Below are 113,745 nucleotides of genomic sequence, written 5' to 3' on the forward strand. Positions count from 1 at the left end.
AAGGCCGTCGTCATCGATCAGCGCATCGGCAACGGCGACAGCATCATCGACTCGCTCGGCGTGCTCATCTCGCTGTGCGCCAACACGGTGGAATACGAGATCACCGACGAGGAAACCCGCCCGACCACCGTACGAGACTTCGAGCACTTCGATGAAGACCGGCTGGAAGCCGTGTACAAGCTGTGCCCGAACGCGCCCACAGCGAAGCTCATGCGCGAAGTCATCTACTCGTAGAGGTCACAGCGCGCCACCAGTCGTCGAGCGGGGTGACCGGGACGGTGCGCTTGTGACGGGTGGCCAGATACAGCGACTCCACCCTGGCAGCCACCTCAGGGGTGACCTCAGCGCCTTCGAGGTAGTCGTCGATGTCGGCGTACGTGATGCCCAGCGCCACCTCGTCCGGGATCGCCGGGCGGTCGTCCTCCAGGTCGGCGGTCGGCACCTTCTGCCAGCAGCTCGCCGGCGCGCCCAGCGCCCGCAGCAGCGCGGCGCCCTGGCGTTTGGTCAGCCCGGTCAGCGGGGTGAGGTCGACGCCGCCGTCACCGTACTTGGTGAAGAAGCCGGTGACCGCCTCGGCGGCGTGGTCGGTGCCGACGACCAGCATGTTCAGCTGACCGGCGATCGCGTACTGGATGACCATGCGCTCGCGGGCCTTGATGTTGCCGCGGACGAAGTCGCGCAGCTCGACTCCCGCGCCGCGGGCCGTCGCGGCGGACACCGCGTCGGCACCGGGTTTGACGTCGACCGCGACCGACCGGTCGGGGCGGATGAACTCCAGGGCGATCTGCGCGTCGCCCTCGTCGGCCTGCACCCCGTACGGCAGGCGCACCGCCACGAACTCGGCCTCGTGCCCCTCGGCCCGCAGCTGTTCGGCGGCGAGCTGACAGAGCCGGCCGGCGAGGGTGCTGTCCTGGCCGCCGCTGATGCCCAGCACGAAACCCTTGGCCGGGGTGGATCGCAGGTAGGCCTTCAGGAACTCGACCCGCTCCCGGACCTCGTCCTCGGGCGTGATCGACTGGTTCACTCCGAGGTCGGCAACGATCTGTGCCCGTAGCTTCGTCACCAAGGCACTCTAACGGCCCTCAAGCGCGGAGGAAGGTCAGGACGGCCAGCACGCGACGATGTTCCCGCTCGTGCTGGACCAGGCCGAGTTTGCCGAAGATCGAGGTCACGTACGCCTCCACGGTCTTGACCGACAGATGCAGGTCGGCGGCGACCGCGGCGTTGGACAGGCCCCGGGCCATCAGGGCCAGCACGTCGCGCTCCCGGCCGGTGAGCATGTCCAGCGGGTCGCGCTCCCGTCGACGGGCGACCAGCCGGGTCACCAGCTCCGGATCGATGACCGTCGCGCCACGCGCCACCTTTCGTACGTCGGCCCCGAACGCCGTGAGGTCGGAGACACGGTCCTTGAGCAGGTATCCCACTCCCGCGTCGAAATCGGTCATCAGACGCAGGGCATGGTGCACCTCGACGTACTGCGACAGCAGCATGAGGCCGACGCCCGGTGCCATCGCCCGGATGGCGGCCGCGGTGTCGATGCCCTCGGCGGAGAATCCGGGCGGCATGCGCAGGTCGATCACGGCGACGTCGGGCGGGTCGGCGCGCACCAGGCCGATCAGCGCGGCTCCGTCCCCGGCCTGGCCGGTCACCGTGAATCCGGAGTCGGTGAGGATCCGGGCCAGGCCCTCGCGGAACAGCACCGCGTCGTCGGCCAGCATCACCCGCACGGGATCACCGTCCGCAGGCGGGTACCGGCCGGTCCGCTGTCGACGCTCAGCCGCGCATCCAGGATGGCGAGCCGGTCGGCCAGCCCTTCCAGGCCGCTGCCGGACCGGAACTCGGCGCCGCCGCACCCTTCGTCGTGAACCTCCACGGTCAGGCCCGTCGCGTCCAGCTCGACGCGTACCGCGACGGCTGCCGACCCGGAGTGTCTGGCGGCGTTCGTCAAACCTTCGCTGATCACGAAGTAGGCGGTCGACTCGACCTCGGCCGGCAGCCGCCGGGGTACCGACATGGTCAGCCGCACCGGCAGCGGCGACCGGTCGGCGAGGAACCCGATCGCGGGTCCGAGGCCGTCCTGGGTCAGCACGGCCGGGTGCAGTCCACGGGCCATCTCACGCAGTTCCGCGGTGGCCTCCAGCAGCTGCCTCCGGACGTCGTCGGCGCGCTCGGCGACCTCGGCCGCCCCGGTCGTGGTGGCCAGCCGGACCACCGCACCGAGCTCCATCGCCACCGTCACCAGCCGTTGCTGGGCGCCGTCGTGCAGGTCGCGTTCCAGCCGGCGACGCGCCCCGTCACCGGCCACGATCAGGCGCTGGGCGGTCGCCCGCAACTCCAGCACCAGCCCGGCCTGCGCGGCGAGATCACCGACGAGGCGGGACTCGGCGGCGGACAGGGTCTCACCGGGCGTCTTCCGCACCGTGATCGCCCCGCGGAACCGGCCGTCATGGCGCACCGGCACGGCGTCCAGGTCGGCCAGCGTCCGGGTGCCGGCCGGCCGCGGCGTGGTGACCGGCCAGACCGACACCGCCCTCAACTCCTCGGCGGTGCCGGTCCACAGGATCACCTCACGTGCCGCGACGGCGTCGGCGACGGTGCCGCAGATGCCGTCGAGCAGCCCGCCGGACGGGGCGGTCAAATGCGCCGACAGCCGGGCCAGCGCCTCGTACGGTGTGGCGCGCCGGCCGAAGACGAGCCGGTCGGCCAGCCGTTGCAAGCGGGCACGCGCCGGTTCGAAGGTGACCGCGACGACCGCCGTGGCCAGCAGCGACAGCCATGTGCCGGAGCCGCCGACCAGCCGGCCCACACCGGTCACCACCACGGCGTACCCGGCCGTCACCAGCACGGCCATCCCCCCGAAGACCAGCGATTTGTTGAGCACCGGATCGATGTCGTAGAGCCGGTGGCGCAGGATCGCGGAACCTGCCGCAAGCGCGAGCAACGGCCCCGCCAGCGTGCCCGGCACCGGCGAGTGCCACACCACCAGGCCGGTGACCATCACGGCGGCCGACACCGTGGCGGCGTAGAGGAACCAGCGCATCTGCCTGGCCTCGTCACCCTGAGCCCGCCGCACCCGCACCGCCACGCAGGCCACCCAGGTCAGCTGAAACAGCAGATAGGACACCGGCCGGGCCACCCCGTAGAACGCCTCGGCCGCCGCCCGCCCGGGCACCGTGAGCGGGTGCGCGGCGACCAGCCCGGTCCGTGCGTACTCCACCGGCCACAACGCCGACACCGTCGAGAGGATCAACCCCAGGGTGAGCAGTACGCCCACGACCGGCACCCAGCCCCGCGACGGCAGCCGCCCGGTCGGGAAGCACATCACCGCGACACCCACCAGGACCAGCACCAGCGGCAACGGCCAGACACCGAGCCAGCCGATCCAGCTCGCACCCGGCAGCGGCCCGGGACGCAGGCCGTACTCGCGGCCCGCGAACATGACCGCGTGCGCGACGCCGACCGCCACGAACAGCCGGCCCTCCCGATTGCCGGTTCGATTGGCCAGCACGTACAGCCCGACGGCGGTGAACGAGGCCGCGATCAGGCCGTTGTGCAGGTTCCCGACGTGCGGGCCGAGCACGAAGCCACCGGCGACGAGCACGGCCGTCGCCGCGCCCACCGCCCAGCGCGGCCCCGCCCCGGCATCCACGTCTGTATCGTGCCAGCGGACGACCGCCCTGTGACCGGGGTTAACCCTGGGGACATTCGAGGGCCGGCCCGGATCCGCAGCGGGACGGCGGCAAGGACAGTCGGCACCATGACCTCCACACCTCTGCAGCGGCTGCTCACCGGGTCGCTCCTCGTCGCCCCTGTCGTCTACCTGATCGCCGACGTGCTCTACGCAACCCGCGGCTGGGACGACCCCACCGCCGGCGTGGTCCATGTCCTCGCCGCCGCCGGCTACACCGTCGTGATGATCCGCCTGGCCACCCTCGGCGACGGCCCACTGGCCGTGGCGTTGCTGCTGGCCGGAGTGCTCGGCGCGGCCGGTGACGTCGCGTACGGCTTCAACACCATCCACGTCTCCCTCGGCGACACCGACCTGGTCGACGCCTCCGGAGCCGCCGTCCTGATCAAGCCGCTCGGGCTGTGCTTCCCGCTGACGCTGTTGCTCGGTGCGGTGATGCTGCGGCACAGGGTCCCCGCCTGGGCCGTCGCGCTGGTCGCGGCCGGCGGACTGCTGTGGCCGGTCGCCCACATCGCCAACCTCGGCTGGCTGGCCGTGCTGACCAACCTCCTGCTGACCGCGGCGTTCGGCGCGGCCGCCGTCTCCCTACGGCAAGCGGCACCGTTCGAGGTCACCCGTCCGGTCATCGAAAACAGCTGATGCGCGGATCCCGGCTACCCCGTTCGCGGCCAGAATGGATCGTCGCGGCGGAGGCAGGATCCGCCCCCGGATGGTGGAGTCCTTCGCATGACCGGCTGGCAGCTGACCGGCTACACGCCTGTTCGTCAGCTCGGCGCCGGTGCGTCGGGCAGCGTGGTGCTCGCCACGCATGACCCGACCGGCACCCCGGTCGCGATCAAGTACCTGACGAACGCCCTCGGCGACGACGCGTCCTTCCGCGCCGCCTTCCGGCGCGAGGCGCAACTGCTCGGCGAGATCGACGATCCCAACATCTCCCGGCTGTACGAGTACGTCGAGTCCACCGGCGGCGCGGCGATCGTGATGGAACTCGTCAACGGCGTGTCGCTGCGGCACATGCTGCGCGAGCACGGCCCGACCACGCCCGAGTCGGCGCTGGCGGTGCTCAAGGGCTCCCTCGCCGGACTGGCCGCGGCGCACCGCCGCCGGGTGGTGCACCGCGACTACAAGCCGGAGAACGTGCTGGTCACCGGCGAGGGCCAGAGCAAGCTCGCCGACTTCGGCATCGCCACACCGGTCGGTACGGGCACCGGCGCCATCGTCTCCGGCACGCCCCGCTACATGGCCCCGGAGCAGTGGACCGGCGCACCGGCGACACCGGCCTGCGACATCTACGCCGCCACGGCCACGTTCTTCGAATGTCTCACCGGCAGGCCGCCGTACGACGGGACGAACCTGTTCGCCCTGCACGACCAGCACGCCAACGCGCCCATCCCGACCGATCCGGCCCCCGCGCCGGTGCACGACCTGCTCCGGCACGGCATGGCCAAGCAGCCCGCCGACCGGCCGCCGCACGCCGTCGCGTTCCTCGACATCCTCGAGAGCGTGGCCGGTGCGGCGTACGGCCCGGACTGGGAGGACCGCGGCCTGCGCGAGCTGGCACGCCGGGCCGCCCTGCTCGCCGCGTTGTGGCCGTTCCCGGACGGCAACTCGGGCGCCACCAGCGTCGCCTCGACGGCACTCGGTGGTACGACGGCGGGCCGCCCCGGTGGCTCGACGGCAGGCCGTCTCGGTGGTGCAGCGGCGGGCCGTCCCCGTGGTATCCGCGGCAACCGCAAGCTGACCGTCCTGGCCGCCGGTGCCGCCGTGGCCGCACTGCTGATCGGCGGGGTGGGTTACCAGTACGCGGTGGCCGCCGACGGGAAGCCGATCGTGGCCGAGGGCCTGACCACCCTGGCCCCCACCGATCCGGCGGCGACCGGGCCGTCCGCCCCCGTCCCTCCGGTCGCTTCGGCGTCGCCGGCGGTGCCTGCGTCACCGTCGGTCTCGGCGTCACCGGGCGACTCGGCGACGCCGGCCGATCCGGCAACGGCGACCCCGGGCACCACGCCCAGCAAGTCACCGGCCGCCCCGCCGACCACCACCACACCCGCCCCGAGCCCGTCGGTCAGCACCTCACCACCGCCCCCGGCGGACACCACCGCTCCGGCGGTCGGCGCACCCACGGCGAGCCCGACGGCGATCGAGGGGGAAGGCTGCCAGTACGGCCGGCGCGCGAGCACCATCACGGCCGGCGTCACCGACGACCGCAGCGCCGCGGCCGCGCTGAGGGTCACCTTCCGCTACACCCTCAACGGCACGACCTCCACCGTGGCGATGAAGTCGGCCGGCCGCAATGTCTTCCAGGGAACGCTCGGCCCGCTGCCGATCCCGAAGACGGAGACCCGCATCGCGGTCGCGATCGTCGCCGTGGACCCGGCCGGCAACTCGGGCCGCTCGAGGTCGTCGGCGACCGTGACCCTCGTGAACTTCTGCACGCCCGGTTAGGAGGCGGATGTGACCCGGCCGGAGGAACCCGTCGATCCGTGGGCGACCGTCGACGGTCCCGCTCGCACGGTGAACTTCAGCAACCCCACCGCGCACCTCGGCGACCCGGACGCGACCGTCAACCTCACCCCGCCGGCGAGGAGCATGCATCCGCAGACCGCGTACCGGAACGCGCCGGAGGCGACGGTGCGCGCCGAGCGGGAGATGCGCTTCGGCCCCGGAGTGCCCGCAACCCCGGCACCCAGCCCGTCATGGCCGGAACCGGCCCCGGCGAAGCGGCCGAGGCCGGTCTGGCGCCGCCTCGTGTCGCTGCTGTCGAGCCTGGTCACGTTCGCGCTGATCGGGGTGGTCGGCTTCTACATCTGGCAGCGGCTGAGCCCGCTCGAGGTCGAGGGCGTTTCGGTGGCCGTACCCGAACCGGCCGGTGACCGCTGCGATGTCACCGTCGAGGTGGTCGCCACCGTGCGTACCAACGGCAGGAGCGGCGTGATCCGCTACCAGTGGTTCCGTTCGGACGCTGCGCCCGGCGCCGTGCTGACCGAGCAGGTCGGCAGCGGCCAGGACACGGCCGCGCTCACCCTCAAGTGGACGTTCAGCGGCGCCGGCACGACCACCGAGACCGCCACCGTCAACATCCTCGAGCCGTCCCCGGTCCAGGCGGGCGCCGAGATCACGTACCGCTGCGAGCGTGGCTGAGCGGTGCGCAGGGTCGAGGTGCATCGGGACGGCGTCACCCTGTCCTGCCTAGACAGCGGGCCGGGTGGCGACGACGTGGTCGTCCTGCTGCACGGCCTGGCCGGAAGCGCGCGGGAGATGCTGCCCACGGCCGCCGCCCTGCTGCCTGACCACCGGGTGATCGCGGTGGATCAGCGCGGCCACGGCCATGCGACCCGCCGGCCGGAGGACGTCTCCCGGCGGGCGTACGTCGACGACGTCGTGGCCGTCGTGCACGAGCTCGCCGGTGGGCGGCCGGTCACGATCGCCGGGCAGTCGATGGGCGGGCACACCGCGATGCTGACCGCCGCCTGGCATCCCGATGTGGTGGGCCGGCTGGTGATGCTGGAGGCCGGCGTCGGCGGCGACGAGGGTGACTATCCGGCGAAGCTGGGCGCGTTCTTCTCGTCCTGGCCGGTGCCGTTCCCGGACCCCGGCACGGCGGCCGGCTTCCTCGGATCGACACCCATCGCGCGGGCGTGGCTCGATGACCTGGAGCAGTGCGCGGACGGGCTCCGGCCCCGGTTCGACGCCGACGTCATGCGGGCCGCCATCACCCCGGTGGCGGCGCTGGCCCGGTGGGACGAATGGCAGCGGGTGAAGGCTCCCACCCTGCTGGTGCTGGCCGAGCGGGGCGTCATCGAGGCGCCCGAGTCGCAGCGGATGCTGAGGACGCGCCCCGAGGTCACCCACACCGTCATCGCCGACTGCGGGCACGACGCGCACCTGGAACAGCACGACGCCTGGATCCGGGTGCTCAGGGATTTCCTCCGATGAGGGCCTGAGTTCCGGGTCCGGTGAGCTCGTCCGGGCGCACCGGGCGCCCGGAGACGGCGAGCAGTAGGGCGAGAGCCGATCCGTTCACCTCCGGCCCGCTGCCGGTGTCGACGGTCGCGTCCGAGGCGACGAGCCGCAGCCCGTCGGCGCGTTCCCGGCCGCCGCCCATCTTCACGGTGGTGCGCAGCTGGAACTCCAGCGCGGCGGCGACCTGGTCGGGCGGGTAGTCGCCGGTGAGCCCGACGGCACGCCGGATGTCCTCGCCGTGCACGAACGCCTCGACCAGGCGGGTGGCGATCGGTGCGGGCGGGGTGCTGGTGCGCTCGACGACGGCCCGGAACGCGGCGAGGGTCTGCGCGGGGTCGTCGTGCCGTTCGCGGGCGACGCCGAGGGCGTTCTGCCGGTCGAAGTCGAACCGGGCCGCGATCATGTCGCGTACGAAACCGATTCTCGTCGCCTTCGCGCTGTCGACCAGGTGAGCCACGACGTCGTGCACGTCCCAGCCGGCGCAGGCGGTGGGCGCAGTCCACTGCTCCGCCGTCAGAGCGGCCAGGTCACGGACCAGGGCGTGACGTTCGTGACGAACCGTGCTCCAAACAAGGGCTTTCATCGAGCTACTAAAACAGTAGTTGCCACTACCGCACAAGTAGCTACGCTGGCCGGGTGGCGACACGAAGGACGTACGGCTCGTACAACGACGGCTGCGCCTCGGCGCACGCGCTGGACCTCATCGGCGATCGGTGGGCCCTGATCGTCGTGCGCGAGCTGCTGCTGGGTCCGAAACGGTTCATCGACCTGCAGCACGACATTCCCGGCATCGGCCCCGGGGCACTCTCGCGGCGGCTGCAGGAACTCGAGGAGTCGGGCGTCGTCGTGCGGCGGGCGCTGCCCCGGCCCGCCGACGTCACCGTCTACGACCTCACCGACTGGGGACGCGACCTCGAGGAGGTCAACGCGGCCCTGTCCCGGTGGGCGGTGCGATCGCCGCGGCTTCCGCTCGAAGCCGACATGAGCCCCGACACGCTCGTGCTGGCCATGCGCTCACACGCGCGGGCGGTGCCGGGCGACGGCCCCTCCCGCGTCGTGGCGTTGCGGCTGACCGACGCACGCACGGCCGGGAACGAGCCGGTCGCCTATCTGGCGACCGCCGGCCCGGCCGGGACCACCATCACGAAGCGGCCACTTCCGGACCACGTCGACGCCCGGGTCGAGGCCACCACCGCGGCCTGGAAGGCGCTCGTCATCGGCGGCGCCCCGCTCGAGGACGCCGGGATCACGGTCATCGGCGACACCGCCGCGGTCCGTGTCCTGCTCGACGCGACCCGGCTGGACGGCGGTCAGGGCGCGTAACCACGCAGGATGAACGCGATGGTCTCGTCGACGCCCTGATCGAGCTGCTCCTGCGTGAAACCGCCGGTCAGGGCAAGAGCGGTCAAACCCTGAAGGGCCACCATCAGCGGTACGGCCTGACGCTCGACCGGCCCGGGCCGGACCTGCCCGCCGCGCTGCCCGGACTCGATCAGATCCGTGGCCAGATTCTTCAGCCGGTGGGTGGCGGCCACGAGCTCCGCCGTCGCGTCGGGATCGTGCTTGCGCCCGTACATCAGATCGAGAAGTGCGGTGTTGGTGATGGCGAAGTCGAGGTAGGTCCGCGCGAGGCCGGACAGCCGATCACCGAACGCCTCACCGGCACGCTCGAGGCTCGCGTCGAGCGCCGTGGTGAGGCGCTGGAAGCCCTCCAGCGCCAGCGCGTCGAGCAGCGCCTGTTTGGTCTTGAAGTGGCGGCTCGGCGCGGCCGGGCTGACCCCCGCCTCACGGGCCAGCTCCCGCAGCGACAGCTCGGCGGGACCCCGCTCGCGCAGGGTCTGCTCGGCCAGCGACAGCAGGGCGGCGCGGAGATCTCCGTGGTGGTAAGGCCGAGCTCTCATGACGTCATCGTACCGGTGATGTAGGCGACAAACACATTGTGGGCGTTGGCTACATTGTTATCACCGCTTACATTCGAGTCAGGCTTCAAGGTCCCGCCGACGCAGCCGATGAACGACCCGACAGAAGGAGTCGCGCAGCCATGGACAACCGGTTCAACATCGCCGCACAGATCGGCGGGAAGGCCACCGGCGCCCGCCGCGCCCGCGTCGAGGCCTCGCCCCAGTTCTCCGACGGGCGGTTCCGCAACAACGTGCCCACCAGCACCGGTATCTCGCTGTCGGCCGTCCCGCGGGTCGCCGCCGCCGCACTGACCGGCGGCCAGGCACGCCGCCCGCACCGGCCCGTCCCGCTCGCCGAGCCCGCTTCCGGCGACGCGCAGGGCCTGCACATCACGTGGTATGGCCACTCGACCGCCCTGATCGAGATCGAGGGCCACCGGGTCATGCTCGACCCGGTGTGGAGCGACCGCTGCTCACCGACCCCGCTGGCCGGCCCGCGCCGCCTGCACCGGCCGCCGGTCGGACTGCGTGACCTGCCGCCGCTGGACGCTGTCGTGATCTCACACGACCACTACGACCACCTCGACATGCCGACCATCCAGACCCTTGCCGACCTGCAGACCACGATGTTCGTCGTGCCGCTCGGCGTCGGTGCCCACCTGGAGCGCTGGGGCGTGCCGGAGTCCCGCATCACCGAGCTCGACTGGAACGAGTCGACCCGGGTCGCCGGTCTCGAACTGGTCGCCACCCCGGCCCGGCACTTCTCCGGTCGCGGGTTCAGCCGTGACGAGACGCTCTGGGCCAGCTGGGTGATCAAGGGCCCGACCCGCCGCGTCTTCTACTCCGGCGACACCGGCTACTTCCCCGGCTTCGCCGAGATCGGCGCGGAGCACGGCCCGTTCGACGCCACGCTGGTGCAGATCGGGGCGTACGGCAACGACTGGGCCGACATCCACATGGTGCCCGAGGACGGCGTCGCCACCCACGTCGACGTCCACGGCGGCCTGATGATCCCCGTGCACTGGGCCACCTTCGACCTGGCCCCGCACCACTGGGCCGAGCCCGCCGACCGCACCTGGCGCGAGGCCAAGGCGCGCGACGTCCGGCTGGCCATCCCGCGCCCCGGCCAGCGGGTCGATGTGGACAGCCCGCCGGAGATCGACGCCTGGTGGCAGCACATCGCCTGAGTGATTCAGGTCGCACTGTCCGACCGGGAGCACCCGAAGCACGGACACGCCCGGCAGCGGGTCAGCCCACCCGGGGTACCGGCTGAGCCGCGCGCCGGGCGAGGGCGGGCACGACGACGAGCGCGGCCTTACGCATCGGCCGGCGCCGACGATCGGCGGGTCAGGAAGGCCTCGATCCGGGTCGTCATCGACTGGCCGTCCGGGCTGACGCCGACCGACTCGGTGACGAGCCGGTGCGGCCGGTCGATCTCCAGGAACGTCTGGGTCTCCCGGAACAGCACGTCGGGGCCCCCACACGGCCGTCTGCCGGCCGCCGACGCGCAGGTCCACGTCGATCTCCACGATCCCCGGCGTCTCGTCGAGGATCGTGAACCAGATCTTCTGCTTCTCGGCGTCGGTGCAGGCGTCGAAGACCTCCCCCGGCGTGGCCGGCAGCTGCCGCGCCATCCGCATCTCCAGCGTCATTCGCCGGTTCCCTTCGAGTCGGTGCGCAGGGGGAAGTAGGCGTCGAGTCCGTCCAGGCGACGACCCCAGAGCCGCTGGTAGAAGCTGATCCACGCCATCGCGTCGTCCAGCGGGGCGGCGCTGAGGCGGCACTGCCGGGTCCGGCCGACCTTCTCGGTGACGACGAGACCGGCGTCCTCGAGGACCTGGACGTGCTTCTTCATTCCGGTCAGGGTCATCCCGGCGGGCTCGGTGAGCTCACCGACGGTGGCGGGGCCCTCGCCGAGCCGGATGAGGACTCCACGGCGGGTGGGGTCGGCCAGTGCGGCGAACACCCGATCCAGGACAGCTTGCTGAACCATGTGGTTCACCGTAGAACACTGAACCGAAAAGTTCAACGTTGGCAAAGCTCCTGAAAACCGTTACGCCGCGACGGTCCGGATAGTCGGCATTGAGCGATATGGGAGCGCTCCCGTAGCCTCGAGGCTCCCCCTGTTCTCATCCCCGACAGGAGAAATCCTCGTGCGAAAACCCCTGATCGGCGCTGGCGTCGCGCTGCTCGCCGCCACGGCGGCGGCCGTCGCGTTACCGGCCGGCGCCGAGGCCGCGGGCTGCGCGGTCAAGTACGCCGTCTCGTCGCAATGGCAGAGCGGCTTCAACGCCGACGTCACCGTCACCAACCTCGGCGACCCGTTGACCAGCTGGAACCTGACCTGGTCGTACGGCGCCGGGCAGACCGCCGGCCAAGCCTGGAACGCGACCGTGACCCAGAGCGGCGCGGCGGTCAGCGCCCGCAACGTCGCCTACAACGGCGCGGTGGCGACCAACGGCACCGTGTCGTTCGGGTTCACCGGCGCCTGGACCGGCAGCAACCCGTCCCCCACGAGCTTCGCGGTCAACGGAGTGGCCTGCACCGGCGGCACGACACCGCCGTCATCACCGCCTTCGTCGTCGCCGAGCACTGGTCCTGGCGCTACGCCGGACATCACCGTGAACACAGCCACCAAGTACCAGCCGATCGACGGCTTCGGCGCGGCGGTCTCGATCTGGGGCAGCGCCTGGTCGACCGCGGAGACGCAGACGCTGGTCGGGCTCGGCAGCAACCAGCTGGGGCTGTCGATCGTGCGTACCGGGATCTCGCCCGTCTCCGGCGAATGGCCGACACAGGTCAACGCCTTGAAGACCGCCAAGTCGTACGGCTCCGGCGTCAAGATCCTCGCCTCGCCCTGGACCGCACCGGCCGCCTGGAAGACCAACAACAGCCGCGTCAACGGCGGCAAGCTCAAGACCGACTACTACGACGACTACGCCGGTCACCTCAACAACTACGTCCAGTACATGCGCGGCCAGGGAGTGACCGTCGACGTCACCTCCGTGCAGAACGAACCCGACTGGCACCCCGACTACGACTCGATGGACTGGAGCGGCACCGAGCTGCGCAACTTCGTCCGAGACCAGGGCGCCAAGGTACAGAACACGAAACTGATGGTCGCCGAGGCCGTGAACCTCAACTACGGCTACACCGACCCGACCCTCAACGACGCGACCGCCCGCAACAACATCGGCTACATCGGCGGCCACCTCTACGGCACCGAGGACTCCGGCCGGCTCAAGAACTACCCGCTGGCCGACCAGAACGGCAAGCCGGTGTGGATGACCGAGTGGAACCTGCACGAGGCCGACGGCAGCGGCTCCAACATCTGGGGAAACCCGGCCAACCAGACCGTCTGGAACGAAACCCTCGACGACATCATGCGTACGGTCCACAAGTCGATGGAATCGAACTGGAGCGCCTACATCTGGTGGTACGGCAAGCGGTACTACTCGTTCATCGGTGACGGCGAGTCCGCCTTCGGCACCACGGCCGGAGCACCGCTCAAGCGCGGCTACGCCTTCTCCCAGTACTCCAAGTACGTGCGCCCCGGATACCAGCGCGTCGCCCTGGCCAAGAGCACCAAGGCGTCACCGCTGGAGATCACCGCGTACCAGGGCGGCGGCAAGACCACCCTGGTCATCCTCAACCGGTCGAACAGCGCCGTGAACAACGCCGTCGTCCAGGCCCCGCAGAACGTCAGCCGGGCCGAGCACTACGTGACCTCGATCAACGCGAACGCGGCCAGCCAGACCGCCAGCGTCAACGGCGGTCAGGTCACGGTGAACGTGCCGGCCCGCAGCATCTCGACGGTCGTGCTGACCCACTGACAGTGCCCCTCCGCCGCGTGAGACCCTTGCGCGGTGACATCACCCCAGCCCCGCCGCGGACGCGGACGACCCGGCCACGACCAGGCGGCCGTCCTCTCGACCGCGGTGGGGCTGTTCAACCGCAAGGGCTACGACGCCACGAGCATCGGCGACCTGGCCGCTGAGCTCGGCGTCACGAAGTCGGCCATCTACCACCACTTCGCCAGCAAGGAGGACCTGCTCCGGCTGGCCATGGACGACGCGCTCGACGAACTCACCATGGTCGTCTCCGCGGCCGTCAGCGACACCGACGGCACCAGCGCGTACGAACGTCTGCGCGGCGTGGTGCGCCGCTCCGTCGAGGTGCTCGCCGCCCACCAGCCCGCCGTCACCCTGCTGCTGCGCGTCCGCGGCAACACGCCCGTCGAGGTGGAGGCCCTCAAGCGCCGCCGCTGGCTCGACGACCAGCTCGCCGGCCTGGTCCGGGCCGCGATCGCCGAGGGCGCCCTGCGCGACGACCTGTCCCCCGACCTGGTCAGCCGGCTGCTGTTCGGCATGGTGAACTCGCTCGTCGAGTGGTACCGCCCGTCGGGTGCCAACGACCCGGTCACGGTCGCCGACGCCGTCACCTCGATCGCCTTCGACGGACTGTCCCGGCGGCCTCAGCGCTCCCAGTAATTCCGGTCGGGCAGCAGCACCCACTGGTCGGCCGGCCCGGTGATGCATCGCGCGTCGGCCGGGCGCAGACCCGCGAACCCGCACGCGAAGGCCGGCGCCCGATGCCGGTACAGGTGACTGAGCAGCACCAGCTCGCCGCCGTCGGAGTCCCAGGCCTCGCCGCCCGGATGCAGATCCCACTTGATCACCTTGCCGTCGCGGTAGACGCTGCCCTGGTTGCCGCTCTTCGGGTTGGCGTAGAGGCCGTAGGCGGCCGTCCCCGCCGACAGCAGCCGGCCCACCACCGGCGTCTGCGGCTGGTAACCCCACGGCTGCGTGACCACGCAGCCGCCCTCCACGTCGGTGAGGCCGACGAGCAACAGGTCGTCCACGTCGAACAACCACTTCCAGTCGTCCTCGTCGACGCCCGGCTCCCAGTCCTCATCGACCTCGACGTCGTAGTGCGCGAGCAGCTCGTCCTCGCTCATCGCGGTGCCGCCGAGCCGGCGGATCGCCTCGGCCGCGTCGATCCCGGCCACCGCGAGCAGTCCGGTCCCGTCGTAGTACTCGACCCGCAGCGTCACGGCCAGATCGGCGGCCAGCTCCGCGGCCGCCCGTTCCTCCGCGGTCAGCTCCACACCCGGCGGGACGGCACCGAACAGTCCGGGTTCCGGGCCGGCCAGACTCAGCCGGCCCGGTGACCAGCCGGCCATCATCGGCCGCCACGGGTCCGCACCGGCCGCCACCAGCACGCGCGCGTTGTCGTACCGCCCGGAATCGACCGCCACCCACAGCGGCGACCGGCCGCCGACGAGAACGTCCACGTCACCGGCGGCCGCGGCCATCGCCCGCATCAGCTCCGGAGACCAGTGCTCCGCACCGGCGTGCAGCGGTGTCGTGTACCCGTGTACCAGCAGGCAGGGGTCGGCCCCCGCCGTCAGGCACGCCCGCGCCTGAGCCTCGCCGCCGCCACCCCACAGGGGCACACCGTCCCAACCGGTCATCCGTCCGATGTTAGGCGGTGTCGCCGAGCCACTTCAGGATCGCCCGGTTCGTCTCCTCCGGCATCTCCTCCTGGATCCAATGACCACAATCAAGATCAACGACCTCCACATTCGGTACGAACTCCGCAAGGTTCGGTGACTTCGCGATCGTGTCCCGCTCGCCGTAGATCATGAGGGTGGGCTGGTTGATGACCGGCTCCACGTCCACCAGCAGGTGCCAGTTGCGGTCGAGGTTGCGATACCAGTTGACACCGCCCGTGAACCCGGACGACTCGAATGCGGCGACGAGGACGGCCAGTTCGTCGTCGCTCATCACCGGCTCACCGAGCGGCGTCCCGGCCCTGGCCAGATCGATCATCGCCATGCCCGGCCCAGGCTCGGCGGGCGGCAGGTTCTTCCGGTACAGGTTGCGCAGGAACCGGTCGGTGTTCTCGTCGAACACGGCGTCCGCGACGCCCGGCTGCCGGTTGAAGTGGACGAAGTAGAAGTCGCCGCCGAGGAACTCCTCCATGACCTCGATCCACGGCCTCTCCCCCCGCTCCTGATAGGGCAGGCTGAGGTTGATCACCCGGTTCACCCGCTTCGGATGCAGCAGGGTGAGTCCCCAGACGACGAACGCGCCCCAGTCATGACCGACGAAGGTGGCATCCTCGTACCCGTAGTGATCGAGAAGCCCGACGAGGTCGCCCGAAAGCTTCTCGATGTCGTAGTCGGTCACTTCGGCCGGACGCGACGAATTGCCGTAACCCCGCTGGTTCGGAACGATGACGTGATATCCCGCCGCGACGAGGGCGGGAATCTGGTGGCGCCAGGAGAAGGCGTGCTCGGGCCAGCCGTGACAGAGCACGATCGGCCTTCCCGCGTTCTCCCGGCCGGCTTCGAACACTTCGAGTTCCACACCGTTGACCGCAATCATGGTGGGCTCGGGGAAATGTGAGGTCATGGCGCCATGCTGCCGACCGAAACCGGTCATCCCCTGACCGGTTTACCTGGAAACGTTGCCGGGGTGCGAGCCGACCGACTGATGGCCATCCTGTTTCTGCTGCAACAGCGCGAACACGTGACGGCGGCAGACGTCGCCCGGGAGCTGGAGATCTCCGAACGCACCGCCCGTCGCGACCTCGACGCCCTGGCGATGGCCGGAGTGCCCCTGTACTCCGTGCAGGGACGGGGCGGCGGCTGGCGTCTGGTCGGCGGCGCCCGTACCGACCTCTCGGGTTTGACCGCGGGTGAGGCCCGCGCCCTCTTCCTGGTCGCCGGCCCGGCCTCGGCCGCGACCCCGGCCGTGAAAGCGGCTCTGCGCAAACTCGTCCAGGCCCTGCCGGAGCCCTTCCGGAGGCAGGCCCAAGCGGCGGCGTCGTCGCTGGTCATGGACCCGCAGCGGTGGGGATCGGATCAGGTCGAGCGCCGGTCGCCGCGCTTCCTCGACGAACTCCAGGACGCGGTGATCCACGGCGTCCAGGTGCGGCTCGGCTACATCGACAGCAAGGGCGCCGAAACCCGGAGAACCGTCCACCCGCTGGGCATCGTCGCCAAGGGCCCCGCGTGGTACCTCGTCGCCCACACCGAGACCGGCCGGCGGACCTTCCGGATCGACCGCGTGTCGTCGGTCGAGGCGACCGGCGATCCCGTGCACCGGCCCGGCGACTTCGACCTCGCCGGGAGCTGGCGCGAGATCGCCGACGAGGTCGACCGCAGACGGACACCACTCTCGATCCAGGCGGTGTGCGCGCCCGACGGGCTGAGCAGGCTCCGGATGATCCTCGGCAGCCGGCTCGAGGTGGGAGGCTCCAGGCCCGACGGCCGCATCGAGGTCGCGATCCGCGGCTACAACGAGTACGCGCTCGCAGGAGAACTCGCCGGCCTCGTCGAATGGCTCGAGGTCACCGGCCCGTCCGGGGTTCGAGACCGGATGGCCGCGATCGGCAGAGCACTCCTCGAACGATACGGATGAGATCGGCGGCAACCGCTGACGGGCTTTCACGCTCGGGGCGCAAGTCCGCTCAGGCGTGGAATCCGGCCGGCAAGGGCCGCAGCGGAATTCCGTGGCTGCTTTGAAGATCGCCGACGGCAGGGGTCCACGGACCAGCACTGCGTAACTTCACCGTCGTTGGCGGCGACGTCGGGAGCACACGTGAAGCCCGTGCGTGTGCCCTGTGAGTTGCGGGAAGTGCCCACAGAAAGGTGTCGGGCAATGGGCGACTTCAGAATCAAGATCTTTCCTGGCCCTGGCAACGCCGGACTCCCCTCCCTTTTGACCGTCCTGCTCCTCGTAGTGCTCACGATCGCCAATCCGGAAGGGATGGCCGAGGCCGTCAAAAGGACGGCCGTTTCGTTGTTCGAGCTTCTCGTCAACATCGTGAAGGCGATCTTCGGAGTCGACTGAAGTGTGGCGACGGTCCGGGCGGGGTTGATTCGACACGCTAGCGTGTCATCATGCCATCTATCGCGATCACAGTGGACGGCCGGACGGCGCTCACCACCCGCCAGCTCAGTGCGGAGTTCGGCCTCGACCCCGGCTCCGCGCGGACCGCGGTCCGGCGCGTCGGGCTCGAACCCGTCGCCCACCTGGACGAACGGACACCGCTCTACGACGCCGAAACGGCCCGCGCGGCGCTGAGCAACAGACCGGGCAGGGGCGGCCGCCCGCACTCGAGGTGGGCCGCCGTCGTCAGGTCCATCGCACAGACCGTCTAGGTCGTGGCCGGCCTGCGGCGGTGACGTTCCGCAGGCGGCCACGAGGCCGTGCCGTCACCAGGGCGGCACGGCCGCGCGGCATCCGCCGCTGGTGACGGCGTACTCGGCGGTGCCGGGGCCCTGACCCATCAGGTGCGGGATGCCGTCACCCACCCGCACATGCTGTTCCTGAGCACCTCGTCCCGTCCGGCGGCCATGCATGCGACGGCTTTCGCGGGTGCCCTGGTGGCGGATCGTGCGCCTGCTGTCGGAGATCGTCGGCGTCGCGGTCACCACGGCCGTCATCGTCCACATCGGCAGGCGACGGCTGCTGGCCGCCTGGCACGGGACTGCTCCCGCCCGTACGCCCAGGCCGTTGTTGTTCTGGTCTTCGGTCTCGCTGTCCGCCGTGGTCCTCGCCGCAGCGTCCTCCATGCTGCCGGGCAACGACATCGGCATCCGGATCGTCGGCGCCCGCGGAATGGGGCGGTGTTCCTGGGTCTCCTGCCGGCCGCCGGTTGGCTATCGTGGCGGAATGGCGAAGGGCGAGATCGTCGGCGACGAGTCTCTCGCCGACGGCATGAACCTGTCGGTGCGGTTGCGGTACGACTTCACGGTCACCGACGCCGAGCGGCTCCTCGCCATCGCCCGCCGCATCTATCGGGATCAGAATCCGGGCATGAGCGCCGACGAGGCCTCGGAGTGGGTCTCGTGCGCCGCCGACGTGGTGTTCGTCCTGCTGGAGCACGCCGGGGTGTTCGGCGACGCCGTCGGCGAGCGGCTCCGGGCGCATGAGGCCGACGGGCTCGCGGTGGGCGGCGCACGTGCTCAGGTCGTGCCGGACGAACCCTGGCCGCTGTCACCCCTCCCTCGGCGGGACTGCCTGCACCCCGGGGACGTCTTCGCGCTGCCGCCCGAGACGGGATCAGCCGGCGCCTGAACGCTTGACCTGAAGCCCGCTTGAGGTCGCAGCATGGATCGATGACGGTTACCGACGAAGCCCGGCAGGCCCTGGACCTGCAGCGAACCGTGGACATCACCACGACCGGCCGCCGCAGCGGGCAGCCGCGGCGCATCGAGACGTGGCGGTACCGGGCGGCCGGACGCTACTGGCTGACGGGCAGTCCCGGTTCGCGCGACTGGTACGCCAACGTGGTGGCGAACCCACGGTTCACCCTCCATCTGAAAAATCTTGATCTTGAGGTACGGGGACGCGCGGTCACCGATCCCGACGAGCGGGCCCGGGTGCTGGGCGAGATAGTCCCGGCCCTGGACTGGGCCGGAAGCCTGGAGAGCTGGCTGGACGGAAGCCCCCTGGTCGAGATCGAGTTCGACTGACGATGCGGCGGCCGTGGGATCAGACCACCCGGAAGGACAGACCGGCCGCGTCCATTGCCGCTCGCAGACGGTCGAGGGCGTAGGGCCCGACGCCGTGCAGCGCTCGCACCTCGCTCTCGGTCAGGCGGGCGACCTGCTCCAGGCGGAGCAGGCCGTGCGCGGTGAGCGTGCGGGTCGCGCCGGCGCCGAGGTGCGGCAGCGGGGTGCCCGGCTCCGGCCCCGGCCGGTCCACGGACGGCCGGGGATGTCCCTCGTGGTCCAGGACGGCGCCGCCGCGTGCCGAGAGGCGGTAGCCGATGTCGAGCGATTCGGTCAGACCGCGCTCCTTCAGCTTGCGGACGTTCTGCTTGAACGCCGCGGTGTCGCGTCCCATCCGCTGGGCCAGGTCAGGCGCGCGGGTCGCCGGCAGTTCGTCGATCAGAAGGAGGGTCTCCCGGGTCCAGGGACCGGTCGGCGAGGCCCGGTCGAGCCGGTCGAGCCACGCGGCGATCGTGTCGATCTCCGCGGCGTCGGGCACCGCCTCGCGCAGCGCGTGCCGCGGGTCGACGTCCGCGTACCGCAGCCCGATCCGATACACCGGCCGGTCGGGGTGCACACGGTCCAGCCCCCGCCGCAGCGCGGCGAGTGACACCGCGCCGGCGCGGCGGGCTTCCGCGGCGGTCAGCGAACTCACCGGCACACGGTCGACGGACGTGATCTCCACCAGGCCGACCGCGGTACGCATCCGGGTGCCGACCCTGAGACGAGGCCGCTCCCACCGGCGGAACGCCAGATCGACATCACCGGCACGGATCGCCGCCAGTTCCGCGGGACGCAACAGCATGCCTCAGTTCAGCACACGTCGTAGATCAGGTGTGTTGCCGTCGATGTCGAAGTAACGGTGCGTTGTACCAGCGTGCGTGGTACTCCCCTGGTGAACAGTGGCGTACCGGCACCCAGCGTCACGGGCGCGAGGTGCAGCGAGAGCGTGTCGACCACTCCGGCGTCGAGCGCCGCGCGGATCACGGCACCACCGCCCATGAGGACCACGTCGAGATCCTCACCACGCTCCGACGACGCTGCCTCCGCGTGCGCACGCGCGACGGCGACGGCGTCGGGAACACCGGTGGTGACGAACGTCCAGTCGAGGTCGGTGAGCCGAACCGACTCCGGCGGCGCGCTCGTCACGACGACGAAGGCCGGCCTTCCGGCCTCGCCGGCGCCGTAGCCGGTCTCCTCGCTCCAACCCTGCGGGCCGTCGACCACATCGAAGAGCCGGCGGCCAAGGACGACGGCGCCCGAGCGGGCGGTCGCCTCGCGCAGGATCCGGCGGTCCTCCGGGTCGGTGGAGAACGCCCAGGTGTGCAGGGCCTCGCCACCCGTGCCCAAGCCGTTGCGAGGACCGGGCTCGGGCCCGGTGACGAAGCCGTCGAGGGACATGGAGATGTCAGCGATGATTCGCGTCATGCACGGTAGACCGGACTCACCGCGCTGACTCATCGCTCCTCGGGCTCCGGATCGCCCGCGGCATGTCAGCGCGTGAGTATCGGCAGGTCAACCGCCGGGACTTTCGTCGGCAGGTACCAGCACGGCCAGCTGCGGAAGCGGGCGCCGGCCTCGAGCCGGTCACCGGGCGCGCAGGTCCGCAGCCCTTCGGAGGAACACCGCAAGCACTGGACACCTTTTACGGTCAGGATCTGGTGGAGGCTGGTGGGGACAGTCCTGTCCCGGGCCGCCTGATCGCCCGGCCGTGGGCGGCGAACCCTTTACAGGGCCGGAGGCAGCGATATCCCGGAGCCCACGACGGTAACGCCGGGCCATCAGCCGACCGGGCGCCATCACGGCTCAGACGGACGCGACTGACGGGCCGGGAACCCCGAGTGCGAAAGGTGTCTAGCGGGCCAGGCGGTCCAGCAGTTCGTCGAGCAGCGCGCGTTCCCCAGGGGTGAGGCCGCCCGGATCGTCGCCGACCAGCGCACGCAACGTCAGTGCGGCGCTCGCACGGGTCGCGGGGGCATCGGTGGAGGGCGTGTGCAGGACTCCGGCCAGTGCTGCCTCACGGACGCGCCCGGACAGCCCGAAGTCCGGCTCCGGCTGGCTGATCAAGGTGAGCGTGATACCGACGTTGGCGGCGAGCACCTGTTCGGCGGCTTCAGCAGCAGGCACCTTGAGCAGGCCCTGGGCGGCGGCGCCGGTGAACCGCTCGCGCAAGGCGGCGTGTGCGGGAGCGGTGACGGCGCAGGGCTTTCCCGGCTCGACCCGGCCGTACAGCAGCCCGTAGAACGACGGGTGCTCCAGCCCGAACCGTACGTGCCTGTCCCAGCCCTCGCGCAGGTCACGCAGCGGATCGCCGGAGCTCTCGACCGCCGTGTACTGGGTGAAGCCGTGGTTCACCACGGCGTCGATCAGGCCCTGCTTGCTGCCGAAGTGGTGGTACAGCGTGGGGGCCTGCACCCCGGCGCGTTCGCACACGGCCCTCGTGGACACCGTGCCGCCACCCTCCAGCAACTCCGCTGCGGCGAGCAGGAGTCGATCCCGCGTGTTCTGCATGCTTGCTACAGTAGCCCACATAGCGCTACATTGCCCTCTATAGCGAAAGGTGAAGCCCATGAGGACTTGGTTCATCACTGGTGGAACGCCCGGAGGGTTCGGCCTCGCGTATGCCGAGGCGGCCCTGGAACAGGGCGATCAGGTGGTCGTGACAGCGCGTCGGCCCTCCGAACTGCGGAACTGGGCTGAACCGCACGGCAATCGTGTGCTGGTTCTCCAGCTCGACGTCACCGATGCCGACCAGGTGCGGGCGGCGGTCAAGACGGCGGAGGAACGATTCGGCGGGATCGACGTGCTCGTCAACAACGCGGGCCGTGGCTGGTTCGGCTCGGTCGAGGGCGCCCCTGACGAGACGATCCACCGCACATTCGACCTCAACCTGTTCGCCGTGGTCGAGGTGATGCGCGCGGTCCTGCCAGGTATGCGGGCGCGCGGCGACGGCTGGATCGTGAACATGTCGTCGGTGGCGGGCCTCGTCGGCGCGCAGGGGTTCGGCTACTACACGGCGGCGAAGTTCGCGCTCGAAGGACTGTCGGAGACACTGCGCCAGGAGGTCGAACCGTTCGGTGTGCGCGTGCTCGTCGTGGAGCCGGGAGCGTTCCGCACCAAGGCCTTCGCCGGCTTCCAGAACGAGCCCGTCAACGAGACCGTCGCCGCCTACGTGCCGATGGTCGAGGGCGTCAAGGCGGCGTTCGCCGCCAACGACGGCAAGCAGGCGGGTGACCCTGAACGCGGGGTGCGGGCCGTGATCAGCGCGATGAACGCACCCGTTCCGCCGCAACGGATCGTGCTCGGCAACTCCGGTTACGACGTCGTTGTCGCGATGCACGAGACCGCACTCGCGGAGCTGCGCGCGAACGAGAAGCTCTCACGCGGTGCGGACTTCTCAGCCTGCACCCCAGAAGACCGGAGTGCCGGAATGGACCGCATCACTCTTCCCCTGGCTGTCGAGAACTTCATCGCGGCCACCAACGCGCATGACGCGAACGCGCTGGCCGCGGTCTTCGGTGACGGGGCGACCGTGCGCGATGACGGGACGACCTACGCCGGCGAGGCCGAGATCCGCGAGTGGATCCAGGTGCACCTGATCAACCCCAAGATCCTGCTCACGCCGACCTCGTTCGCGGGCGACCGGCTGGTGGCCTCCGGGGACGGTGATTTCCCCGGAGGGCCCCTGTCCTTCGCGTTCGTGTTCGGCATCAAGGACGACCAGGTCACCGACCTCGCGATCGACCCCGTCTGATTCGTCACCGGCCAGGTCGGCCTGAGGTCTGCCCCGGCATGAACAAGGGTCACGGCTGTAACGGCCGGACCGGACTCGATACCGAGGCGCCGCCTGCCCGCTGTTGATCGGTCGGCATTGCTGTGCACCCGCAATGGCTGTGCGCTCCCGCTCCGGGTGTCTTGACGGCCAACCCGTACGCGGCGGGTTCAGGGGCGCTGTTCGGCTATCGGGCGGCCAAGGGAGCGGCTACGGCCGCGGAACTCGGCGATGACCACCTCGTCGCCCTGGTCGGCGATCCTGACGACGGTGACGTCGTAGAGGCCGGACCGCCCGCGCCGGGCCCGCTCGACGGCCTGTGCCCGCAGCCGGTCGCCGGAACGCGCCGGCTCCAGGAACGTGATGTCGAAGCCGGCCGCGACCGTGACCTCGCCGTACGAGTTGCAGGCGACCGCGAACGCCGTATCGGCGAGGGCCGCGATCAGGCCGCCGTGGCAGAGATCCCAGCCGTTCGTCATGTCCGGCCGGACGGTCATCGACACCTCGGCGGTTCCGGGCCCGACGTGTTCGAGGGCGATGCCGAGCGACCGGCTGGCGGCGTCCCCGGCCAGCATGACGGCGGCACTGTCACGAGCCACGTCGACGTTCACCACGTGAAGAAGCCCTGTCCGGTCTTGCGGCCCAGATGTCCGGCGGCGACCAGTTCACGCAGGATGGCCGGCGGTTCGAAGCGGGGCCCGAGTTCGCGGGCGAGGTGTTCGGCGATCGCGAGCCGCACGTCCAGCCCGACCAGGTCGGTGGTGCGCAGCGGGCCGGTCGGATGCCGGTAGCCGAGGGTCATCGCGGTGTCGATGTCGGCCGCGCTCGCCACCCCCTCCTCGAGCATCCGCATCGCCTCGAGGGCCAGGTGTACGCCGAGCCGACTGCTGGCGAAGCCCGGCGTGTCGTGCACCGTGATCGGGGTCTTGCCGAGCGTCTCGACCCAGGCGCGGGCCTCGGCGACGAGTTCGGGGCTGGTCCTGGCACCGACGACGATCTCGACGAGGGCGCTGACCGGTACCGGGTTGAAGAAGTGCAGCCCCAGGAGGCGGCTCGGATCAGCCAGCCCGGCGGCCAGCGAGTCGATGGACAGGCTGCTGGTGTTGGTGGCCAGCACCGCGTCGGCGGCGTGGGCCGCGACGGTGGCCAGCACCCGCGCCTTGAGGGCGGCGTCCTCGGGCACTGCCTCGACCACGAGACCGCACCCGGTCAGCGCGGACGGGTCCGTCGTGACCGTGAACTCGCGGGTCGTACCGGCGCGGTCGAGGATGCGCCGGATCCGGGACCGGGCCGCCTCGACGGTCTCCGAACTGGTCTCGATGACGGTCACGTCGCTACCGGCGGCGAGAAACGCGTGCGCGATCCCGGCACCCATCCGGCCACCGCCGAAGACCCCGACGGCAGCGGGGAGGACGGCCGACCCCGAAGAGGCCACGGCGGAGGAGGCCGTGTCAGAAGAAGGGGAGGTCACGGGCGCTCCACCAACAGCGCTGTGCCCTGACCGACACCCACGCACATGGTGGCGAGCCCTCGGCGCCCACCGCAGCGTTCGAGACGGCCGAGCAGGGTCACGAGAATACGGGTTCCGGAGGCGCCGAGCGGGTGCCCGAGAGCGATGGCCCCGCCGTCGGCGTTGACCAGCGAAGGGTCGAGGCCGAGGTCGCGCACGCAGGCCAGCGACTGCGACGCGAACGCCTCGTTGAGCTCGACGGCGTCCAGGTCACCGACGCTCCAGCCGGTCCGGTCGAGGACCTTGCGGGTCGCCGGGACCGGGCCGATGCCCATGATCTCCGGAGTGACGCCGGCGTTCGCGGCGGCGACGAGCCGGGCGCGCGGCTGCAGCCCGGTCCGGGCCAGGAACCGTTCGCTCACCACGACCACCGCGGCCGCGCCGTCGTTGAGCGACGACGAGTTGCCGGCGGTGATCAGGCCCCGGTCGCCGTGCACACCGCGCAGCCGGGCGAGCCGTTCCATGCTGGTGTCCGCGCGCGGTCCCTCGTCGGTGTCGAAGGTTCCGCCGCGGACCGGCACGGCGACGATCTCGTCGGCGAACCGTCCGTCCTTGATCGCGGCGACGGCGCGCTCGTGGGAGCGCAGCGCGAAGGCGTCCAGCTCGTCACGGGTGAGTTCCCAGCGTTCGGCGACGATCTCGGCGGTCTGCGGCATCGTGCAGGTGATCGCGTCGTCGAAGCGGGGGTTGGTGAAGCGCCAGCCGATCGAGGTGTCGAAGCTGGCCCCGGGCTTGGCGAACGCCTTGGACGGCTTCTCGGTCACCCACGGGGCGCGGGTCATCGACTCCACTCCCCCGGCGACGATCACGTCGGCGTCACCGGCGGCGATCAGGGCGCGGGCGGTCGCGACCGAGGTGAGGCCGGAGGCGCAGAGCCGGTTGACGGTGAAGCCGGGGATGGTGTCGGGCAGGCCCGCGAGCAGCACGGCCATCCGGGCGACGTTGCGGTTGTCCTCGCCGGCCTGGTTGGCGGCGCCGAAGATCACCTCGTCGATGGCGCCCGGGTCGACGCCGGCGCGGGTGACGGCCTCGCCGACGACGAGTGCCGCGAGATCGTCCGGGCGCACGTGGGCGAGTGCCCCTCCGTAGCGGCCGATCGGCGTCCGGGCGCCGGACAGGACGAAGGCTTCGGACATCGGATTACCCCCGGCGATCAAGATCAAGAACAGGCGGATGCGGTACGGGTGAAGCGCGCGATCAGGCGTCGAAATCCACGGTGACCGTATCGCTGACGGGGAATGTCTGGCAGGTCAGCACGAATCCGGCCGCGACCTCGGAGGGTTCGAGGGCATAGTTGCGCCGCATGTCGGCCTCACCGTCACGCACGAGTGCCCGGCAGGTCCCGCACACCCCGCCCTTGCAGGCGAACGGCAGGTCGGCACGCCCGGCCTGGGCGCCGTCGAGGATCGTGGTCTCCTGCGAGACGGTCGTGGTGGCCTTCCGCCCGTCGAGGACGGTGGTCAGCGCGGTGGTGGCACCGGAGATCTCCACACCGGCTCGCCGCGGCTGGGGCGGCGGGGCATCGACGTAGAACAGCTCGACGTGCACGCGTTCGGCGGGAACACCCAGTTCGGCCAGCACCGCACGCGCGTCCTCGATCATCGCCAGCGGCCCGCAGAGCCAGACGTGGTCGTAGGTCTCGGCCGGGATCACCTCGGTCAGCAGCCTGGCCAGCCGGTCGCGGTCGAGCCGCCCCGAGAACAGCTCGACGTCCCGAGGCTCACGCGACAGCACATGCGACACCTGCAGGCGATGGCGATAGCGGTTCTTCAGGTCGCCGATCTCCTCGGCGAACATGACGGTGTTGCTGGCCCTGTTGCCGTAGAGCAGGGAGACATGCGAGTCGGGGTGGGTCAGCACGGTCCCGGCGATCGACAGCAGCGGGGTGATTCCCGAACCGGCCGCGATGCACAGATGCCGTTCACCACCGTCGGGGTCGGCGTCCCACGCGCCGGTCGGCGTCTGCACCTCGATGACGGTTCCCGGTTTCACGTCGTGAACCAGCCAGGACGAGAAGAGCCCGCCCGGTATCTCGCGCACCCCGATCCTCGGCGCCTCGCCGACCGGCGCGCAGATCGAGTACGAGCGCCGCTCCTCCCCGCCGTCGATCATCCGGCGCAGGGTGAGCGATTGCCCGGCCCGGAAGGCATAGGCCTCGCGTAGCTCCTCCGGGACCGCGAAGGCCACCGCGACCGCGTCGTCGCACAGACGCTCGACCGCCGTGACCCGCAGGGGGTGGAAGGCGGTCCGGGGCCGGACTGCGACGGACATCAGATCTCCTTGACGTGGTCGAACGGTTCGCGACAGTCCGTACAGCGATAGAGGGCCTTGCACGCGGTCGAGCCGAACTCCGACACCCTCTCGGTACGGTCCGAGCCGCACAGCGGGCAAGTCAGAACCCGCCGGGTCGGCCCGAGGAGCAGCGGGATCGGCCCGCCGACGGTCGGCGCCGGGCCGGGCGGCGAGAGTCCCGCGTCGCGCAGCGCGGCCCGCCCGTGCTCGGTGATCCAGTCGCTGGACCAGGCCGGTTCGAGCACGACCCGTACCTCGACCCGTGCGAAACCGGCGTCGGTGAGCCGGTGGACCAGGTCGTCACGCATGGTCGCCATCGCCGGGCACCCGCTGTAGGTGGGCGTGATCGACGCGACCACCACGTCGCCCTCGACCCGCACGTCACGCAGCACACCGAGGTCGGCCAGGGTCAGCATCGGCATCTCGGGGTCGCGCACCTCGGCGGCGACGGCGGCGGCCCGCTCGAGAACGGTCACCACAGGCCCATCGGGTGCGCGCGGGCGACGACCTGCATCTCGGCGAGCATCAGGCTCAGCGCCTCGGTGTGCAGCCCGTCGCGGCCGGTACGCCCACGGGTGCCGATCGGCTCCGGCCGTTCCACCTCGGCCACGGCCAGAACCTGGTCGAGGACGGCGTCGGCCTCGGCACGGACCTCACCCGGGTCGACGGCCGCGGCGAGCGACTTCTCGATCGGGTGGGCGGTGAACAGTTCGTCATGCAGGGGCCAGAGCTGCTCCAGCGCGGTCAGCAACCGGCGCCGGGACTCGTCGGTGCCCAGGGCGAGGGTGACGAACCAGCGCCCGGCCCAGTCCCGGTGGTAGGCCAGCTCCTTGACACCCTTGGCGGCGACGGCGGCGAGCACGGCGTCGGCGCTGCCGCGCAGCCGCTGCAGGACCGCGAGCCGAGCGATGGAGAACAGCAGCAATCGGACTACGACGTGCGCGAAGTCGCCGTTGGGCACCTCGGCCATCCGCACGTTGCGGAACTGCCCGGCCTCCCGGAAGTAGGCGAGCGCGTCCTCGGCCGGCACCGGCGAGCCCTCCGGCAGCGGCGGCACGATCGACGGGTCGGCGGCCGCGGCGCGGGCCAGCAGCAGCCGGGCCTGCCCGAGCAGGTCGAGCGCGAAGTTGGCCAGCGCGATGTCCTCCTCGAGCTCGGGCGCGCGGCTGCACCACTCGGACAGGCGCTGGGACAGCACGAGCGTGTCGTCGCCGAGCATCAGGCAGTAGACGGCCAGCTCGGTGGCGTCGATCCCGGCCGGGACCGTCGTGTCGACGCCGGCGAGCGGGTCCTCGAAGTCGGTGCCGAACGCCCACTGCGAGGAGTCGCCGCCGAGCAGGCCGTCGTAGACGCTCTCATCGTTCATCGAAGCCTTCTCACATGTGCGGGACGTCGGCGGGGATCTCGTAGAACGTGGGGTGCCGGTAGACCTTGTCACCGCTCGGCGCGAAGAGCGGGTCCTTCTCGTCGGGGCTGGACGCGGTGATCGCGTCGGCCCGCACCACCCAGATGCTCACGCCCTCGTTGCGGCGGGTGTACACATCCCGGGCGTGAGCCACGGCGAACGCGTCGTCGGGCGCGTGCAGCGAACCGACGTGCACGTGGTTCAGGCCGCGCTTGCCGCGGATGAAGACCTCGTAGAGCGGCCAGTCACGCTTCACTTCAACCCCTTTGCTGCGGTACGGGCGGCTTCGTTACGGGCAGCGAAAGCGCTGGCGGCTTCGCGTACCCATGCGCCGTCCTCGTGTGCTTTGCGCCGGTGTGCCATCCGCTGGGCGTTGCAGGGCCCGTTGCCCCGGATCACGGCGGTCAGCTCGGCCCAGTCGGGCTGCCCGAAGTCGTGGTGACCACGCTCTTCGTTCCAGCGCAGCTCCGGGTCGGGCAGGGTGACGCCGAGCGCCTTCGCCTGCGGCACGGTCATGTCGACGAACTTCTGGCGCAGTTCGTCGTTGGAGTTGCGCTTGATGCCCCACGCCATCGACTGCTCGCTGTTGGGCGATTTGTCGTCGGGCGGGCCGAACATCATCAGCGACGGCCACCAGAACCGGTCGACCGACTCCTGCACCATGGCACGCTGCTCGCCGGTGCCGCGCATCATCGTCATCAGCAGCTCGAAGCCCTGCCGCTGATGGAACGACTCCTCCTTGCAGATCCGGATCATCGCCCGGCCGTACGGGCCGTACGACGTCCGGCAGAGCGGCACCTGGTTGCAGATCGCGGCGCCGTCGACCAGCCAGCCGATGGTGCCGACATCGGCGTACGACAGCGTCGGGTAGTTGAAGATGGAGGAGTACTTCTGCCGGCCGCTGAGCAGGAGTTCGACCAGTTCGTCCCGGGAGACGCCGAGCGTCTCGGCGGCGGAGTAGAGGTAGAGCCCGTGACCGGCCTCGTCCTGCACCTTGGCGAGCAGGATCGCCTTGCGCCGCAGCGACGGTGCCCGGCTGATCCAGTTGCCCTCGGGCTGCATGCCGATGATCTCGGAGTGCGCGTGCTGGGCGATCTGCCGGATCAGCGTCTTGCGGTAGCCCTCCGGCATCCAGTCGCGGGGCTCGATGCGGTCGTGGTGCGCCACGGTCGCGTCGAAGGCGGCCTGCAGCGCTGCTTCCGGCGGCTCTACCGGCGTCGTCGTCATGGGGCTCCCCGAACACTCCGACAATTTACTTAACGATCGGTCTGTAATACGGTGACACGAGGTTGCCGCTCTGCGCAACCGACTCGATCCCCCGCATGGATCCGAACCCGAGCATGGAGGAGTTCAGCGTGAGCACGCTGCTGGAGAGCTACGCCGCCGGAGGATGGTTCCGCGCCGCCGACGAAGGTCAGCCGCTGCTGGACGCCGCCACCGGCGAAGAGGTCGCCCGGATCTCGAGCTGCGGACTCGACCTGGCCGCGATGGTCGGACACGCCCGCGAGACCGGCGGACCCGCCCTGCGCTCGCTCACCTTCCACGAGCGCGCGTCCGCCCTCAAAGCGCTCGCCAAGCACCTGCTCGCCGGCAAGGACGAGTTCTACGCGCTGTCCGTGCGCACCGGCGCCACCGTCCGCGACACCGCGGTGGACGTCGACGGCGGCATCGGCACGCTGTTCAGCTTCGCCAGCAAGGGCACCCGCGAGCTGCCCAACGACACGATCGTGCTGGACGGGGCCCTCGAACGGCTCGGCAAGACCGGCGCGTTCGTCGGGCAGCACATCTACACGTCGCGGCCGGGCGTGGCCGTACAGATCAATGCCTTCAATTTCCCGGTCTGGGGAATGCTGGAGAAACTCGCCCCGGCCTTCCTCGCCGGTCTGCCGACGATCGTGAAACCGGCCAGCCAGACCGCCTACCTGACCGAGCTCGTGGTCCGCCGGATCATCGAGTCCGGTCTGCTGCCGGAAGGCAGCCTGCAGCTGATCAGCGGCAGCGCCGGCAGCCTGCTCGACGAGCTGACGATGCAGGACTCGGTCGCGTTCACCGGTTCGGCGCACACCGCCGGCATCCTGCGCCGCCACCCCAACGTCATCGACGGCGGCGTGCGCCTCGGCGTCGAGGCCGACTCGCTGAACTGCTCCGTCCTGGGCCCGGATGTGAAGGCCGAAGACCCCGAGTTCGAGCTGTTCATCAAGGGTGTCGTCGCCGAGATGACGGTCAAGGCCGGTCAGAAGTGCACCGCCATCCGCCGCGTCATCGTGCCCTCACGGATCGCCGGCGAGGTCGAGGACGCACTCGCCGCGCGACTCGCCAAGATCTCCGTCGGAGACCCCCGCAATCCCGATGTACGGATGGGCGCGCTCGCCAGCCTCGGCCAGCGCGACGAGGTCCGCAAGGCCGTCTCGTCCCTGCTGGCCAGCGCCGAGGTCGTCGCGGGCGACCTGAACGGCGGCCCGCTGCTCGACGGCGACACCGAGCGCGGCGCCTTCCTCACGCCCCTGCTGCTGCGCGCCGCCAAGGGAGCCGTCGAACCGCACAACGTCGAGCCGTTCGGGCCGGTCAGCACCGTGATCACCTACGACGGCATCGACGAGGCCGTCGCCCTGGCCGCACGCGGCAAGGGCAGCCTGGTCGCCTCGGTCGTCACCCACGACGCCGACGTGGCCCGCTCGGTGGTCCTCGGCCTCGCCCCGTGGCACGGCCGCGTGCTGCTGCTCGACCGCGACGACGCCAAGGAGTCCACCGGCCACGGCTCCCCGCTGCCGATGCTGGTGCACGGCGGCCCCGGCCGGGCGGGCGGCGGCGAGGAACTCGGCGGCATCCGCGCCGTGCTGCACCACATGCAGCGCACCGCCGTCCAGGCCTCCCCCGACCTGCTCACGGCGGTCACCGGCCAGTGGACGACCGGCGCGACCCAGCGGGTCGAGGACGTCCACCCGTTCCGCAAGAGCCTCGCCGACCTGCGCATCGGCGACACCATCAAGTCCGCCGAACGGACCGTCACGCTGGCCGACATCGAACACTTCGCCGAGTTCACCGGCGACACGTTCTACGCACACACCGACGCCGAGGCCGCGGCCCGCAACCCGCTGTTCGGTGGCATCGTGGCCCACGGCTACCTGGTCGTGTCGCTGGCCGCAGGCCTGTTCGTCGAGCCGTCACCGGGCCCGGTACTCGCCAATTACGGCGTTGACAACCTGCGCTTCCTCACCCCGGTCAAGGCCGACGACACCATCGCCGTGACCCTGACCGTCAAGCAGATCAAGCCCCGCAACAGCGCCGACTACGGCGAGGTCCGCTGGGACGCCGTAGTCACCAACCAGGAGGGCTCGCCGGTAGCCACCTACGACGTCCTCACCCTGGTCGCCAAGACCTGGCCCAGCGAGAGCTGACCGGCCTTTGTTCGCGACCCGGCCGCCGTTCGGCCGGGTCGCACCCTACCGCTGGTTCTCGAGGTAAGCCTTCGAGAACAGAACATGGTGGGACAGGCCGACCTCGTGAAGGAACTTCTCCGGGCTGTTCCGAGGCTTGAGCCGGCCCATGTACCTGCGCCAACGGGCAAGGTCGGTCTGCCACAACTCGACGAACTGCTGACACAGGCCGTAGCTGATACTCGAGCTCCGGCCGCGAGCGGCTTCGAGGGATCGGCGCATCCGGTGCCGGTCCTCGTCGGGTCCGACCATGTCGATGACCAGGTCGATGAACTGCCGACGCCGGAACAGGGCGGCGGCCCAGTAGGAGGTCCCGGCCCGCTCCAAGGGCTCCCCGCTGTCGAGCAGCCAGAACAATCCTTCAGCCAGGGTGTCGCCGAGTTCCTCGCCGATCGCACGGGCCGGTTTGGCGAACGGGTCATAGGTGCGCTGGCGCATCACGCCCGCCTTGGCGGCCTTGAACGGCACCCCGTCACCGAGCAGGAAGAGCCAGTCCTCGTTATAGATGTTCGGGAAGAACGACCGGCTTTGCGCCGCGTCAACGATCATGGCGCCGCCGCCGATGAAGGACGCCTGTTCCCCGCCCACGGCCCGGTACGCATGACAGACGACCGAGTTGTCCTCGAAGCCCTCGTTGGCCAATCCGACGGCACGGTACCCGTCGACCAGCCCGGCCACCTGATGCAGCTGCTTCGGTTGGTCGATGTGGATGTCGTCGTCGAGGAAGAGCACCCGGCGCCACCCCGAACCGCGAGCGAGGACGAGGCCCAGGTTGCGCTTCAGACTGAGGTCACTGCTCGTGCCGAATCCGCTGCGCTGCAGCAACACGTCCGCCGCCGATTCCGGAAGTTTCCCGGCGAGCGACCTCTTCACATCGACGGCGAGGACAGCGGCGCCCTCCTCGTCCGCGACATCGATGGCTCGCTCAGCGGACGCGGCCCGGCTACACAGAGCCACGACCGTGCACCCGGTCTCGTTGCCTACCTGCATGGCATGCCGGAGGGCGTTGGCCGGCCAGGCAGTCGGCACGATGATGGCGTCGAGTTTCCGGCCCGCCGCGTCGGCGGGGACCGGCAACTCCGTCAGCAGGTCAGCATGCGATCCGTGGTGCAGTTCGCGGGCGTCGACGAGCAACGCGGCCTGATTCGGCACGGTCAGGCCTCCGGCCACGAGTGCAGGACGGTTCCGGGGGCGGTCCAGTCCGGGGTCAGCGCCTCGTCTTTCACGACGTCGACCCGGAAGAGCAGGCTGAAGGTGTCGTCGACGAACCGCTCCGCCAGGAAGTCGGCGTTCTTGTCACGCATACCGTCGTGCGTCAGGGCCCGTACCGCGCCGTACACACCGCTACCGAACATGCCATTGCATACGGAAATGGTGCGTTCGCGGTTGTGGGGGTTGGGTGCCCGAAAGAAGTGACCGATGTCGTGGGTCAAAACCCGGGAACCTCCGAGGTCGGCGAACGTGGGCGAGAAGTTCAGCGTCTCGTCCCCCTCAACGACCTGGAAGCAGCCACGGCTCGGGTCGTCGTCGACGGACCGCTGCGTCACCGGGACGGAGGTGCGCAGCATGGCCAACTCCGTCGCGAGGTTGAAATCGATGCCGCCGAGCAGGACCAGGTGCTTGGTCCAATCGTCCGTGGTCATCTCCAAGGCACCCTTGTAGCTCACGTGGAGATCGGGGTTGACGGCTCGGATGTGGCCGTACAGCTCGATGAGCGACTTGAGGTCCGTCAGCCGGTACACGTCGGAGGCGTCCGCGGTGGAGGTCAACGGCGCGGAGCCGTTCATCGCCTCCGGCTCGGGCTCCGGGCAGACCAGCAGAATCGGCCCCTGCTCGTAGAACCATGGGCCGTGTCCCACGAGGGTCGACCGAGCCGACGCCGAGACGGTCGGCGCAGCGGTCGCGGCCAACGCGGCGGCTCGCAACGCGAACAGCTCGTCCCGGAGCAATTTGCGCTGGTCCTTCTCGTCGGCGGTCAGATCCTGCTCGTTGATCAGCCGATAGGGCTGGGTCTCGATGGACCGCCGAGTGCTGAAGAAGGTGACGATGGCATTGAGCCGGTCCTCAGGCGGTGGGGCCGGATTGGTACTGCTCTCCCACGACGAGATCAGCTGGACGCTTGCCCTCTTCCGCCCGCTCAGCGCCTCGGCCAGCTCCCCCTGCGTGATCGAGACATCCGGCCACTGCGACTTACGCAGCTTGCGCAGTCGTGCGGCCAGCGCCCGCTCAGGGGGAGTAACACCCGGCACTCTCGCACCTCCAGAAAACTTCACTTTACTACAGCCACGTCGCAGGCAGCCAACTGGCGGCTTGCACAGTAGCAGCATTCCTCGGCACATCGTGAGCTGCCAAGACGAGCGTGCACCCATTCGTTATACCGCGTGAATGAATCGCCGAGAGAGCCGATCCTCATGTTCCAGCGGAATTCAGTCGTTGCTCTGCCGAGTCCAGCAACTTACAGTCTGAAGTACAGGTACTACAGGCAGATCCACTGAGATTGACTGTAAGAGGTCGCCGATGGGTCGACATCGATCATGCGGATGGGTGCCGCGAGCCCCTCCGGCACAGCAGAGCGCTCCCCGCCGTTGCCCCGGCCGGAAGCGCTGCTGAAACAGGGCGGTCCCTGACGACTCCATCAGGAAGGTCCACCTGTGATGAGAACCATAGTCCCGACTCTCAACAGTGCAATCCCCTCGTTCACTGATAGCGCATACGCGTCCGAATTGACACACGCCATCGGCGCGGCCGCGACACTCGCCGGAGCGGTCCTGCTCGTATGGCTCTTCATGTACGCCACCTACAAGCTCGTCCAGCTGATCACCCGAGCGATGATGCTTCCCGCGGTGATCACCTACGTCATCACGGTTCCCCTGCTCGCCACCGTCGTGATCATCGGCATCCTGAACCGCTGACGTACGTCCGCGCTGCTGTCCCCAGGTCGACAGCAGCGCAACGTACCGGCACGATCACCGAAGGCGGAGTGGTGGGGAGGCCCTTCGGTGGATGACGACGTGTCGATACGTATCGCCACGGTCGAAGACGTCCTCAGACTCGTCCAGGACAAGAACGACCGGCACCACCTCCGAGAACATCTGGACCACGACCGGGGCGTTCTTCTCATCGCCCTTCTCGGCGAGGCCCTGGTCGGTCATCTCTTCCTCAGGCTGGGCGAACCGGAGGAGGAGGAACTCCGCAACGGACTCCCCGGCGTGGCGCTGATCCAGCATCTGAAGGTGCTGGAGGCCTACCGGCGCCGCGGTTATGCGACGCGGCTGCTCGACGAGGCCGCCCGCCAGCTGCGGGCACGCGGCCGCCGGACGATGGCCCTCGGCGTGGACCCGAAGAACGAGGGCGCCATCGAGTTGTACCGGAAGGTGGGCTTCCAGGCGTGGGGCGACGAGCCGATCCAGGTCGACCGGGTCGATGTACTCGATGACGGCACGACCCACCGGAGCCGGGAGGACTGTCTGGTGTTCACCAAGGAAGTCTTTCCGTAACGATGCAACCGATGCCCTCGGCAGCCGGTCATGGAGAGCGTGAGACAAAAAAGATCGTCAGGCGGAATCCGGACGCGGCTCGAACGGCGCTCGGGCATCGGACTCCATCAGTTCGGTGTCCGAACGCGACGGGGCCGGGCTGTTCCAGTGGGCGAGCAGCACGGTCGCGTCGTCCTGAAGCTGGTCGTGCTGGTAGTCGAGGATGGCGTGCACCAGCCGCCGGGTCGTCTCCGGCAGCGGCAGACGGTCGGCGACGGCCTTCACGGTGAAGTCGATCAGCCGGTCGATGCCGAACTGGTCGCCGTGCGCGGACCGCGCCTCGATCACGCCGTCGGTGTAGAGCAGCAGGAGGTCCCCGGGTTCGAGGGACTCCTCGACCACCACCGGCCGGCGGCTGTCGCCCAGGCTGACCGGCAGTGCCGTCGGGGTCGGCAGCACCCGCACCGGCTTGCCGTGGCGGATCACGATGCCGCTGGGATGCCCCGCGGAGATCATCCGCAGTACACCGGTGCGCTGGTCCAGTTCGGCTAGCACCGCGGTGATCAGGCCACGGCGGTCGTGCTCGCGTACCGCCCGGTCGATGTGATCGTAGGTGGCGATCAGGTCCAGTCCGGCGCGGCGGGCGTTGCGGTACCCGGCCAGCGCCATCGAGGCCAGGATGACGGCCCGCATCCCACCGGCCGAGCCGTGCCCCACAGCGTCGAACAGAGCCAGATGCGCGACGTCGCCGTTGACCGCGTAGTCGAACGCGTCCCCGCCGACGTCGTAGCAGGGTTCCAGCAGCCCGCTGATCGTCAGATGCCCGGTGGAGAAGGTCAGCGGCGGCAGTTGTGCCCGCAGCATCTCGGCGGCCAGGTGCATCGCCTCCCGCCGGCGCAACCGCTCGACGGTGTCGCTGTACTGGCTACGGGTCGTCACCAGCTCGGCCAGCAACGACGCCACGGTTTCACAGTCGGCCACCACCGCGTCGACGGCCTCGTCGGGCAGGACGACCTCCAGCACGCCGAGGCGCTCGGCCCCGTCGACGAGCGGCAGCCACAGCCGGCGACCATCCGGCTCGCCGTCGCTGGAACACGCCTCGACGGTGCTGAACGCACGGCCCGCGAGCGTCCCGTCGACCGGGAACGGCTCCCTGGCCGGGGCGTCCCCGGCCAGCAGGGGCAGCAGGAGCCGCTGTTGGTGATCGGTCAGGTAGAGGATCATGTCGCCGACGCCGAGCAGCCCCGCGGCGCGTGCCGCCATCTGCGGGAGGTCGTCCGGCCGGGCATGGTGGGACTGACGCAGCAGCTGTCGCAGCGCTTCCATCCCACCCACCGGCTTCCTCCTCACGACAGCACCAGCGCAGTCTGGCGCACCCAACGTGAAGCCGCAGGAATAACGCGGGCGTTCACTCCCGGTCCGGCACGGCGTCCCGTCCGCAGAAGGCGTGATTGACCAGGGCCTGGAGGGCGTCGTCGGGGTCGCCGACGTACGGGTTGACCGACAGCGCGAGACGCCGGGAACCGTCGCGGGTCGTGAACGTGCCTGTCACGTACCCGAAGATGCCTCCGCCGTGGCCGTAGACGGTGATGCCGCAGGGCAGGGTCGTGGCCTCCAGCCCCAGCCCGTAGTCGTGGCCCGGCACCGTCGTGGTCATGGCGGCGAGCTGGGCCGGCGGCAGCAACCGGCCGGTCACCAGGGCGCGGAAGAACGTGTTGAGGTCGGCCGTGCTGGAGATCATGTCGCCGGCCGCGTCGGCGATGCTCGGGTTCATCGTGGTGACGTCGACCGGCTCGTCAGAACCGGCCGGGCCGGCCGGCAGGTATCCGTGGGCGTGCGGGCCGCTGATCACGGTTCGCTCGCCGGGTGACTCGGTGTGCCGCAGGCCCAGCGGGCGGATGATCCGGCGCTGGATCTCGGCCGAGTAGTCCCGGCCGGTCGCCTCCCCCACGACCATGCCGAGCAGCACGTAGTTGGTGTTCGAATAGGACCAGTCGGTACCCGGCGGGAACAGCGGCGGCTTCGCCGTGGCCAGGGCGACCAGTTCGGCCGGCGCCCACGAGCGGTATCGCTGCGGCAGCCACTTCTCCGGGGACAGACCCATCGCGGCCGTGTAGTTCTCGATGCCGCTGGTGTGGTTGAGCAGCTGCCGCAGCGTGATGTGGTCGCCGTTCGGAACGGTGCCGGGCAGCCACCGTTCGACCGTGTCGTCGAGGCTCAGCCGCCCTTCCGCCTCGAGTTGCAGCACCACCGTGGCCAGGAACGTCTTGCTGACACTGCCGATCCGGAACCGGCCGTCGACCGGTGCCGGCGCCGGACGGCCGAGGCGGGCGACACCGGCGGCGGCCCGCCGGGTGCCGGAGCGGTCGGTGTACTCGGCGATGGTGGCGCTCGCTCCGGCGGCGACCACGGCGTCGACGTCACGCTGCAGGTCGCGCTTTGCGGTGGCGGCCGCCGGCGCGGCCACCGACAGGGGCAGCAGGGCGAGAGCGAGGGCGGCGGAGACAGAACGGATAGGCACGAGGTGTCCCTTCTCGATGCCGCGCGGCGCGCGGCGTACCCCACTGATCCTTTGTGCCGGAGGCATTGATCGAACCCTCCGTGAGGACGATCGGTCCCGGAACCGGTTCGGGGTCCGCAATGGACCGGGACCGGGGGGATCGTCGCCCGGAGGTCCGGAGGCGTCGGTGGCTGACCTGCCGCAACGGGATCAGGGCGATCCCGGAGAAGCCCGGGCAGGTGCGAGACCGGCATCGGCCGATGAGGGCGACCGGGGCCGGTTGGCCCGATTTGCAGTCGACCGTGCCGATACGGTGGGACGATCAATCCGTGGTGACGTCATGACGCGCACCCCCGCCGCGGTGCGGTTGCGCGGTCCGGCCACCGGTGATCGCTCGCCGGGGCTGGACCGGCTGACCGCCATGGCGACACGGCTGCTCGACGTTCCGATCGCGCTGGCCACCGTTCTGGAGCCGCATCGGCAGCGGTTTCTCAGCTCGCGCGGGCTGCCACAGCCGTGGGCGTCGATCGGCCACACTCCGCTGACGCACTCGTTCTGCCAGTTCGTCCTGGGGACCGGTGCGCCTCTGGTGGTGTCGGACGCCCGGCTGCATCCACTGCTGCGCAACAGTATGGCGATTCCGGACCTGCGCCTGATCGCCTATGCCGGCTACCCGCTGATGGCACCGGACGGGACCCCGCTCGGGGCGTTCTGTGCCGGTGACACGCAACCACGCCAGTGGGATTTCGACGAGCTGTTGCTGCTCAAGGATCTGGCCGCCATCGCCGCGACCGAGATCGCCGCGCAAGTGCACGCCGACCGGCTGGCCGAGGCCACCCGTCAGATCGCCGAGGCCACCCGCCGAGCCGAGGAGCACGAGGCGTTCCTGGAGGCGCTGCTGGACAGCCTTGACACGGGGGTGGCCGCCTGTGACACCGACGGCCGGCTGGTGCTGTTCAACCGGGCTCTGCGGCAGGCCCTCGACGACGACGCCGATCCGAAGCTGACCACGCAGGAGTGGGCGAACCGGCTACGGGTCCTGCATCCCGACGGACGGCCGTTCAGCGCCACCGAGATGCCGGTGGTGCGGGCGTTGCTCGGTGAGCATGTCCGCGACGTCGACAACATCCTGGTCAACGAGTCCGGGCGGCGGCGCTGGTTCGTCTCGCACGGCAACCAGATCCGCAGCCGCTCGGGGGTGCTGCTCGGAGCGGTCGCGACCGCCCACGACGTCACCGACCGCCGTCTCGCCGAGCGGTTCCGCGACACCGAGCTGGCCGTGCACCGGGTGTTCGCCACCGCGGGCGACACCGTCGAGGCCGCCCCCGAGGTGCTGAAGGCCATTGCCGTCACCCTCGATTGGGTGCACGCCGAGTTGTGGCTGGCCGACGAGCTCACCGAGCGGCTCCTGCCGGCCGGTACGTGGACGAGCCCTGATCATCCGGTGCCGGTTCACGTACCGGCAGGTCTGGCACGTGGGGAGGGCCTGGCCGGTACCGCCTGGGACCAGGACGCCCCGGTGTGGCTGGCCGACATCGGAGCCGACCCCGCGCCGTTGTCCGCCGCGACCGCGACGCGGTACAGGCTTCGGGCCGCCCTGGCCGTGCCGGTGCACGGCGGCGACCGGGCGATCGGCGCGCTGACCGCGTTCGCGGCGACCACCGAGGCGCAGGACGCCTCCTGCATCGCCCTCATGACCGGGATCGCCGCCCAGATCGGCGAGTTCCTGCAGCGCCGCCGGGCCGAGGACCTGCTCCGGCAGCTGGCCCGTACGCAGGACGAATACATCGCGCTGGCCGGACACGAGCTGCGTACCCCCCTGACGTCGATGCTGGCCGCCACCGCACTGCTGCTCGACACCGAACCGGACACCCCGGTGGCCGAGGTGCAGGACCTGGTCGACCTGATCAGCCGCAAGGGCGGCGACATGCGGGCGGTGATCGACGACCTGCTCGACCTGGCCGCGCTGGACTCCGGGCACGCCGAGCTGACACCGGAGAGACTCGACCTGGCCGTCGTCGTGCGGGCCGCCCTCGACGCGGTGTCCGGCGGCGCCGCCGGACTCGGTGTCACCTTCCACCCGGTGCTGCCCGCCGAACTGCCGGTGCGGGGCTGCCCGCGCCGGCTGCGCCAGCTGGTCGACAATCTGCTGAGCAACGCGGTGAAGTACAGCCCGGGCGGCGGCCGGGTCGACGTCGTCCTTCAACACCGGGCGGGTGTGGCACAGCTGCGGGTGACCGACTCCGGCATCGGCATCCCGGACGCCGACCATGATCACGTTTTCCGCCGTTTCTACCGGTCCCCGGAGGCGGTGCAGCTGGCGATCCCCGGGAGCGGGCTGGGGCTGGCGCTGTGTTCGGCGATCACCGCCCGCCACCACGGGACGATCGCCCTCGACCTGGCCGGTGGGCGGGGCACCACCGTAGTGGTCCGGCTTCCGGCCTGTTGAGGGGGCGGCCGATCCACCGGTCGGCGATAAGTTGATGTCCATGACCGCGCGATCCGCGGGATGCCTCAAGTGGTGGACCGAGACGCCGAATCGAGTGCCGTGACCGCGACTCCCCCGGACCAGCAGACGATTCGTGACCGCCTGGCCGCGCATCTGCTGGAGCTGGAACTGCTCACGCCGAAGAACTTCGAGGCGGTTCCGGCGCCGGCCGCGATGCTGGAGCTGCAGGCCCGCGAGCACGGTTTCGAGGATCTGGTGCAGCGGGCGCAGCTGATCCTGGCCGACGTGGCGGGGCGGCGCGGTGACACCGTCGAGCAGGGCCGGGTCGCGCGGGAGGTCACCTTCTGGGCCGAACAGCACGGCGACGACCTGCTGATCGCCCGCGGGCACCGATTGCAGGCCATCTTCTTCCGGCGTCTCGGCGACCGGGCGCAGGGTCTGTCGCACGCCATCACCGGGCTGCGGCACTCCGACACGCTGCCGGAACGGTTGCGCTGCAGCCAGCTGGTCACGGTCGCCCTGCTGCTCGACCTGAACGGCCAGTTCCAGGAGGCCGACCGCCGGTTCGCCGAGGCGCTGGCGCTCGCCGAGAAGTACGACGACCCCGATCAGGCGCTGACGGTCCTCAACAACATGGCGTTCACCGCCTACGAGAAGGGCGACGTGGCGACGGCCAACGAACTGGCCGGGCAGATCCGCGCCATCGGCGTCGAGCACGACATCGCCCTGGACGGCCTCTATCTGGACACGCTGGCCCGGATAGCGTTCCTGCAGGGCCGCTTCGAGGAGGCGGAGGCGGCGCTGCAGCCGGTCCTCGACGATCCGGACGGGCCGCTGGTCAGCGAGGGCGACAGCCTTCCGGAGTGCCTGCTGACGCTGGCCGAGATCTACAGCGGTACGGGCCGTCCCGCGATGGCCGGTGAGGCGCTGGACCGGGCCATGGCGATCTGCGACGAGCGCGGCCTAGACGGGGTCGGCAGCCGGGTGCACCGGGCGCGGGCCGAGTGGCACGCCGAGGCCGGGCGTTTCCGTGAGGCGTACGAGGAGTACCGGCTCTTCCATGCCCGGGCCGAACGGCTGCACTCGGCCGAACGGGAGGCGCGCGCCTACGCCATGCAGGCGGTGTTCCAGGCGGACGAGGCCCGCCGGAGCTCGGAGCGGTTCCAGGCGCTCGCCTACCAGGACGCGCTGACCGGCCTGTTCAACCGCCGCTACGCCGACGAGCACCTGGCCGCGGCGGTGGCCACCGCCCAGCGTGGCGGGGAGCCGCTGTCGGTCGCGGTCGTCGACGCCGACCACTTCAAGCGCATCAACGACCAGCTGTCACATGCTGCCGGCGATGCCGTGCTGCAGGAGCTCGGCGCCCTGCTCAACCGGTTCGTCACCGGCAAGGAACGCGCCGCCCGGCTCGGCGGCGAGGAATTCCTGATCCTGCTGCCCGGCGTGGGCGAGGCGGCGGCACGTCAGCGGTGCGAGGAGCTGGCCGATCTGGTACGCACGACCGACTGGAGTCCGTTGACCGGCACCCTGCCGGTGACCGTCAGCGTCGGCGTCGCCACCTGGACCGCCGGCCCGATCTCGGCGGAGTCCCTGATCGGCCGCGCCGACACCAGCCTGTACGAGGCGAAGCGCGCCGGCCGCGACCGGGTGGCCGCCACCCTGCTCTGACCGCGTCGTCATCCGCGGCCCTCAGTCGTCGGAGGCCAGCGCGACACCGAAGTTCTGGCCCTTCTTACGGACGATCCAGGTACCGGAGACGACGCCGCGGCGCACGGTCACGAGGGGCAGCATGACCGTGAGATCGGAGATGAACATCGGGTAGTGATGTCCGTCGGCGTCGCGCCAGATCAGGTACTTGGCGGATTGTCCCGTTCGCATGGAGTCCAGGGTCAATGTCGCGTCGAAGGCCACATTGGGCCGCATGCTGTACGCCAGGCGGTACGGGTCGCCCTCCAGATAGGAGTAACTGCCCCCGCCGTCGACATAGAACAGTAGATTTCCCCGCTCGTCGTACGGCACCTCGGTCACGGAAGTCTTCCGGGTTGCCACTACAGCCTCCTAGCGCAGCACTGGTGCCCGAACTAGATCATGCTTCGCACCGTTAGCGATGCGGGGTCGGACCAGAGGGCCTCGCAGTCGAGGTCCAGCCCGCCAGCCGTATCTCAGCCCTCGAATCCAGCTGCCATGACGTGGCTCAGCTACGGCTGGGGGCACACGCGCGGGCTTCGCATGTGCTCCCGACGTCGGTAACAACGGCGAGGTCCCACGTTGCCGGTCCGTGGACGCCTGCCGCCGCCATCGCGACGGCAGGCTCGCGCGCAACGGCAACGTGTGACCCCGCCGCCGCAACACCGACCCCGCATGGCGACGCTCTCCGGGGCACCGGATCGGGCCGTGCTCCTCAACCCGGCCGAGATCCTGCTGCCCTATTGCCGACTGGATTCCACCGCTGAGCTACGGCCGGCGGGGTCTGGGTGGCTGTTGATCGTCCGGCTGTGGCCGGCGAACCCTTCCCGGCGCCTCTTGATCGACCCGCGGTGACCGGCGAACCCTTCCCGGCACCTCTTGATCGACCCGCCGTGACCGGCGAACCCTTCCCGGCACCTCTTGATCGACCCGCCGTGACCGGCGAACCCTTCCCGGCGCCGGAGGCAGCCATATCCCGGAGCCCGACCCGCAAAACGGCCGTAGTCGATCATCCAGCACCGCAACGTGGCGGAATCGGGCCGCGAGCCGTAGCCCGGGCCGGTACCACCGCGCCCGGCCGCAGGCCGAACCGGCCGCAGGCCGGACCGGCCGCAAGGCCGAGCACCGCCGACAAACTCAGCCGGACAACCGTCCCGGCAGCCCGCGAGCCGTATCCGAAAACCCCCCGATACGGCTCGCCGGTTCACACCCTGACCATGAAAGGTGTCTAGTGTTCGCGGTGACGCGGCGCCGACCTGCCGGAGGGGATGACTTGCCAACGGAGGACGCCGATCTGTCGGAGCTGGGCGAGACACTGCGTGAGCTGCGCCGGCGGCAGGCCCGCCGCAGCGGCGAGCGCCAGTTGTCCTACCGGGAGCTCGCCGAACGCACCGGCTGGTCGCACGGCATCCTCGGGGAGTACTTCTCCGGCCGGGTGCTGCCACCGACCGACCGGTTCGACCTGCTGGTCCGTCTGCTCGGTGCCTCGCCCGCCGAACAGGGTGCCCTCGCCACGCTGCGTGACCGGGCCGAAGAGTCGCGCCGTGGCAACCGGCGGCCCCGGGAACTGCCCGCCATCGGATCGGTGCTCGTCGGCCGTGACGCCGAGATGTCGGCGCTCGACGCCATGCCTGCCGATCGCGGACCCGTGGTGATCAGCGGGATGGCCGGGGTCGGCAAGACCACCCTGGCGCTGCACTGGGCGCACCGGATCGCCGGCCGGTTCCCGGACGGTCAGCTCCACCTCGATCTGCGCGGATTCCACTCCGAGGGCGCCATGCCGCCGGGCGAGGCCCTGAACACGTTGTTGTCGTCGCTGGGTGTCGGCGCGGCGCGGATCCCGCAGGACGCCGATGCGCGGGCCGGGCTCTATCGGACCCTGCTGCGGGACCGGCGGGTGCTGGTGGTGCTCGACAACGCGGCCGACGCCGAGCAGGTCCGCCCGCTGCTGCCGCCGGCCGGGTGTCTGGCCGTGGTGACCAGTCGCGGGCAGCTGACCGGGCTGGTCGTCAACGACGGGGCCCGGCCGCTGAGTGTCGACCTGCTCGGCGTCGAGGACGCGCGCAGGCTGCTCGCCGAGCGGCTCGGCGCGGCCCGCGTCGAGCGTGAGACCGGCGCCGTCGACCGGATCGTCGAGGCCTGCGGACGGCTGCCGCTGGCTCTGGCCGTGGTGGCGGCGCGGGGTGCGCTCAACCCCGGCTTCAGTCTCGCCGACATCGCCGGGGAGCTGACCGCATCCGGTACGGCCACGGCCACGGCCGCGCTCGCCGACGTGCGCACCGCGTTCTCCTGGTCCTACCGGCTGTTGCACGCCGAAGCGCAGCGGCTGTTCCGGCTGGCCGGCCAGTACCCGGGTCCGGATCTGACGGCGCCGATCGCGGCGGCGCTCGGTGGGCTCGACGTGATGCGGGCCGCGCGGATCCTGGACGAGCTGGCGCGGGCGAGGCTCGTGGTGGAACACCGGCCGGGGCGTTTCGCGTGTCATGATCTGCTCCGGGCGTACGCCCAGGAGATTTCGCGGACCATCGACCCGGAAGCGGACCGCCGGGCCGCGACCGAACGCCTTCTGGATCATCTGGTCCATGCCGCGGGGGCCGCGACGCTGGTTCTCGACCCGCTGCGCAAACCGATCGGGCTCCCGGCCGGTGACCCACCCGCCACGGTGACGCGGCCGGCCGACGAGGCCGCCGCGATGGCGTGGTTCCGCGCCGAGCAGCGGGTCCTGCTGACCGCGCTCGACCTGGCCGTACGCACCGGCCTGGACCGGCGGGCGTGGCAGCTGGCCTGGGGGATCGTGGTCGCCCTGGAACGCGACGGCGCCTGGCAGGACTGGATCGCCGCCCAGGCCGTCGCGGTGCGGGCCGCCGAACGGCTCGGTGACCTCGGCGCCCAGGCGTTCTCGCGGCGTTCGCTGGCCGTCGGTCACGTCCGGCTCGGGCGCACCGCCGAGGCGAAGGCGCACGGGCAGGCCGGTTACGAGCTGTTCCTGCGGGCCGGTGACCCGGCCGGGGCGGCGGTCTGCCGGCACGCGATGGCGTTCGCGTGCGAGACCGAGGGCCGCTGGGCGGACGCCATCGCGCACGCCGAGCAGGCCCTCGAACTGTTCCGGCAGGCGGACGACCCGATCGGGCAGGCCCGGGCGCTGAACTCGGCGGGGCTGTACCGGGCCGAGCTCGGCGATCTCGGCGCCGCCCTGGCCGACTGCGAACAGGCGCTGCGGCTTCAGCTGGCCATGAACGACCCCGGCGGCGTGGGATCCACGCTGGACAGCCTCGGCACCGTCCAGCACAGGCTCGGCGATCATCGGGCGGCGATCGGCCGATACCGGGAGGCGCTGGCCGTGTTCGCCCAGGCCGGTGACCGGATCAGCCAGGCCGACACGCTGGGCAGGCTCGGCGAGACGCTGCTGGCCACCGGTGACATCGAGGCGGTACGCGACGCGTGGCGGCAGGCGCTGGCCCTGCTGGAGGAGGTCGGCCACCCCGGGGTGGCCGCCGCCCGGGCCAGGCTGGCCGGGCTCGACGCTCAGGGGTAGACGTCCCTTGACGCTCAGGGGCAGACGTCCCTCGACGCTAGGGATAGAAGTCCAGCGGCCCGCAGCAGAACCCCAGGATCAGCAGGCCGAGCACGATCGGGACGATCAGCGCCGGGCTCCGCGACACCGGCTCACCCATCGGCAACGGCCGCCCGAACCGCTCCCCCACCTCGGGCACCGGCCCGTCGTCGTAGCTTGGCGGCGGCAGCCGGAGGAACCTCTCGGCCTGGCGCTTGTTCTGCGTCATGACGATCGGTGTGGCCAGGAACGGCAGCCCCCACCAGCCCGCGACCAGACTCTGCTTCTGCGCCGACCGGTAGATCGCGATGCCGCAGTCCCGGCAGAAGTCACCGAGCTGGGTGCCGACGCTGACACCGATGAGGATCACCGTCGAGCTCTTGAACGTCCCGAACGCCGTGGGCGCGCCGCCACAGTGGTCACAGGTCTGGAGCCAGTCCGGCTCCTCAGGTGTCTTCACACCGTGGATGGTGCCGCCGCGGCGGCGCGTGCGTTCACGATCCTGGACGCGGTTGGACAGTCGACAGCCGTACGCGGTGAGCGGGGAGCCGCTTACACCACTTGACGACCATCGATGTTTCTCCTACGTTGACGGCACTTTACGTCGCGACATGAATCGTTTCAAGTCTCCCACATCGGAGGTCGTCGTCGATGAACCGTTCCCTTCTCCGGATCTCCCTCCTTCTCGTCCTGCTCACGAGCCTCGTCGGTCTTCCGGCCGGGCCCGCGGCCGCCGCACCGCCCGCCGTCACGGGACTCACCACGAACGGCCGGGTCGACCCGCTGGGCATACCCGGTGACACCCCGGTCCTCGGCTGGGTGTCGACCTCCGCCGACCGGGGCGTGACGCAGTCGGCGTACCAGATCCAGGTCGGCTCTTCCCCGGGCGCGTCGAACGTGTGGAACTCCGGCCGCGTCACCTCGGACCGGCAGGTCAACGTGGCCTACGGCGGTCCGGCACTGGCCGCCGGCACCCGCTATCACTGGCGCGTACGGGTCTGGGACCAGACCGGCACGGTCAGCGCCTGGAGCGCGTCGTCATGGTTCGAGACCGGGCTGTTGTCGGCGGCCGACTGGGGCGCCGCCGCCTGGATCGGCAAGCCGGCGCCGTCGTACGTGACCTGGACCGACTACACCACGGCGGTGACGTTCGACCTCAACGCCGTCGCCTTCGGCACCTTCCTGCGCGCTGGTGACCTGAACAACGCGTACATGTGGCAGCTCAACGTCGGTCCCACGGCGGCCGACGTGCCGAGGCTGCGCCCGCACCTGCTGGCCGGCGGCGCGTACACCGTGCTCGGCGAGGTCGACCTGCGTCCCTTCGGCTTCACCCGGGCCGGGCTGCTGGACGGGCCGCACACGGTGACCTACGAACTCGCCGGCGACACCGTGCGCACCACCCTCGACGACGTCCTGGTCGACACCCGGACGGTGACCGGCCGCGGGTCCGGGCGCGTCGGCGTGCGAACCCACGGCGACGAGTCGGCGACCGTCACCGCCCTGCGCGTCACCCGGCCCGACGGCACCGTGCTGGCCGAACCCGACTTCCGGAGCAATCCGTTCGACGCCGGCGCCCTCGACGGGCGGCGTCTCACCGTCTCCGGAACCGTGTCGTCGCTGCTGATCACCACCGCGGAGCACGAGCCGCTGCTACGGACCAGGTTCACCACCACGCCCGGGAAGACGATCAGGAGCGCACGGGTGTACGCCTCCGCGCACGGCGTCTACGAGTTGTCGATCAACGGGCGCAAGGTCGGCGACCAGTTCCTGGCACCCGGCTACACCGAGTACGCCAAGCGCATCCAGTCGCAGACCTACGACGTCACGGGCCTCGTGACCGCGGGTGCCAACGGGTTCGGCGCTGCACTCGGCGACGGCTGGTGGGCCGGCAAGGTGGGACTGGCCGGCAAGGGCGGCTACGGCGACGACCTCGCGCTGGTGGCACGCTTGCGGATCACCTACACCGACGGCACGGTCCAGTGGGTGGACACGAACCCCGGCTGGAGGTGGACGCCGGGACCGTTCGCCGCCACCGACAACCAGCTGGGCGAGACCTACCGCGCCCAGCACCTGCCGGCCGGCTGGAACACCGCGCCCTACGACGACGCGACGTGGCAGGCCGTGGTCGTGCGCCCCTCCGACACCGCGAGGCTGTCACCGCAGCCCGACGAGCCGGTCCGGCAGACGGCCGTTCTCGACACGGTGCGGGTCACCTCCCCCGCCGCCGGGGTGAACATCTACGACCTGGGCCAGAACATGGTCGGCGTGGCCCGGCTGACGATCACCGGCCGGGCCGGCGACACCGTGCGCCTGCGGCACGCCGAGGTACTCAACCGGGATGGCACCATGTACACCGCGAACCTGCGCGCCGCCGCGGCGACCGACTACTACACCTTCGCCACCGGCGGCACTGTGACCTACCAGCCGACCTTCACCCAGCACGGCTTCCGGTACCTCGAGGTCAGCGGCCTGGCGGCGCTGCCCCCGGCGGCGGACGTCAAGGGCGTGGTGTGGGGCTCGGACCTGCCCCGGATCGGCACGCTGCAGACCTCCAGCGCGCTGCTCGACCAGCTGCACGGCAACGTCGCCTGGGGTGCCCGCGGCAACTTCCTGTCGATCCCGACCGACACCCCGGCCCGCGACGAGCGGCTCGGCTGGACCGGTGACATCAACATCTTCGCGCCGACCGCCGCCTACCTGAGCGACACCCGGGCGTTCCTGGGCAAGTGGATGCTCGACGTACGCGACGAGCAGAAGGCGAACGGGTCGATCCCGGCCGTGGCGCCGGCCACCGGCGGCGCCTTCGAGGAGAGCGGTGTCGGCTGGGAGGACGCGATCATCACGGTGCCGTACTCGCTGTGGCACGGATTCGGCGATCTGAAGGCGGTGCAGGAGAACTATCCCGCGATGAAACGTTTCTTCGACTACGCGCGAGCCAGCGCCGGCGCCGACAACCTGGAGACCGGCCGGACCACCTTCTTCACCGCCGACTGGCTGCACCTCGACGACCCGTCGCATCAGGGCGTGCTCGGCACGGCGATCTGGGCACAGGACGTGCGGATGATGGCCGAGATGGCCCGCGCCACCGGCCGGACCGCCGAGGCGGCCGACTACGACGCGCTTTTCCAGAGCGTGCGGCAGGCGTTCACGGCCGCCTACGTGGCCGACGACGGGACCGTGCTGGGCGGGTCGCAGACCGGATACGCGCTGGCCCTGGGCAAGGGACTGATCAGCGACCCGGTCAAGGAACGGCGGGCGGGCGAGAAGTTCGTGGCGAAGCTCGCGCAGACCGACAACCACCTGCGGACCGGGTTCATCGGCACGCCGTGGCTGCTGCCCGCGCTCAGCAGGATCGGGCGCGACGATCTCGCGTACCGGATGCTGCTCAAGGAGGACTACCCCTCCTGGGGTTACGAGATCCGCAACGGGGCCACCACCATCTGGGAGCGATGGAACTCCATCCAGCCGGACGGCTCGTTCGGGCCGGTCGACATGAATTCCTTCAACCATTACGCGTACGGCGCGGTCGCCGACTGGATGCACCAGAACATCGCGGGGATCCGGGCCGCGGAACCCGGCTACCGGCGCAGCGTCATCGCGCCGCGCCCCGGTGGCGGACTCACGTCCGGGCAAGGCACGCTGCGGACCGTGTACGGGACGCTGTCGAGCACCTGGCAGCAGGCCGCCGACGGGCTCACGCTCGGCGTCACTGTGCCAGTCAACACCACGGCCGAGGTACGGATCCCGTCCGACGCCGCCTACCTGGTGACCGAGGGCGGCGCGGCGCTGCCCGGCCGCGCCGGGATCCGTGCTGTGCGTTACGACGAGGCCGACTCGACGACGGTCGTGACCGTCGGCTCCGGCACGTACGCGTTCAAGGCCGCCGCGGTAACCGTGCCACCGGCCGAGACGACGACGGACGCCGTCGACCTCGGTGACGCCGGTTCCGAGGCCGCGCACGCCGTCACGGGTTCGGCCAGCAGCGGCACGAGCGTGGAGGGTGGCCTGACCCGGCGTTACTCGCACAACCTGTATCCGGGCTCCTGGTTCTCGGCGCAGGTCACGGTGCCGGCCGGACGGCCGTTCCGGCTGCGGCTGCGCGAGACCTGGGCGAGTGCCGGAGTGAAGGACTACGACGTCCAGGTCGGTGACACTCCGGTCAGGCGCGTGCACCTGACCAGGTACGCCGGCGGGCAGGGCACGACCAGCCACGAGATCCTCGTCGACGAGCCCGCCGCGCTGGCCAACGACGGCCGGGTGACGGTCCGCTTCACCTATCCGTCCGGCAACCCGCCCGGCGTGTACTACGACGCCTCACTGGCCGACCTGTGGGTGCTGCCCGTCTGAAACGGTCGCCGATCCTGTGAGGTTCGGGTCGCCATGACGGCCGAACCTCACAAGATCGCGCTCGGGCGGCGGGCGGCGGGCGGCGGGCGGCGGGCGGCGGGGCGGCGGGCGGCGGGCGGCGCGGGAAACGGTCAGAGGAGACCGCTATTGTCGGCGTCATGACGATGACACCGGCCGCCGCCGCCGACTCCGAGCCCGCCCGGGGACGTCCGCGGGCGGACCGGACCCGCGAGTCGCGGTCACGGGTGCTCGACGCCGCGGTCACCTGCCTGCTGCGCGACGGCTACGCCCGGACCAGCACGATCTCCATCCAGGCCGAGGCGGGCGTGTCGCGGGGCCGGATGCTGCACCAGTTCCGGTCGAAGGAGGAGCTGCTGGTCGCCGCGGCGCATCACATCTTCGCCGCTCAGCTGGAGGCGCCGATTCCCGGCTCGCTGACCGAGCTGATCGCCGAGGCGTCCGGCCCGGGCGAGCGGATCGCCGTGGTCGTCGACTGCCTGTGGGCCACCTATCAGGAGCCGAGTTTCTGGGCGGCCACCGAGCTGTGGGTCGCCTCCCGCACCGAACCGGTGCTGGCCGAGGCGATCCGGCCGGCCGAGCGGCGCCTGGGCCGGGCCATCCGCGAACGCATGGACGACCTGTTCGGGCCGGATCTGGTGGGCCGCCCGCTCTACCTGCCGATCCGCCCGGTGCTGTTCACCAGCATGCGCGGCACGGCGCTGAGCTACGCCTTCGACGCCCGTGACCCGCGAACGGAACCGCTGCTGGAGCATTGGAAGGAGATCGCTCGGCACGCGTTGCTCGCGTGATTTTCCGTTAACAGACAGGGTTGACTGTTTCCGGGGTGCGGAGAGAAACTCAGCACGTGCGGGCCCTCGTCGACGACGGTCCGGCCAGACTGCGAAGGGGATCTCCGTGAGACTGACCCAGCACGACGTCGCGCTCGTCACGGGCGGCGCCTCCGGCCTCGGCCTCGCCACCGTGCGGGCCCTGGCCGGTGCCGGCGCCCGGGTGGTGATCGTCGACCTGCCCTCGTCGGACGGCAAGGACGTCGCCGAGAGCCTCGGTGACGCCGCCCGGTTCAGCCCCGCCGACGTGACCAGCGAGGAGTCGGTGTCCGCCGCCCTCGACGTCGCCGACGAGCTGGGACAGCTCCGGGTCGTGGTGAACTGCGCGGGCATCGGCACGGCCGCCCGGGTCGCCGGCAAGAACGGCCCGTTCCCGCTCGACCTGTTCCGCCGCACGATCGAGGTCAACCTGCTCGGCACGTTCAACGTCATCCGGCTGGCAGCCGAGCGCATCGCCCGCGGTGAGCCGGTCGGCGGCGAACGCGGTGTCATCGTCAACACCGCCTCGGTCGCCGCCTTCGACGGTCAGATCGGCCAGGCCGCGTACTCGGCCTCCAAGGGCGGCGTCGCCGCGCTGACCCTGCCGGTGGCCCGCGAACTCGCGCAGTCACTGATCCGGGTCGTCACCATCGCGCCCGGCCTGTTCGAGACGCCGATGCTGGCCGGCCTGCCCGAGGAGGCCCGCGCCTCGCTCGGCGCACAGGTCCCGCACCCGGCCCGGCTCGGCAGACCCGACGAGTACGCCGACCTCGCGCTGAGCATCGTGCGCAACCCGATGCTCAACGGCGAGACGATCCGCCTCGACGGCGCGATCCGGATGGCACCCCGATGAGCGCCCGGCTGACCACCCCGTTCACCGAGGCGTTCGGGATCCGGCACCCCATCGTCCAGGGCGGCATGCAGTGGGTGGGCCGCGCCGAACTCGCCGCCGCCGTCTCGTCGGCCGGTGGCCTCGGCATGATCACCGCGCTGACCCAGCCGACGCCGAAGGACCTGGCGGCCGAGATCGAGCGGTGCCGCAAGCTCACCGACCAGCCGTTCGGCGTGAACCTGACCATCCTGCCGGCGATCACGCCACCGCCGTACGACGAATATCGCAAGGTCATCGTCGACTCCGGCATCACCATCGTCGAGACGGCCGGGTCCAATCCCGAGCCCCACATGGAGATGTTCCGGTCACACGGCGTCAAGATCATCCACAAGTGCACGAGCGTGCGTCACGCCCTCAAGGCCGAGAAGGTCGGCGTCGACGCGGTCAGCATCGACGGCTTCGAGTGCGCGGGCCACCCGGGTGAGGACGACGTGCCCGGCCTGGTCCTGATCCCGGCCGCCACGGCGCGGCTCACCATCCCGGTGCTGGCCTCCGGCGGTTTCGCCGACGCGCGCGGCCTGGTGGCGGCGCTGGCCCTCGGCGCCGACGGGATCAACATGGGCAGCCGGTTCATGTGCACCGTCGAGTCCCCGATCCACGACAAGGTCAAGCAGGCCATCGTCGACGGCGACGAGCGGGGCACCCAGCTGATCTTCCGGCAGCTGCGCAACACCGCACGGGTCGCCGGCAACACGGTCAGCCGAGAGGTCGTGGACATCCTGGGAGCGGGCGGCACCTTCCCCGACATCGCCCAGCTGGTGGCCGGCTCCCGCGGCCGGCGGGTCTTCGAGGACGGCGACCTGGACGCCGGCATCTGGACCGTCGGCATGGTGCAGGGCCTCATCAACGACATCCCCACCTGCGCCGAACTGCTCGACCGCATCGTCACCGAGGCCACCGACCTCATCGAGCACCGGCTGCACGGCCTCACCGCCCCGGCCCCGGCGGCGGTGGCCTGATGAGCGACGCCGAGATCGGCTGCCACCGCGACGGCGCGGTCCTGCGGATCACCCTGAACCGGCCGCACGTCCTCAACGCCGTCACCGAGGGCATCCTCAACGACCTGGCCGACCTGATCACCGAAACAGGCGACGATCCCGATGTACGGGTGCTCGTGCTCTCCGGAGCGGGCCGCGCCTTCAGCGCCGGCGCCGACCTGACGGTCACCAGTGGGATCTCCTCCCCCGCCGGCACCATCCACGCCGCGAACCGGGTGATCCGCGCCCTGCTCGGCATCCCGCAACCGGTCGTCGCGGCCGTGCACGGCCCGGCCGCCGGGGTGGGTTGCTCGATCGCCCTCGCCGCCGACCTGGTGCTCGCCTCGGCGAACGCTTTCTTCCAGCTCGCGTTCGTCAACGTCGGGCTGATGCCGGACGGCGGCGCGACCCTGCTGGTCCCGGCCGCCATCGGCCGTGCCCGGGCGTTGCGGCTGGCCCTGCTCGGCGAACGGCTGCCCGCCACCACCGCCGCCGAGTGGGGTCTGATCCACCGTGTCGTGGACGCCGGCGATCTCGGCCCCGCCCTCGACGAACTCGTCGCCCGCCTGTCCGTCGCGGCGCCACTGGCCCTGACCGGCACCAAGCGGGCGGTCAACGCGGCCACGCTCGGCGCCCTCGAGGACAGCCTGGCCCGCGAGCTGACCGGCCAGTCGGCCCTGCTGGAGAGCGCCGACTTCGCGACAGCCGTGGCCGCCTTCCGGGACAAGCGCACGCCCGAGTTCGTGGGCCGCTGAAACTCCGGCTGTCGCGTACCGCTGTCTCAGCGTCGCTGAGACAGCGGTACGCGACAGCCGATCAGGGCCGAACCCGCCGGCCGTACGCCAGGCCAGTCTCCCGACAGGCTTGATCTTGTCTCAGATACGGCTGGCGGGCGGAGGGGGCGGCGGTCAGTCGGCACCTAGGTTGGGGCGGCGTGAGGCGGCGTACAGGATGGCCGTCAGCAAGAAGGCGCCGGCGACGAGCTGGAGACGCACCGAACCGGTGCCTATCACGACCGAGGCGTAGCCGAGCAGAGCCAGGAAGACAGCGGGCGTGAACACGTACCGCGATGTACGCACCATCTGCCAGTAGACCGGACCATCCCGCTCGTCGCGCGCGAAGAGCTTGTCCCTCTCGGCCCTGGCCCTGACCCGGGCGTCGTGGTCGGCGGTGTTCTCGTTCATCTCCTTCGTCAGTTCCTCCCACTTCTCCTCGGCCTTCCTGGCCCGCCTGTCGTACCACCACTTCCACCAGCGCCGTGGCTTCTCGCCGTCGGTGGCGAAGCCGGCCGGGGTGCCGAGCTGGTCGAAGATGTAGACGCAGGCGATGAACAGCACCAGCGATCCGGTCAGCGCTCCCGTCGCGATGACGAGGTCCCACGACCGCTCCTCCGCTTCCAGGAGCAGGAAGTTGAGGGAGGTGAAGACGAAGCCGGCCAGGAAGACCGAGACCGTCATCTTCGAGTGCGCCTTGGTACGGATCGCGTCCTCCTGGTGGTCGACAGTCGGGTACCGATACGCGACCTGGCCTTTGCCCCGCAGCAGCGCGGCCTTCCCGGACGACGTGACATGGACGGCGCCACCCGCGACGAACGGCCGCGAGCGCACGCCGATCAACTCGGTCAGCAGGTCACTCAAGCGCCCTTCATGACCGACCACCACGATCGTCTGTTCTCCGGGAACGTCGTCGCCGCCCAGCTCCTTCAGGAAGGTGTCCAGGTCGGACGGCGTCTCGCTCTGCGGGGTGAGGGAATCCAGATTTCGCACCTTGAGCGGTTCCTGGAGCAGCCCCCGCGACAGCTTCTCAGCCGATTCGACAGCGTGCTTCTTCGAGCTGCTCACGATGGCGGTCGGCCTGATGTCACGCCGGCTCAACGCGGTGACCAGACTTTCCATCTGCCGCTGTCCGCGTGTGTTCAGGCCGCTCTTCTCATTGGCACGGTCACGGGAGCCGTGCCGCACCAGGACGAGGTCGAGAGTCATGCCCGACTATGCGCACCGGGCCGGGAATGGTCACAACGAATACGTCGTCAATGCGACCGCGGTCAGCCGGTCAGGCGAGAACCGCTGATCGACGGGTTGCCGGAACCGAGGTAGAAGATGCCGGGCAGACCGTCGGTCTCGAAGCCCTCGCTGGTGTTGCGGCGCAGCGTCGAGTTGCGGATGGACAGGGTTCCGCTGCGGTCGTTGCTGACGAAGAAGACGGCGCCGCCGCCCTCGTTGGCCCGGTTCTTCTCGATCACGGTGCCGTCGAGCTTCAGCTGGAACGTGTTGCCGTCCAGATAGACCGCTCCGCCGCTGCCACCGCCCGGCGTGCCGCCGCGGGCCGGGTTGGCGCCGTTGCCGACGGCCGTGTTGCCGGAGAACTGGCTGTTCAACAGGGTCCAGGACACGCCGATGCTGCTCAGCGCACCACCGTTGGAGCAGTTGCCGCCGGTGAAGGTGCTGCCGACCACGTAGACCGGTTGATTCGCACCCTGCAGCCGGACACGGATCGCGGCGCCACCGAGGTCGGGTCCCGTACGCGCGCATCGGTTGTTCGTGAATCGTGAATTGACGACCTTGAGGCCGCCACCGTTGGCGAAGATCGCCCCACCGCCGCCGGCCTCGTCGGTCGGGTCGGTCGCGTTGCCGCGGGCGAACACCAGGTTCTGCACGGTCAGGCGCGGCGTGGCCTTCTCATGGCAGTGCCCGCTCGCCGCACTGGTGCCCTGCGCGGTGTCGCAGACGTTCATGTAGAGGATGCGTCGCTTGCCGGCGCCGTCCAGGGTGACCCGGCCGCCACCGTCGAGAACGACCTTCTTGACCGGGTTGCGCACCTTGGCGGTCGCGGTCATGGTGATCGTCACCGGGGCCGGCCCGCAGTCGAAGGTGATGAGACCACCGGCCGCGACGGCCTTCACCACGGCCGCGGAGGTGCAGCTCTCCGGGGTGCCGTCGCCGATCGTACGATCAGGTCTGCTCGTGTCGACCGGCCTGGCCGCCGCCGGAATCGCCGCCCTGCCCGCCGGATTTCCGGGTTTCGGCAGGGTCTTGACGGTCGCCGGCGGTTTCACCGAAGCCGAAGCCGAGGCGGACGCGGCGGGCGGCGAGGCGGAGGGCCGCGCGGAACCCGCGACCGCCACCGGAGCGGACGCCGTCGGAGCCGCGGCGGGCGGCGCGCCTTCGGACTGGCAGGCGGCCAGGCACAGGGCGGCAGCGGCGGTCAGGGCGATCCTTCGAGTTCGCACCGGGCGATGCTACGGCCATCGACGCCGCGGTGGGTCCTCAGTCCGGCCCGGCCGGGTGGCCGAACCGCGGATCAACGGTGAGGCGGGGCTGGTCGGGCCGTCCGGCGGGAAGCGGAACCGGTGCAGCTCGTCGACGGTGAAACCGGCCGACGTGATGGCCGCGGCGGTGTCGCGGGCGGTGTGGCAGCCACCGGCCAGGAGCGGCCACACCGTGGCGTCGACGATGCGCTGGACCCGGCGCAGCGTGCCCGGCTGCTCGGCGAGGACGTGTTCGAGGAAGCGCAACCCGCCGCCGGGACGCAGCACGCGGTGGATCTCGGCGAGCGCGGTCCGCTGGTCGGGCACGGTGCACAGCACCAGCGCGGCGACGGCCGCGTCGAACTCGCCTCCGGCAGCGGGCAGGGTGTCGGCGAGGCCGTCGACGACGCGGATCGGCACCGGCGCGGAACGGGCCGCGGCCTCGGCGGCGGCGCGCAGCCGGGGTTCGGGTTCGACCGCGAGCACCTCGGTGACGGCCGGCGGATAGTGGGCGAACATCAGGCCGTTGCCGGCGCCGACCTCGATCACCCGGCCGGACAGGCCCGCGACCATCGCACGCCGGAGTTCGGTGACTCCCGCGCGGTCCATCCGCACGCTGAGCCTCTCGTAGAAGCGAGCGAAGATCGGATGACCCATCGGGTGCCTCCACGGTAGAAACCTGGGAAACACGAAACGTATCCCCCGGCGGCAAGGAACAACGTCAAATCATGACAAGCACCGACCTCATCGGTACGCCCGAAGCGCGCCGGGCACTGCAGCGGCGCACCCTCACCGTCGTGATGGCCTCGCAGGTGTTCAGTGGCGCGGGTCTGGCCGCGGGCATCACGGTCGGCGCCCTGCTCGCCGCGGACATGTTCGACACGACGAGCCTGTCGGGGCTGCCCACCGCCCTGTTCACGGCCGGGTCGGCGGCCACCGCGGTGCTGGTGGGCCGGCTGTCTCAGCGTTCGGGGCGCCGGGCGGGACTGGCCGCCGGGTACGCCGCCGGCGCGCTGGGCGGCGCCGGTGTGGTGCTGGCCGCGGTCCTCGACAGTCTGCCGCTGCTGCTGGTGTCGCTTCTCGTGTACGGCGCGGGCACGGCCACGAATCTGCAGGCCCGTTACGCCGGTACGGATCTGGCGAGCGCGGACCGGCGGGGCCGTGCCGTCAGCACCGTCCTGGTCGCCACCACCCTCGGCGCGGTCGCCGGCCCGAACCTGGTCGCACCGATCGGGGAGCTCTCCGAACGGTACGGCATCCCCGCGCTGGCCGGCCCGTTCGCGCTGGCCGCGGTCGCCTACGGCATCGCCGGCACGGTGCTGTTCACGCTGCTGCGCCCCGATCCGCTGCTGGCCGCGCGCAACGCGCCCGAGCCGGTGGCCGCCGCCGGAGGACGCGAGCCCGGACGGCAGTTCGCCGGGAGCGTCATGGCGGGCGCGGTCACCATGGTCCTCACCCAGCTGGTCATGGTGGCGGTCATGACGATGACCCCGGTCCACATGCACGCGCACGGCCACGACCTGCAGGCCACGGGCCTCGTGATCGCCATCCACATCGCCGCGATGTATCTGCCGTCGCCGATCACCGGCCTCCTGGTCGACCGGGCCGGCCGGGTGCCGGTGGCCGTAGCGGCCGGGTCGACGCTGCTCGCGGCCGGGGTGGTGGCGGCGCTGGCGCCGGAGGACTCGGTCGTGCTGCTCACGGTCGCCCTGGCACTGCTCGGGCTGGGCTGGAACCTCGGGCTCGTCTCCGGCACCGCCATGATCACCGACAAGGCTCCCGCCGACCGCCGGGCCCGGACGCAGGGCACCGTCGATCTCTGCGTCGCGCTGTCCGGTGCCGGTGGCGGCATCACCAGCGGCCTGATCATGGATGCGGCCGGCTACGCCACGCTGTCGATCGCCGGTGGTGTGCTGGCGCTGGCGGTGATCCCGTTCGTGGTGGTGAGTGCCCGGGGACCGGGCGTCAGCCGACGCTCATGACCTGCACCCGGCCCTGGCGCTGGCGGATCAGGTAGTGCCCGGCGAGTTCGTACGGCTCGTTGACGATCTCGTAGCCGACCTGGCCGAGCAGCGTTCGCCGGCCGGTGACCACGTCCAGGTCGTAGACGCTGGTCGGGTCGATCGGCGGGCCCTGCGGGTGCAGGACGATCAGCCGGCCCTCGCCGGTGATCGAGGACGACGGCATGCCGGAGACCTCGTCGCCGAGCCGTCGTCCGGTGGTCGCGTCGAGTACCGAGATCGCCGGCAGGCCGTCCGCCGCGCTGGAGCTCCCGAACATGACGAGCCGGTCGTCGGAGATCGGCGACATGCCCTGGGCACCAGGTACGAACCACCGCTCGGTTCCGGTGCCGGGCTCCCGTCCGGAGACACCCGCCGGGGTGGCCACGCAGACGACCGGGCCGCAGTCGTCGACGGCGCCCCAGCCGCGTATCTCGGTGCGCCAGCTCTCGGCGAGGTCGTCCAGCAGGTGTGCGGTGACCGTGACCCGGCTGTCGAAGAAGCCGGTGACCAGCAGGCGGTCGCCACTGAACGACAGTTGCGGCGAGTCGATGCCACTCTCGGGCAGGTCGCTGCGGCCGAGGATCTCACCGTCGTCGTACCGGAACAGGGTGAGGTCGCCGTCGTCCAGGGCGATGACCGCCGGCCGCTCGTCATCGGTCCGGACCCGCATGGTCCGCACCTCGCCGATCGGTCGCTGCCAGATCGTCCTGCCGTCCCGGGCCCCGACCAGCCGCAGTGTGCTCGCACGGCCGTCGCCGCCGTCGCGGATCAGGAGGGTCTGCGCGGTCCGGCCCTCCACGCTGCCGGTGAGCTGCCACAGAGTCGCGCCGGTGGTGGCGTCCAGGACCACGGCGCCGGTGGCGGTCGGCAGGAGCACGAGGCCGGGCTCCGGGTGCACCACCAGCCACCCCGCTGTGACGGCGTCGGGTGTGGTGGGAATCGTCCATCGGATCTTGCCGGTGGCCAGGTCGTGGGCGATCAGCTCGCCGCCGAAGCCGACCGCGCGATGGACGTAGACGGTGCCGGACCCGGCCTGCGCGATCAGGGTCCGGTCGAACGGTGACGCCCAGAGCAGCCGGAGGGTCGGCCCGGCGTCGGGCACCGAGTGCAGCGACACCAGGCAGAGGGCGGCCGCGAACGCCAGGCCGAGGTCGCGCCATCGATAGCGGTGGCGCGGCCGCCGGTCCGGACGCGGGTACTCCGGTGCGCTGAGGTCACCGAGGTCGATCATCACCACCGGATGATCTTAAGGATCACCCGGTGTTCAGCGATCGATCGTTCGCTGCATGGCGGCCGAGTAGCGGTCACCCTGGACGCCGATCTTCTCCGCCGCCTCGGTGAGCCCGTCGAAATCGTCGCTGCTCAGTTCCAGGTCGGCGGCCGCCAGGTTCTCGGCGAGGCGCTGCGGGCTGCGGGTGCCGGGAATCGGCACGATCCACGGCTTGCGGGCGAGCAGCCAGGCCAGCGCGATCTGCGCGGGGGTGGCACCGAGCCGGGCCGCGACCGTGCCGAGCAGGTCGACGAGGGCCTGGTTGGCCTGGCGGGCCTCGGCGCTGAACCGTGGCAGGCCGGTGCGGATGTCGCCGTCGGTGAACTCGGTGTTCTGGTCGATCTTGCCGGTGAGGAAGCCGCGGCCGAGCGGGCTGAACGGCACGAAGCCGATACCGAGCTCCTCGAGGGCGGGCAGGATCTCGTCCTCGGGCTCGCGCCACCACAACGAGTACTCGCTCTGCAAGGCGGTCACCGGCTGCACGGCGTGGGCCCGGCGGATGGTCCGGACGCCGGCCTCGGAGAGCCCGAAGTGGCGGACCTTGCCGGCCGCGATGAGCTCGCCGACCGCGCCGGCGACGTCCTCGATCGGCACGTCCGGGTCGACGCGATGCTGGTAGAACAGGTCGATCGTCTCGATGCCGAGCCGTTTGAGGGAGGCGTCGGCGACGGCGCGGATGTGCTCGGGGCGGCTGTCCAGGCCGCTGCGGGCCTGACCGTCGAGGGCGAAGCCGAACTTGGTGGCGATGACGACGCGGTCCCGGTACGGGGCGAGGGCCTCACCGACGACCTGCTCGTTGACGTACGGCCCGTAGACCTCCGCGGTGTCGAAGAAGGTGACGCCGGCCTCGACGGCGGCCCGGATGACCGCGATGCCGTCGGCGCGGTCGGCCGCTTCGCCGTAGCCGTGGCTGATGCCCATGCAGCCCAGTCCGAGCGCGGACACCTCGAGTCCGTTACCCAGCGTGCGAGTGCGCATTGTCGGATTCCTCTCAGGTGGGTAGGAGAAGCCTATCCAGTGAACGGACCCGCACGATCGGTGAGGTGAGCAGCCACACCACCGACAGGGTGCCGCCGGCGGCCGCGATCAGCAGACTGGGGCGCATACCCGCGTACGTGCCGAGTAGTCCCCCGGTCAGCGCGCCGAGCGGGCGGACGCCGTAGTTGACGGTGCTGAACGCGCCGGACACGCGGCTGCGCATGTCGTCGGGCACGACGCTGGTCTGCAGCGAGTTGAGATTGACGTCGAGCAGCATCACACCGAACCCGGAGACGAACTCGGCCGCCGCGAGCGTGCCGACCCGCGCCCAGACGGGGCCGCCGGCCGCGGCGATCAGCGCGATCGGGGCGGCGAACAGCACGACACCGGTCGCGATGGTGGGGCCGACGCCGATGCGCCGGGAGATCCGTGGGGCGAGGACGGCACCCAGGACGCTGCCGGTCGCCCCGATGCCGAAGGCCAGGCCGATCGCACCGGCGGACAGGCCGAGGACACGACTGGCGAAGAGCACCGTCAGGCCGTACGCGATGAAGGTGAAGAAGTTGACCGTCGTGCAGCAACCGAGGCTGGCCCGCAGGATCGGGTGGCCGACGACGAATCGCAGACCCTCGCGGGCGCGGGTGAGCATCGACGGCCCGGTCTCGCCGGCCGGGGCGGGCTCGTCGACGCGGATCCGGCCGATCAGCAGCGCGGACAGCAGGAAGGTGACGGTGTCGGCGAGCAGGGCGATCGGCGCGGTGAGCACCTGGACGAGTGCGCCGCCGGCCGCGGGGCCCGCCACGTGGGAGACGGATCGGCTCGCGCCGAGCTTGCTGTTGGCGTCGATGTAGGCGCTGCGCGGCACCAGCCGGGCGAAGAACGAGGCGTAGGCGGTGTTGAACAGCACGCCGGCCGCACCGGTCACCACGGCGACCAGATAGAGGTGACCGAGGGTGATGACGCCGAACAGGTAGGCAGCTGGCAGCGTGGCCAGAGCGGCGGCCCGGGCGAGGTCGGCGAGCACCATGATCCGGCGTTTGCGGCGCTGCTGGTCGACCCACGCGCCGAGCAGGATCGCGAGCAGGTTAGGGCCCCAGACCAGCGCGGTCAGGGTGGCGACCTCGGCGGTGGAGGCGTCCAGCAGGGTCACCGCGATCAGCGGCAGGGCCAGCTCGGAGATGCGGTCGCCGAACTGGGACAGCGTCTGGCCGCCCCAGAACCGCAGGAATCCGCTGTCTCGCCAAAGATTACTCACCGTGTTCCTCCGGGAGGATGTAGCGCATCAGACGAACCGGGCGGGTGTGCTCCGGGCGGTCGTCGGCGTCGCGGGTCACGTAGGGCGCGAGCACCTGCTGGATGGCGTTCTCGATCGTCTCGGCCTCGTCGGCGGTCAGGTGGACGCGGGTGTTGGACAGGCCGCCGAGCCTGCGCCACTGCGGCTCCAGCCGTGGCTCGACCTCGGTGATCCAGCGGTTCGGCAGGTCGGCGTAGCGCAGGAACATCTCCCGCGACAGGACATGGGCCGCGCTCGCGCCGGCCTCGTCGTCGACCGGCGCACTGAAGCGGAAGCCGCGGCCGACCATCTCCCAGCGGCGCTGCCGGCGGTCGGGGCCGGGCTCGGCGTCGCGCACCAGGCCGAAGCTCGCCAGGTGGCGCAGATGCCAGCTGGTCACGGTCGGTGTGGCGCCGACCTCGGGAGCCAGCTGGGTGGCGGTGGCCGGGCCGTTGCGACGAAGAAGGTCGAGGATCGCGAGCCGGACGGGGTGGGCCAGCGCGCGCATGGCCTGCGGGTCGGTGATCTCGACGTCGCCGAGCGGGTTGGAGGGCTCCATATCTGAGAGTGTCCTCTCACAATTTATGAGAGTCAACTCTCAGATCTCAACCGTCTTGCGATCACATCGAGCCATGCCTATTCTCGCCAGGAAAGCGCTTTCCCCCCGCTTGAAGGCGCTGCCCAATCCCCACATGAAGGTGAGCACCCGGATGAGAAGATCAGTTGCACTACGCGTGATAGCGGTGGGAGCCACCGCGGCTGCCAGCGCCGCGATCGCTCTGATGCTGCCGTCGGCGCAGGCCATGGCCGCCGACAACCTGAGCCTCAACGGTGGGGCCGACGGCTCCAGCAAGGCCAGCGGCACCAGCTACGGCAACGTCAAGGACGGCAGCACCAGCACCTACTGGTCGCCGAACGGCTCGACCGGTTACGTGTCGGTCAAGTGGAGCAGCGCCACGTCGGTCTCCTCGGCCGTCATCAAGCAGGCCTCGGGCGGCGGCTCGATCAGCGCCTGGCGCGTGCTCAACGGCGACAACAGCGCCCAGCTCGCCAGCGGCAGCGGCAGCCCGAGCACCATCAACTTCTCCTCGACCTCGCTGAAGAAGCTCACCTTCGAGATCACCAGCGCGTCCGGCGCGCCGCGGATCGCCGAATTCGAGACCTACTCCAGCGGCGGTTCGAACCCCACCTCGGGCCCGACCAGCCCGACCCCCGGCCCGACCAGCCCGACCCCGGGCCCGACCAGCAACCCCGGTACCCCGACCGGCGCCTGGCCGTCCTCGCAGGGCAACGTCTCGATCTCCGGCACGGTCAACGTCTCCGGCACCTTCGACGGCGGCATGAAGACCTACTGCTGCATCGGCGACGGCGGCCAGAGCGAGTCGCAGGACCCGATGTTCAAGATCGCGAACGGCGGCACCCTGCAGAACGTCATCCTCGGCTCCCCGGCCGGTGACGGCGTGCACTGCGAGGGCACCTGCACCATCCGCAACGTGTGGTGGAACGACATCGGCGAGGACGCGGCCACCTTCAAGGGCACCGGCGGCGGTACGAGCTACGTCATCGGTGGCGGCGCGAGGTCCGGCAGCGACAAGACGTTCCAGCACAACGGCAACGGCACGGTCAGCATCTCCGGCTTCTACCTCAGCGGCGCCGGCAAGCTCTACCGCGGCTGCGGCAACTGCACCAACTCGTACCAGCGCCACGTGAAGATCGACAACGTGCTGCTGAACAACATCGACATGGTGGCCGGCATCAACAGCAACTGGGGCGACACCGCCACCATCACCCGCGTCACCCTGACCAGCAGCTCGGACGCCACGGTCTGCGGCAAGTACCAGGGCGTCGCCAAGGGCAGTGAGCCCAAGTACCTCGGCGAGGGCTGGAACGACAGCAACTGCAAGGTCTCCCAGAGCGACATCACCCGCAAGTAGTCACGCGATCCACGAGGGGCACCCGGCTTCGGCTGGGTGCCCCTTTCTACTGTGTACGCATGAACGCGTCCGGCTGGGTGCCCTGGCGACCGGACGAGGACTTCGTGCCGCAGCTGCTCGCCGCGTCCCGGGCCCGCCGCGGCCTGGACTGCGCGGGTGCCGCGGTCGACGCCGCCGACCTGCGTGCCGCCTGCCTGGCCGCCGACGAGGCCGACCCGTTCGGCCTGCGGCTGGCCGGCGCACGGGTCACCGGCGCTCTCGACCCGCGCACCTGTGCCGTGCCCGCTCCGCTTCAATTCCCGTCTCGGCCGAGCCACCTGATCCTGACCGGGGTTCTCAGGTTGCGACCCGGGCGCGGTCGAGGGTCCAGCGCAGCTGGAAGGCGACGGCGGCGGCCATCAACACCGCCGGGACGACGGTGAACCCGATCAGCAGGGCGGTCCGCGCCGACTCGGGCTGGGTCACCGTGTGGCCCTCCGTGGTGGCCAGGAACCCGCCGGCGGCCAGGACGGCCGAGTAGACGTACGGGCCGATGGCGGTTCCGGTGGCCTCGGTGGCCGTCCAGACGCCGGTGTAGGCGCCGGCCCGGGCGCCGGCAAGCGCGGAGGCGGCCGCCACCGCGTCGGGGACCATCGAGAACGCGAACAGCTGCAGTCCGGCGAACGCGATGCCGAGCACCACCACGACGGCGACGGCGGGGACCAGCCCGTACCCGAGAAGCGGGGCCAGCGAGCCGATCACGAAGGTCACCTGGCAGATCAGCAGGCCACGCTGCTTGCCGATGCGCCGGGAGACCTTCGCCCAGATCGGGCCGGCGAACACGGCCGGGCCCAGGAACGCGCCCATGAACACGGCCGTCAGCTTCGAGTCGGAGAAGACGTACTCGGTGTAGAACGGCAACGCGGCCAGGAACAGGTGCGTGGTCGTGCCGGTGAACAGGTAGGACAGCACCAGCGCCCGGAAGTCGCGGTCGCGCCAGGCCACGGCGATGTCGGCGATCGTGGAGTGGCTCTCCTGACCGGGCGTACGGAATCCGGCCTCGGCGGTCAACCGGCGGACGCCGGTGATCGCGACCAGGCCGGAGACGACCATGACACCGGACAGCAGCAGCGCCATCCGCGCGTAGTCGCCGCGCTCCCCCGCCGCGACCAGGGCCGGTGCGGCGACACCGGCGCCGAGCAGGCCGAGGGTCAGGAACAGCATGCGGAACATGAAGACGCGGGTACGTTCGTGGTAGCCGACCTCCAGGTCCGACGGCGTCGTCAGGTACGGCACCTGGAAGCAGGCGAACAGCAGGTTCCCGGCGATGAACCAGGCGCCGACCCACAGTGCCGCGGCGGGCCCGGTCAGCGCGGCGGGGACGGTGAACATGCCGGCCATCGCGACGGCCAGCAGCAGCCCGAAGCGGAGCATGCCGAGCCGGTCGCCGGTGCGGCGGGCCGCCTGGTCGGAACGGCTGCCCAGGTACGGGTGCACGATCACGTCGATGATCTTCGGCAGCAGCAGGGTCAGGCCGGCCAGCAGCGGTGACACGCCGAGGGTGTGGGTCAGGAAGTAGAGCAGCAGCAGGCCGGGGACGGTCACCCAGACGCCCATGCCGATCGAGCCGCCCGCGTACGCGACGAGGGAACGGGTTCTCGTCTCGGTCATCGGTGATCTCCCTGGCGGGCCACGACACCGGCGGCCAGGGTGGCGCCCTCGAAGGCTCCGGAGCGGACCCGGCCGGCGAGGGTACGGGCCACGATCCGGTCGGTGAGCGCCGGGAAGTGCCGGGCCAGGAAGAACTCGACGGCACCGCGGCGGGTGGTCGGCAGGTCGCGGTACGGGCGGCGGCGCAGCGCGGCGCGCAGCACCGTGTCGACCACGCCGTCGAGTGGCTCGTACCGGCTCATACCCTCCAGCGACAGCCCGGCCGCGGCCGTCGAGTCGTGGATCGGGCTGCGGACCGCCGACGGGTACACGCAGGTCACACCGACGTGGGTGCCGATCTCGAGGCGGAGCGCGTCGGCGTACGCCACCAAGGCTCTTTTCGAGGCGCCGTAGGCGGCCGCGAGCGGCAGTTGCATGACCGCCATCCGTGAGGACAGCATGACGACCCGCCCCCGGGCGCTGACCAGCGCGTCCACGCACGCGGCCGTGACCCGCCAGGTGCCGAGCAGGTTGATGTCGAGCTGCCGGCGGACCTCGGCGCCGGGCGGCAGCTCAGCGGGCGCCGGTCCGCCGACCCCGGCGTTGTTGATCAGCAGGTCGAGGCCGCCGAGCAGGGCGATCGCCTCGGCCACGGCCACCTCGACGGAGTGGTCGTCGGTGATGTCGCAGGGCAGGACCTCGACCGGGTCGTTGACGCGGGGCGCCAGGTCGAGGCCGACGACGCGGGCGCCGAGCGCGTCGAGCCGGGCGCAGACGGCCCGGCCGAACGTCCCGGACGCGCCGGTGACCAGGACGCGCATCCCGCGGGGGTCGCGGCGGCTCATCGGTGCACTCCTCGGGTGAGTTCGCGGTTCAGGTCGGCGACGTACCGGTCGAAGTCGACGCGCATGTGCGGACGCGCCCTCTCGCCCCAGCGTTCGATCGCGGCGCGCAGATCACGGTCGACGGCGCGCCGCTGATCGGCGGCGGGCGGAAGGGCGAAGGTCCCGGAGAGATACGCCGCGGCGAGCTTGGCCTGCGCCTCGACGACCGGGAACGCCGAACCGGTCGACTGCATCAGCCCGACGAACGCCAGGCTGGGATCGTCGAGGTGGAAGACGTGCTTGAACAGCGGCAGGCGTTCCGGGTCCGGCCCCAGCCACCGCGAGGTCAGGAACGGGATGTGTACGCGGTACCCGGTGGCCCACACGATGACGTCGACCGGCTCGGCCGTGCCGTCGGTGAACACCACGCACCGGCCGTCGAGCCGCTCGATGCCGGGACGCGCGACCACCTCGCCGTGGGTGAGCCGGTGCAAAATCGTGTCGCTGATCGTCGGATGGTTCTGGAAGAGGCCACCGGCGGGCGCGGGCAGCCCGTACCGCTGCGGGGTGCCGACCGCGAGCCGCAGCATCGTCTCGGCGAGGCGCTGCCGCAGCCGCCACGGCAGCGCGGCCAGGGCACCGCCGGTCGCGTCGGCCGGCCGGCCGAACAGGTACTTCGGGACGATGTGCACCCCGTGGCGGGCGGAGAGCAGGACCGGTCCGCCGGCCACGTGGGAGGCGTCGACGGCGATGTCCATGGCCGAGTTGCCCATGCCCACGACCAGCACCCGCCGGTTCCGGAAGACGTCCGGTGTGCGGTAGTCGTGGGCGTGCACAGCGATCCCGTCGAACGTGCCGGGGTAGCCGGGTTCCGGCAGGCGCGGCTGCCAGTTGTGCCCGTTCGCGACGATCACCGCGTCGTAGCGCTCCGTGTCACCGGTGTCGGTGGTGACGGTCCAGTCCTCGCCGCGTTCGACGCGGGTCACCGTACTTCCGTACCGGATGTGCTGGGTGAGCCCGAACTTGTCGGCGTAGTCGGCCAGGTAGCCGGCGACCCGCCCGGCCGACGGATAGTCCGGCCACTCGGCCGGCATCGGGAGATCAGCGAACTCGGTGCGGCCCTTGCTGGTGTTCAGATGCAGCGAGGCATAGGTGTCCGTCCAGAGACCACCCGGAAGATCATTCCGCTCGTACGCCACGGGCGTGCAACCCGCGTCGACGAGAGCCTTGATCGTGGCCAGGCCGGCCGCTCCGGCACCGATCACGGCGACACGCATCGTCCATCTCCCACCGGCCTTGTAGTTCTTGCCAAACCGTAGGCGCTGGCCGCCGCACTGGACATGGCGCGGAGCACGCCTTTACGAGCCGATGTTGTGGGCCACCACAACGGCACGGCAGCATGACGACATGAACCCACCGGACGACTGGACGGCCGTGGTCGACCTCATCGAGCGGGTGATGGGCGACGAGGTCCTGCTGCCGTCGGTGATCTCCGGGGTACGCGCCACGGTCCGCGAGGTGTCGGTGCTGCCGCCGTCGGACATCGCCGGGCACACCCGCGCCCTGCTCACCGCGGCCACCCGGGCGATGGCGGCCCGGCGTGGCCCGACCGAGGCCGAGCTGTCGTTCGTGGCGGAGCTGGGCGTCACCCGGGCCCGGCAGGGCGTGCCGATCGAGGCCGTGCTCGGCGCCATCCACGTCGCCGAGCGCGCGATCTGGGCCCGCGCCCGCGAGGTCGCCCGCGCCGAAGGTGTCAGCGCCGAACGGCTGCTCGACGCCCGCGAGCTCTACGACGACTGGGCCGACGCCGTACGCGGCCGGCTGATCATGGCGCACCGGGCGGCGAAGGCGGTCGCCGAGCCCGCGCACGGCAACCGGGAAGCGGCCATCCTGCGCCGCCTGCTGCAGGGCGGCTCGGCAGCGGCCCTCGCGGTCGCCGAGGCCGGGCTGCCGGCCGGCGGCGGGCTGTGGGTGCTGGTGGCCCGGCCCGGCTTCGAGGAGCGCCCGCTCCGGGACCAGCCGGCGGTACTGTGCGCGGTCCTCGGCGACCTGTTCGTGGCCGTCCTGACCCGGCCGCCCACATCCCGCGCCGCGGCGCCCGGCACCACCGCCGGGCTGGCCGGCCCGGCCGAACCCGACAAGCTGGCGCCGGTACGGCGGCTGGCCCTCGCCGCGCTGGCCGCCGCCGAGTCCACCGGGCGTACCGGCATCGTGCACATCGCCGACGTGGCCTGGCAGGCGGCGCTCACCGAACGCGCCGACCTGGCCGCCGTCCTGCTCGACCGGCATCGCGACGCCTGGGCCGCGCTCGGGCCCAACGCCGAGCCGGTGGCCCACGCCGTGCTGGCCTTCCTGGAGAACGACCGGGACGTCACGGTCGCCGGGACGCGGCTGTTCGTGCACCCGAACACGGTCCGCAACCGGGTCCGCCGGTTCGCCGAGGTCACCGGCATCGACCCGGCCGGCACGTTCGGCGCCACGAACGCGTGGTGGCTGTGCCGCACCTGGCTCAGGGAGGCGACCTGACCCGGATAGGCTGGCCGTGAAGATCGCTTGACCAACTCCGGGAGGACCGCGTGACTCAGCCGGCCATCTACGACGTCCAGATCGCCGACCTCCAGGGCAAGCCGCTGGACCTCGACCGATTCCGCGGCACCGCCACCCTCGTCGTCAACGTCGCCTCCCGCTGCGGGCTCACACCCCAGTACGCGGTCCTGGAAAAGCTGCACGAGCGGTACGCGGACCGCGGCTTCACCGTGCTCGGTGTGCCGTGCAACCAGTTCGGCGGCCAGGAGCCCGGCACCGCCGACGAGATCGCCGAGTTCTGCAGCGCCACCTACGGCGTCACCTTCCCGATGACGGAGAAGGTGGAGGTCAACGGCGACGGACGGCACCCGCTGTACCAGGCGCTGACCGGCCACGCCGACGCCGAGGGCTACACCGGCGACATCCGGTGGAACTTCGAGAAGTTCCTGATCGACGCCGACGGCCGGGTCGTGGCCCGATTCTCCCCGCAGACCAGCCCGGACTCCCCCGAGATCGTCGCCGCCGTCGAGTCGGCGCTTACGAGGTCCTGACCCCGTTACCCGTTCGGTGGACGTCGTCCGGTTCCGGTTCGTGCAGTGTGGACGGCGTGGCCGACCGCATCTACATCTCCTGCACCGGACGCGACCGGGCCTGGGCGGAGTGGGCCCGCTGGCACCTGGGCAACGCCGGCTACGAGACCGAGCTGGACGTCGTCGACTGGGTGCCGGGGACCAACTTCGTCGAGGCGATGAACCGGGCGTTGCGGCGGGACAATCCGCTGCTGGTGCTGCTCTCGGCGGCGTACCTGGATCCGGAGCGGTTCACCACCGACGAGTGGACCGCCCGGCTCGCCCAGCGCCGCCGTGACCCGTCCGCGAAACTCATTCCGCTGCGGGTCGAGAACGTCGCCCTCGACGGTCTGTGGGCACCGATCGTCGTGCCCGACGTCTTCGGTCTCTCCCCCGACAAGGCGGCCACGAGTCTGATCGATGCGGTGCGCCGGGTGGTCGATCCGGCTCCGCCGCGTGCCGTCTCGGCGGTCAGCCCGCCCTATCCGGATGCCCGGCCCGTCGTCGATCACGGGCCTCGCCCGCCCGGTTCATCGCCCGCCGTGTGGAATCTGGCACGTCGCAATCCGAGCTTCACCGGCCGCGACGGCATGCTGAACCGGCTCCACGACGCCCTTCAGGGTGACCATCGAGTGGCGGTCCAGGCGCTGCACGGCATGGGCGGCGTCGGCAAGACCCAGCTGGCCCTGGAGTACGCCCACCGCTTCGCCGGCGAGTACGACCTGGTCTGGTGGATTCCTTCCGAACAGCCCGAGCTGATCGGCGACCACCTGTCGTTCCTCGCTCGGAAGCTCGGACTGGTCGGAGCCGGAACGCCCATCCCGGAGGCGGCCGAGGCGGTGCGGGAGTATCTCCGCCAGTCACCTCGATGGTTGCTGGTGTTCGACAACGCCGAGGACCGTGACCAGCTCGCGCCGTGGCTGCCGGACGGGCCGGGCCACTCGCTGATCACCAGCCGGAACCCGAACTGGACCGGCACCGCCAGCGCGGTGAACGTGGACGTGTTCAGTCGCGAGGAGTCCGCCGCCCTGCTGCACACCCACCTGCCGTACCTGACCGACGATGACGCCGACCGGCTGGCTAGCGCACTCGGTGACCTGCCCCTGGCCGTCGGTCAAGCCGTGGACCTGCTCGCCGAGACACACCTGACCGTCGACGCCTACCTGGCCGATCTGGCCTCCCACACGGCAGATCTGCTGAGCAAGGGACGACCGCTGGGCGGTTACCCCGTGTCACTGGCCGCTACCGTGACGCTGACCGCCGACCGTCTCTGCACGGCAGACCCGGCTGCCGGTCAGTTGCTCTACCTGTGTGCCCGGCTGGGACCTGAACCGATCCCCACCGACCTGTTCACCGCCCGGCCCGACATGCTCCCCGAGCCGTTGAATCTGGTGGCGTCCCGACCGGTCGCGTTCGCGCGTGTCCTGGGGCAGCTGGGCCGGTACGGCTTGGCTCGGGTGACCGATGAGGGTCCGATCCTGCACCGGCTCATCCAGGCCGTTCTGCGCGACACCGTCTCCGATCCGGCCGTTCATCGTGAAACCGTCGAGAAGCTGCTGGCTGCCGCCGCACCTGAGGAGGTCATTCACCCGCAATCGTGGCCCCGCTGGAGCGCGCTGGTCCCGCATCTTCTCGCCGTTGACCTCGCAAGCACCGACAATGTCGGACTGCGTTACGCCGCCAATACCGCGGCGTATTACCTGATGATCCGAGGGGATTACTCCACCGCCCTGCCACTGACGCAGCAGTTGCATCAAGCCTGGACCGACCGGCACGGGCCGGACGACGGCACCACCTCGGCGGCGGCCGCCACCCTCGCCGGTCTACATCGTGAGCTGGGCAATCACCAACAGGCCCACGATCTCAACGAGGCCAATCTCCTCCGCAACCGCAGATACCTGGGTTTCCACCATCCCGACACCCTGGCCATGGCCGGAAGTCTCGCCTTCGACCTTGTTCGCCTGGGCCGACTCGAAGAGGCACTCCAGCTGACCACGGACACTCTGGCCCGTAGCAGGCAAACGTCGGGCGACGACGACCCTCTGACCCTCGCCCTGGCCACGGTCCATGCCGGAACCCTCCACAGCCTCGGCCGCTATGAGGAAGCCCGGGAGCTGGATCAGGACACCCTGGCACGTCAAAGAAGGGTGCTCGGCGACGACCATCCCAACACCCTCGTCTCCGCGAACAACCTGGCCATCGACCTCGACAAATTGGGTGAGTACGAGCAGGCACGGCAATTGAGCGAGGACGCGCTGGCCCGTCAACGGCGGATATTCGGTGACGACCACCCCCTCAGCCTCACCTACGCCGCCTACCTGGCGGCGGTTCTCGAGCACCTGGGCGAATATGAGCAAGCACGGGATCTCGGGGAGGACATCCTGAACCGCCGACGACGGGTCTTCGGCGACGAGGATCCCAAAACTCGAATGGCGGCCGGCGACCTCGCCGTCTACTTGGATGCCCTCAACCGGCACGCTGAAGCCGACGATCTTCGCAGGCAGTTTCAGCTGGAACCGGGAATCTGATCGGCGCCACGGCTCCAGGGTCAGGCGGCGGCGTCGCGGCCCCGGGGACGCCCGGCCAGCCAGCGCAACCAGGTGAGCACCGAATCGGCCATGATGTCGTCGAGTTCGGCGCGGGCCTGCCGGGCCGACACCGCCGCCATCGTGCGGTGACCGTCCGCTCGCTGCCGCTGGGCCTCCAGGGCCGCCAGGCAGGAGCCCACGACGGCGTCGAAGGTGACCCGGTCCGCGGCCGTCATGGCGAGCAGCACCCGGTCGACGACGTCGCCGCCGGTCGGATTCTCCGGGACGTCGAGCAGCCACGCCCGCTGCCGGGCCCGCCCCGCGTCGGTCAGCGTGCACACCCGTCGCGTGCCGGGCCGGACCACGGCCGCGGTGCGGACGTACTCCAGCCGTTCCAGTCGGTTGAGTGCCGCACCCACGCGGGTGACGTCGACGACGCGGTCCGGGCCGAAGGTCTGTACGTGGCGCTGCTGCAGGTCGTAAGCGGTCCCCGGCCGATCGGCGAGGAAAACGAGCAGCAGGTCCCCGAGCGTTGCTGTCATCGTGCTGCGCTGCCCCTCTGGTCAGCACCACCTTCTACAGGCTGTAGAAGTTAGCACGCGGCGACGCCCCGGCAAACGACCGTCGATCCACGCCGTGAGATCCGGCTGCGCCGTACCGCTGTCTCAACGCGACCGAGACAGCGGTACGGCACAGCCACCGATCAGCAGCGGTAGGCGACGATCTTCACGAAGTAGTTGCCGGCCAGCCGGTGCCGGTTCGGGCCGACCCAGTCGGAACCGGCCGGTGACCAGTATTGGCCGGTCGGAGAGGTGAAACGCTGTGCGCAGTAACCGGGCCCGATGTAGACGCCACCCGCATGCGGCCAGCCGAAGTTGAAGTCGGTCCAGAAGCCGGACGGGAGCACCCGGTCGTAATTGGTGCCGCCGGTCCGCCAGTTCTGCATCACCCCGATGCCGACCGAGCCGCCGTTGTAGACGCCGTAGACGCTGGTCGGCGCGGCCTGCGCGGGTGCGGCACCGGTCAGCGTGGCGGAGGTGGCGAAGGCGACCGCGGCGGCGGCGCCCAGCAGGCGTTTCCAGATCACTGATGACTCCTTGAGATTCGCGGGATTCGATGGCCTGGCCGCGTCCCAGAGTCGTCGGGCCGCTGGGCAGCGGCAACGCTTATCCGTCCCCGACCTGGGCTTACTGTCCCCTTCAGACAGATGGCCAACCTCTGCGAGAATCAACGGACATCGATTCTCGGAGGTCGCTGGAATGCCGGAGCCGCTGGCGCCCTGGTGGCGGGACGCTCACGACGCCGCACAACTGCTCGCTTCCCGTCTCGACGCGGCGGCCGGTCAGGCCGGACGGGACGGTGTCTACACACCGCCGCCGGGATCGCCGCCACCTCGCCGCCGCCGGCAGCCCGGCTCGCTGCGGCATCTGGCCGAGGTGATCCGCACCCATCGGCTCACCCCCGGCGTCTCGGTCGACAAGGACATCGTCGCGAAGGTCCTGGCCGGCGAACTGCGCTACATCACCGACCCGGTGCTGGTCGTCGGGGTGGCCAAGGCCGCGCACCTGATCGCCGAGACGCCCTTCGACGACGACGACGCCCAGCGGCTGAGCGTGGCCAGCACCCGTGTCGCCGCGCTGGTCGAGGCCGCCGAGCAGGCCGACCGGGACGCGCCGGCGCTGCTGCCCGCACCACGTCCCGCGCTGGAGCGACGGGAGGCCGGGCCGATGGTCCTGGAGGCCACGGTCACCGTCCGCCGGCCCGGGCGGCGACGCCGGCGAGGGCTGATCATCGGCACCTCCCTGGTGGCCCTGTCCTGCGTCACGGCGGGGCTCTTCGTGGTCCGCAGCAACGCGAAGACCGACGCCCCCTGTCGTGACGGCGCTTCCGGCGACGACATCATCGCCGCGACCACCTCGGTCTTCTCCGACGACGGCGCGACCCGGCTGAGCCCGACGCTCGACTTCGACCAGATGAACGGATCGGCCCGGTACGCCCGGCACGCGGGACGGACCTATTACTGGGGCCGGGCCGGCTCCGACGATCACGATCCGCACTCCGGCGGCACCCGGGTGCGCTGGCGAACCGCCGACGGCGACTGGCACAGCTGCGCGACCGCGCTGGCGGTCACGGAGCGTGGTTACGTGCACACTCCCGCGGTCGCCACGACTATCGGCGGCGAGCCGGTGACCGTGCAGATCTGCCTGTGGCGCGACGATCCGCGCCGGGAGAACTGCACCGAACAGATCAGTACCGGCTGAGGACGACCGGGCAGACATCGACCAACCGAACGGTCACTATCGCTACGCAGAGCTACCAAATCGGTCTACGACTACATAGCGTGACGGTTCGCCGGTGAACCGACCGGCGTGGATGGGAGCAGAGATGCGCACGGTGGCGACCTGGCTGGCCGTATTTTCCCTCGCCTGCGGAATGACGTTCGTCGCTTCCCCGGCGCAGGCCGCGGCGGCACGCAAGACGGTCTACCTGACCTTCGACGACGGGCCGAACAGCAAGTGGACGCCGCGATACCTCGACGTGCTGAAGAAGAACGGCGCGAAGGGCACCTTCTTCACCACCGGGCGCAACGCGAAGGCGTACCCGAAGATCGTCGCCCGCATCGACCGTGAAGGGCACCTGCTCGCCAACCACACATGGAGCCACCCGAACCTGACCAAACTGAGCAAGGCTCAGGTCAAGAGCCAGCTCACCCGTACGCAGAGCGCGCTCGGCCGCTACCGCAGCGACTGCATGCGGCCGCCGTACGGCGCCACCAGCACCTCGGTGCGGCGCTGGACCGCCGAGGTCGGACTGCGGACCGTACTGTGGGACGTGGACAGCCGTGACTGGGAGAACTCGCAGACCGCGACCCGCATCTACAACCGCGTCCTGAAGAACGTCCGGAACGGCTCGGTCGTGCTCATGCACGACGGTGGCGACTCACAGGCCGACTCGCTGGCCGCCCTGAAGCGACTCCTGCCGGAGCTGAAGAGCCGGGGTTACACGTTCAAGGTGCTGCCGAACTGCTGAATCGCCGCCGATAGGATGCGGCCGCATGGAGACCGCGCCGTCGTACCGTGACACCACCCGCGCACGGCTGCGGGATTCGCTGGTCAGCGCGGCCCGCGAGCTCACCGTGGCCAACGGCTGGGACCGGGTCCGGATGGTGGACGTCGCCCGCGCGGCCGGGGTCAGCCGGCAGACGGTCTACAACGAGTTCGGCGGGCGCGACGGGCTCGCCGAGGCCGTCGTGGTCCGCGAGATCGAGTGGTTCGCCGCGGCCGTACGCTCCGAGCTGTTCGCCCATGGCGGCGACGCCCGCGCGGCCGTGCACGCCGCGGTCCTGCACACGCTGCGCGAAGCCGCCTCCAACACACTGGTACGGGCGATCCTGACCAGTACGGGCGGCGGCGCCGACGAGCTTCTGCCGTTCCTCACCACCAGGTCGGGCGCGGTGCTGGGCCTGGCCGGTGAGGTGGTGGCCGAGTGGGCGGGCGCGCACCTGCCGGGCTCGGATCCCGCGGTCGTCGCCTTCGCCGGGGACTCGCTCATCCGGTTGACGGTCAGTCACATCATGCTGCCCTCGGCCACGCTGGAGGGCACGGCCGAATCATTGGCGGACTTGTTCGTACGGCTGATCGCCTGAAAGGTTTTTGCAGCTAAAGACCACCTCTCTTGACACACAACGGCTTCGTGTAAAGCATGTTCGCATGGACGTCGCCGTTTCCGCATGGCGCGATACCAAGCGCCCGCTGTGGCCCCTGGCCCTCGTGGTCCCCGTGCTTCCGTTCACCGCCCTGCTGCTCGCCGACGTGACCGGCTCGGCCTGGGCGTGGTGGCTGACGCCGCTGTTCATCCTCGGTGTCATCCCGCTCATCGACCTGCTCGTCGGTGACGATCGCGCCAACCCACCCGACGAGGCCGTCCCCGCCCTGCAGGCCTCGCCCTACTACCGCTGGATCACCTACCTGTTCCTGCCGGCCCAGTACGCGGCCCTCGCCGTCGCCTGCGCGGCCTGGGCCCGCGACCCCGGCTGGATCGGCGGCGTGGGACTCATCCTCACCGCCGGCCTGGTCAACGGCATCGCGATCAACACCGCCCACGAGCTCGGCCACAAACGCGAGACCGCGGAGCGGTGGCTGTCCAAGATCGCCCTGGCACCGACCGGCTACGGGCACTTCTTCGTCGAACACAACCGCGGCCATCACGTACGCGTCGCGACTCCCGAGGACCCGGCCAGTTCACGCCTCGGGGAGAGCTTCTGGCGGTTCTGGCCCCGGACCGTCATCGGCAGCCTGCGGTCGGCCTGGCACCTCGAGACCTCCCGGCACCGGCTGCGCGGACGCAACCCATGGAGTGTCCGCAACGACATCCTCAACGCCTGGGCCATGACGGTGCTGCTGTTCGCCCTGCTGACCGTCACCTTCGGCGTCGAGGTGCTGCCGTTCCTGGTCCTGCAGGCGGTCGTCGGGTTCTCGGTGCTGGAGGTCGTCAACTACCTGGAGCACTACGGCTTGCGGCGCCGCCGCAACGCCGCCGGCCGTTACGAGAAGGTCGACCCCCGGCACAGCTGGAACAGCGACCGCCTCACCACCAACGTCTTCCTGTTCCAGCTGCAGCGGCACAGCGACCACCACGCGAATCCGCTGCGCCGCTACCAGACGCTGCGCAGCTTCGACGTCTCACCGCAGCTGCCGGCCGGGTACGCCACCATGCTGCTGATCGCCCTGATCCCCCCGCTGTGGCGGCGGGTCATGGATCCACGGGTGCTCGCCCACTACGGCGGCGACGCGAGCCTCGCGAACAGCACGCCGTCCTACGGAAGCGGCGGCCGTCCGTAACTCGACACCCGAATGGCATGGTCCTTCCCCGTTCCCCGCCTCGCGCCGGAGCTAGCGTCGCATGCAGATGTTTCGATGAGAGGAGCGAGCATGACACGGGGGAAGCGTGCCGCGCGAAGGGCCGTCGTGGTGATCGCGGTCAGCGGCCTGGGGGCTGCGATCGCGGTGCAACCGGCCGAGGCCCACGCGCAATACGCCAGAATCGGGACGCGTGGCACGGTGCAGATCGCGACCGGCCACACCACCATCGCGGTCTGTGACACCGCCGCCGACGGAGTCGGTGTGTCCGTGGAGTTCTGGACGCGGGGCGGACCGTTCACGCACTACTACTCGATGAGCGACGCCAACGGCAGCCAGCAGGGTTGCGGCGTCTGGCAGTTCCAGGGAGGAACGGTCATCGACCGCTTCAACGGGTACGCCGCCAACGGCGTCTCCACCGGCTGGATCAACGTCAGCTGACGTGACGGCGCGGCATCGCGGCATCCAGGCGCTTGATCATGCCCGGTTGCCGTGTGGCCGCGCGGAGGCGTTCGAGTTCAGAGCGGGCCGGGTCCGACGCCAGCCGTCCGAGAGCGGCGATCGCGGCGTTCGCGATCATCTGGTCGCGGGGCCCGTGCCCGGGAACCTTCTCCATCGTGTACGCCGCGAGCCCACCGATGACAGCCGCGTCGTCGACGTGTTCCGGAGTGACGGACAGCAGATGGAGCAGGCCTCGCAGGGCTTGGGCGTTGTACGGGTCCAGCAGCGCGTTCAGGTCGTAGAGGGTGTTGACCCGCAACGCGATGGTGCGCGGCGACGGCACCCGGGCGAGCCAATCGTGCACGCGCGGTTTCCAGTCCCCGACGGTGACCATGGCGGCGGCCCGGGTCCAGGTGGCGGCCGGCCTGGGCCCGGTCGCGGCGAGCGCGTGGGTCAGCAGCGCCCGGCCCGCGGCGTCGGCGTCAGCGGTCTCGGCCCATGCTTCACCGGCGTTGAGCAGGCCGGTCTGCCGGTCGAGCCAGGGCCGCAGCCGCTCCCGGTCGTGCCGGAAGTGGGCGGTCCGGCGCATGACCGCCACCAGCCCCGGCGGGAGGGCGCCGGTCTCGCGTTCGGCGAACTCGGCGAGCAGGGTCAGCTCGTCGAGCCACGGGAACACGTTGCAGGTCCCGGCGCCGTCGATCAGCAGCCGTGCCGCGGGCCACGTCAGGACGTCGGCGCCGATGCCGTGGGCGAGCATGCGCAACAGCTCGGACACCGGGGCTGTCGCCCGCTCGCCGACGGCGAGGACCAGGGCGTGCCTGCGGGCCGGCGGTTCCTTCTCGAGGGCCAGGCGCACCTGGGCACCGTCGAAACGCCAGACGTCACCGTTGGCCACGGCCAGGTCGGCGAGTTCGGCGGCCAAGGCAGCGTCGTCGCCGGCAGCGATCAGCTCGCGGACGCGGTTCAGCCGCTCGGGGTAGAGGTCCTGCGACGGCGGCCACTGGTTCATGACGCCGGCCCTACCGGAGGCCGAAGGCGCGCAGCACGGCGACGGTGACGGTGCGGGCGACCCGGACGGTCTCGGTCACCGACACCTTCTCGAACGGGCTGTGCGCCAGGCGTACGTCACCCGGCCCGTACTGCAGCGTCGGCACCCCGGCCGCTGAGTAAAGGCGCAGGTCGCTGCCGTACGGCGCACCCCGGTTCACCAGGTGCGGCTCCCCGGTCACCTCGCGGTGGGCGTCCCGGATCAGGTCCTCCAGCGGGTGCCCGGCCGGGAGGCGTCCGCTGGCGAACTGGCCGCCGGTCCAGGCGACGGTCGGCGGATGCTCGCGCAGCCACGGGTCGGCCGCCGCGGCCTCGGCGACGCAGAGTTCGAGTTCGGCGCGGGCGGCGGCCGGTTCCTCGCCGAGCCGGACACCGAGGCGACCCTCCGCGACGAGCAGGTCCGGGACCGTGCTGGCCCAGTCACCGGCCCGGACGATGCCGACGGCCAGCGGGTACGGGATGCGGTAGTCGGCCATCAGCGGATCGATGTCGACGTTGCGGGAGGCCTCGAGCCGGGCCAGCGCGGCGTGCACGGGCAGGTAGGCGTCGATGGCGCTGACGCCCGCGTACCGGGTGCTCGCGTGGGTGGCCAAGCCGTGCACCTCGATGCGGAAGGTCAGTGCTCCGCCGTTGGCGGTGATGACCGTACCGCCGGTCGGTTCGGTGATGATGCAGGCGTCGCCGGTGTGGCCGCGCTCCAGCGTGCCGAAGGCGCCGAGACCGCCGTCCTCCTCGCTGACGACGAAGTGGGCGGCGATGCGTCCGGGCAACCGGATGCCGGCGGCGCGGATCGCCGAGAGCGCGGCCAGGTTGGCCACCACGCCGGCCTTCATGTCGCAGGCGCCGCGACCGTGGATGTCGTCGCCGTCGGCGCGCGGGACGAACGGGTCGCCGGCCCACTGGGCGCGGTCACCCGGCGGTACGACGTCGACGTGCCCCTGCAGGATGACGGTCGGCCCGTCGCTCGTGGCCGGGGTCGTCGCGACCAGCCCCCACGCCTCGTCGCGGGGCGCCTCGGTGCCCGGGAAACCGGGGTGCGCGCGCAGAGCGGGCAGGTCCATCGACCACAGGTCGACGTCGAGCCCGAGCCGCTCCAGACGGGCGGCGAGCAGGTGCTGCAGTTCGCTCTCGGCGGGACTGCCGGTGACGCTCGGGACCGCGAGGAGTTCCATCAGCTCCCTCGCGATGGCTTGCTCGTCGATCGCTGCGAGGGCGGAGACCTCGGCGGAGCTGAAGGTTGCGGTCACTGCGGAGGCCTCCGGTGTCACGAGTGTTTCGATGATGGAAGGCTAGGAGTTGAACCGCGCGTGATCAATCCGCTCATCGGCGACGCTCACCCGCGACGCTTCCGTCACCTTCAAGGAATGGGCGATGATGGATGCATCGACCTCCACCGACATAAGGACTTGAGCGGATGGACACGACCTCGGCTGGGATCGAGACCGAACTGCTCGACCTCTCCACGGTTGACGTTGCCGCCCTGCGTTCCCTCCCAGCCTCTGACTTCGAAACCGCGACAGAACGGGTGCGAGCTCGGATCATCGACGGCGAGGGAAGTATCAGCGGCTACAGCGGATCCTTCTCCGGAGAGATGCGCGGTGACAGGCCCGACCCCCGTTGAGTGCCCGGCCAGCGACCCCTCACACCCTCGAAGTCACGCATTTTCTCCAGCTCGCCGCAGGCAGCGACGATGCGGAGGCAGTCGTCGCGCTGTGGCATACCGAACGAAGCTGGCGGCTCGCCTTGCTTCGTTACCTGATGGAATCGCTCGATCAGCACGACGACATCTGTGGACCGCTTCTGCCGCTTGACGACGCCTGGAGATTGCTGACTGCCGCAGCGGCCGTCGACCCGCCGGCCGTCGATCGGATCCTCACCTGGCCGACGGTCGGGCTCTGGGCCGTTCAAACTGCTCGCCGGTCGATGCATCCCCATCCCGCGGTGCAACCACTGTGGCTCGACGTCGGCTATCTGCATTCCCTCGCTGCCGCCTCCGCGATCCGCGCCGGGCTGGATTTCCAATTGGCGGTCCCCGTCACGCACGGAACGGTGACCCTGCCGACCATAGGTGCGGCGACTCTGCCTTTGAAGTCCGGCACAGCAGTCGTGCACTCACGCGACGGTCGGGTGACCATCACCGCCGGGGACGTCAGCGTGCCGGCCGATGATGGCCATCCCTCCTGGCACCCCTCCATCGTGGTCGAGATCGACGGCGGAGGCACATCCCTGAGCGTCGAGCTGTTGGATCGGGACCCGTTCCGGGACGCACGACGGCCGACACCTCCAGCACCCCTCAGCGCAGCACAGATCGAGAAATGGCGATCCAATCTCGAACAGGCCTGGACAATCCTGGTAAGGGAGCAGCCGGGTCGAGCACCTTCTATCTCGGCCACTCTCAGAGCACTTACACCGCTCCCTGCCGCCGAGCCTTACCGTCCTCTGTCGGCTTCCGGCGTCGAGTCGTTCGGGGGCGCCCTCCTCTCGGCGCCGGACGATCCGACACAGCTCGCCATGACGCTTGTCCATGAGACGCAGCACAATAAACTGGGCGCTCTGCTGCACCTTCTCACTCTCACGAAGGAGGCTGCCTCGGTGCGTTTCTACGCACCTTGGCGCGACGACCCTCGACCGCTGTCGGGCCTGTTGCAAGGGGTGTACGCATTCTCTGGGATCGTCGACTTCTGGCAGGTCCATCGGCGAAATGTCGCAGGTGGGGAGGCTGCCGTAGCGCACTTCGAATTCGCGTTATGGCGTCGGCAGGTGAGCGTCGGCCTGCGTACCCTGGCCGGCAGCGGTCTGCTGACCGATAGCGGCAAACGTTTCGTGAGTCATCTGCTCAATCGAATGCAGGGCGTCGTCGATCTGCCGGTGCCGGAGTGCGCACTCACCGCGGCCCGGCGGATGGCCGCAGACCATCGGAGTATGTGGCGGGGTCATAACGTCCGCCTGGGGCCCGCCGCGGAAGAGATTCTGATGACCGCATGGGAACGCGGCGATCCGCTGCCTTCGGCGCTCTTCCGTGATGGCGGCCCGAACGCAGCCGTGGTCGCTGAACCGGACATCGGCTGGTTCGACACCCGGGCGGTGCTCACTCGGCAGTACCTGTTCACCGGGGCCGTTGGGCCCGCACCCGTCGAAGGTGCGACTGCACCCGACCATGCTCTGATCACCGGCGACCACGATCAGGCACGACAGGGCTATTTGAAGGCCCTGTCGCGGGAGCCGGCGAGTACACACCTCTGGGTCGGCTACGCGTTGGCCGGCGGAGGCCCGGAAACATCGGCACTGATGGGTCGCCCGGAACTGGTCCTGGCCGTGGCGCGTCATCAGTCGGCGGGAGCCGCGGACCCGGAACGATTGGCGGCCTGGATCCAGGCGGGGATTCCCGCTCACATGCTGGCCGAGCCGGACCCAGTGAGCTGGCGAGTGGACGGATAGGCGAAGGGCGGTCGGCAGGCGCGGAAACGCACCGGCAACGGCCACGTTCGCGTCAGCTGCGTGGAAAGTAGACACTGATGGTGACAGAATCGGACCCATCCCATCACCGGAGGTGATCAGCGGGTGACCGGTATCGAGTTGATCGCAGCGGCCCTGGCGGCAGGGGCCGCAGCGGCCTCTCAGGATGTCGCCAGAGCGGCGGTTGCCGAAGCGTACGACAGCCTGCGTAATGCGATACGTCGTCGATTGACAGGGAGGCCGAAAGCCCAGGATGTTCTGGAATCAGTGGAGGACGAGCCCGGCCATTGGGAGGCGTCTCTCGGATCCGATCTTGCGGCCAGTGGCGCCGACCAGGATCAGGCCATCTTGGCGGCGGCCATACGGCTACTCACACTCACACATCCGGAACAGGTACAAGCGGGTCTCTACAGGGTCGAGGAGACCGGCAACACATCGATTCAGATAGACACCGCCTACGGGCCTACCGCAGGGACCATGAACGGCCCGATCACCGTGTCGTATGGCCGGGTTCCAGACCCCCCGGCCAAGCCGGGAGCAACGTAGGGCCACCTTCTCCCGGCCGGATGCTTCACCGGCCCAGCGAACCAGGCGTCCGCGTCGCCACGGGAATGGGCCCGGTGGGCGTATTCCATGGAAACGTCAGCGTCAATGGTCGGCCAGGACCGGAGATCACCTGGCCACACCGCGTCGGCGTGGTCCCTCGGCCGATTTCCGGACGGCTCACCCGGCATGCGGACCAAGACCTGGATGCCGCAGCCGGACAGACCGACTCAGGTGGGCAGATACTGACCGGACTCGGCGGCGTCGGCAAGACCCAGATCGTGGCCCACCTCGCCGACCGCTGGTGGACCACGGGCCGAATCGACCTGCTCGTCTGGGTGACCGCGACGTCGACGACGAATATCGTCAATCGGTATGCGCAGGCAGCCAGGGAGGTTGCCGGCTGTCAGGCAATCGATACGCGAGAATGCGCCGCACGCTTTCTCGCATGGCTTGCCACAACACGGCTCCGTTGGCTCGTCGTTCTGGACGACCTCACTGAACCGGCGGACATGATCGGCCTGTGGCCGCCGACCACCCCCTCCGGTCGTACGATTGTCACGACCCGGCGCCGAGACACCGCATTGACAACTGGTCGGGCAGTGATCGAGGTTGGCAGCTTCACCAACGAAGAGTCGATCGCGTACCTCCGCACACGACTCGGCGACCGGCTGACTCGAGTGAGTGAGGCCGACCAACTGGCGGCCGATCTGGGTCGGCTTCCACTCGCGCTGGCCCAAGCGGTCACCTACATGCTGGACCAGGACCTGACCTGTGTCGACTATCGGCGAAGACTGTCACGTCGTCGGCTGTCAGCGCTCCGCCCGCATCTACTACCCGACGATCAGGAGACCGCTGTGGACACCACCTGGGCACTGTCCGTCGATATCGCCGACGGGGCGACAGAGGGAATCACACGGGTGGTATTGCAGATTGCCGCGCTGCTCGACCCCAATGGGATCCCAAGCGAGTTGTTCACGACCCGTGCGGTCACGGATTATTACCGGCTACGGCTGGGGCGAACCGTCGACAATGACGATGCGCGTGATGCCATCCGAACCCTGTACCGCCTGGGACTGGTCGGTCTTGGGACAGACGACGGCGCTATGACGATCCAAGTACACGCGCTAGTCCAGCGGGCAAGCCGGGAAGCGACACCCGACGAGTATCAGCTTCCCCTCGCCACCGCGGCAGCCGACGCGCTGTTGGAGCTGTGGCCAGCCACCCGGCACGACGAAGCTCGCGCTCAGCTCATTCGGGCCAACGCCACGGCACTCCGTCGAAACAGCGACCGGTTCCTCCTCGAACCTGACGTTCACCCGATCGTCTTCCGGTACGGACGCGATACGAACGAAGCCGGGTTACCCCGATCGGCGATCACCGTTCTGGAGCAGCAACTGAACAGTCAGCTGAATACCCTCGGCTCGGCTCATCCCGACACGCTTGCGACACGACTGGACATCGCCTATCAGATAGGCGAGAACGGTCGGCAGGCCATGGCTGCGGAACAACTGCAGGAACTACTGGCGGACTGTTCGGGTGCTCTGGGCCACGAGCACCGGCTAACTCTGACCGTGCGGAGAGACCTCGCTCGGTGGCGCGGCGAGTCCGGACGACCGGACGACGCTCGCCGCGCATTGGAAGAACTACTTCCCGATTGCATCGAGGCACTCGGACCTACGGACGCCGTCACCTTGGACATCCGGCGCGGCATCGCCGACTGGACCGCCCGAAGCGGTGATCCGGCACTCGCAGTGGCCCAGACGGAAATGCTTCTGGCGGACGTCACGAGAACTCTTGGCCCCGGTGACGCATTCACCCTCACCACACGCGCACACCTAGCCAACTGGCGCGGCCAGGCCGGCGACGCGCAGGGCGCGGCACAGGAGTACGCCGAACTCGTGCCCGACTTCGCCAGAGTTCTAGGTCCGATGCATCCTCACACCCTCACCAGCCGCCGCTATCTGGCCGATTGGCACGGTTATGCCGGCGATCCGGCAGGTGCGGCCGATGCGCTGTCGGCCGTGCTTCGGGACCACTTGGAGGAGCTCGGCCCCGACCATCCTCGCACCCTGATCACCCGCCGGTTCCTTGCCCACTGGCGCGCCGCCCTCGGTGACATCTCCGCCCAGGACCTTCGGCAACTGGTCGATGATCATATTCGGTTGCTCGGCTCGGACCACCCGCACACCCGCCTCGCACGGGACATACTCGGTCGAGCACAAAGCCCTTAGGAAGTACGAGGGACGCCTGCATCCCGTTCGGGTCTCAGCTCGTCGTCGGTGGTGAGCCAGAGCCAGGCCAGGAAGCCGATCGCCACCACGGCGGCGGTTCCGGCCGCACCGGTGAGGAACGTCAACCGGCTCGGCTCCGGAGTGGTCGTCATGCTCTCCGACGTCTTCCCGAGAAGCAACCCCGCCACCGTGATCGGCGCGGTGACCACCGCCGTCACCAGCAGCGGGACGATACCCAGCCAGCTCGGGCGGCCGGGCCGGGCCGCCTTGCGCCACCGCGCCAGCCGCACACCGAGGACGGCTGCCGCACCCCAGGCGAGCACGACGAGCACGGCGGCGACGACGTCGCTGGGCCGATGCCACTGCGCCCACAGGGTGCCGATGGAGATCACCGCGGTGTAGGCGGCGCCGATCAGCGCAGCGGTGGCCCGCAACGCCGGCGGCAGGACCAGGACCAGCGCGAACGCCACCGACGCCGCAGCCGTGGCGTGGCCGCTCGGCAGCGAGTTCGGGTAGGTCAGCCCATCGAACGGCGGCCGCGGCAACGAGTCCTTGAGCACCTGGGTGGTGCCGTTGGCGGCGAGTACCAGCACGGCGGCCGCTATCGCGAGGTCGGGCCGTTTACGGAGGATCCCGACCGCGGCCGCGACGATGCAGACGATCACGAGGCTCGACAGGGTGGTGGCGTCCATCGTGCGGCTGACGATGTCGGCGAACCGTGGATGCTCGACGTCGGTGCCGAACATCGCGGCGGTGTCCAGCCACTGCCCGGAGATGGTGCCGACGAACACCCGGTAGGTGGCCACCACACCTGCGGCGGCGAGGGCGGCGACGACCACCGGAGCCAGCAGATAACCGGCGCCGGGCCGTCTCACCATGACCATCCGCCGTCCGCCTCCCCGCTGTCGAGCGACTGAGCGTACGGGTCGGCGTCAAGCAGGAATACCGCGGGTGCGGTAGGCCGCGACCGCGCTCTCGATCGTCGGATGGAACCGGGCCGGATCGAGGGACTCGTGCATCTTGTATCGCCCGAGTTTCTCCAGCACCGGCGATTTCAGCTCGGCGAACACCAGCCGTACGCCCAGGTCGTCGAGTTCGGCGCCGAGGTCCTCCAGCATGTCCGCGGCGGTCGTGTCGACGTCGGTGATCGGCTCGGCCGCGACCAGGATCCACGCCGGTTTCGGCTCGGCTCGTGCCAGATGCCGCACCTCGTCACGGAACGTACGCGCGTTCGCGAAGATCAGCGGCGCGTCGAAACGGAACATCACCAGCCCGGGGATTCGCTCGGCGTCCGGGTAGACCCGCACGTCGTGGTAGCCGGCCACCTCGTCGGGCCGGCCCAGCTCGGTCCGGTACGGCCACCACGCCCGCCGGAACACGTTGAGCACCGACAACCCGACCGCGACCGCGATGCCGGGCAGCACCCCGAGCAGCGCCACACCCAGAAACGCGGCCAGCGCCAGCACGAACTCGGTGCGCCGCTGCCGCCAGAGCCGCCGCATACCGGCCGCGTCGGCCAGCGACAGCGACGCCGCGATCACCACGGCGGCCAGCATCGGCTGCGGCAGGTTCTTCAGCAGGCCGGGCGCGAAGACCAGCAGCAGCGTGATCGCGGCCGCGCCGACCACCCCGGTGAGCTGGCTGCGGGCGCCGGCGCTCTCGGCCACAGCGGTCCGCGAGCCGCTCGTGCTGACCGGAAAACCCTGGAACAGGCCGGCCGCCAGGTTCGCGGTCCCGATGCCGATCATCTCCTGGTTGCCGCGGACCTCCTGGCCGGTACGCCCGGCGAACGTCGAAGCGGTCGAGATGGTGTCGGTCAGCGAGACCAGGGTGATGCCGAGTGCCCCGGCGGCCAGCAGACCCAGCTCCGACCACTCGACGGTCGGAATGGTGAACGGCGGGAACCCCTGCGGCAGCGGCCCGACCACGTCCACGCCCCGCTCGGTCAGGCCGAACCACACGGTCACCACGATCGCGCCGACCACCGCGATCAGAATGCCCGGCACCTTCGGCAGCCACCGGCGCAGCACCAGGATCACGATGAGCCCGCCCACGCCGATGGCGAGCGCGGCCGGCACGGTCTTCCCGTCGGCGACCCCGCGCACGAACCCGGCCGCCTCGGCGAGCAGCCCCTCCCCGTCGACCGAGAACCCGAACAGTTTCGGCAGCTGCCCGATCAGGATCGTCAGCGCCAGCCCGTTCACGTAGCCGAGCTGGGTGGGACGCGACAGCAGGTCGGCGACGAAACCGAGCTTGGCGACTGCCGCCACGGTCATCATCGCCCCGACCATCAGCGCCAGCATCGAGGCCAGCGCCACCGCCTTGGCCGGGTCGCCACCGGAGACGACGATCGGCAGGATCACCGCGGCGATCATCGGGCCCAGTGAGGAGTCCGGGCCCAGAACCAAAATGCGAGAGGGGCCGAAGACGGCGTACGCCAGCAGGCACAACACCGACGTGTAGAGACCGGTGATCGCGGGCAGCCCGGCGAGTTCCGCGTACGCCATACCCTGCGGCACCAGCAGCGTCGTCAGCACGATCCCGGCAAGCACGTCGCGGGGCAGCCACTTGCGCTCATAGGTGGCCGCCACCCGCACCCCGGGCACCCAGTCGGTGTTCACCGCACCGCCTCCCGCTGTTCAAGAATCGAACGTCGACGAGACGCTACTCCGCCGGGCCCCTCGGGGCCTCATCCTCGGCGGGCAGGGTTTGCCGGGCGGCGCACGACTCGAGGTAGCGCTGCTCGGGCCGGCTGAGCGTGAGTCGAGCGGCCAGGCGATACTGCTCCCGCGCCCCGGCACGGTCACCGGCCAGCTCCAGCAGGTGGGCTCGCACCGCGGCGGTGCGGTGGTGGCGGGCCAGCACCGGATCCCCGGCCACCCTGTCGAGGGCGGCCAGCCCCGCCTCCGGCCCGTGGACCATGGCACCGGCCACAATCCTGTTCAGCGTGACCATCGGACTCGGCGCCAGTGCGTGCAGCATCCCGTACAAAATAAGGATTTGTGGCCAATCGGTGTCCTCGGCCCGCGCCGCCTCGTCATGAATCGCGGCGATCGCGGCCTGTAGTTGAAAGGGCCCGATCGGGGCCCGCGCCAGCGCGTCGGTGATGATCGCGACGCCCTCGGCGACCGCGGCCGCGTCCCAGAGACCGCGGTCCTGCTCGGCGAGCGGGATCAGGGTGCCGTCAGATGCGGTACGCGCGGGCCGGCGCGCGTCGGTGAGCAGCATCAACGCGAGCAACCCGGCCACCTCGCCGTCGTCCGGCAGCCGCCGGTGCAGCTGACGGGTCAGCCGGATCGCCTCCCGCGTCAGATCCACCCGGTTCAGCTGGTCGCCGGAGCTGGCCGTGTAACCCTCATTGAAGATCAGATAAAGCACATGTCGTACGGCCGTGAGGTCGGCGGGCGTCTCGAAGCGGGTACCGGTGTCGCGGATCCGCTGCTTGGCCCGGCTGATCCGCTGCCCCACGGTGGCCTCCGGCAGCAGCAGCGCCCGCGCGATCTCCGCGGTCGTCAGCCCACCGACCGCCCGCAGAGTGAGTGTCACCTGCGCCGGAACGCTGAGCGCCGGATGACAACAGAGCAGCAGCAGGGTCAGCTCGTCGTCACCGCGCACCTCCGGCTCCGGATCGTGCCGGACCGCCTCCTCGCGACGCCGGCGCGCCACCTCATTGCGCAGCGACTCCACCCGGCGGCGACTCGCCACGGTGATCAGCCAGTTGCGCGGGTGGTCCGGGATGCCGGTGTCCGGCCACTGCCGGGCCGCCGCGATCAGCGCCTCCTGCACCGCGTCCTCGCAGGCGTCGAAGTCCCCGTAGCGGCGGACCACGGCGGCCAGGACCTGCGGCGCGCATTCACGCAGCAGGTCCGGCAGCCCGGTCAGATCTCCCACTTGCTCACGCTGCTTCCCACGTGACTCAGGGCCGCATTCCACGTGCTCAGGCCGCATCCCACGTGCTCAGGCCGCATCCCACGTGCTCAGGCCGCATCCCACGTGCTCATGTCGAGGATCGGGCGGACCTCGACCCGGGTGTACGCGGCGTCGGGCGCCTTCGCGGCCCAGGCGACCGCCTCGTCGACATCGGCGACGTCGATCAGGTAGAAACCGGCCAGATGCTCCTTGACCTCGGCATACGGCCCGTCGGACGTGATCGTCTTCCCGTCGCGCACCGACACCTGGGTGGCCAGGGCCGGATCACCAAGCCCCTCGCTCACCACGAGCACACCGGCCTCGCGCATCTCCTCGGTCAGCCGCAGGTGGCCCAGCCCGAAGTCGGTCCGCTGCTCATCGTCGAGCGTCTCCCAAACGGCCAGCGACTGCGGGTTCGACTGGATCAGGATCAGGTATTTCATGCTTTCTCCTCTTCTCTGTCATCGTGATGTCGAAACCGCGGGCCCCGGCTTCGACATCACGGCATGAACGAGATCAGAGAAGTCATCGAACGCAAGGCCGCGCTGCTGGAGACCGGCGACGCCAAGGCCATCCTGTCCTACTACGCACCCGGCTTCGTCGAGTTCAACCTCGCCCCGCCGCTACGCCAGCCGGCGGAGTCTCAGAACCCGGCCGCCCTCGAGACCTGGATGGCGAACTTCGAGGCGCCGCCACGCCGCGAGGTGACCCAGTTGGAGATCACCACCGACGGCGACGTGGCCTTCGCGACCAGCATCGACAGCCTGTCAGCGGTACCGCGCGGCGCGGACGAGGGTTTCACCCTGTGGTTCCGGGTGACGCTGGGCCTGCGCCGCATCGACGGCCGCTGGCTGGTAACCCACGAACACGAGTCGGTCCCGTTCGAGATGGACGGCTCGTTCCGCGCCTCCACCGACCTGACCCCGGACCCCGCCCCGGCCGACTGACTCGCCGCCCCTACAGGCCGTGCCGGTCGGCTCTCACGGGCCGTGCCGGTCCGATCCCCCAAGGCGTCCCGGTCCGCTCCTCCAACGCGTCCCGGTCCGCTCTCACCAACCGTGCCGGTCCGCTCCTCCAACGCGTCCCGGTCCGCTCTCACCAACCGTGCCGGTCGGCCAGATCCCGGAGCCGCCGAACCTCGTCGACGATCGACTGGTCGGTCGGCTCCGGGATCCGCAGAACCGACCCCAGAATCACCCACAAATCCTCGGCCGGTGCCGGCCCATCAAGCTCCCGCAGCAGCTTCTCCACGGTCTTGTCGACCTGCATCCGGTCGTAACCACGCAACGTCACATCAAACGAGGCCGCCCGAAGCGCGTCCCGAGCCGCCGCCCGCCGCGCCGGCCCGCTGTCCTCCCCGAGCGCGTCGAACCCGCGGCCGAGCAGTTCGTCCACCTGCTGCCTGTCATATCCGCGCAACACCACGGTGAAATCCTGCGACATTCCCGCATCGTAGATCGCCGATGCCATGCCGCCGATTGTGGCCGATCAGGCCGCCGACAGCCCTCCCGACGCAAACAACCAGCGCGTCCTCACCTGGCGTGGTGACCTACGGCTCGCCCACGGGCACAGATCACCACACAGCCGTGCGAACCGGGTTGCGTGGTGACGTGCGGCTCGCGGGTAGGCGTAGGTCACCACACAGCCGGGCGAACCAGGTTGCGTGTTGACATGCGGCTCGCGGGTGGGCGTAGATCACCACGCTGCCAGGCGAACCGGGTTGCGTGGTGACATGCGGCTCGCGGGTAGGCGTAGATCACCACGCTGCCAGGCAAACCGGGTTGCGTGGTGACCTACGGCTCGCGGGTAGGCGTAGATCACCACGCTGCCAGGCGAACCGGGTTGCGTGGTGACATGCGGCTCGCGGGTAGGCGTAGATCACCACGCTGCCAGGCAAACCACATCGCGTGGTGACCTACGGCTCGCGGGTAGGCGTAGGTCACCACGCTGCCAGGCGAACCGGGTTGCGTGGTGACATGCGGCTCGCGGGTAGGCGTAGATCACCACGCTGCCGGGCGAACCGGGTTGCGTGGTGACATGCGGCTCGCGGGTGGGCGTAGGTCACCACGTTGCCGGGCGGGGCGCAGGGGTTGATGTCAGGCGGTGGTGCCGAAGGGGTTGTCGATGACGTAGCGCCAGCGTCCGTCGGAGCCTCGGCGCAGCACGTCGGCCGAGACGCCGTGCAGGTCGAGCGGGAAGCCCTGGCGGGCGGTGCCGCGCATCGACCAGTCGACGATCGACAGTGCGATGTCGCCGGCGACGTGCAGATGCCGGGTCTCGGTGAGCATGGGGACACCGAAACCCAGGAGATGGTCGTACGCTGAAGCGCGCTCCGCTTGGCCGCTGCGTGATTCTCCCCGCCCCGGGATCAGCAGAGCGCCCGGCTCGTAGAAACGGTCGATGACGGCACTCGAACCGGAGGCGAAAGCCGCACGGAAGGCGGCCGCATGAGCGGTGGGATCCGTGACCGGGCCGATCGGATCCGCTGGGGCATGACGAGGAGTTTCATCGAAGTCTGTCATGCCCACCCAGCTTAACTCCGGGAGCGGGGCGAGCCGGTGACGACACGCCTACCGCACCGTGGTGAGCATCCTGGCCAGTTCCGGGTTGTCGATCTCGCCGCCGAGCAGCCGGGCCCCGGCCAGCGCACCGGGATCGCCGAGGCGGACCCGGTGAAGCTGGGCGCGGACGACGAGTTCACGCATGTCGCAGCGGGCGGCCAGTTCGGCGAGCGTGTCGACGATCGGGCGCGCCCGGTCGGGTTCGCCCTGGTCGAGGGCGGTCGCGGCGGCCGCGTCGAGGACGTAGCCGCGGACCCACTGGTAGCGATCGGACACCCGGACACTGCGCGTGGCCGCCTCGCTGAACCAGTGCGTGGACTCGTCGCGGCGGCCTCGGGTGGCGCTGAGCAGGCCAAGGCCGCGGGCGGCTACCGCCTCCCAGCACGGGTCGCTGATCTGGCAGGCCATTCCCCACGCCTGTTCCAGCTCGTCGCCGGCCGCTCCCAGGTCGCCGTCGAGCAGGAGGAGCTCGCCGCTGAACGCCTGGTTCCACGGCAGGAAGGCCATCCAGCGGTCGGCGCGGATCAGGTCGGTGGACCGGGTCAGCTCGTGCCGGGCCTGGCTGTACTCCCCGCGCAGCACGTGCGCGCGGGCAAGGATCGCCAGCGTCCAGGCCTGCTGACGGCGAGCCTCCGCCCTTTCGGCCCGCTCGGCCGACTCCCGCAGCCACGCCAGCGCCGCCGGGTAGTCGGCGCGGTCGGAGGCGTTCATTCCTCGTACGCCGAGCACGGCCGCGAGTTCCTTGTCGTCCTCGGCCAGCTCCGCCGCCCTGGCGAGCCAGCCGTCGGCGGTCTCGCGGCGGCCGGCCTGCACCTCGACGAAGCCCAGTTCACGGTGGGCGGAGGCGGCGGTGGCCCGGTCGCCGGCGCGGGTCGCGTGGGTGATCGCCTCGTGCAGGACCACCCCGCCCTCCTCGTCGCGGCCACGCACCGCATGCACCAGTGCGGCGCCCAGCGCGAGCATCGCCCGGCCGCGCAGCGCGTCGTCGCCGCAGCTCTCCGCCTCGACGACGGCCCGGCGCAGGCACTGCACACCGGCGTCGACCGCGCCGGCCGCGATGGCGGCCCGCCCCGCCTCCAGCTGGCTGATCGCGGCGGACCGCCCGCCCACCGGCCGCACCATCGACGAGCCGGTGCCGACGTCGGCGGCCTCGCTCAGGCTGGCCGACGCCTCCACGCCGAGTTCACGTCGTAGCAGGTCACGGCAGACCGCGATCTGGCGCTGGGCCGCCATCGCGTCACCGGCGACGGCGAGGCTTCGTACCAGCAGCTCGTGATTGCTCTCCTCCAGCGGGTTGCGGGCCACCGCCCGCTGGGCGTAAGCCACCGCCGCTCCGGCCCGGCCCTGGGCGATCAGCCGGGCCGCGGTCTCCCGCAGCCGTGCCTCCACGGCGGCCGACGTCCGGTGCCGGGCGACCAGCAGCCACGACTCGAACTCCAGACAGGACGCCAGCTGAACGCCTTCGAGCAACTCACCGTCGGCGAGAGCGAGAGGGTCGGCCGGCGCGGAAGGGGCGGCCAGGGCGAGAGGGTCGGCCGGGGCGGGAGGATCGGCCACAGCGGAAGGGGCGGCCAGGGCGAGAGGGCCGGCCGGGGCGGGAGGATCGGCCACAGCGGAAGGGGTGGCCAGGGCGGCGGTTCTGGTCAGAGCGTGGACGTCGATGAGCACATCCGGGGCGGGTGTCGCGCGCACCGGGTCGCCGGTGACCTCGACGGCGCCGCCGAGGGCTCGGCGCAGCTCGGCCAGTGCCCAGCGCAACGCACCGAGCGGGTCGTCGGCGTCGGCGAAGAGCAGCTCGGCGAGGTGTTTGCGGCTGGGGGGCCGCTCGGCCAGCAGCAGGTAGCCGAGCAGCGCCCACGTCTTGCGTCCCCGCGGCAGCCGGACGGGCCGGCCGTCCCCCTCGACGGCAGGTCCTCCGAGCAGCCGCACGGTGATCATTAACTCGCCTCCGGTTCGATTATCCGCGCCGGATACCGACGGCCTCGAGGTACTCCGCCGGAGCCACCACGGTGCCGTCGGTCGCCGTGTTGAAGCGCCGGGCCACGTCGGCGATGTCGGCGGCGAACTTCTCCGCGTCGGCACCGGACAGCGTGCCGGCGAACCGCGTCATCGGGCCGTAGTAGGTCCGGAACCACTCCGAGAGGTGCTCGGGGGAACGGTAGCGGAACACGTACTCCCGCTTGGTCAGCGAGATCCACTCGACCCGCTCGCCGAACAGTTCGGTGAGGCGCTCGGTGGTGCCCCACAGCGTCGGGGGGACGACCCCGGCGGGCGGCTTGTTCCAGCCGCTCACGGTCTTGAAAAGGTTGCCGATCATGCCGGTCGGGGTCCAGCTGGCGTGGCCGATCTTACCGCCGGGCGTGGTCACCCGGACCAGTTCGTCGGCGGCTCGCTGCTGGTTCGGCGCGAACATCACGCCGACCGTGCTGAGCGTGGCGTCGAAGGAGCCGTCCGGCACCGGCAGTTGCTCGGCGTCGCCCTCGAGGAACGTGATGTCCGCGCTCTGGGCGGCGGCCCGGGCGCGTCCGCGCTCCAGCAGGTTGACGGCGTAGTCGACGCCGGTGGCGTCGGCGAATCGCAGTGCCGCGGCCAGGGCTACGTTGCCCTGTCCACACGCGACGTCGAGCACCTTCTGTCCGGCGCGCACGTCGGCGGCCTCGACCAGCCGTTCGGCCATGATCTGCAGGGTGTTTCCGACCCGGGTGTAGTCGCCGGTCTCCCATGCCGCCCGCTGGCTCTTCTTGATCGCGTCATAGTCGATCTCGGTAGTCGTCATTCGATCTCACCTTTCTCGGGCGCCGCGAACTGCGACGCAGGGCGCCGCGGAGTGCGACGCAGGGCGCCGCGGAGTGCGGCGCAGAACGAGAAGACCGCGCGACCGTGTGACGACGCGTGTGAGCGTGGGAGCGACGCCGTTATTCCCGCGCCACGGGTGAAGAAGACGACCTGTCGCAAAACTATATTCGGCCTATAGGGTTTAGGGACAATCAGACCCGAGGAGCCCTGATGGCCCTGCATCTCGCCCTGGAGGTGGACGGCGACTTCGCCTCCCTTCCCGACCATGTGACCGCGGCCGAACGCGCTGGAGTGGCGCTGGTCACCATCGCCGATTCGCCTCTGCCGCCGGCCGGTGGCGGGATCCGGATCGAGGCCGGTGTACGGGCCGCGTTCCTCGCCCGGCGCACCTCGCGGATCGGGCTCGCGCCGACCCTGCACGCGACCGTGACCGAGCCGTTTCACCTGGCCACCCAGCTGGCCTCGCTCGATCACGCCTCACTGGGACGGGCCGGTTGGGTGGTCGGTGCGGAAAGGTCCCGTCAGGCGTACGCGACCGTCGGCGAACCGCCGCTGGCCGGCGCCGAACTGCGGCGGGAACTCGAGGACGTGATCGACGTGGCCCGGCGGCTCTGGGACTCGTGGGAGGACGACGCGGTGATCCGGGACGTGGCCACCGGACGGTTCCTGGATGCGGACCGGGTGCATCACGTCGGCTTCACCGGAGCGCGGTTCAGCGTCGCCGGGCCGCTGATCACCCCGCGGCCGCCGCAGGGACAGGTCGTGGTGATCGGCTGGGACACCCTCGGCGTCACTTCCCGCCTCGACGTCGCGCTGGTCGGCGGCGGCACGGTCGACGAGGTGATCGCGCGCGCCCGCCGGGCCAGGGAGGACGGGGCTCCGCTGGTATTCGCGTCGGTCGCCTACGACGGCGGGTCCGGACTGCCGGTGGACCGGCTCGTGGGCGCCGTGGACGGCGTACACGCAAGGGTCTCCGATCTTGCCGTTGATCTGCCACGGCTGCTCACCGAAACCGGTCCGCGACCGCCGCTCGGCGCGACCCTGCGGGACACACTCGGGCTCCCCCGACCCGCCAACGTGTTCGCGAACGCCGGTCAGGAGCCGACAGCATGACGCATCAGCTGCACCTCGGGGTGTTCTTCACCGGCGTCGGGCCCCAGCTGCTCTGGACCGATCCGGCGTTCGCGGCGCACACCCACATCGACACGTTCGTGCAGACCGTTGGCACGCTGGAGCGCGGCCTGTTCGACGCGTTCTTCCTGGGTGAGGGCTTACGCGTACGGGAGAATCGGGGTCGGGTCTATGATCTTGACGTCGCCGGGCGGCCGGACGCCATCACCCAGCTCGCCGCCCTGGCCGCGGAGACGTCGAAGATCGGCCTGGTCGCGACCCAGAACACGACCTACAACTACCCCGCCGATCTGGCCCGCCGGCTCGCGTCGCTGGACGCGGTCTCCGCAGGCCGGGCCGGGTGGAACATCGTGACCACCGACAACGCCTGGACCGGGGAGAACTTCCGGCACGGCGGGTGGCTGGCGCACGAGCGTCGCTACGAGCGGGCGGAGGCGTTCGTCGAGACGGCGAAGGCACTGTGGGCCGGGGAACGCGTCGATCGGCACACCGACCTGGTCGACGTGACCGCCGCGCCGACGGTGACCGGGCGTCCGGTGCTGTTCCAGGCCGGTGACTCCCCCGGCGGCCGGGAGCTGGCCGCCAAACACGCCGACGTGGTGTTCTCCGCCAACACCGCCTACGACAAGGCCGTCGCGTACGCCTCCGACCTGCGCCAACGCCTCGTCCGGCACGGGCGCTCGCCGGACGCGGTACGGATCCTGCCGGGTGCGCAGGTGGTGCTCGGCGACACCGCGGCCGAGGCGATGGAGAAGGCCGAATGGATCCAGCGCGAGCAGATCACCGGGCCCCGGGCCATCGCGTTCCTCGAGCAATATTGGAACAAGGACCTCTCCGGGTACGACCCTGACGGCCCCCTTCCCGACATCGAGCCGGCCGAGGGTGAACTCGACCCGTCGCGCGGGACCATCTCCATCGAGCACCGCACCGGCAAGCTGGAACGGATCGCCGAGTGGCGCACCTGGGGCGTGTCGATCCGGGAGCTGGCGATCCGGGTGACGCCGCGGCACAACGTGTTCGTCGGCACGGCCGGGCAGGTCGCCGACGAGTGGGCGCGGTACGTGCGAGACCGGGCCGTCGACGGGTTCAACATCATTCCGCAGCTGCTGCCGGGCACGATCGAGGACATCGTCGACCGGCTGGTGCCGGCGCTGCAGGAGCGAGGCGTCTACCGCACCGAGTACACGGGCTCGACCCTGCGCGAACACCTGGACCTGCCGTGACCGGTTCCTGTCGACGATCGCCTCGGCGGGTGGGCGCGCATTACCGGCTGGCGGCTGGCGGCTGCTTCCCGAGCCGGGAAAGGTGCGCTCACCACTGCTGATCGATCAAACCCGACCGGGAGACGTGCGTTGACCACAGCCGGGCGATCAACTCGGCGGAGGCGGAGGCGGGGCGGAGGCGGGGCGGAGGCGGAGGCGGGGGGCGGAGCGGGCAGGAGAGGCGGAACGGGCTGGGCCGCTGCGCTGGTCGCGGGCCGGAGGGAAACGTCGGCGAAAAAGAAGAATCAGGTGCATCCACGGGCGGGCCGGCGAGCGAACACCTCCTGAGAACCCTACGCGGGAGGGAGGTCGATGAGCTCCGACGACGAGCTCGCCGAGCGTTTACGCTCCGGCGACGAGAAGGCTTTGCGTACGGCCTACGAGCGGCACGGCGCGGCGGTGCTCTATCTGGCCCAGCGTCTGCTGGGCAACCGTGCCGACGCCGAGGACGTGACGCAGCTGACGTTCGTGGCGGCGTGGACCGGCCGGGACGGTTACGACCCGCAGCGCGGCACGATCCTGAGCTGGCTGCTCGGCATCGCGCGGCGCAAGGTCGTCGACCGGCTGCGGTCGGCGGCGCGTGACGAGCGGGTGACCGAGACGGTGCGGACGCAGCTGTCGCCCGCTGCCGCGCCGGAGACCCCTGAGCGGATCGTGGACCGGCTGATCGTCGCCGACGAGCTGGGACGGCTGCCCGACGAGCAGCGCCGCTCGCTGGAGCTGGCGTTCTTCGACGACCTCACCCATCCACAGATAGCCGCCATGACCGGGCTGCCGCTCGGTACGGTCAAGAGCCATATCCGCCGTGGAATGGCCAGTCTGCGACGTCGTTGGGAGGTGGACGGTGCAGCATTTGGATCCCGATCGGCTGGTCCTTCTCGCGCTCTCTGAGGAATCGGAGGAGCTGACCGAGTCGGATCACCTGGAGCGGTGTGCCGGCTGCCGGCACGACATCGCGTCGCTGCGTGAGGTCGCTGAACTGGGAGCGGAGAGCCAGGAGCTGCGTGATCTGCCGGCACCGCCGGAGCGCGTGTGGGATGCGATCGAGGCGGGCGTGGCCCGTACCGCCAAACCCGCCGTGACCGCTCCCGTGGTCAGCCTCGCCGACCACCGCCATCGCCGGCCCCGACGCCGGTGGGCGCCGCTGGTCGCCGCCGCGGCCGCCGCCGTGCTCGCGGTCGCCGGGACGGTGGCGTTCGACCGGTTCGCCGGGCAGCGCGCCGAGCGGTCCGTGGCCGCCCGCGCCACCCTCACACCGTTGCCGACGGTCTCGGCCGACGCGAGCGGGAGGGTGCGGGTGCTGACCGACGGCGCTCTGGAGATCGACGTCCGGAACCTGCCGCTGACCACCGGTTTCCACGAGGTGTGGCTGCTCGATCCGGACGATCCGACGAAGATGGTGGCCATCGGCAACCTGTCGGGCAGTCGGCAGGACGTGCTGCCGGTCCCGCCGGGCACGGACCTGAACCGGTTCCGGCTGGTGGACGTGAGTGACGAGCCGCACGACGGCGACGCGACGCACTCCGGCAAGAGTCTGCTGCGCGGAACCCTCACGTCGTGATGTCGCGGGTGGTGGGCAGGGACGCGGTCAGCTCCCACCCGCCACCCGGGCGAGGTCCGGCATGCAGGCGGCCGCCGAGGGCGGTGACGCGCTCGTCGAGGCCGGTCAGCCCGAAGCCGGTGCCGCGGGCGAGGTCGCCGGTGGCCGGTCTGCTGCCGTCGTCACGCACCACGATGTTCAGCGACCGGCCGTCGTGGCCGAGATCGACGGTCACCTCGCTCGCGTCGGCGCCGTGCCGGCGTACGTTGGTCAGCGCCTCCTGCACGACACGGAAAACGGCGACCTGCACCTCGTGCGGCAGGTCCGCGGGGACCTCGGGAGCGGTCCGCAGCGTGACCTGCGGCCCGGCCACGCTGAAACCGGTCACGAGCTCCGGCAACGCCGCCAGGTCCCCGGCCGGGCGTGGAGGATCCGCGGAGCCGGGCTCGTTGCGCAGCATGTCGACGGTGCGCCGCATCGACGCGAGTGCCTCACCGGCGGCTCGTTCGATGCTCTCGAGGATCGGGCCGAGGCGCTCGGGCTGCACGGTCAGAACAGCCTGACCCATCTGCGCCTGTACGAGGATGCCGGTCACGTGATGGGCGACGAAGTCGTGCAGGTCTGCGGCCATCACGAGCCGTTCGGAACGCCGTGCCTGGACCAGGGAGGCCAGCCGCCGGCGGCGCCGTTCGTCGGCCGCGCGCAGATAGCCGCCCAGGCCCGCGAAGATCACCGCGGCGGCGGCCAGTCCCACCGACCCGCCGATCCGGTCGCTGAAGTCGGGTTCCACCGGCCGCTCCCGGAACGGCAGCGCCAGCACGGCGAGCACCACCAGCGCGGCGACCGGGGCGAGCCGGTCGGCGCGGACGCCACGGACCGCGACCAGCAGCAGGCAGAACAGTGCCACCCCCTCCCCCGGACCGGCCAGCATGGACCCGTCGGTGAGGTGGTTGGCGGCGGTGAGCGTCAGGGACGCGACGGCCGGGACACACGCACGGACCTCGATCGTCAGCCAGGGCGGTCGCCTGCGGGCCGGCCAGAGAAGCGCGGCGAGACCGAGCACGACCGCGACGGCCGGCCACGGACCCCCGTTCGCCCCGGCCCCCAGGGCGGCGAGGTCGACGATGCCGAGGACGCACAGGAGGGTGATCCCGACGACCCGCCCGACACGCCGGAGCAGCGCCCGGGGCTCCACCGGATCGTCACCGTCAGCCACCCCCTGATGCTACGCTGCCGCCCCGTGACCAGGGTTGGAGCGGTTCAGTGAGCATCACCGTCATGGTCGTCGACGATCAGGCGATGGTGCGTGAGGGTGTGGCCGTCCTGCTCGGACTCCAGCCCGACATGGTCGTGGTGGCCGACGTCGCCGACGGCGAGCAGGCGGTCCGGGCGGCCCGCGAACACGACCCGGACGTGATCCTGATGGACATCCGCCTGCCGGTGCTCGACGGGCTGGAGGCGACCCGTCGGATCCTGGACGTCCCGCCGGGCCGGAGCCGCCCGCGCGTGATCATGCTGACCACCTTCGAGCTCGACGAGTACATCTTCGAGGCGCTGCGCGCCGGAGCGAGCGGCTTCCTGCTCAAGGGCGCGTCGGCCGCCGACCTGGCCCAGGCCGTACGGGTCGTCGCGTCCGGTGAGAGCCTGCTGTCACCGTCGGTCACCCGGCGGCTCATCGAGGAGTTCTCGGCCCGGCCCGCGCCCCGCGCGACCGGGGGCCGGGCCGTGGCGGCGCTGACCGCCCGGGAGACCGAGGTGCTCACCCTGATCGCCGGCGGTCTGTCCAACGCCGAGATCGCGAAGTCGCTGGTGGTGGCCGAGGAGACGGTCAAGACACACGTGGGCCGCATCTTCACCAAACTGGACCTGCGCGACCGTGCCCAGGCCGTCATCGTCGCCTACGAGGCCGGTCTCGTCGTCCCGCGCGGCTAGCTCCGGCGGCCCGGCGTAGCTCCGTGGAGCTACCCGCGATCTGGCTCCCCGGCACGACGCTTTCACCACCCTCCGACAGCGAAGCTCTCCGGACCGACAACCGGAGGAGCGACCGTGGCCGACCTGTCCGATGTGACCGCCCTGTACGAGAAGTACGCCGACGACCTCACAGCCGCGCGAACCGCGCAGCGGGCGCTGCTGTCTCCCGGCGGTCCCCGGCTGAACCCGAAACTCGACGACGTCGAGGCCGAGATCACGTACCTGCTGGTCCGGCATCACCGGCCGCGGGTCGTGACCGAGATCGGCACGTTCCACGGGTGGTCGACGACCTGGCTGCTGCGGGCGTTGCGCGACAACGGCGAGGGCGAGCTCCACTCGTACGACATCGTTGATCACGCCCGGCGCTCGGTGCCCGCCGATCTCGGCGGCGGAAGGTGGACGTTCCACCACGGTGACGTGCGGCAGACCGCTCTCACGCCGGGCCTGATCGACTACCTGTTCATCGACGCCGCGCACACCGCGCCGTTCGCCCGCTGGTACACGACGCAGGTGTTTCCGCAGATGCGGCCCGGTATCCCCGCCAGCGTGCACGACGTCTATCACCGGCGGCGGGCCGGCCGGTTCAGCGAGGGCCGGGTGGTGCTCGACTGGCTGGCCGCCCGCGGCATCGGCCACTTCACCGCGTCACGGGCCGCGGCACCGATCGAGAATCAAGAGATCATGGCGGTACGGCGGCGCCTGGGCCTGACCGAGCCGGTGCACAGCGGCGACCACAATCCGATGATCTTCTTCCGGTTCGGCGGCTGACCGCTGATGCGCCCGATCCGACTGCTCCGGCCGGGTCCGCGACCGGATCTGATCGCCTCCGCCTCGGCGGCCGTGCTGCTGTGCCTGTCGTTCACCCCGTCGCTGCTGCCGCGCGGCTGGTTCCTGCAGGGCCTCGTGAGTGGTCTCTGCGCGGCGACCGGCTACGCCCTCGGCAGTCTGCCCCGCATCGTGGTGCGGTGGCGGGCCGGGCGGTCGGCGTGGCTGCTGTTCGCGGCCGTGGCCGTACCCGCGACCCTGCTGGCGGCCGTTCTGGGCCGGCGCTGGCAGAACGGGATCGGTCACCAGATGGGCGTCGACGGCCCGGCGGCCCTGACCTGGCCGGGAGCGCTGGCGGTGGCCGCGACCGTGTTCGCCGTCCTCCTCGCGGCCGCCCGGGCCGTGGTCCCGCTCGCGACGCTCGTCCTGCTGGCCGTCCTCGCGGCGCCGTGGTCTCTCGGTGCCCTCTCGACAGCCCTCGACGACCGCGTGACCGGAGTGGCCGCACCGGCCGGGACGACCCACTCCCTGGTGCCGTGGTCGTCACTGGGCCGGCAGGGCCGGGCCTTCGTCACCGGCGGCCGGAACACACCGCACACCGAGACGCCGATCCGGGTGTACGCCGGTCTGCAGTCCGCCCCGACGACCAGGGACCGCGCCCGGCTGGCCGTCGCCGAGCTGCAACGCACCGGCGCGTTCTCCCGCGAGGTGCTCTGCATCGTGGTCCCGACCGGCAGCGGCTGGGTCGACGAGCCGACCGTGGCCGCGCTGGAGGACGAGTTCGACGGAGACACCGCCCTGGTGGCCGTGCAGTACGCCGCGCTGCCGAGCTGGCTGTCGCTGGCGATGGAACCGGAACGCGCCGAGGCCGCCGCCGCCGACCTGCTCGACGAGGTCAGCCGCGTCTGGTCGGTCCTGCCTGCCACGGACCGGCCGAAGCTGCTGCTCTACGGGCACAGTCTCGGTGCGCGCGCCGCGCAGGCCCCCTTCGGCACCGCGGCGAACCTGCTCGACGCGGTCGACGGAGCCCTCATCAGCGGCACTCCCGGCGGCAGTCCGCTCCGGAGCCGGGTCTCCTCAGGTCGGGTGATCATCCTGGAGCACGCCACCGACCCGGTCGTGCACTGGTCGCCGCGCCTGTTCCTGACCGGGCCGGTCGGCTTCTGGCAGATCTCCGGTGACCTGCTCAAGGCTCAGGACGTGCCGGCCGGGTACGGCCACCGCTACGGCGCCGAGGCCCGCACCGCCTGGCAGCTGATCCGCGCGCACCTTATTCACGGCGGATCGGCTTGATTCTTTGTTAGCTTGCCGGAATGCCAGCGCAGCGTGCCCTCCTGCCGCGGTCGGCGCCCGCCGCCGCGCTCGTGTCGTCCGGTGCGATCGCCGCGCTGCTCGACCGGCTCGAGGAGCGGTCCGTCGAGTGCCACTCCATCATGGTCGTCCGGGGTGGTCACGTCGTGGCCGAGGGCTGGTGGGCGCCGTTCTCGGCCGACCGGCCGCACCTGCTCTACTCGCTGACCAAGTCGTTCACGTCGACGGCGGTCGGGCTGGCGATCACCGACGGCCTGCTGTCACTCGACGACCGGGTGGTGGACGTGCTGCCCGACCGGGTTCCGGCCGGCGTCGGCGGGCAGGCCCGCCGGATCACCGTGCACCACCTGCTGTCGATGACGGCCGGACACGACACGGACAGTCTCACCGAGGCCTGGCGGACGGATCCACGCGACCTGGTGAAGGGCTTCCTGCGGGCGCCGTTCGCCGAGTCCGAGGGGACCCGCCACACCTACGACAACGCGACCACGTACGTCCTGGCAAGGATGGTCGAGCGGGTCACCGGCCGCGGGCTGCCGGAGTTCCTCGACGAGCGCCTGTTCGCGCCGATGGGTGTCGGACACGCCGACTGGGACCGGGTGGCCGGCGGTTCCTCGTTCGGGTTCCATGGGCTGCACCTGACCACCGAGGCGGTCGCCGCGTTCGGTGAGCTGCTGCTGCGCGGCGGACGATGGGGCGACCGGCAGCTCGTGCCGCGCGACTGGGTCGAACTCGCGACCCGGCGGCACGTCGCCACCCTGCCGCCCGGCGACACCGACTTCTGCTGCGGGTACGGCTACCAGTTCTGGATGTCACGCTACGGCTTCCACGGCAACGGCTCGTTCGGGCAGATGTGCGTGGTGGTGCCGTCGCATGATCTCGTGGTGGCCGTGACCGGCGCGAACTCGCAGGCGCAGGTGATCCACGACGCGATCCGGGAGTGCCTGCTGCCCGGCATCGATCAGGCGGACGATGGCGGGAGCGACGACGTTCTCGCCGACCGGTTGCGGCGCCTGTCCCTCGTACCGCCACATGGTCTTGACCATCCTGATCGCTCGGTGAAGGCGATCGTGGAAAGCACGGTGCTGCCCGAGGGGACGCCGGTGACCGTCGAACCGGTGGTGGGCGGCTGGTCGCTGGGTCTCGGGTCGCTGAGGGAGATCGCGGCCGGTCACGGCGAGTGGCGGGAGAGCCGGCCGCTGGGGCGTCCGCTCGTCGCCGCGGGCGCCTGGCAGGACGACGTCTTCGTCGCCGACCTCTATGTCATAACCACACCCCATCGGGTACGGCTGTCGGTCGATGCCCGGACTCGGACGGCGAGGGCGGTGTGGAACCTCGAGCCGCTGACCACCCCGAATCTGGAACTGCATCTGCGGTCGCCGCTGATGACCCGCCCCGACGTCGCCTGACGGGCTGTTCCACTCTCGACATCGTCGGGTAGAACTCAGGGGGCGATCACTTAGAGGTGAGGAGACGATGAGGCGTATGCGGCAACGATGGGTCTACACACGCTGGTTCGCCCTGATTGCGGGGCTGATGATCGGCGCCGTCGTCGGCCTCGCCGTCTACTGGGCGAGCACCCTGACCGGTGTGGCCCTCTACACACTGTGCGGCACTGTCGCCGGCGGGCTCGCCGCCCTGGCGATCTACACGTTCTGGCGCAGCGTGCACCTGACCGAGCTGACGGTGTCGATCCCGAACATGACCGACCTGACGTTCGCGGTCACCCCGTCGAACGAGGGCGTGGCGTGGCGTCTGTTCGTCGAGTCGAGCACCCGCGTCGCCACGCAGCCGCTCGACCAGGGCTCCGGCGTGATCCGGGAAACTCTCGACTCTCTCTACAGTCTCTTCGGTTCGGTACGCGCCATCCTGCTCGAAGCCGGCCCGACGACCACCCCGGGCGCCACGCAGACGGTCGAGCACCTCGCCCTGGGCATGCTGAACGGCCAGTTGCGGCCGTTCCTGTCCCGCTGGCATCCGCGTCTGACCACGTGGGAGCAGTCCAACCCGGACACTCCCGAGTCCCAGTGGCCGGAGAACGCGGCCTGCCGCGCGGAGCTGGAGACCATGCGAACCGGGCTGCTCCGGTACGTCAGAGGCCTCGGCGAACTAGCCGGTGTCGGCAACATCGACGTGATGCTCGGCCGTCCGGACACGAAGGATTCCGCTTAGTCCGGGAGCCGTCGTCCATGATCTGAGCTGGGTTCCACGTTCGAACAGAACATGATCGTCTGTGCGTGCCGGCGCACACGCCGTGGTCGGCGCACAGTCCACGGTCGGCGCGCAGCGGTCGGCGCACACGCAGCATTCGGCGCACAGTCCACGGTCGGCGCGCAGCGGTCGGCGCACACGCAGCGGCACCGTGTGCTCCGATCGTGGCCATGACGGCGGTGCGCGTCCACGGATCCGCAGCGTGTGCTCCTGCTGTCGTCGGCCACCACGTCACGCGCACACGGAAAGCGCCAGCGTGCGCCCGACGGAACCGAAAACCCGGCAGCACCCGGAAACCCGACAGCGCCCGAAACCCGGTAGCACCCGGAAACCCGGCAGCAGCGGTGGCGGCACACCGACGATCGCACTACCGGCCATCTCAGCCTCCGGCCCAGCCATGATCACGAACGGCGGCTGCCGTATTCGGTAATTGCCGGCCTCCGATTACCCGCGCATTTGCGGAACACCCCGCTCCGCGGCGAGCACAAATGCGTGCAGCGTCGCGACAAGCTCGTCGATCTTGTCGTCCTCGACGAAGACGCCGTGCTGCGCCAGTGCATCGGCGACGCGATCAGCGATCCGTCGAAGTTCCTGCTCAGTCATGGATGACTCCTTGAGTTTGTTGACGGGCCCATGACAGGAACCGCTCGAACAGGACCGACGGCGGTTCGTGCCGGAGCACCGCGGCTGCGTTCTCGAGTTCGGCCCACAGCCGGATGCCCAGCTGAACAGCGTCCGGTGTGGTCGACAGCAGGTGCTCCCGAGCCGGATCGCACGGCCACGTCCGGTCGCAGGACCGGCAGTCATAGGTGGCGGGGTCCGGCTGGTGTTCGGCGCCGGTCGCCGGTTTTCGGTGGCTCATCGGTCCCCCTGACGGTTCGCTGCGCCCGATGGTGGCCCTCGAAAAGGAAGCTTCGCAATCCACCAAGGTGCAAAATCCACGTCCGGGTATAGCAATTTTCAAGATCACAGGATATCTATTTCATGGTGGATGGATTGGTAGTCCATCGGCACCGACAACGGCGCTTCACCATGGATGGGAGCCATTCGCGTGGCCAACGGCATCGGATCCACTGTGCCCCGCCGACAGCTTGGCAGACTGCTACGTGATCAACGAGAGGCCGCCGGCGTCTCGATGAGATCGGCTTATGAATATCTCGAATGTTCATATCAGCGTTTGTGGCGCATGGAGACCGGCGAGCCGAACGTGACGCTGCGGAAGGCCGAGATCGAATCGCTCGCGCGGTACTACGGCATGACCCGGGAGGCCACCGACCTGGCCCTCGCGCTCGGGCAGGCGGCCAAGGAGGAGGGCTGGTGGCAGAGCTATCGCGGCGCCCTGCACCGCTGGTCGGAGCTGTACGTCGGCCTCGAAACCGCAGCGCACAAGATTCGGCAGTTCGGACCCGCGGTAGTCCCCGGACTGCTTCAGGCGCCCGCGTACAGCGAGGCGTTCTTCAGGGTGGAACGGCCCACCGTTCCTGAACAAGTACTTACCCACCGGATCCAGGTGAAGCAGGAACGTCAACGTCTCATTCGACGGTTCTCACCGGCGCCCCCGGTGTTCGAAGCGATCATTTCCGAGGGCATTCTGCACGCCAGACTCGCCGCACCGGGGGCCATGCAGCAGCAGCTTCATCACCTGTTGATGGCAGGCGAACTGCGGAATGTCAGCGTGCGGGTCCTTCCGCTCTCAGTCGGCCCGCACTCCGCCTCCGTGACCGGCGGCTTCACGATTCTGGAGTTTCCCACGCTGACTGGCAACCGGGGCGGGGAACCTACAACGGTGTACTCGGAGAACCTGACCGGGGCGCTCTACCTGGACAAGCCCGACGAGGTGGAGACCTATGAGGAAGCGTGGACCGCACTGACGGATCTTGCTCTGAGTGAGGGAGACTCGACGGAGATGATCACCAGCATTCTGAAGAGCTTAGGAGGGACGTCATCGTGACTGACCGCGACCTGATCGGGGCCGACTGGCGTAAGTCCACCAGGTCCGGCGGCGGCAATGACTGCGTCGAGGTTGCCGACAACCTGCCGCGCATCGTCGCCGTCCGGGACACCAAGAACCGCGACGGCGGAACGCTGATCTTCACTCGTGGCCAGTGGTCCGAGTTCCTCGCAGGCGTGAAGGACGGCGAGTTCGACCGCGCCTGAGATCATCGATCGCGCGATACCAGCAGTCCGAGCCGGCGGTCCGGCCCGTCACCGTCCACCGTGGCGCCGACGACCTGACCGTGCAGGCGCAGGTCCTCGCCAACGGCGACCTGCGCCTGCTGTCCGTCCCGCCGAGCCGGGCCAGGGCGGCTCCGTCAACGAGCCGGGTCAGGGCAGCCGTCCCGCCGAGCCGGGTCAGGGCGGCCGAGCCGCCGAGCCGGGTCAGGGCGGCCGAGCCGCCGAGCCGGGTCAGGGCGGCCGAGCCGTCAACGAGCCGGTCAGGGCAGGTAGACCTCGGACATCGCGGTGACGGTGCCGTCCACGGTCGTGACCTCGGCCAGTCCGGCTTCGCCGATCCGTTGTGCGAAGCGGTCGGCGGTGATCTTGCAGGTCCCGACGGTGACCGGATCGCCGGCGCAGCGCTCCGGATCGTCGAAGACGCTGGCCAGCTTCGGAGCGGCCGAGGTCGGCAGGGTCACGACCATACGGCTGTCCTCGGTCACCCAGGCGCGCTCGCACGGGGCGTCCGACGACGGCTTCACCTTGAACGTCGTGCAGTACTCGTCGCCGGTCATGAACAGCACCGGCTCCACCACGACCGACCGGGACTTCGGGTAGTAGCCCCAGACCTTGACGATCGACTTGGTGCTGCCCTGGCGTACGTCGGTGAAGGTGAGGCCCGTCGGGGCGGCTGCCTCGCCGATCGGCCGGATCTCGGCGTCGCTGACGACCGCACCGGTCACCGTCTCGTCGTTCTTCGCCGGGTCAGCCGGTCCCACGCCGAAGGCCACCCTGCCGCTGAGCAGGCTCGGATCGGTCAACCTCGTCTCGAGTACGGCAGCGCCGTCGACCGACACCGACGCGACCTGCTCGCGCAGCACCAGCGCGACCTTGCGCCGCTTGCCCGGCTCGAACAGCGTGGACTCCACCGTCGCGAGCCTGGTCGTCTGCAGGGCGCCCTCGTGCCGGATCCGGATCGCCTGCGGGCACAGGTCGAGCCAGTACGAGCCGTCCCCCGCCGCACGGAACTGGATCTCGGCACAGGAGGCGACGCTGTCGACGGTGACGTCCGCGGTGATCGACTGGTCGCCGGCGAACGTCCGGGTGCTGCCGGGACACACCATGGTGAAGCTGGGGGTCGTCATGACCAGGCCGTCCTTGAAGGAGCAGCGTCCGCCGTACTCGTCGGTGGTGGCATTCCACTGACCTCGCCGGTCGAGGGCGTCGACCACCCACGGGCCGCGCACCGCGCCGGGCACCGGCATGGTGGCCTCGACGACCAGCTGACTCCTGGCCGGCTCGTTCACCGGATCGCCCCAGCGTCCGCCGTACAGTCCGAGGGCGGTCGCGAGCACCGTGGCGGCGGCTGTGACCGCGACGACCGCGGTGCGTCCCCGGCGGCGCCGGACCGGCGCGGCGGCGACCGGCAGGCCGAGCCGTCTGCCGCCGCCGGACACGTGCCGGCCGGACAACTGCGCCGCCTCGGCGGCCTCCCGCAACCGTGGGTCGAGGGTGTGCGAGCGGCTGATGGCGTGCGGGTCGGTGTTCTGCGCGAGCAGCAGGTTGAGCAGCTCGTACGCGGTGGGCCGCTCCTCCGGGTCCTTGGAGAGGGCGAGCGCCACCAGATCGGCCAGGGTGCCGGTCAGGCCGGTCAGGTCCGGTGGCTGGGTGAGGATCCGGGCGGCGACGGCGACCGGCGAGTCGGCCCGGAACGGGGTGCGCCCGGTGCCGGCGTAGGCGATGACCGCACCCCAGGCGAACACGTCCGCGGCCGGGGTGATGTCGCGGTGCACGCCGTCGAACCGTTCCGGCGCCATGTACGCGACGGTGCCGACCATCTGGTCGGGCTGGGTGTGCTGACTGGTCACCTCCAGCGCGCGGGCGATACCGAAGTCGATGACCTTCGGCGCTCCCAGGTCGAACAGCACGTTGCGGGGTTTGAGGTCGCGGTGGATCACGCCGGCGCCGTGGATCGCGGTCAGGGCGGTGGCCACGCCGACCGCGACACTGTGCAGGCGGCTGCCGGTCAGCGGCCCGTCGCGGGCCACCACCTCGTCCAGGCTCGGGCCGTCGACGTACTCGACCACGAGGTAGGGAGTCGGATGCTCCGGGTCGGCGTCGAGCACCGCGGCCGTGCAGAACGGGGGCACCTGCCTGGCCCTTTTGACCTCGCTGCGGAACCGGCCCCGGAACTCCTCCTCGTGGGCGTACTCCGGCTTAATGATCTTGACCGCGACCAGCTGTCCGTCGTCGCGCCGGCCGTCATCGCGCCGACCGAGGAAGACCGCGCCCATGCCGCCCTCGCCGAGCCGGGCGATCAGCTCGTAGCCGCCCAGCGACCGGGGGTCACCGGGGCGCAGCGGGCTCTTCATCCTGGGCACCCATCAAGGTCTGCGAACAAAGACCGGCATACAGTACGCATCCGCGCGCCGGACCGGGGCGGCGGGTCATCGATCGCCGATCACGGCCGCAGCCAGATCCAGCCGGTCAGCGCGATGACCTCGGCGGCGATGTCGGGCACCTCGCGCCCGTCGGTGCGGACCCGGTGGACCCGGCTGGGAACGGTCCGTTCCAGTTCGCGGGCCATGAGGCCGCTCCGCTCGACGTGCCTGTCCAGTCCCGTGCCGATCTCGCGTTTCGCCAGCCGTTCCCGCGCCGTGTCGTCGTCGGCCGTCAGCAGGACCGCGGTGACACTCGGGTCGTCGCCCATCGCCGCGGTCAGCCGGCCGGTGAACCGCACGCTGACGGTGTTCGTGTAGATCAGCCGCCGGTAGCCGAGCTCGCGGTAGTTGGACCACATGGCCGTCAGGTTGCGCTCGGCCAGCCCGTGCTCCCACGGAGGCGGGTACGCCTGGTCGAGGTTGTCGCCCTCGATCAGGCAGTGCTGGATCCCTGCCGCGGACAGCTGCTCGTGGATCTCGGCGCCGACACTGGTCTTGCCCACCCCGGCACGCCCGCCGAGAAACAACGCCTCACTTCGTGTGGTCACCACGGCACGATAGTCACTACCCCGACCATCGACGGACGTCTACCCCCATGGACGTCGCGGCGCCTGACCGCCGGGTCGTCAGGCGGCGGCCCGGTCCTCGCGCGGGCGACGCGCGGCCAGGACACCGGCCGCGCCGGCACCGACCAGGAGCAGGCCGATCGCACCGGTCATCCAGGCCGACGGGCCGGTGACGGGAAGGTTGGGCCGGTCGCCGACGACGCGGACCTCGCTCTCGCCGGTGATCGGCGTCAGCCCGTCGGCGGAGAACGTGATGGTCACCGTCCCGCTGTCACCGGGCGTAGCGGTCTTGGCGGCAGACACGGTCACGGGAAGGTACTGCTCGACCGTCTCACCCTCGAACGAGAGCCCGCGCGGGTCGGTGCAGACGACCCGGGTCGACGACGGTGTCTCGCACTCGCCGCCGCCGATGTCGCTCGGCGCGATCCGGACCCCGTCGACGCCGCTCAGCTCGTAGGAGACCTTCACGCCGGTCAGCCTCGTGGGGCCGATCGTGGACCAGAGACTCGGCCCCAAGGGATCGATGGAGGTGCCGCCCACCGGCACCTCGACGTCCGGGAAGGCGGCCTTGACGTCGTCGGCGGCGAGGGCAGGATCCGCCACGGTGACGAGGAACGCGCCGGCCACCGCCATGACGCCCGCCAGGCGTCGCATGTACGAGTTCCGCATCGCCCGTGCCTCCAGTCCCGACGGTGGATCAAGCCGCCGAAGCGTACCCGCCGCCAGGTTAGAACCGGGACGTCGACACGCGTGTTTTCGCAGCTGAGGCTGCACGACGGCGGCTCGGCCACACCGCCGCGAGGCAGAGGAGGGCGACGATGCCGAGGGCCGGCGGGATCAACGGTGCGGGGTTGTCCTTCTGGGCCTGCGCCAGCTCGTCCGGAAGACGCGGATCGGCCGTCCCGTCCGGGTCCTGCACCACGAGCACCTCGTCGCCCACCTCGCCGCTGCCGCCGCCGGGCCAGGCGCCCAGACGCCCCTCCAGCGGGATGCCGTCGGCGGTCAGGTCATAGACGGGGTCGTTGCTGCTGCCGTCGTAGACCACCGCCACCGTGGCCTTGATCTGCTCCCCGTCGGCAGCCAGCACCTGCAGCGGCACGGCGATCCCCACGAACGCCATCACCAGCCCGTTGAGAACGCAGGCGGCGACGATCGGGACGACGCGTGGCGGGCGCTCGGTCAGCCGCGCGACGTAGTAGACGAGCAGGCACTGTCCCGACAGCAGCAGCGTGCCGACGACCGCGTCCACGTCGGACCGGACCCAGGTGGTGGCCGCCGGCACGACCAGGGCGGCACAGAGAAGGAAGATGAGCAGGTAGACCGGGGCAATCAACAGGTCGGACCGCGGACGCATGCGGACACGCTATCGAGGCCCTCAAGGTCCATGACCTTCGATGACGTACTCCGGTCGAGCGACCCCCAATTAGGGGGTCGAGTGACCAGTTGTTATAAGACTATAGTCTAGTGCCATGGCCCCTACCCGCCTTCGCCTGATGGGCGCTCACGAGATCCGCATGCTCCTGGGCGGCATCACCCGACAACGCGTGTACCAACTGACCACCCGCCCGACTTTCCCCGCGCCGGTAGCCGACCTGACCCAGGGGAAGGTGTGGCTGGCCGCCGACGTCGAGGAGTGGGTCGCAACCCGCCGCCCACCCCGACAACCCTCCACTTAATCCACCAAACCGGTGCCGTGACGATCCGACACCTCACGATCCCCGCCCGATGACCACCCACCTCTTGCCCGACCTGGACTAACGAAAGGGGTGGCACCTGCCTCAGCAGGACCACCCCTTTCGAATACAGCAACGCGGCAGGTGACTCAGTCCGGAAGGGTCAGAGTGAGCGCTGACAGCGAGGGTCAGCGAGGCAACTGGGAGACCAACCGACTGAGCTCGCTCGGAAAACCGGGAATATGAGGTTCGGCGCAGTACCTGACGGTACAGGCCGCAGCAACCAACTCCTTCACCGAGTAATCACTGCCTGACAGCATCTTCCCGGCCATACCCAGAGGAACCACGAAGTCCGCCTGAGCCTCGTCCGTCAACGTCTCGAGCAGGCCTGTCTCTTCAGCTAGAACCAGCCGCACGATCGACTTCAAGACCATCGCCAGCTCTGTTGGCTCGACGGTGCGAGCAAGGTCATCCATGTCGCCTGATTCACCGAAGCCGAAGCGATTTATCCGCATCTCGTTCTCGCTCATTCAACTTCCTCAGTAGGTAATCTCTTGCGCGTTCAGCCGCGGCTGGCAGACCGTCGGACAGGGCACGCCCGGCCTCCCATGAGAATCACCAGCCCTCACTCGGACAACTTCGAAGTGACCCCCACGAACTCCGGCCGCACCCTCCCTCGCCTCCGCTTTGATAAGGCACATTGTCTCAGCGCATCCCGTATGGACTCGACCTGCTGGCGAGAATCTGCTGACGAGGGATTCGACCACCCCTCCCGGCTGCGGTTTCATATCATGGCCGGATTTCCCGTAGTACACCTTTCCTGACGGAGAGGTGTACTTCGCCGCCCAGAATGGTCCGGTATTACTGTTGTAGGTCGGACGCAGCGAGTCCGCATACTCCGCCAGATTTCTCGGGGACTTGCTGAAAACACCACGAATACTTCCGAGTACGCCCTGGACGCCCTTTCCGATGTTCGCCATCTCACTCAGGGCCCCGCTGATGAAGCCGCTGATCCTGCCTCCGGCCGCAGCCCCGAATGCACCCTTTATCCCAGAACCGAATATCGACCCCGCTCCGCCGAGGGCTGCGCCGAAGAGGCCTCCAACGGCCGTCGTGCCTGCGAGATCCCAGCCACGCTGACCGTCCATCCAGCCGGTGACGAAGGAACCGGCGGCGCCGGCCGCAGCGCCACATCCGACTGCACCTACCCCGGTCCAGCCGATCGCAGCGCCGCACCCGAGGCCGACAACGACGCCTACGGCGCCGCCGACGATGGTCGACTTGTTACGGCACCACCAGCTCTCCTGGCACTTCTGCTGCTCGCGGATCGCCTTCTGGTGGTTCTCGTACTGGCGGTTGTACTCGTCCGCGATCGGCTTCCAGTAGTTGTACTCAGCCTGCTGCCGGTTGTAGTCCTCGACGGTCTGCTTGGCGTCCGCCTTGTAGGACGGCTCGTTGGCGTCGTTGCGCAGACCGGACGGGTCGCTCATCGTGACCGGGCTGTTGTTGGCGTAGACGTAGCCGTTCCAGGACTGGCGATCGCCGCCGTCGAAGATCGGGTCGACGCTGATGAAACGGCCCGTATCAGGGTCGTAGTTTCTGGCGCCGACCTGGATCAGGCCGGTGTTGCCGTTGACGACCTTGTTGAGGAAGCCACGGTTGTCGGGATAGGTCCCGGCAGCGCCGCGAGCTGCGCCGAACGGGGTGTACTGCCGCCAGGTCGGCGTCGACAGGGTGGCGTTGAGGTACAGGCTCGGGGTGCCGTGATGGTCGGCGAGCGCGAAGCTGTAGTTGCTGCCGGTTCCGGTACGGATGGCGGCGCCACCACCGGGCAGCGCGTAGTAGCGGGTCCCGCTCTGGGTGCCTGCCACGGTGTTGAGGACGATCTGCTGACCGGGCAGGTACAGCGTGGTCTTCCCGGGGTCCTTCTGCAGGAGAAGGCCGCCGTCCGCGTCGTACAGGAAGCTGGTGTTGCCTCCCGTGCTTCCGCTGATCGCGGTGAGCCGGCCGGATTCGTCCCAGGTCAGGGTCTGGTTGCCGTTGCCTGCGGTGCGGCTCTCCATGTTGCCGGCGGTGTCGTAGCCGTAGCTGGTGGTGCCGGTGCTGCCGCCGGTGGTGCTGGTCGACGTCAGCGTGTGGGGCTGACCCTTGCCGTTCCCGTTGTAGGTGTAGCCGGTGACGGTGTCGGCGCCGCCGGACAGTGAGTACTTCGTCTGGCTGGTGCGGTCGCCGAGGTCGTTGAACGCCCAGGTGGTCCAGTAGGCGCTGGCGGCGCCCAGGCTGGAGCCGACCATGGCGCGGCTGCCCTCGGTGGGTTCGACGGCGCAGTTGTCGGTCGCCGTCCAGGCCGCCCGCATCCGCCGCAGGCCGTCGGTGCGGAAACACTGGGTCTCCGACGGTGTCGCGCCGCCCAGGCGCGTGTCGACGATCTTCTCGATGTCGCCGATCGCGTTGTAGGTGAAGTCGGTCTGGTTGACGTTGCTGGGAGTGCCGGTCTGGCGGCTGATGAGCTGGCTGGTGAGCCGGCTCGTGTGCGGGTCCCAGGTGTTGGTGATGTTGCCGTAGTTGGGTGAGCTGCCGAACGTCTGCTGGACGACCCGGCCCCACGCGTCGTAGGTGACGCCGCTGCCGTACGCGGACAGACCGACGGTGGTGGTGGGCAGGTCGAGCACACCGGAGTAGCCGTAGTCGACCGTCTCGGACGGCAGGCCGCCCTTGAAGGGGTAGACGTCACGGCTGAGCAGGCCGGAGTTCGGCGTGTACAGCTTCGAGAAGGTGTACGTGCCGGCGAGGGTGCCCTCGGCGGCGGGGATGGTGATCGTGGCGCCGCGGGACGAGCCGAACTGGTTGAAGTTGTTCTGCTGGACCTTGTAGGCGTCGCGGCCGGTTCCCCAGTAGCTGGTGCTGGAGGTCAACTTCCCCAGCGGGTACGCCATGCCGGGCACCGCGTTGTCGGAGTTGTCGTACACCCATTCAGCGAGCTTGTTGGTGTCGCTCTGGTTCTCGATCGTCGAGGCGTACGAACCGATCTTGCGGTTCAGCTGGTCGTACTTGAACGAGACCGTCTTGGATCGCGAGTCGGTCGACTGGGTCAGGTTGCCGTTGCCGTCGTACTTCAGCCCGGTGACCTTGCCGGCGTCCGGATCGGACTTCTCGGTGGCCTGGCCGAGCATGTTGTACGTGGTGGACCAGGTGTTGCCGGCCTTGTCGGTGATCGTGTTCTGCAGGCCCTGGCCGTTGAACCCGTACGTCGAGGTGGTCTTCGCGCCGCCGGTGACGGTGAACTCGCCGGTGAACGTGTTCGCCGGTTCGGTGACCGTGGGCCGGGTCTGGTAGTCGTCGATCCTGTCGGTACGGCCGAGCGGGTCGGTGTAGGTGGTCTTGACGATGCCACCGGCCGGCGGGAACACGGTGACCGCGTCACCGGAGTACACCGTGGTGCTCGTCTCCTGCGGCTGGACCAGGTTGTTCTTCGCCTGTTCCTGCTTGACCGCGCGGCCGAGCCCGTCGTACGTGAACAGCGTCTGGTTGTCGACCTGCTTCTTCAGGTCGGCGGCCGACACCAGCGTCGTGTTCGGCGTGTTCCCGTCGTCCCACCAGCCGCTGTAGGTCGCCTTGATCCAGCCACGGCTGTCATAGAACGTGTCCGTGACCAGCCGCCCGCCACGCGGTGTCATCGACTGCGTCTGACGCGGCCGCAACATCCCGTCGTAGATCTCGGTGGACGTCACGTAGGACAGCGACTCGTTGAGCGTCTGCGTGGTCGACGACGACAGACCGGTCTGCGAGATGACGTACGAGAACGTCTTGTTCGCCGGCTGGTCGGTGGTCCGCGAGTACAACCACACCGCCGTGCTGCGGCCGAGCGCGTCGTACGCCATGGTGGTGACCACGTCGTTGGCGTCGGTGG

At 70.3% G+C, this 113,745-nt stretch carries 110 protein-coding genes and 1 pseudogene (2 of these 111 only partly in view); 54 read left to right on the plus strand and 57 right to left on the minus strand.

Features of this window, described 5'->3' with window-relative positions; translation table 11 throughout:
* Positions 1-234, plus strand: the final stretch of a protein-coding gene (locus CLV67_RS15130; protein ID WP_106318706.1) for a DUF1707 SHOCT-like domain-containing protein. 813 nt of this gene lie to the left of the window's left edge; 234 of the gene's 1,047 nt are visible here — the last part of the coding sequence; the start codon falls outside the window, past its left edge; the stop codon is at positions 232-234.
* Here the strand turns inward: CLV67_RS15130 and nadE are convergent.
* The 3 genes from nadE to CLV67_RS15145 are packed head-to-tail and all read right to left on the minus strand — an operon-like array spanning position 221 to position 3,649.
* Positions 221-1,063 (minus strand): NAD(+) synthase, encoded by an 843-nt coding sequence (gene nadE, locus CLV67_RS15135; protein WP_106318708.1) that lies wholly within the window; start codon positions 1,061-1,063, stop codon positions 221-223. The genes CLV67_RS15130 and nadE overlap by 14 nt on opposite strands.
* 19 nt (positions 1,064-1,082) lie before the next feature.
* Entirely contained in the window at positions 1,083-1,727 is a 645-nt protein-coding gene (locus tag CLV67_RS15140) for a response regulator transcription factor (protein ID WP_106318710.1), read from the minus strand.
* Positions 1,718-3,649 (minus strand): sensor histidine kinase, encoded by a 1,932-nt coding sequence (locus tag CLV67_RS15145; protein WP_146169148.1) that lies wholly within the window; start codon positions 3,647-3,649, stop codon positions 1,718-1,720. Before CLV67_RS15145 ends, CLV67_RS15140 begins: the two co-directional genes overlap by 10 nt.
* 108 nt (positions 3,650-3,757) lie before the next feature.
* On the opposite strand from CLV67_RS15145, the gene CLV67_RS15155 reads away from it, so the two are divergent.
* From CLV67_RS15155 to CLV67_RS15170, 4 genes are all read left to right on the plus strand, one after another.
* Entirely contained in the window at positions 3,758-4,327 is a 570-nt protein-coding gene (locus CLV67_RS15155) for a hypothetical protein (RefSeq protein ID WP_170153873.1), read from the plus strand.
* Between the two features lie 87 nt (positions 4,328-4,414).
* A complete protein-coding gene (locus tag CLV67_RS15160; protein WP_106318716.1) occupies positions 4,415-6,133 on the plus strand; it encodes a serine/threonine-protein kinase in 1,719 nt (572 codons plus the stop codon).
* 9 nt (positions 6,134-6,142) lie between these two features.
* The gene (locus CLV67_RS15165) at positions 6,143-6,829 is read left to right on the plus strand and encodes a hypothetical protein (protein WP_239166205.1); all 687 of its coding nucleotides are present in this window, start codon (positions 6,143-6,145) and stop codon (positions 6,827-6,829) included.
* Between the two features lie 3 nt (positions 6,830-6,832).
* Positions 6,833-7,624, plus strand: coding sequence for an alpha/beta fold hydrolase (locus CLV67_RS15170; protein WP_106318717.1), 792 nt, complete (start codon positions 6,833-6,835; stop codon positions 7,622-7,624).
* Here CLV67_RS15170 and CLV67_RS15175 read toward each other — a convergent pair.
* Complete coding sequence (locus CLV67_RS15175; protein ID WP_106318719.1) at positions 7,605-8,234, minus strand: maleylpyruvate isomerase family mycothiol-dependent enzyme; 630 nt, start codon at positions 8,232-8,234, stop codon at positions 7,605-7,607. The genes CLV67_RS15170 and CLV67_RS15175 overlap by 20 nt on opposite strands.
* 53 nt (positions 8,235-8,287) lie before the next feature.
* Between CLV67_RS15175 and CLV67_RS15180 the strand changes: the two genes are divergently transcribed.
* Positions 8,288-8,974 carry a winged helix-turn-helix transcriptional regulator gene (locus CLV67_RS15180; protein WP_106318721.1) on the plus strand — a complete coding sequence of 229 codons (687 nt, stop codon included), beginning with the start codon at positions 8,288-8,290 and terminating at the stop codon, positions 8,972-8,974.
* On the opposite strand, the gene CLV67_RS15185 is transcribed toward CLV67_RS15180, so the two are convergent.
* Entirely contained in the window at positions 8,962-9,552 is a 591-nt protein-coding gene (locus CLV67_RS15185; protein WP_106318723.1) for a TetR/AcrR family transcriptional regulator, read from the minus strand. The genes CLV67_RS15180 and CLV67_RS15185 overlap by 13 nt on opposite strands.
* 140 nt (positions 9,553-9,692) lie before the next feature.
* Here CLV67_RS15185 and CLV67_RS15190 point away from each other — a divergent pair, with 140 nt between their 5' ends.
* Positions 9,693-10,739: an MBL fold metallo-hydrolase gene (locus CLV67_RS15190; protein WP_106318724.1), complete on the plus strand. Its 1,047-nt coding sequence runs from the start codon at positions 9,693-9,695 to the stop codon at positions 10,737-10,739.
* Between the two features lie 170 nt (positions 10,740-10,909).
* Here CLV67_RS15190 and CLV67_RS54565 read toward each other — a convergent pair.
* Positions 10,910-11,204, minus strand: a pseudogene (locus tag CLV67_RS54565) (SRPBCC family protein); the annotation flags it as partial.
* Positions 11,201-11,545 carry an ArsR/SmtB family transcription factor gene (locus tag CLV67_RS15200; RefSeq protein ID WP_106318726.1) on the minus strand — a complete coding sequence of 115 codons (345 nt, stop codon included), beginning with the start codon at positions 11,543-11,545 and terminating at the stop codon, positions 11,201-11,203. The pseudogene CLV67_RS54565 and the gene CLV67_RS15200, both read right to left, overlap by 4 nt.
* Before the next feature lie 160 nt (positions 11,546-11,705).
* Here CLV67_RS15200 and CLV67_RS15205 point away from each other — a divergent pair, with 160 nt between their 5' ends.
* Entirely contained in the window at positions 11,706-13,385 is a 1,680-nt protein-coding gene (locus CLV67_RS15205) for a cellulose binding domain-containing protein (RefSeq protein WP_239166203.1), read from the plus strand.
* Positions 13,386-13,418: 33 nt separating this feature from the next.
* Positions 13,419-14,042, plus strand: a complete 624-nt coding sequence (locus CLV67_RS15210; protein ID WP_106318731.1) for a TetR/AcrR family transcriptional regulator — start codon at positions 13,419-13,421, stop codon at positions 14,040-14,042.
* Here the strand turns inward: CLV67_RS15210 and CLV67_RS15215 are convergent.
* The gene (locus CLV67_RS15215) at positions 14,027-15,025 is read right to left on the minus strand and encodes a DUF6461 domain-containing protein (RefSeq protein ID WP_203736995.1); all 999 of its coding nucleotides are present in this window, start codon (positions 15,023-15,025) and stop codon (positions 14,027-14,029) included. The genes CLV67_RS15210 and CLV67_RS15215 overlap by 16 nt on opposite strands.
* A gap of 10 nt (positions 15,026-15,035) precedes the next feature.
* The gene (locus CLV67_RS15220) at positions 15,036-15,968 is read right to left on the minus strand and encodes an alpha/beta fold hydrolase (RefSeq protein WP_239166202.1); all 933 of its coding nucleotides are present in this window, start codon (positions 15,966-15,968) and stop codon (positions 15,036-15,038) included.
* Between the two features lie 63 nt (positions 15,969-16,031).
* Between CLV67_RS15220 and CLV67_RS15225 the strand changes: the two genes are divergently transcribed.
* From CLV67_RS15225 to CLV67_RS15245, 5 genes are all read left to right on the plus strand, one after another.
* Positions 16,032-16,979, plus strand: a complete 948-nt coding sequence (locus tag CLV67_RS15225; RefSeq protein ID WP_106318735.1) for a helix-turn-helix transcriptional regulator — start codon at positions 16,032-16,034, stop codon at positions 16,977-16,979.
* Between the two features lie 240 nt (positions 16,980-17,219).
* Positions 17,220-17,411 (plus strand): hypothetical protein, encoded by a 192-nt coding sequence (locus CLV67_RS15230; protein WP_106318737.1) that lies wholly within the window; start codon positions 17,220-17,222, stop codon positions 17,409-17,411.
* 50 nt (positions 17,412-17,461) lie between these two features.
* Positions 17,462-17,722 carry a hypothetical protein gene (locus tag CLV67_RS15235; protein ID WP_146169150.1) on the plus strand — a complete coding sequence of 87 codons (261 nt, stop codon included), beginning with the start codon at positions 17,462-17,464 and terminating at the stop codon, positions 17,720-17,722.
* 199 nt (positions 17,723-17,921) lie between these two features.
* On the plus strand, positions 17,922-18,641 hold the full coding sequence (locus tag CLV67_RS15240) for a hypothetical protein (RefSeq protein ID WP_146169152.1): 720 nt from the start codon (positions 17,922-17,924) through the stop codon (positions 18,639-18,641).
* 41 nt (positions 18,642-18,682) lie between these two features.
* Positions 18,683-19,039, plus strand: coding sequence for a nitroreductase/quinone reductase family protein (locus CLV67_RS15245; protein ID WP_106318743.1), 357 nt, complete (start codon positions 18,683-18,685; stop codon positions 19,037-19,039).
* Between the two features lie 19 nt (positions 19,040-19,058).
* On the opposite strand, the gene CLV67_RS15250 is transcribed toward CLV67_RS15245, so the two are convergent.
* The 3 genes from CLV67_RS15250 to CLV67_RS15260 form a co-directional block, all read right to left on the minus strand.
* On the minus strand, positions 19,059-19,862 hold the full coding sequence (locus CLV67_RS15250; RefSeq protein ID WP_106318745.1) for a hypothetical protein: 804 nt from the start codon (positions 19,860-19,862) through the stop codon (positions 19,059-19,061).
* A gap of 8 nt (positions 19,863-19,870) precedes the next feature.
* Entirely contained in the window at positions 19,871-20,485 is a 615-nt protein-coding gene (locus CLV67_RS15255; RefSeq protein ID WP_106318746.1) for a dihydrofolate reductase family protein, read from the minus strand.
* A 426-nt stretch (positions 20,486-20,911) separates the two neighbouring features.
* Positions 20,912-21,568, minus strand: coding sequence for a TetR/AcrR family transcriptional regulator (locus tag CLV67_RS15260; RefSeq protein ID WP_203736990.1), 657 nt, complete (start codon positions 21,566-21,568; stop codon positions 20,912-20,914).
* 58 nt (positions 21,569-21,626) lie between these two features.
* On the opposite strand from CLV67_RS15260, the gene CLV67_RS15265 reads away from it, so the two are divergent.
* A complete protein-coding gene (locus CLV67_RS15265; protein ID WP_106318748.1) occupies positions 21,627-22,811 on the plus strand; it encodes an SDR family NAD(P)-dependent oxidoreductase in 1,185 nt (394 codons plus the stop codon).
* A 188-nt stretch (positions 22,812-22,999) separates the two neighbouring features.
* Here CLV67_RS15265 and paaI read toward each other — a convergent pair whose 3' ends face one another.
* The 8 genes from paaI to paaA all read right to left on the minus strand — a co-directional run bounded on the left by paaI (position 23,000) and on the right by paaA (position 29,263).
* The gene (paaI, locus tag CLV67_RS15270; protein WP_106319107.1) at positions 23,000-23,404 is read right to left on the minus strand and encodes a hydroxyphenylacetyl-CoA thioesterase PaaI; all 405 of its coding nucleotides are present in this window, start codon (positions 23,402-23,404) and stop codon (positions 23,000-23,002) included.
* 32 nt (positions 23,405-23,436) lie between these two features.
* Positions 23,437-24,264 (minus strand): 3-hydroxyacyl-CoA dehydrogenase family protein, encoded by an 828-nt coding sequence (locus tag CLV67_RS15275; protein WP_275414890.1) that lies wholly within the window; start codon positions 24,262-24,264, stop codon positions 23,437-23,439.
* A gap of 32 nt (positions 24,265-24,296) precedes the next feature.
* A complete protein-coding gene (locus CLV67_RS15280) occupies positions 24,297-25,475 on the minus strand; it encodes a thiolase family protein (RefSeq protein WP_106318752.1) in 1,179 nt (392 codons plus the stop codon).
* Between the two features lie 61 nt (positions 25,476-25,536).
* Positions 25,537-26,610, minus strand: coding sequence for a 1,2-phenylacetyl-CoA epoxidase subunit PaaE (gene paaE / locus CLV67_RS15285; protein WP_106318754.1), 1,074 nt, complete (start codon positions 26,608-26,610; stop codon positions 25,537-25,539).
* The gene (paaD, locus tag CLV67_RS15290; protein WP_106318756.1) at positions 26,610-27,110 is read right to left on the minus strand and encodes a 1,2-phenylacetyl-CoA epoxidase subunit PaaD; all 501 of its coding nucleotides are present in this window, start codon (positions 27,108-27,110) and stop codon (positions 26,610-26,612) included. Before paaD ends, paaE begins: the two co-directional genes overlap by 1 nt.
* A complete protein-coding gene (gene paaC / locus CLV67_RS15295) occupies positions 27,104-27,850 on the minus strand; it encodes a 1,2-phenylacetyl-CoA epoxidase subunit PaaC (protein WP_239166200.1) in 747 nt (248 codons plus the stop codon). Before paaC ends, paaD begins: the two co-directional genes overlap by 7 nt.
* Before the next feature lie 157 nt (positions 27,851-28,007).
* The gene (gene paaB, locus CLV67_RS15300) at positions 28,008-28,292 is read right to left on the minus strand and encodes a 1,2-phenylacetyl-CoA epoxidase subunit PaaB (protein ID WP_106318760.1); all 285 of its coding nucleotides are present in this window, start codon (positions 28,290-28,292) and stop codon (positions 28,008-28,010) included.
* Complete coding sequence (gene paaA, locus CLV67_RS15305) at positions 28,289-29,263, minus strand: 1,2-phenylacetyl-CoA epoxidase subunit PaaA (RefSeq protein ID WP_106318761.1); 975 nt, start codon at positions 29,261-29,263, stop codon at positions 28,289-28,291. The genes paaB and paaA overlap by 4 nt, the downstream gene beginning before the upstream one ends.
* Positions 29,264-29,358: 95 nt before the next feature.
* On the opposite strand from paaA, the gene paaZ reads away from it, so the two are divergent.
* A complete protein-coding gene (paaZ, locus tag CLV67_RS15310) occupies positions 29,359-31,434 on the plus strand; it encodes a phenylacetic acid degradation bifunctional protein PaaZ (protein WP_239166197.1) in 2,076 nt (691 codons plus the stop codon).
* A 45-nt stretch (positions 31,435-31,479) separates the two neighbouring features.
* Here paaZ and CLV67_RS15315 read toward each other — a convergent pair whose 3' ends face one another.
* Positions 31,480-32,625 (minus strand): hypothetical protein, encoded by a 1,146-nt coding sequence (locus tag CLV67_RS15315; RefSeq protein WP_146169155.1) that lies wholly within the window; start codon positions 32,623-32,625, stop codon positions 31,480-31,482.
* 2 nt (positions 32,626-32,627) lie between these two features.
* Positions 32,628-33,722 carry a helix-turn-helix domain-containing protein gene (locus CLV67_RS15320; RefSeq protein ID WP_239166196.1) on the minus strand — a complete coding sequence of 365 codons (1,095 nt, stop codon included), beginning with the start codon at positions 33,720-33,722 and terminating at the stop codon, positions 32,628-32,630.
* A gap of 474 nt (positions 33,723-34,196) precedes the next feature.
* On the opposite strand from CLV67_RS15320, the gene CLV67_RS15325 reads away from it, so the two are divergent.
* Positions 34,197-34,385: a hypothetical protein gene (locus CLV67_RS15325; protein ID WP_106318765.1), complete on the plus strand. Its 189-nt coding sequence runs from the start codon at positions 34,197-34,199 to the stop codon at positions 34,383-34,385.
* A gap of 87 nt (positions 34,386-34,472) precedes the next feature.
* The gene (locus CLV67_RS15330) at positions 34,473-34,970 is read left to right on the plus strand and encodes a GNAT family N-acetyltransferase (protein ID WP_170153874.1); all 498 of its coding nucleotides are present in this window, start codon (positions 34,473-34,475) and stop codon (positions 34,968-34,970) included.
* A 57-nt stretch (positions 34,971-35,027) separates the two neighbouring features.
* On the opposite strand, the gene CLV67_RS15335 is transcribed toward CLV67_RS15330, so the two are convergent.
* Entirely contained in the window at positions 35,028-36,275 is a 1,248-nt protein-coding gene (locus CLV67_RS15335) for a PP2C family protein-serine/threonine phosphatase (protein WP_239166199.1), read from the minus strand.
* A gap of 82 nt (positions 36,276-36,357) precedes the next feature.
* A complete protein-coding gene (locus CLV67_RS15340; RefSeq protein WP_239166195.1) occupies positions 36,358-37,470 on the minus strand; it encodes a serine hydrolase domain-containing protein in 1,113 nt (370 codons plus the stop codon).
* A 319-nt stretch (positions 37,471-37,789) separates the two neighbouring features.
* Between CLV67_RS15340 and CLV67_RS15345 the strand changes: the two genes are divergently transcribed.
* Complete coding sequence (locus CLV67_RS15345; protein ID WP_170153875.1) at positions 37,790-39,898, plus strand: sensor histidine kinase; 2,109 nt, start codon at positions 37,790-37,792, stop codon at positions 39,896-39,898.
* A gap of 99 nt (positions 39,899-39,997) precedes the next feature.
* Entirely contained in the window at positions 39,998-41,566 is a 1,569-nt protein-coding gene (locus CLV67_RS15350) for a GGDEF domain-containing protein (protein ID WP_170153876.1), read from the plus strand.
* Positions 41,567-41,587: 21 nt separating this feature from the next.
* Here the strand turns inward: CLV67_RS15350 and CLV67_RS15355 are convergent, their stop codons facing one another.
* A complete protein-coding gene (locus CLV67_RS15355; RefSeq protein ID WP_106318775.1) occupies positions 41,588-41,926 on the minus strand; it encodes a hypothetical protein in 339 nt (112 codons plus the stop codon).
* Between the two features lie 931 nt (positions 41,927-42,857).
* On the opposite strand from CLV67_RS15355, the gene CLV67_RS15365 reads away from it, so the two are divergent.
* Positions 42,858-45,119, plus strand: coding sequence for an ATP-binding protein (locus tag CLV67_RS15365; protein WP_106318780.1), 2,262 nt, complete (start codon positions 42,858-42,860; stop codon positions 45,117-45,119).
* Between the two features lie 37 nt (positions 45,120-45,156).
* Here the strand turns inward: CLV67_RS15365 and CLV67_RS15370 are convergent, their stop codons facing one another.
* Positions 45,157-45,597 (minus strand): hypothetical protein, encoded by a 441-nt coding sequence (locus CLV67_RS15370; RefSeq protein ID WP_106318781.1) that lies wholly within the window; start codon positions 45,595-45,597, stop codon positions 45,157-45,159.
* Positions 45,598-45,788: 191 nt separating this feature from the next.
* Between CLV67_RS15370 and CLV67_RS15375 the strand changes: the two genes are divergently transcribed.
* The 5 genes from CLV67_RS15375 to CLV67_RS15395 all read left to right on the plus strand — a co-directional run bounded on the left by CLV67_RS15375 (position 45,789) and on the right by CLV67_RS15395 (position 52,935).
* On the plus strand, positions 45,789-49,484 hold the full coding sequence (locus CLV67_RS15375) for an alpha-L-rhamnosidase (RefSeq protein ID WP_106318782.1): 3,696 nt from the start codon (positions 45,789-45,791) through the stop codon (positions 49,482-49,484).
* A gap of 158 nt (positions 49,485-49,642) precedes the next feature.
* The gene (locus CLV67_RS15380; RefSeq protein WP_239166194.1) at positions 49,643-50,293 is read left to right on the plus strand and encodes a TetR/AcrR family transcriptional regulator; all 651 of its coding nucleotides are present in this window, start codon (positions 49,643-49,645) and stop codon (positions 50,291-50,293) included.
* Between the two features lie 106 nt (positions 50,294-50,399).
* Positions 50,400-51,164 carry a 3-hydroxyacyl-CoA dehydrogenase gene (locus tag CLV67_RS15385; protein WP_106318783.1) on the plus strand — a complete coding sequence of 255 codons (765 nt, stop codon included), beginning with the start codon at positions 50,400-50,402 and terminating at the stop codon, positions 51,162-51,164.
* Positions 51,161-52,162 carry an NAD(P)H-dependent flavin oxidoreductase gene (locus CLV67_RS15390; RefSeq protein ID WP_106318784.1) on the plus strand — a complete coding sequence of 334 codons (1,002 nt, stop codon included), beginning with the start codon at positions 51,161-51,163 and terminating at the stop codon, positions 52,160-52,162. The genes CLV67_RS15385 and CLV67_RS15390 overlap by 4 nt, the downstream gene beginning before the upstream one ends.
* Positions 52,162-52,935 (plus strand): enoyl-CoA hydratase-related protein, encoded by a 774-nt coding sequence (locus CLV67_RS15395; protein ID WP_106318785.1) that lies wholly within the window; start codon positions 52,162-52,164, stop codon positions 52,933-52,935. The genes CLV67_RS15390 and CLV67_RS15395 overlap by 1 nt, the downstream gene beginning before the upstream one ends.
* Before the next feature lie 153 nt (positions 52,936-53,088).
* On the opposite strand, the gene CLV67_RS15400 is transcribed toward CLV67_RS15395, so the two are convergent.
* The 3 genes from CLV67_RS15400 to CLV67_RS15410 all read right to left on the minus strand — a co-directional run bounded on the left by CLV67_RS15400 (position 53,089) and on the right by CLV67_RS15410 (position 56,084).
* Positions 53,089-54,162, minus strand: a complete 1,074-nt coding sequence (locus CLV67_RS15400) for a SixA phosphatase family protein (RefSeq protein WP_106318786.1) — start codon at positions 54,160-54,162, stop codon at positions 53,089-53,091.
* Between the two features lie 62 nt (positions 54,163-54,224).
* A complete protein-coding gene (locus CLV67_RS15405) occupies positions 54,225-55,409 on the minus strand; it encodes a hypothetical protein (protein ID WP_239166193.1) in 1,185 nt (394 codons plus the stop codon).
* A 9-nt stretch (positions 55,410-55,418) separates the two neighbouring features.
* Positions 55,419-56,084 carry a class I SAM-dependent methyltransferase gene (locus tag CLV67_RS15410; RefSeq protein WP_106318787.1) on the minus strand — a complete coding sequence of 222 codons (666 nt, stop codon included), beginning with the start codon at positions 56,082-56,084 and terminating at the stop codon, positions 55,419-55,421.
* A 71-nt stretch (positions 56,085-56,155) separates the two neighbouring features.
* On the opposite strand from CLV67_RS15410, the gene CLV67_RS15415 reads away from it, so the two are divergent.
* Positions 56,156-57,409 (plus strand): MFS transporter, encoded by a 1,254-nt coding sequence (locus CLV67_RS15415; protein WP_106318788.1) that lies wholly within the window; start codon positions 56,156-56,158, stop codon positions 57,407-57,409.
* On the opposite strand, the gene CLV67_RS15420 is transcribed toward CLV67_RS15415, so the two are convergent.
* From CLV67_RS15420 to CLV67_RS15435, 4 genes are read right to left on the minus strand one after another with little or no spacing between them, the layout of a single operon-like run.
* The gene (locus CLV67_RS15420; RefSeq protein ID WP_239166198.1) at positions 57,393-58,661 is read right to left on the minus strand and encodes an outer membrane protein assembly factor BamB family protein; all 1,269 of its coding nucleotides are present in this window, start codon (positions 58,659-58,661) and stop codon (positions 57,393-57,395) included. The genes CLV67_RS15415 and CLV67_RS15420 overlap by 17 nt on opposite strands.
* A gap of 33 nt (positions 58,662-58,694) precedes the next feature.
* A complete protein-coding gene (locus tag CLV67_RS15425) occupies positions 58,695-59,678 on the minus strand; it encodes an aldo/keto reductase (protein WP_106318790.1) in 984 nt (327 codons plus the stop codon).
* Between the two features lie 13 nt (positions 59,679-59,691).
* Positions 59,692-60,933, minus strand: coding sequence for an MFS transporter (locus CLV67_RS15430; RefSeq protein WP_106318791.1), 1,242 nt, complete (start codon positions 60,931-60,933; stop codon positions 59,692-59,694).
* The gene (locus CLV67_RS15435) at positions 60,926-61,510 is read right to left on the minus strand and encodes an ArsR/SmtB family transcription factor (protein ID WP_106318792.1); all 585 of its coding nucleotides are present in this window, start codon (positions 61,508-61,510) and stop codon (positions 60,926-60,928) included. The genes CLV67_RS15430 and CLV67_RS15435 overlap by 8 nt, the downstream gene beginning before the upstream one ends.
* 151 nt (positions 61,511-61,661) lie before the next feature.
* On the opposite strand from CLV67_RS15435, the gene CLV67_RS15440 reads away from it, so the two are divergent.
* Positions 61,662-62,885, plus strand: coding sequence for a pectate lyase (locus CLV67_RS15440; protein ID WP_106319119.1), 1,224 nt, complete (start codon positions 61,662-61,664; stop codon positions 62,883-62,885).
* A gap of 59 nt (positions 62,886-62,944) precedes the next feature.
* The gene (locus tag CLV67_RS51090) at positions 62,945-63,307 is read left to right on the plus strand and encodes a hypothetical protein (RefSeq protein ID WP_146169157.1); all 363 of its coding nucleotides are present in this window, start codon (positions 62,945-62,947) and stop codon (positions 63,305-63,307) included.
* Here the strand turns inward: CLV67_RS51090 and CLV67_RS15445 are convergent.
* Genes CLV67_RS15445 through CLV67_RS15455 form a run of 3 tightly spaced genes read right to left on the minus strand, consistent with a single transcriptional unit; the run spans position 63,222 to position 66,615 of the window.
* Positions 63,222-64,535: an MFS transporter gene (locus tag CLV67_RS15445; RefSeq protein WP_106318793.1), complete on the minus strand. Its 1,314-nt coding sequence runs from the start codon at positions 64,533-64,535 to the stop codon at positions 63,222-63,224. The two genes, CLV67_RS51090 and CLV67_RS15445, sit on opposite strands and share 86 nt — an antisense overlap.
* Positions 64,532-65,359, minus strand: a complete 828-nt coding sequence (locus CLV67_RS15450; RefSeq protein WP_239166192.1) for an SDR family NAD(P)-dependent oxidoreductase — start codon at positions 65,357-65,359, stop codon at positions 64,532-64,534. The genes CLV67_RS15445 and CLV67_RS15450 overlap by 4 nt, the downstream gene beginning before the upstream one ends.
* Positions 65,356-66,615: a flavin-containing monooxygenase gene (locus tag CLV67_RS15455; protein WP_106318797.1), complete on the minus strand. Its 1,260-nt coding sequence runs from the start codon at positions 66,613-66,615 to the stop codon at positions 65,356-65,358. Before CLV67_RS15455 ends, CLV67_RS15450 begins: the two co-directional genes overlap by 4 nt.
* 130 nt (positions 66,616-66,745) lie before the next feature.
* Between CLV67_RS15455 and CLV67_RS15460 the strand changes: the two genes are divergently transcribed.
* Genes CLV67_RS15460 through fxsT form a run of 3 tightly spaced genes read left to right on the plus strand, consistent with a single transcriptional unit; the run spans position 66,746 to position 70,961 of the window.
* On the plus strand, positions 66,746-67,864 hold the full coding sequence (locus tag CLV67_RS15460; protein WP_106318799.1) for a PucR family transcriptional regulator: 1,119 nt from the start codon (positions 66,746-66,748) through the stop codon (positions 67,862-67,864).
* Between the two features lie 50 nt (positions 67,865-67,914).
* Entirely contained in the window at positions 67,915-68,415 is a 501-nt protein-coding gene (locus CLV67_RS15465) for a glutathione peroxidase (protein ID WP_106318801.1), read from the plus strand.
* Positions 68,416-68,471: 56 nt separating this feature from the next.
* Positions 68,472-70,961 (plus strand): FxSxx-COOH system tetratricopeptide repeat protein, encoded by a 2,490-nt coding sequence (gene fxsT, locus CLV67_RS15470; protein WP_170153877.1) that lies wholly within the window; start codon positions 68,472-68,474, stop codon positions 70,959-70,961.
* A gap of 20 nt (positions 70,962-70,981) precedes the next feature.
* On the opposite strand, the gene CLV67_RS15475 is transcribed toward fxsT, so the two are convergent.
* The gene (locus tag CLV67_RS15475; protein ID WP_106318805.1) at positions 70,982-71,503 is read right to left on the minus strand and encodes a PadR family transcriptional regulator; all 522 of its coding nucleotides are present in this window, start codon (positions 71,501-71,503) and stop codon (positions 70,982-70,984) included.
* A 161-nt stretch (positions 71,504-71,664) separates the two neighbouring features.
* Positions 71,665-72,048, minus strand: a complete 384-nt coding sequence (locus CLV67_RS15480; protein ID WP_106318807.1) for a hypothetical protein — start codon at positions 72,046-72,048, stop codon at positions 71,665-71,667.
* 172 nt (positions 72,049-72,220) lie between these two features.
* Between CLV67_RS15480 and CLV67_RS15485 the strand changes: the two genes are divergently transcribed.
* The 5 genes from CLV67_RS15485 (at position 72,221) to CLV67_RS15505 (ending at position 76,261) form a co-directional block, all read left to right on the plus strand.
* Positions 72,221-73,222 carry a hypothetical protein gene (locus CLV67_RS15485; RefSeq protein ID WP_106318809.1) on the plus strand — a complete coding sequence of 334 codons (1,002 nt, stop codon included), beginning with the start codon at positions 72,221-72,223 and terminating at the stop codon, positions 73,220-73,222.
* A 124-nt stretch (positions 73,223-73,346) separates the two neighbouring features.
* Positions 73,347-73,991 (plus strand): polysaccharide deacetylase family protein, encoded by a 645-nt coding sequence (locus CLV67_RS15490; RefSeq protein ID WP_170153878.1) that lies wholly within the window; start codon positions 73,347-73,349, stop codon positions 73,989-73,991.
* 25 nt (positions 73,992-74,016) lie between these two features.
* Positions 74,017-74,607, plus strand: coding sequence for a TetR/AcrR family transcriptional regulator (locus CLV67_RS15495; RefSeq protein WP_106318813.1), 591 nt, complete (start codon positions 74,017-74,019; stop codon positions 74,605-74,607).
* 64 nt (positions 74,608-74,671) lie between these two features.
* A complete protein-coding gene (locus CLV67_RS15500; RefSeq protein ID WP_106318815.1) occupies positions 74,672-75,802 on the plus strand; it encodes an alkane 1-monooxygenase in 1,131 nt (376 codons plus the stop codon).
* A 90-nt stretch (positions 75,803-75,892) separates the two neighbouring features.
* Positions 75,893-76,261: a hypothetical protein gene (locus CLV67_RS15505; protein WP_146169161.1), complete on the plus strand. Its 369-nt coding sequence runs from the start codon at positions 75,893-75,895 to the stop codon at positions 76,259-76,261.
* On the opposite strand, the gene CLV67_RS15510 is transcribed toward CLV67_RS15505, so the two are convergent.
* On the minus strand, positions 76,254-77,270 hold the full coding sequence (locus CLV67_RS15510) for a hypothetical protein (protein WP_106318819.1): 1,017 nt from the start codon (positions 77,268-77,270) through the stop codon (positions 76,254-76,256). The genes CLV67_RS15505 and CLV67_RS15510 overlap by 8 nt on opposite strands.
* A 10-nt stretch (positions 77,271-77,280) precedes the next feature.
* Positions 77,281-78,555, minus strand: coding sequence for an ArgE/DapE family deacylase (locus CLV67_RS15515; protein WP_203736988.1), 1,275 nt, complete (start codon positions 78,553-78,555; stop codon positions 77,281-77,283).
* Positions 78,556-78,722: 167 nt separating this feature from the next.
* On the opposite strand from CLV67_RS15515, the gene CLV67_RS15520 reads away from it, so the two are divergent.
* From CLV67_RS15520 to CLV67_RS15530, 4 genes are all read left to right on the plus strand, one after another.
* The gene (locus CLV67_RS15520) at positions 78,723-78,929 is read left to right on the plus strand and encodes a hypothetical protein (protein WP_106318821.1); all 207 of its coding nucleotides are present in this window, start codon (positions 78,723-78,725) and stop codon (positions 78,927-78,929) included.
* Positions 78,930-79,066: 137 nt separating this feature from the next.
* Positions 79,067-80,746: an HEXXH motif domain-containing protein gene (locus CLV67_RS15525; RefSeq protein WP_239166191.1), complete on the plus strand. Its 1,680-nt coding sequence runs from the start codon at positions 79,067-79,069 to the stop codon at positions 80,744-80,746.
* Positions 80,747-80,869: 123 nt separating this feature from the next.
* Positions 80,870-81,310, plus strand: a complete 441-nt coding sequence (locus CLV67_RS51095; protein WP_146169163.1) for a hypothetical protein — start codon at positions 80,870-80,872, stop codon at positions 81,308-81,310.
* Positions 81,311-81,384: 74 nt separating this feature from the next.
* A complete protein-coding gene (locus tag CLV67_RS15530; RefSeq protein WP_170153879.1) occupies positions 81,385-83,541 on the plus strand; it encodes a tetratricopeptide repeat protein in 2,157 nt (718 codons plus the stop codon).
* Here the strand turns inward: CLV67_RS15530 and CLV67_RS15535 are convergent.
* The 4 genes from CLV67_RS15535 to CLV67_RS15550 all read right to left on the minus strand — a co-directional run bounded on the left by CLV67_RS15535 (position 83,538) and on the right by CLV67_RS15550 (position 87,893).
* Positions 83,538-84,425, minus strand: coding sequence for a phosphatase PAP2 family protein (locus tag CLV67_RS15535; RefSeq protein WP_106318827.1), 888 nt, complete (start codon positions 84,423-84,425; stop codon positions 83,538-83,540). The genes CLV67_RS15530 and CLV67_RS15535 overlap by 4 nt on opposite strands.
* Before the next feature lie 48 nt (positions 84,426-84,473).
* Positions 84,474-86,162, minus strand: a complete 1,689-nt coding sequence (locus CLV67_RS15540) for a SulP family inorganic anion transporter (RefSeq protein WP_239166190.1) — start codon at positions 86,160-86,162, stop codon at positions 84,474-84,476.
* A gap of 43 nt (positions 86,163-86,205) precedes the next feature.
* The gene (locus tag CLV67_RS15545; protein ID WP_239166189.1) at positions 86,206-87,432 is read right to left on the minus strand and encodes an RNA polymerase sigma factor; all 1,227 of its coding nucleotides are present in this window, start codon (positions 87,430-87,432) and stop codon (positions 86,206-86,208) included.
* 86 nt (positions 87,433-87,518) lie between these two features.
* Positions 87,519-87,893: a YciI family protein gene (locus tag CLV67_RS15550; RefSeq protein WP_106318831.1), complete on the minus strand. Its 375-nt coding sequence runs from the start codon at positions 87,891-87,893 to the stop codon at positions 87,519-87,521.
* A 63-nt stretch (positions 87,894-87,956) separates the two neighbouring features.
* Between CLV67_RS15550 and CLV67_RS15555 the strand changes: the two genes are divergently transcribed.
* Positions 87,957-88,397, plus strand: coding sequence for a YybH family protein (locus CLV67_RS15555; RefSeq protein ID WP_106318833.1), 441 nt, complete (start codon positions 87,957-87,959; stop codon positions 88,395-88,397).
* Between the two features lie 148 nt (positions 88,398-88,545).
* Here CLV67_RS15555 and CLV67_RS15560 read toward each other — a convergent pair whose 3' ends face one another.
* From CLV67_RS15560 to CLV67_RS15575, 4 genes are all read right to left on the minus strand, one after another.
* Entirely contained in the window at positions 88,546-88,920 is a 375-nt protein-coding gene (locus CLV67_RS15560) for a DivIVA domain-containing protein (protein ID WP_106318835.1), read from the minus strand.
* Between the two features lie 626 nt (positions 88,921-89,546).
* Entirely contained in the window at positions 89,547-89,972 is a 426-nt protein-coding gene (locus CLV67_RS15565) for a YybH family protein (protein ID WP_106319125.1), read from the minus strand.
* 48 nt (positions 89,973-90,020) lie between these two features.
* A complete protein-coding gene (locus tag CLV67_RS15570; protein WP_106318836.1) occupies positions 90,021-91,949 on the minus strand; it encodes an AfsR/SARP family transcriptional regulator in 1,929 nt (642 codons plus the stop codon).
* Positions 91,950-91,968: 19 nt separating this feature from the next.
* Entirely contained in the window at positions 91,969-92,787 is an 819-nt protein-coding gene (locus CLV67_RS15575) for a class I SAM-dependent methyltransferase (protein WP_106318838.1), read from the minus strand.
* Between the two features lie 230 nt (positions 92,788-93,017).
* Between CLV67_RS15575 and CLV67_RS15580 the strand changes: the two genes are divergently transcribed.
* The 4 genes from CLV67_RS15580 (at position 93,018) to CLV67_RS15595 (ending at position 96,761) form a co-directional block, all read left to right on the plus strand.
* Positions 93,018-93,920: an LLM class flavin-dependent oxidoreductase gene (locus CLV67_RS15580; RefSeq protein ID WP_106318840.1), complete on the plus strand. Its 903-nt coding sequence runs from the start codon at positions 93,018-93,020 to the stop codon at positions 93,918-93,920.
* On the plus strand, positions 93,917-95,161 hold the full coding sequence (locus tag CLV67_RS15585; RefSeq protein WP_106318842.1) for an LLM class flavin-dependent oxidoreductase: 1,245 nt from the start codon (positions 93,917-93,919) through the stop codon (positions 95,159-95,161). Before CLV67_RS15580 ends, CLV67_RS15585 begins: the two co-directional genes overlap by 4 nt.
* A gap of 351 nt (positions 95,162-95,512) precedes the next feature.
* Positions 95,513-96,091, plus strand: coding sequence for an RNA polymerase sigma factor (locus CLV67_RS15590; protein WP_106318844.1), 579 nt, complete (start codon positions 95,513-95,515; stop codon positions 96,089-96,091).
* On the plus strand, positions 96,045-96,761 hold the full coding sequence (locus CLV67_RS15595; RefSeq protein WP_106318846.1) for an anti-sigma factor: 717 nt from the start codon (positions 96,045-96,047) through the stop codon (positions 96,759-96,761). Before CLV67_RS15590 ends, CLV67_RS15595 begins: the two co-directional genes overlap by 47 nt.
* On the opposite strand, the gene CLV67_RS15600 is transcribed toward CLV67_RS15595, so the two are convergent.
* Positions 96,751-97,956 (minus strand): sensor histidine kinase, encoded by a 1,206-nt coding sequence (locus CLV67_RS15600; protein ID WP_106318848.1) that lies wholly within the window; start codon positions 97,954-97,956, stop codon positions 96,751-96,753. The genes CLV67_RS15595 and CLV67_RS15600 overlap by 11 nt on opposite strands.
* 62 nt (positions 97,957-98,018) lie before the next feature.
* On the opposite strand from CLV67_RS15600, the gene CLV67_RS15605 reads away from it, so the two are divergent.
* The 5 genes from CLV67_RS15605 to CLV67_RS15625 all read left to right on the plus strand — a co-directional run bounded on the left by CLV67_RS15605 (position 98,019) and on the right by CLV67_RS15625 (position 102,959).
* Positions 98,019-98,672 carry a response regulator gene (locus CLV67_RS15605; RefSeq protein ID WP_106319127.1) on the plus strand — a complete coding sequence of 218 codons (654 nt, stop codon included), beginning with the start codon at positions 98,019-98,021 and terminating at the stop codon, positions 98,670-98,672.
* Positions 98,673-98,786: 114 nt separating this feature from the next.
* On the plus strand, positions 98,787-99,479 hold the full coding sequence (locus CLV67_RS15610) for a class I SAM-dependent methyltransferase (RefSeq protein ID WP_106318850.1): 693 nt from the start codon (positions 98,787-98,789) through the stop codon (positions 99,477-99,479).
* Between the two features lie 6 nt (positions 99,480-99,485).
* Positions 99,486-100,769: an alpha/beta-hydrolase family protein gene (locus tag CLV67_RS15615; RefSeq protein ID WP_106318852.1), complete on the plus strand. Its 1,284-nt coding sequence runs from the start codon at positions 99,486-99,488 to the stop codon at positions 100,767-100,769.
* 20 nt (positions 100,770-100,789) lie between these two features.
* Entirely contained in the window at positions 100,790-102,196 is a 1,407-nt protein-coding gene (locus tag CLV67_RS15620; protein ID WP_203736986.1) for a serine hydrolase domain-containing protein, read from the plus strand.
* Between the two features lie 76 nt (positions 102,197-102,272).
* Positions 102,273-102,959 carry a hypothetical protein gene (locus CLV67_RS15625; protein WP_106318854.1) on the plus strand — a complete coding sequence of 229 codons (687 nt, stop codon included), beginning with the start codon at positions 102,273-102,275 and terminating at the stop codon, positions 102,957-102,959.
* 483 nt (positions 102,960-103,442) lie between these two features.
* Here CLV67_RS15625 and CLV67_RS51930 read toward each other — a convergent pair whose 3' ends face one another.
* Positions 103,443-103,601 carry a hypothetical protein gene (locus CLV67_RS51930; RefSeq protein ID WP_170153880.1) on the minus strand — a complete coding sequence of 53 codons (159 nt, stop codon included), beginning with the start codon at positions 103,599-103,601 and terminating at the stop codon, positions 103,443-103,445.
* Complete coding sequence (locus CLV67_RS15630; RefSeq protein WP_106318856.1) at positions 103,594-103,860, minus strand: hypothetical protein; 267 nt, start codon at positions 103,858-103,860, stop codon at positions 103,594-103,596. Before CLV67_RS15630 ends, CLV67_RS51930 begins: the two co-directional genes overlap by 8 nt.
* 189 nt (positions 103,861-104,049) lie before the next feature.
* On the opposite strand from CLV67_RS15630, the gene CLV67_RS15635 reads away from it, so the two are divergent.
* Positions 104,050-104,949 (plus strand): helix-turn-helix domain-containing protein, encoded by a 900-nt coding sequence (locus CLV67_RS15635; protein WP_170153881.1) that lies wholly within the window; start codon positions 104,050-104,052, stop codon positions 104,947-104,949.
* Positions 104,946-105,155 (plus strand): DUF397 domain-containing protein, encoded by a 210-nt coding sequence (locus CLV67_RS15640; RefSeq protein ID WP_106318860.1) that lies wholly within the window; start codon positions 104,946-104,948, stop codon positions 105,153-105,155. Before CLV67_RS15635 ends, CLV67_RS15640 begins: the two co-directional genes overlap by 4 nt.
* Before the next feature lie 278 nt (positions 105,156-105,433).
* Here the strand turns inward: CLV67_RS15640 and CLV67_RS15645 are convergent, their stop codons facing one another.
* The 4 genes from CLV67_RS15645 to CLV67_RS15660 form a co-directional block, all read right to left on the minus strand.
* Positions 105,434-107,527, minus strand: a complete 2,094-nt coding sequence (locus CLV67_RS15645) for a serine/threonine protein kinase (RefSeq protein ID WP_106318862.1) — start codon at positions 107,525-107,527, stop codon at positions 105,434-105,436.
* An 89-nt stretch (positions 107,528-107,616) separates the two neighbouring features.
* Positions 107,617-108,144, minus strand: coding sequence for a hypothetical protein (locus CLV67_RS15650; RefSeq protein WP_203736985.1), 528 nt, complete (start codon positions 108,142-108,144; stop codon positions 107,617-107,619).
* 78 nt (positions 108,145-108,222) lie between these two features.
* Positions 108,223-108,831, minus strand: coding sequence for a hypothetical protein (locus tag CLV67_RS15655; protein ID WP_106318865.1), 609 nt, complete (start codon positions 108,829-108,831; stop codon positions 108,223-108,225).
* 58 nt (positions 108,832-108,889) lie between these two features.
* The gene (locus CLV67_RS15660) at positions 108,890-109,516 is read right to left on the minus strand and encodes a hypothetical protein (protein WP_106318867.1); all 627 of its coding nucleotides are present in this window, start codon (positions 109,514-109,516) and stop codon (positions 108,890-108,892) included.
* A gap of 139 nt (positions 109,517-109,655) precedes the next feature.
* Here CLV67_RS15660 and CLV67_RS53360 point away from each other — a divergent pair, with 139 nt between their 5' ends.
* Positions 109,656-109,838 (plus strand): helix-turn-helix transcriptional regulator, encoded by a 183-nt coding sequence (locus CLV67_RS53360; protein ID WP_373873138.1) that lies wholly within the window; start codon positions 109,656-109,658, stop codon positions 109,836-109,838.
* Positions 109,839-110,023: 185 nt separating this feature from the next.
* Here the strand turns inward: CLV67_RS53360 and CLV67_RS15670 are convergent, their stop codons facing one another.
* Together CLV67_RS15670 and CLV67_RS15675 are read right to left on the minus strand one after the other, a co-directional pair.
* On the minus strand, positions 110,024-110,365 hold the full coding sequence (locus CLV67_RS15670) for a hypothetical protein (RefSeq protein ID WP_106318871.1): 342 nt from the start codon (positions 110,363-110,365) through the stop codon (positions 110,024-110,026).
* A 9-nt stretch (positions 110,366-110,374) separates the two neighbouring features.
* Positions 110,375-113,745: the 3' portion of an RHS repeat-associated core domain-containing protein gene (locus tag CLV67_RS15675; protein ID WP_203736983.1), read on the minus strand. It continues 3,193 nt past the right edge of the window; the window shows 3,371 of its 6,564 coding nt (coding positions 3,194-6,564); its start codon lies beyond the right edge, outside the window; the stop codon is at positions 110,375-110,377.

It is taken from the genome of Actinoplanes italicus, assembly GCF_003001815.1.
Taxonomy (GTDB): Bacteria; Actinomycetota; Actinomycetes; order Mycobacteriales; family Micromonosporaceae; genus Actinoplanes; species Actinoplanes italicus.

Coding starts and splice junctions, on each gene's coding strand:
- CLV67_RS15435 (WP_106318792.1), bottom strand. CDS start 61,510: ATGGAGCCCTCCAACCCGCTCGGCGACGTCGAGATCACCGACCCGCAG.
- CLV67_RS15560 (WP_106318835.1), bottom strand. CDS start 88,920: ATGGCATCGGCGATCTACGATGCGGGAATGTCGCAGGATTTCACCGTG.
- CLV67_RS15615 (WP_106318852.1), top strand. CDS start 99,486: ATGCGCCCGATCCGACTGCTCCGGCCGGGTCCGCGACCGGATCTGATC.
- CLV67_RS15380 (WP_239166194.1), top strand. CDS start 49,643: ATGACGATGACACCGGCCGCCGCCGCCGACTCCGAGCCCGCCCGGGGA.
- CLV67_RS15400 (WP_106318786.1), bottom strand. CDS start 54,162: ATGACTCTCGACCTCGTCCTGGTGCGGCACGGCTCCCGTGACCGTGCC.
- paaC (WP_239166200.1), bottom strand. CDS start 27,850: ATGCTCGGCGACGACACGCTCGTGCTGTCCCAGCGCCTGTCCGAGTGG.
- CLV67_RS15450 (WP_239166192.1), bottom strand. CDS start 65,359: ATGAGCCGCCGCGACCCCCGCGGGATGCGCGTCCTGGTCACCGGCGCG.
- CLV67_RS15390 (WP_106318784.1), top strand. CDS start 51,161: ATGAGCGCCCGGCTGACCACCCCGTTCACCGAGGCGTTCGGGATCCGG.
- CLV67_RS15510 (WP_106318819.1), bottom strand. CDS start 77,270: ATGAACCAGTGGCCGCCGTCGCAGGACCTCTACCCCGAGCGGCTGAAC.
- CLV67_RS53360 (WP_373873138.1), top strand. CDS start 109,656: ATGGGCGCTCACGAGATCCGCATGCTCCTGGGCGGCATCACCCGACAA.
- CLV67_RS15200 (WP_106318726.1), bottom strand. CDS start 11,545: ATGGTTCAGCAAGCTGTCCTGGATCGGGTGTTCGCCGCACTGGCCGAC.
- CLV67_RS15255 (WP_106318746.1), bottom strand. CDS start 20,485: ATGACGCGAATCATCGCTGACATCTCCATGTCCCTCGACGGCTTCGTC.
- CLV67_RS15585 (WP_106318842.1), top strand. CDS start 93,917: ATGACGCATCAGCTGCACCTCGGGGTGTTCTTCACCGGCGTCGGGCCC.
- CLV67_RS15280 (WP_106318752.1), bottom strand. CDS start 25,475: ATGTCCGAAGCCTTCGTCCTGTCCGGCGCCCGGACGCCGATCGGCCGC.
- CLV67_RS15410 (WP_106318787.1), bottom strand. CDS start 56,084: ATGGGTCATCCGATCTTCGCTCGCTTCTACGAGAGGCTCAGCGTGCGG.
- CLV67_RS15565 (WP_106319125.1), bottom strand. CDS start 89,972: ATGACAGACTTCGATGAAACTCCTCGTCATGCCCCAGCGGATCCGATC.
- CLV67_RS15185 (WP_106318723.1), bottom strand. CDS start 9,552: ATGAGAGCTCGGCCTTACCACCACGGAGATCTCCGCGCCGCCCTGCTG.
- CLV67_RS15620 (WP_203736986.1), top strand. CDS start 100,790: ATGCCAGCGCAGCGTGCCCTCCTGCCGCGGTCGGCGCCCGCCGCCGCG.
- CLV67_RS15175 (WP_106318719.1), bottom strand. CDS start 8,234: ATGAAAGCCCTTGTTTGGAGCACGGTTCGTCACGAACGTCACGCCCTG.
- CLV67_RS15500 (WP_106318815.1), top strand. CDS start 74,672: ATGGACGTCGCCGTTTCCGCATGGCGCGATACCAAGCGCCCGCTGTGG.
- CLV67_RS15625 (WP_106318854.1), top strand. CDS start 102,273: ATGCGGCAACGATGGGTCTACACACGCTGGTTCGCCCTGATTGCGGGG.
- CLV67_RS15260 (WP_203736990.1), bottom strand. CDS start 21,568: ATGCAGAACACGCGGGATCGACTCCTGCTCGCCGCAGCGGAGTTGCTG.
- CLV67_RS15240 (WP_146169152.1), top strand. CDS start 17,922: ATGCGACGGCTTTCGCGGGTGCCCTGGTGGCGGATCGTGCGCCTGCTG.
- CLV67_RS15395 (WP_106318785.1), top strand. CDS start 52,162: ATGAGCGACGCCGAGATCGGCTGCCACCGCGACGGCGCGGTCCTGCGG.
- CLV67_RS15660 (WP_106318867.1), bottom strand. CDS start 109,516: ATGCGTCCGCGGTCCGACCTGTTGATTGCCCCGGTCTACCTGCTCATC.
- CLV67_RS15555 (WP_106318833.1), top strand. CDS start 87,957: ATGAACGAGATCAGAGAAGTCATCGAACGCAAGGCCGCGCTGCTGGAG.
- paaI (WP_106319107.1), bottom strand. CDS start 23,404: ATGCTGGCCGGGGACGCCGCCAGCCGGTCGCTCGGCATCGCCCTCGAA.
- CLV67_RS15490 (WP_170153878.1), top strand. CDS start 73,347: ATGCGCACGGTGGCGACCTGGCTGGCCGTATTTTCCCTCGCCTGCGGA.
- paaZ (WP_239166197.1), top strand. CDS start 29,359: ATGGATCCGAACCCGAGCATGGAGGAGTTCAGCGTGAGCACGCTGCTG.
- CLV67_RS15440 (WP_106319119.1), top strand. CDS start 61,662: ATGAGAAGATCAGTTGCACTACGCGTGATAGCGGTGGGAGCCACCGCG.
- CLV67_RS15250 (WP_106318745.1), bottom strand. CDS start 19,862: ATGCTGTTGCGTCCCGCGGAACTGGCGGCGATCCGTGCCGGTGATGTC.
- CLV67_RS15495 (WP_106318813.1), top strand. CDS start 74,017: ATGGAGACCGCGCCGTCGTACCGTGACACCACCCGCGCACGGCTGCGG.
- CLV67_RS15605 (WP_106319127.1), top strand. CDS start 98,019: ATGGTCGTCGACGATCAGGCGATGGTGCGTGAGGGTGTGGCCGTCCTG.
- CLV67_RS15455 (WP_106318797.1), bottom strand. CDS start 66,615: ATGCGTGTCGCCGTGATCGGTGCCGGAGCGGCCGGCCTGGCCACGATC.
- CLV67_RS15630 (WP_106318856.1), bottom strand. CDS start 103,860: ATGAGCCACCGAAAACCGGCGACCGGCGCCGAACACCAGCCGGACCCC.
- CLV67_RS15230 (WP_106318737.1), top strand. CDS start 17,220: ATGGGCGACTTCAGAATCAAGATCTTTCCTGGCCCTGGCAACGCCGGA.
- CLV67_RS15525 (WP_239166191.1), top strand. CDS start 79,067: ATGGAATCGCTCGATCAGCACGACGACATCTGTGGACCGCTTCTGCCG.
- CLV67_RS15345 (WP_170153875.1), top strand. CDS start 37,790: ATGACGCGCACCCCCGCCGCGGTGCGGTTGCGCGGTCCGGCCACCGGT.
- CLV67_RS51930 (WP_170153880.1), bottom strand. CDS start 103,601: ATGACTGAGCAGGAACTTCGACGGATCGCTGATCGCGTCGCCGATGCA.
- CLV67_RS15425 (WP_106318790.1), bottom strand. CDS start 59,678: ATGCGCACTCGCACGCTGGGTAACGGACTCGAGGTGTCCGCGCTCGGA.
- CLV67_RS15645 (WP_106318862.1), bottom strand. CDS start 107,527: ATGAAGAGCCCGCTGCGCCCCGGTGACCCCCGGTCGCTGGGCGGCTAC.
- CLV67_RS15375 (WP_106318782.1), top strand. CDS start 45,789: ATGAACCGTTCCCTTCTCCGGATCTCCCTCCTTCTCGTCCTGCTCACG.
- paaE (WP_106318754.1), bottom strand. CDS start 26,610: ATGTCCGTCGCAGTCCGGCCCCGGACCGCCTTCCACCCCCTGCGGGTC.
- CLV67_RS15155 (WP_170153873.1), top strand. CDS start 3,758: ATGACCTCCACACCTCTGCAGCGGCTGCTCACCGGGTCGCTCCTCGTC.
- CLV67_RS15460 (WP_106318799.1), top strand. CDS start 66,746: ATGAACCCACCGGACGACTGGACGGCCGTGGTCGACCTCATCGAGCGG.
- CLV67_RS15670 (WP_106318871.1), bottom strand. CDS start 110,365: ATGAGCGAGAACGAGATGCGGATAAATCGCTTCGGCTTCGGTGAATCA.
- CLV67_RS15420 (WP_239166198.1), bottom strand. CDS start 58,661: ATGATCGACCTCGGTGACCTCAGCGCACCGGAGTACCCGCGTCCGGAC.
- CLV67_RS15445 (WP_106318793.1), bottom strand. CDS start 64,535: ATGACCGAGACGAGAACCCGTTCCCTCGTCGCGTACGCGGGCGGCTCG.
- CLV67_RS15190 (WP_106318724.1), top strand. CDS start 9,693: ATGGACAACCGGTTCAACATCGCCGCACAGATCGGCGGGAAGGCCACC.
- CLV67_RS15485 (WP_106318809.1), top strand. CDS start 72,221: ATGCCGGAGCCGCTGGCGCCCTGGTGGCGGGACGCTCACGACGCCGCA.
- CLV67_RS15215 (WP_203736995.1), bottom strand. CDS start 15,025: ATGACCGGTTGGGACGGTGTGCCCCTGTGGGGTGGCGGCGGCGAGGCT.
- CLV67_RS15520 (WP_106318821.1), top strand. CDS start 78,723: ATGGACACGACCTCGGCTGGGATCGAGACCGAACTGCTCGACCTCTCC.
- CLV67_RS15235 (WP_146169150.1), top strand. CDS start 17,462: ATGCCATCTATCGCGATCACAGTGGACGGCCGGACGGCGCTCACCACC.
- CLV67_RS15265 (WP_106318748.1), top strand. CDS start 21,627: ATGAGGACTTGGTTCATCACTGGTGGAACGCCCGGAGGGTTCGGCCTC.
- CLV67_RS15415 (WP_106318788.1), top strand. CDS start 56,156: ATGACAAGCACCGACCTCATCGGTACGCCCGAAGCGCGCCGGGCACTG.
- CLV67_RS15570 (WP_106318836.1), bottom strand. CDS start 91,949: ATGATCACCGTGCGGCTGCTCGGAGGACCTGCCGTCGAGGGGGACGGC.
- CLV67_RS15220 (WP_239166202.1), bottom strand. CDS start 15,968: ATGACCTCACATTTCCCCGAGCCCACCATGATTGCGGTCAACGGTGTG.
- CLV67_RS15505 (WP_146169161.1), top strand. CDS start 75,893: ATGACACGGGGGAAGCGTGCCGCGCGAAGGGCCGTCGTGGTGATCGCG.
- CLV67_RS15590 (WP_106318844.1), top strand. CDS start 95,513: ATGAGCTCCGACGACGAGCTCGCCGAGCGTTTACGCTCCGGCGACGAG.
- CLV67_RS15655 (WP_106318865.1), bottom strand. CDS start 108,831: ATGCGGAACTCGTACATGCGACGCCTGGCGGGCGTCATGGCGGTGGCC.
- CLV67_RS15160 (WP_106318716.1), top strand. CDS start 4,415: ATGACCGGCTGGCAGCTGACCGGCTACACGCCTGTTCGTCAGCTCGGC.
- CLV67_RS15575 (WP_106318838.1), bottom strand. CDS start 92,787: ATGACGACTACCGAGATCGACTATGACGCGATCAAGAAGAGCCAGCGG.
- CLV67_RS15335 (WP_239166199.1), bottom strand. CDS start 36,275: ATGGAAGCGCTGCGACAGCTGCTGCGTCAGTCCCACCATGCCCGGCCG.
- CLV67_RS15245 (WP_106318743.1), top strand. CDS start 18,683: ATGACGGTTACCGACGAAGCCCGGCAGGCCCTGGACCTGCAGCGAACC.
- CLV67_RS51090 (WP_146169157.1), top strand. CDS start 62,945: ATGAACGCGTCCGGCTGGGTGCCCTGGCGACCGGACGAGGACTTCGTG.
- CLV67_RS15475 (WP_106318805.1), bottom strand. CDS start 71,503: ATGACAGCAACGCTCGGGGACCTGCTGCTCGTTTTCCTCGCCGATCGG.
- CLV67_RS15535 (WP_106318827.1), bottom strand. CDS start 84,425: ATGGTCATGGTGAGACGGCCCGGCGCCGGTTATCTGCTGGCTCCGGTG.
- paaA (WP_106318761.1), bottom strand. CDS start 29,263: ATGACGACGACGCCGGTAGAGCCGCCGGAAGCAGCGCTGCAGGCCGCC.
- CLV67_RS15580 (WP_106318840.1), top strand. CDS start 93,018: ATGGCCCTGCATCTCGCCCTGGAGGTGGACGGCGACTTCGCCTCCCTT.
- CLV67_RS15550 (WP_106318831.1), bottom strand. CDS start 87,893: ATGAAATACCTGATCCTGATCCAGTCGAACCCGCAGTCGCTGGCCGTT.